General features: G+C 66.8%; 97 protein-coding genes, 3 tRNA genes, 3 rRNA genes and 1 other RNA gene (2 of these 104 only partly in view). 42 read left to right on the top strand and 62 right to left on the bottom strand.

The window, feature by feature from the left end:
• The 6 genes from rrf to AC1HFW_RS28610 all read right to left on the bottom strand — a co-directional run.
• Window positions 1-30: ribosomal RNA gene (gene rrf, locus AC1HFW_RS28635) — 5S ribosomal RNA — on the bottom strand (it extends 83 nt beyond the left edge of the window).
• 201 nt (window positions 31-231) lie between these two features.
• Window positions 232-3,114, bottom strand: a 23S ribosomal RNA gene (locus AC1HFW_RS28630).
• A 280-nt stretch (window positions 3,115-3,394) separates the two neighbouring features.
• Window positions 3,395-3,470, bottom strand: a tRNA-Ala gene (locus AC1HFW_RS28625).
• 22 nt (window positions 3,471-3,492) lie between these two features.
• Window positions 3,493-3,569: transfer RNA gene (locus AC1HFW_RS28620), tRNA-Ile, on the bottom strand.
• A gap of 132 nt (window positions 3,570-3,701) precedes the next feature.
• A 16S ribosomal RNA gene (locus AC1HFW_RS28615) occupies window positions 3,702-5,232 on the bottom strand.
• The 16S, 23S and 5S rRNA genes sit together here with 2 tRNA genes alongside, the layout of an rRNA operon.
• A 1,661-nt stretch (window positions 5,233-6,893) precedes the next feature.
• Complete coding sequence (locus tag AC1HFW_RS28610; RefSeq protein ID WP_479286051.1) at window positions 6,894-7,262, bottom strand: hypothetical protein; 369 nt, start codon at window positions 7,260-7,262, stop codon at window positions 6,894-6,896.
• 182 nt (window positions 7,263-7,444) lie between these two features.
• Here AC1HFW_RS28610 and AC1HFW_RS28605 point away from each other — a divergent pair, with 182 nt between their 5' ends.
• Window positions 7,445-8,392, top strand: coding sequence for a LysR substrate-binding domain-containing protein (locus AC1HFW_RS28605; RefSeq protein WP_006390632.1), 948 nt, complete (start codon window positions 7,445-7,447; stop codon window positions 8,390-8,392).
• Window positions 8,393-8,500: 108 nt separating this feature from the next.
• On the opposite strand, the gene AC1HFW_RS28600 is transcribed toward AC1HFW_RS28605, so the two are convergent.
• Window positions 8,501-10,018, bottom strand: coding sequence for an acetyl-CoA hydrolase/transferase family protein (locus AC1HFW_RS28600; protein ID WP_479286049.1), 1,518 nt, complete (start codon window positions 10,016-10,018; stop codon window positions 8,501-8,503).
• Between the two features lie 239 nt (window positions 10,019-10,257).
• On the opposite strand from AC1HFW_RS28600, the gene AC1HFW_RS28595 reads away from it, so the two are divergent.
• Entirely contained in the window at window positions 10,258-11,181 is a 924-nt protein-coding gene (locus AC1HFW_RS28595; RefSeq protein WP_006390634.1) for a LysR family transcriptional regulator, read from the top strand.
• Between the two features lie 219 nt (window positions 11,182-11,400).
• A complete protein-coding gene (locus tag AC1HFW_RS28590; protein ID WP_479286046.1) occupies window positions 11,401-13,827 on the top strand; it encodes a DUF3772 domain-containing protein in 2,427 nt (808 codons plus the stop codon).
• A 32-nt stretch (window positions 13,828-13,859) separates the two neighbouring features.
• Here the strand turns inward: AC1HFW_RS28590 and AC1HFW_RS28585 are convergent, their stop codons facing one another.
• From AC1HFW_RS28585 to AC1HFW_RS28575, 3 genes are all read right to left on the bottom strand, one after another.
• Complete coding sequence (locus AC1HFW_RS28585) at window positions 13,860-14,579, bottom strand: hypothetical protein (protein ID WP_061073705.1); 720 nt, start codon at window positions 14,577-14,579, stop codon at window positions 13,860-13,862.
• A 47-nt stretch (window positions 14,580-14,626) separates the two neighbouring features.
• Window positions 14,627-15,097: a hypothetical protein gene (locus AC1HFW_RS28580; RefSeq protein WP_061073704.1), complete on the bottom strand. Its 471-nt coding sequence runs from the start codon at window positions 15,095-15,097 to the stop codon at window positions 14,627-14,629.
• Window positions 15,098-15,525: 428 nt separating this feature from the next.
• Window positions 15,526-15,939: a hypothetical protein gene (locus tag AC1HFW_RS28575; RefSeq protein ID WP_241073243.1), complete on the bottom strand. Its 414-nt coding sequence runs from the start codon at window positions 15,937-15,939 to the stop codon at window positions 15,526-15,528.
• A gap of 73 nt (window positions 15,940-16,012) precedes the next feature.
• Here AC1HFW_RS28575 and AC1HFW_RS28570 point away from each other — a divergent pair, with 73 nt between their 5' ends.
• On the top strand, window positions 16,013-16,303 hold the full coding sequence (locus tag AC1HFW_RS28570; protein ID WP_006390640.1) for an antibiotic biosynthesis monooxygenase family protein: 291 nt from the start codon (window positions 16,013-16,015) through the stop codon (window positions 16,301-16,303).
• A gap of 3 nt (window positions 16,304-16,306) precedes the next feature.
• Here the strand turns inward: AC1HFW_RS28570 and AC1HFW_RS28565 are convergent, their stop codons facing one another.
• The 6 genes from AC1HFW_RS28565 to AC1HFW_RS28540 form a co-directional block, all read right to left on the bottom strand.
• Window positions 16,307-16,666: a nucleotide pyrophosphohydrolase gene (locus AC1HFW_RS28565; protein WP_054428315.1), complete on the bottom strand. Its 360-nt coding sequence runs from the start codon at window positions 16,664-16,666 to the stop codon at window positions 16,307-16,309.
• A gap of 28 nt (window positions 16,667-16,694) precedes the next feature.
• Window positions 16,695-17,306: a 3'-5' exonuclease gene (locus tag AC1HFW_RS28560; protein WP_241073242.1), complete on the bottom strand. Its 612-nt coding sequence runs from the start codon at window positions 17,304-17,306 to the stop codon at window positions 16,695-16,697.
• A gap of 4 nt (window positions 17,307-17,310) precedes the next feature.
• Window positions 17,311-17,535 carry a DUF1653 domain-containing protein gene (locus AC1HFW_RS28555; RefSeq protein WP_006390643.1) on the bottom strand — a complete coding sequence of 75 codons (225 nt, stop codon included), beginning with the start codon at window positions 17,533-17,535 and terminating at the stop codon, window positions 17,311-17,313.
• Between the two features lie 116 nt (window positions 17,536-17,651).
• Entirely contained in the window at window positions 17,652-19,121 is a 1,470-nt protein-coding gene (locus AC1HFW_RS28550; RefSeq protein WP_479286043.1) for a methyl-accepting chemotaxis protein, read from the bottom strand.
• Window positions 19,122-19,512: 391 nt separating this feature from the next.
• Entirely contained in the window at window positions 19,513-20,223 is a 711-nt protein-coding gene (locus tag AC1HFW_RS28545) for a glutathione S-transferase (protein WP_479286042.1), read from the bottom strand.
• A 23-nt stretch (window positions 20,224-20,246) separates the two neighbouring features.
• Window positions 20,247-21,329 carry a GlxA family transcriptional regulator gene (locus AC1HFW_RS28540; protein WP_006390646.1) on the bottom strand — a complete coding sequence of 361 codons (1,083 nt, stop codon included), beginning with the start codon at window positions 21,327-21,329 and terminating at the stop codon, window positions 20,247-20,249.
• A gap of 124 nt (window positions 21,330-21,453) precedes the next feature.
• On the opposite strand from AC1HFW_RS28540, the gene AC1HFW_RS28535 reads away from it, so the two are divergent.
• The 7 genes from AC1HFW_RS28535 (at window position 21,454) to AC1HFW_RS28505 (ending at window position 27,550) form a co-directional block, all read left to right on the top strand.
• Complete coding sequence (locus tag AC1HFW_RS28535; protein WP_479286040.1) at window positions 21,454-22,509, top strand: ABC transporter substrate-binding protein; 1,056 nt, start codon at window positions 21,454-21,456, stop codon at window positions 22,507-22,509.
• A 16-nt stretch (window positions 22,510-22,525) separates the two neighbouring features.
• The gene (locus AC1HFW_RS28530) at window positions 22,526-23,575 is read left to right on the top strand and encodes an ABC transporter ATP-binding protein (RefSeq protein ID WP_479286038.1); all 1,050 of its coding nucleotides are present in this window, start codon (window positions 22,526-22,528) and stop codon (window positions 23,573-23,575) included.
• A complete protein-coding gene (locus tag AC1HFW_RS28525; RefSeq protein WP_006390649.1) occupies window positions 23,572-24,420 on the top strand; it encodes an ABC transporter permease in 849 nt (282 codons plus the stop codon). The genes AC1HFW_RS28530 and AC1HFW_RS28525 overlap by 4 nt, the downstream gene beginning before the upstream one ends.
• Entirely contained in the window at window positions 24,417-25,208 is a 792-nt protein-coding gene (locus AC1HFW_RS28520; RefSeq protein WP_054428328.1) for an ABC transporter permease, read from the top strand. Before AC1HFW_RS28525 ends, AC1HFW_RS28520 begins: the two co-directional genes overlap by 4 nt.
• Window positions 25,209-25,246: 38 nt before the next feature.
• Window positions 25,247-26,260, top strand: a complete 1,014-nt coding sequence (locus tag AC1HFW_RS28515) for a proline racemase family protein (protein WP_006390651.1) — start codon at window positions 25,247-25,249, stop codon at window positions 26,258-26,260.
• 392 nt (window positions 26,261-26,652) lie between these two features.
• Window positions 26,653-27,126 (top strand): type II toxin-antitoxin system RelE/ParE family toxin, encoded by a 474-nt coding sequence (locus AC1HFW_RS28510; RefSeq protein ID WP_479286036.1) that lies wholly within the window; start codon window positions 26,653-26,655, stop codon window positions 27,124-27,126.
• Window positions 27,110-27,550 (top strand): CBS domain-containing protein, encoded by a 441-nt coding sequence (locus tag AC1HFW_RS28505; RefSeq protein ID WP_035359324.1) that lies wholly within the window; start codon window positions 27,110-27,112, stop codon window positions 27,548-27,550. The genes AC1HFW_RS28510 and AC1HFW_RS28505 overlap by 17 nt, the downstream gene beginning before the upstream one ends.
• Window positions 27,551-27,583: 33 nt before the next feature.
• Here the strand turns inward: AC1HFW_RS28505 and AC1HFW_RS28500 are convergent, their stop codons facing one another.
• A complete protein-coding gene (locus tag AC1HFW_RS28500; RefSeq protein ID WP_006390655.1) occupies window positions 27,584-28,348 on the bottom strand; it encodes a TSUP family transporter in 765 nt (254 codons plus the stop codon).
• Between the two features lie 287 nt (window positions 28,349-28,635).
• Here AC1HFW_RS28500 and AC1HFW_RS28495 point away from each other — a divergent pair, with 287 nt between their 5' ends.
• The 4 genes from AC1HFW_RS28495 (at window position 28,636) to AC1HFW_RS28480 (ending at window position 34,149) form a co-directional block, all read left to right on the top strand.
• Window positions 28,636-29,520 carry an FxLYD domain-containing protein gene (locus AC1HFW_RS28495; RefSeq protein ID WP_479286034.1) on the top strand — a complete coding sequence of 295 codons (885 nt, stop codon included), beginning with the start codon at window positions 28,636-28,638 and terminating at the stop codon, window positions 29,518-29,520.
• Entirely contained in the window at window positions 29,510-30,409 is a 900-nt protein-coding gene (locus AC1HFW_RS28490; protein WP_479286032.1) for an FxLYD domain-containing protein, read from the top strand. Before AC1HFW_RS28495 ends, AC1HFW_RS28490 begins: the two co-directional genes overlap by 11 nt.
• Window positions 30,410-30,729: 320 nt before the next feature.
• Complete coding sequence (acnB, locus tag AC1HFW_RS28485) at window positions 30,730-33,321, top strand: bifunctional aconitate hydratase 2/2-methylisocitrate dehydratase (RefSeq protein WP_241073237.1); 2,592 nt, start codon at window positions 30,730-30,732, stop codon at window positions 33,319-33,321.
• Between the two features lie 228 nt (window positions 33,322-33,549).
• The gene (locus tag AC1HFW_RS28480; protein WP_061073694.1) at window positions 33,550-34,149 is read left to right on the top strand and encodes a transglycosylase SLT domain-containing protein; all 600 of its coding nucleotides are present in this window, start codon (window positions 33,550-33,552) and stop codon (window positions 34,147-34,149) included.
• A gap of 79 nt (window positions 34,150-34,228) precedes the next feature.
• On the opposite strand, the gene AC1HFW_RS28475 is transcribed toward AC1HFW_RS28480, so the two are convergent.
• Window positions 34,229-34,888, bottom strand: coding sequence for a thiopurine S-methyltransferase (locus AC1HFW_RS28475; protein ID WP_479286030.1), 660 nt, complete (start codon window positions 34,886-34,888; stop codon window positions 34,229-34,231).
• A gap of 345 nt (window positions 34,889-35,233) precedes the next feature.
• Here AC1HFW_RS28475 and AC1HFW_RS28470 point away from each other — a divergent pair, with 345 nt between their 5' ends.
• From AC1HFW_RS28470 to AC1HFW_RS28460, 3 genes are all read left to right on the top strand, one after another.
• On the top strand, window positions 35,234-35,779 hold the full coding sequence (locus tag AC1HFW_RS28470) for a fasciclin domain-containing protein (protein ID WP_479286028.1): 546 nt from the start codon (window positions 35,234-35,236) through the stop codon (window positions 35,777-35,779).
• A 147-nt stretch (window positions 35,780-35,926) separates the two neighbouring features.
• Entirely contained in the window at window positions 35,927-36,733 is an 807-nt protein-coding gene (locus tag AC1HFW_RS28465; RefSeq protein WP_479286027.1) for a tetratricopeptide repeat protein, read from the top strand.
• Between the two features lie 78 nt (window positions 36,734-36,811).
• Window positions 36,812-37,627, top strand: coding sequence for a hypothetical protein (locus AC1HFW_RS28460; protein ID WP_479286026.1), 816 nt, complete (start codon window positions 36,812-36,814; stop codon window positions 37,625-37,627).
• Between the two features lie 24 nt (window positions 37,628-37,651).
• On the opposite strand, the gene AC1HFW_RS28455 is transcribed toward AC1HFW_RS28460, so the two are convergent.
• The 3 genes from AC1HFW_RS28455 to AC1HFW_RS28445 form a co-directional block, all read right to left on the bottom strand.
• The gene (locus AC1HFW_RS28455) at window positions 37,652-38,410 is read right to left on the bottom strand and encodes a YoaK family protein (protein WP_006390661.1); all 759 of its coding nucleotides are present in this window, start codon (window positions 38,408-38,410) and stop codon (window positions 37,652-37,654) included.
• Window positions 38,411-38,419: 9 nt separating this feature from the next.
• A complete protein-coding gene (locus tag AC1HFW_RS28450; RefSeq protein WP_061073691.1) occupies window positions 38,420-39,112 on the bottom strand; it encodes a hypothetical protein in 693 nt (230 codons plus the stop codon).
• A 138-nt stretch (window positions 39,113-39,250) separates the two neighbouring features.
• Window positions 39,251-40,297 carry an aldo/keto reductase gene (locus tag AC1HFW_RS28445; RefSeq protein ID WP_061074510.1) on the bottom strand — a complete coding sequence of 349 codons (1,047 nt, stop codon included), beginning with the start codon at window positions 40,295-40,297 and terminating at the stop codon, window positions 39,251-39,253.
• Between the two features lie 314 nt (window positions 40,298-40,611).
• Between AC1HFW_RS28445 and AC1HFW_RS28440 the strand changes: the two genes are divergently transcribed.
• From AC1HFW_RS28440 to AC1HFW_RS28420, 5 genes are all read left to right on the top strand, one after another.
• On the top strand, window positions 40,612-41,547 hold the full coding sequence (locus AC1HFW_RS28440) for an AraC family transcriptional regulator (RefSeq protein WP_006390664.1): 936 nt from the start codon (window positions 40,612-40,614) through the stop codon (window positions 41,545-41,547).
• 99 nt (window positions 41,548-41,646) lie between these two features.
• Window positions 41,647-42,618 (top strand): LysR substrate-binding domain-containing protein, encoded by a 972-nt coding sequence (locus AC1HFW_RS28435; protein ID WP_238891848.1) that lies wholly within the window; start codon window positions 41,647-41,649, stop codon window positions 42,616-42,618.
• A gap of 146 nt (window positions 42,619-42,764) precedes the next feature.
• The gene (locus tag AC1HFW_RS28430) at window positions 42,765-43,328 is read left to right on the top strand and encodes a DUF3455 domain-containing protein (protein ID WP_238891847.1); all 564 of its coding nucleotides are present in this window, start codon (window positions 42,765-42,767) and stop codon (window positions 43,326-43,328) included.
• A 97-nt stretch (window positions 43,329-43,425) separates the two neighbouring features.
• Window positions 43,426-43,995: a sigma-70 family RNA polymerase sigma factor gene (locus tag AC1HFW_RS28425; protein WP_006390667.1), complete on the top strand. Its 570-nt coding sequence runs from the start codon at window positions 43,426-43,428 to the stop codon at window positions 43,993-43,995.
• On the top strand, window positions 43,992-44,720 hold the full coding sequence (locus AC1HFW_RS28420; protein WP_116522721.1) for an anti-sigma factor: 729 nt from the start codon (window positions 43,992-43,994) through the stop codon (window positions 44,718-44,720). The genes AC1HFW_RS28425 and AC1HFW_RS28420 overlap by 4 nt, the downstream gene beginning before the upstream one ends.
• Before the next feature lie 11 nt (window positions 44,721-44,731).
• Here the strand turns inward: AC1HFW_RS28420 and AC1HFW_RS28415 are convergent, their stop codons facing one another.
• A complete protein-coding gene (locus tag AC1HFW_RS28415; protein ID WP_006390669.1) occupies window positions 44,732-45,877 on the bottom strand; it encodes a sterol desaturase family protein in 1,146 nt (381 codons plus the stop codon).
• A 257-nt stretch (window positions 45,878-46,134) separates the two neighbouring features.
• Here AC1HFW_RS28415 and AC1HFW_RS28410 point away from each other — a divergent pair, with 257 nt between their 5' ends.
• The 3 genes from AC1HFW_RS28410 (at window position 46,135) to AC1HFW_RS28400 (ending at window position 47,615) form a co-directional block, all read left to right on the top strand.
• Window positions 46,135-46,359, top strand: coding sequence for an HP1242/YdcH family protein (locus AC1HFW_RS28410; RefSeq protein ID WP_006390670.1), 225 nt, complete (start codon window positions 46,135-46,137; stop codon window positions 46,357-46,359).
• Window positions 46,360-46,642: 283 nt separating this feature from the next.
• Window positions 46,643-46,894: a hypothetical protein gene (locus AC1HFW_RS28405; RefSeq protein ID WP_116522720.1), complete on the top strand. Its 252-nt coding sequence runs from the start codon at window positions 46,643-46,645 to the stop codon at window positions 46,892-46,894.
• A 118-nt stretch (window positions 46,895-47,012) separates the two neighbouring features.
• Window positions 47,013-47,615 (top strand): LysE/ArgO family amino acid transporter, encoded by a 603-nt coding sequence (locus AC1HFW_RS28400; protein ID WP_006390672.1) that lies wholly within the window; start codon window positions 47,013-47,015, stop codon window positions 47,613-47,615.
• On the opposite strand, the gene AC1HFW_RS28395 is transcribed toward AC1HFW_RS28400, so the two are convergent.
• The 3 genes from AC1HFW_RS28395 to AC1HFW_RS28385 form a co-directional block, all read right to left on the bottom strand.
• The gene (locus AC1HFW_RS28395; protein WP_241068198.1) at window positions 47,596-48,057 is read right to left on the bottom strand and encodes a carboxymuconolactone decarboxylase family protein; all 462 of its coding nucleotides are present in this window, start codon (window positions 48,055-48,057) and stop codon (window positions 47,596-47,598) included. The two genes, AC1HFW_RS28400 and AC1HFW_RS28395, sit on opposite strands and share 20 nt — an antisense overlap.
• Window positions 48,058-48,219: 162 nt before the next feature.
• The gene (proP, locus tag AC1HFW_RS28390; RefSeq protein ID WP_006390674.1) at window positions 48,220-49,758 is read right to left on the bottom strand and encodes a glycine betaine/L-proline transporter ProP; all 1,539 of its coding nucleotides are present in this window, start codon (window positions 49,756-49,758) and stop codon (window positions 48,220-48,222) included.
• 221 nt (window positions 49,759-49,979) lie between these two features.
• Window positions 49,980-50,056, bottom strand: a tRNA-Pro gene (locus tag AC1HFW_RS28385).
• 156 nt (window positions 50,057-50,212) lie between these two features.
• Between AC1HFW_RS28385 and AC1HFW_RS28380 the strand changes: the two genes are divergently transcribed.
• Window positions 50,213-51,568: an MFS transporter gene (locus tag AC1HFW_RS28380; protein ID WP_479286022.1), complete on the top strand. Its 1,356-nt coding sequence runs from the start codon at window positions 50,213-50,215 to the stop codon at window positions 51,566-51,568.
• Window positions 51,569-51,695: 127 nt separating this feature from the next.
• Here AC1HFW_RS28380 and pstB read toward each other — a convergent pair whose 3' ends face one another.
• From pstB to ppk1, 5 genes are all read right to left on the bottom strand, one after another.
• Window positions 51,696-52,472 (bottom strand): phosphate ABC transporter ATP-binding protein PstB, encoded by a 777-nt coding sequence (pstB, locus tag AC1HFW_RS28375; RefSeq protein WP_006385463.1) that lies wholly within the window; start codon window positions 52,470-52,472, stop codon window positions 51,696-51,698.
• A gap of 47 nt (window positions 52,473-52,519) precedes the next feature.
• Complete coding sequence (pstA, locus tag AC1HFW_RS28370; protein ID WP_479286020.1) at window positions 52,520-53,374, bottom strand: phosphate ABC transporter permease PstA; 855 nt, start codon at window positions 53,372-53,374, stop codon at window positions 52,520-52,522.
• Window positions 53,375-53,397: 23 nt separating this feature from the next.
• A complete protein-coding gene (gene pstC, locus AC1HFW_RS28365) occupies window positions 53,398-54,414 on the bottom strand; it encodes a phosphate ABC transporter permease subunit PstC (RefSeq protein ID WP_479286019.1) in 1,017 nt (338 codons plus the stop codon).
• 137 nt (window positions 54,415-54,551) lie between these two features.
• Window positions 54,552-55,592 (bottom strand): phosphate ABC transporter substrate-binding protein PstS, encoded by a 1,041-nt coding sequence (pstS, locus tag AC1HFW_RS28360; protein ID WP_006390678.1) that lies wholly within the window; start codon window positions 55,590-55,592, stop codon window positions 54,552-54,554.
• A 447-nt stretch (window positions 55,593-56,039) separates the two neighbouring features.
• Window positions 56,040-58,115 carry a polyphosphate kinase 1 gene (ppk1, locus tag AC1HFW_RS28355; protein ID WP_006390679.1) on the bottom strand — a complete coding sequence of 692 codons (2,076 nt, stop codon included), beginning with the start codon at window positions 58,113-58,115 and terminating at the stop codon, window positions 56,040-56,042.
• 219 nt (window positions 58,116-58,334) lie between these two features.
• Here ppk1 and ppx point away from each other — a divergent pair, with 219 nt between their 5' ends.
• Window positions 58,335-59,822, top strand: coding sequence for an exopolyphosphatase (ppx, locus tag AC1HFW_RS28350; protein ID WP_006390680.1), 1,488 nt, complete (start codon window positions 58,335-58,337; stop codon window positions 59,820-59,822).
• Between the two features lie 180 nt (window positions 59,823-60,002).
• On the opposite strand, the gene AC1HFW_RS28345 is transcribed toward ppx, so the two are convergent.
• The 5 genes from AC1HFW_RS28345 to AC1HFW_RS28325 all read right to left on the bottom strand — a co-directional run bounded on the left by AC1HFW_RS28345 (window position 60,003) and on the right by AC1HFW_RS28325 (window position 65,985).
• Window positions 60,003-60,806 carry a GNAT family N-acetyltransferase gene (locus AC1HFW_RS28345; RefSeq protein WP_035359337.1) on the bottom strand — a complete coding sequence of 268 codons (804 nt, stop codon included), beginning with the start codon at window positions 60,804-60,806 and terminating at the stop codon, window positions 60,003-60,005.
• A gap of 216 nt (window positions 60,807-61,022) precedes the next feature.
• Complete coding sequence (gene glmM, locus AC1HFW_RS28340) at window positions 61,023-62,366, bottom strand: phosphoglucosamine mutase (protein WP_479286016.1); 1,344 nt, start codon at window positions 62,364-62,366, stop codon at window positions 61,023-61,025.
• The gene (folP, locus tag AC1HFW_RS28335) at window positions 62,363-63,208 is read right to left on the bottom strand and encodes a dihydropteroate synthase (RefSeq protein ID WP_006390683.1); all 846 of its coding nucleotides are present in this window, start codon (window positions 63,206-63,208) and stop codon (window positions 62,363-62,365) included. Before folP ends, glmM begins: the two co-directional genes overlap by 4 nt.
• Window positions 63,209-63,226: 18 nt before the next feature.
• Window positions 63,227-65,125: an ATP-dependent zinc metalloprotease FtsH gene (gene ftsH, locus AC1HFW_RS28330; protein WP_006390684.1), complete on the bottom strand. Its 1,899-nt coding sequence runs from the start codon at window positions 65,123-65,125 to the stop codon at window positions 63,227-63,229.
• A 227-nt stretch (window positions 65,126-65,352) separates the two neighbouring features.
• Window positions 65,353-65,985, bottom strand: a complete 633-nt coding sequence (locus tag AC1HFW_RS28325; RefSeq protein ID WP_006390685.1) for an RlmE family RNA methyltransferase — start codon at window positions 65,983-65,985, stop codon at window positions 65,353-65,355.
• Window positions 65,986-66,003: 18 nt separating this feature from the next.
• Between AC1HFW_RS28325 and AC1HFW_RS28320 the strand changes: the two genes are divergently transcribed.
• Window positions 66,004-66,606: a YhbY family RNA-binding protein gene (locus AC1HFW_RS28320; protein ID WP_020926788.1), complete on the top strand. Its 603-nt coding sequence runs from the start codon at window positions 66,004-66,006 to the stop codon at window positions 66,604-66,606.
• A gap of 133 nt (window positions 66,607-66,739) precedes the next feature.
• Here AC1HFW_RS28320 and greA read toward each other — a convergent pair whose 3' ends face one another.
• The gene (gene greA / locus AC1HFW_RS28315; protein ID WP_006390687.1) at window positions 66,740-67,216 is read right to left on the bottom strand and encodes a transcription elongation factor GreA; all 477 of its coding nucleotides are present in this window, start codon (window positions 67,214-67,216) and stop codon (window positions 66,740-66,742) included.
• A 710-nt stretch (window positions 67,217-67,926) separates the two neighbouring features.
• Here greA and AC1HFW_RS28310 point away from each other — a divergent pair.
• Complete coding sequence (locus AC1HFW_RS28310; protein ID WP_479286014.1) at window positions 67,927-69,546, top strand: methyl-accepting chemotaxis protein; 1,620 nt, start codon at window positions 67,927-67,929, stop codon at window positions 69,544-69,546.
• A 126-nt stretch (window positions 69,547-69,672) separates the two neighbouring features.
• Here the strand turns inward: AC1HFW_RS28310 and AC1HFW_RS28305 are convergent, their stop codons facing one another.
• Complete coding sequence (locus AC1HFW_RS28305) at window positions 69,673-70,983, bottom strand: solute carrier family 23 protein (RefSeq protein WP_198487186.1); 1,311 nt, start codon at window positions 70,981-70,983, stop codon at window positions 69,673-69,675.
• Between the two features lie 132 nt (window positions 70,984-71,115).
• On the opposite strand from AC1HFW_RS28305, the gene AC1HFW_RS28300 reads away from it, so the two are divergent.
• The 6 genes from AC1HFW_RS28300 to AC1HFW_RS28275 all read left to right on the top strand — a co-directional run bounded on the left by AC1HFW_RS28300 (window position 71,116) and on the right by AC1HFW_RS28275 (window position 77,522).
• Window positions 71,116-71,547 (top strand): FlxA-like family protein, encoded by a 432-nt coding sequence (locus AC1HFW_RS28300; protein WP_241068200.1) that lies wholly within the window; start codon window positions 71,116-71,118, stop codon window positions 71,545-71,547.
• Window positions 71,548-71,674: 127 nt separating this feature from the next.
• Window positions 71,675-73,000 carry an ABC transporter substrate-binding protein gene (locus tag AC1HFW_RS28295; protein WP_035359344.1) on the top strand — a complete coding sequence of 442 codons (1,326 nt, stop codon included), beginning with the start codon at window positions 71,675-71,677 and terminating at the stop codon, window positions 72,998-73,000.
• Window positions 73,001-73,087: 87 nt separating this feature from the next.
• Window positions 73,088-74,797, top strand: a complete 1,710-nt coding sequence (locus tag AC1HFW_RS28290; protein WP_479286012.1) for an ABC transporter permease — start codon at window positions 73,088-73,090, stop codon at window positions 74,795-74,797.
• A gap of 16 nt (window positions 74,798-74,813) precedes the next feature.
• Window positions 74,814-75,899, top strand: coding sequence for an ABC transporter ATP-binding protein (locus tag AC1HFW_RS28285; RefSeq protein WP_061073683.1), 1,086 nt, complete (start codon window positions 74,814-74,816; stop codon window positions 75,897-75,899).
• A gap of 24 nt (window positions 75,900-75,923) precedes the next feature.
• Window positions 75,924-76,832 (top strand): LysR family transcriptional regulator, encoded by a 909-nt coding sequence (locus AC1HFW_RS28280; RefSeq protein WP_479286010.1) that lies wholly within the window; start codon window positions 75,924-75,926, stop codon window positions 76,830-76,832.
• 45 nt (window positions 76,833-76,877) lie between these two features.
• Window positions 76,878-77,522 carry a histidine phosphatase family protein gene (locus AC1HFW_RS28275; RefSeq protein ID WP_006390695.1) on the top strand — a complete coding sequence of 215 codons (645 nt, stop codon included), beginning with the start codon at window positions 76,878-76,880 and terminating at the stop codon, window positions 77,520-77,522.
• Window positions 77,523-77,526: 4 nt separating this feature from the next.
• Here the strand turns inward: AC1HFW_RS28275 and AC1HFW_RS28270 are convergent, their stop codons facing one another.
• The 4 genes from AC1HFW_RS28270 to carA form a co-directional block, all read right to left on the bottom strand.
• On the bottom strand, window positions 77,527-78,300 hold the full coding sequence (locus AC1HFW_RS28270; RefSeq protein WP_479286009.1) for an SDR family oxidoreductase: 774 nt from the start codon (window positions 78,298-78,300) through the stop codon (window positions 77,527-77,529).
• Window positions 78,301-78,389: 89 nt separating this feature from the next.
• On the bottom strand, window positions 78,390-79,286 hold the full coding sequence (gene lpxO / locus AC1HFW_RS28265) for a lipid A hydroxylase LpxO (RefSeq protein WP_479286007.1): 897 nt from the start codon (window positions 79,284-79,286) through the stop codon (window positions 78,390-78,392).
• A gap of 49 nt (window positions 79,287-79,335) precedes the next feature.
• Entirely contained in the window at window positions 79,336-82,578 is a 3,243-nt protein-coding gene (gene carB, locus AC1HFW_RS28260; RefSeq protein ID WP_061073680.1) for a carbamoyl-phosphate synthase large subunit, read from the bottom strand.
• 10 nt (window positions 82,579-82,588) lie between these two features.
• Entirely contained in the window at window positions 82,589-83,743 is a 1,155-nt protein-coding gene (carA, locus tag AC1HFW_RS28255) for a glutamine-hydrolyzing carbamoyl-phosphate synthase small subunit (RefSeq protein WP_035359346.1), read from the bottom strand.
• 221 nt (window positions 83,744-83,964) lie between these two features.
• Here carA and tal point away from each other — a divergent pair, with 221 nt between their 5' ends.
• On the top strand, window positions 83,965-84,918 hold the full coding sequence (tal, locus tag AC1HFW_RS28250) for a transaldolase (RefSeq protein ID WP_479286005.1): 954 nt from the start codon (window positions 83,965-83,967) through the stop codon (window positions 84,916-84,918).
• Window positions 84,919-84,960: 42 nt separating this feature from the next.
• Here tal and AC1HFW_RS28245 read toward each other — a convergent pair whose 3' ends face one another.
• Entirely contained in the window at window positions 84,961-85,488 is a 528-nt protein-coding gene (locus tag AC1HFW_RS28245; protein WP_006390701.1) for a carboxymuconolactone decarboxylase family protein, read from the bottom strand.
• Window positions 85,489-85,634: 146 nt separating this feature from the next.
• Between AC1HFW_RS28245 and AC1HFW_RS28240 the strand changes: the two genes are divergently transcribed.
• Genes AC1HFW_RS28240 through AC1HFW_RS28225 form a run of 4 tightly spaced genes read left to right on the top strand, consistent with a single transcriptional unit; the run spans window position 85,635 to window position 89,462 of the window.
• Window positions 85,635-87,827 (top strand): ATP-binding protein, encoded by a 2,193-nt coding sequence (locus tag AC1HFW_RS28240; RefSeq protein ID WP_479286003.1) that lies wholly within the window; start codon window positions 85,635-85,637, stop codon window positions 87,825-87,827.
• A 16-nt stretch (window positions 87,828-87,843) separates the two neighbouring features.
• Window positions 87,844-88,209: a response regulator gene (locus AC1HFW_RS28235; RefSeq protein ID WP_479286001.1), complete on the top strand. Its 366-nt coding sequence runs from the start codon at window positions 87,844-87,846 to the stop codon at window positions 88,207-88,209.
• 9 nt (window positions 88,210-88,218) lie between these two features.
• Window positions 88,219-88,881 (top strand): hypothetical protein, encoded by a 663-nt coding sequence (locus AC1HFW_RS28230; protein ID WP_479285999.1) that lies wholly within the window; start codon window positions 88,219-88,221, stop codon window positions 88,879-88,881.
• Entirely contained in the window at window positions 88,878-89,462 is a 585-nt protein-coding gene (locus tag AC1HFW_RS28225; RefSeq protein WP_479285997.1) for a biliverdin-producing heme oxygenase, read from the top strand. Before AC1HFW_RS28230 ends, AC1HFW_RS28225 begins: the two co-directional genes overlap by 4 nt.
• Here the strand turns inward: AC1HFW_RS28225 and AC1HFW_RS28220 are convergent.
• The 12 genes from AC1HFW_RS28220 to AC1HFW_RS28165 all read right to left on the bottom strand — a co-directional run bounded on the left by AC1HFW_RS28220 (window position 89,459) and on the right by AC1HFW_RS28165 (window position 104,948).
• Window positions 89,459-90,253 (bottom strand): ABC transporter permease, encoded by a 795-nt coding sequence (locus AC1HFW_RS28220; protein ID WP_006390706.1) that lies wholly within the window; start codon window positions 90,251-90,253, stop codon window positions 89,459-89,461. The two genes, AC1HFW_RS28225 and AC1HFW_RS28220, sit on opposite strands and share 4 nt — an antisense overlap.
• A gap of 52 nt (window positions 90,254-90,305) precedes the next feature.
• Window positions 90,306-91,118, bottom strand: coding sequence for an ABC transporter ATP-binding protein (locus AC1HFW_RS28215; RefSeq protein ID WP_006390707.1), 813 nt, complete (start codon window positions 91,116-91,118; stop codon window positions 90,306-90,308).
• Entirely contained in the window at window positions 91,111-92,151 is a 1,041-nt protein-coding gene (locus tag AC1HFW_RS28210; RefSeq protein WP_035359350.1) for an ABC transporter substrate-binding protein, read from the bottom strand. Before AC1HFW_RS28210 ends, AC1HFW_RS28215 begins: the two co-directional genes overlap by 8 nt.
• Entirely contained in the window at window positions 92,132-93,421 is a 1,290-nt protein-coding gene (locus tag AC1HFW_RS28205; RefSeq protein ID WP_006390709.1) for a CaiB/BaiF CoA transferase family protein, read from the bottom strand. The genes AC1HFW_RS28210 and AC1HFW_RS28205 overlap by 20 nt, the downstream gene beginning before the upstream one ends.
• Window positions 93,422-93,517: 96 nt before the next feature.
• Window positions 93,518-94,126, bottom strand: coding sequence for a recombination mediator RecR (gene recR, locus AC1HFW_RS28200; protein ID WP_006385499.1), 609 nt, complete (start codon window positions 94,124-94,126; stop codon window positions 93,518-93,520).
• A gap of 67 nt (window positions 94,127-94,193) precedes the next feature.
• Window positions 94,194-94,520, bottom strand: a complete 327-nt coding sequence (locus AC1HFW_RS28195; RefSeq protein WP_006390710.1) for a YbaB/EbfC family nucleoid-associated protein — start codon at window positions 94,518-94,520, stop codon at window positions 94,194-94,196.
• 44 nt (window positions 94,521-94,564) lie between these two features.
• Window positions 94,565-96,856, bottom strand: a complete 2,292-nt coding sequence (gene dnaX, locus AC1HFW_RS28190; RefSeq protein ID WP_479285994.1) for a DNA polymerase III subunit gamma/tau — start codon at window positions 96,854-96,856, stop codon at window positions 94,565-94,567.
• 121 nt (window positions 96,857-96,977) lie between these two features.
• Window positions 96,978-97,075: signal recognition particle sRNA small type (gene ffs / locus AC1HFW_RS28185), an RNA gene on the bottom strand.
• Window positions 97,076-97,249: 174 nt separating this feature from the next.
• Window positions 97,250-100,807, bottom strand: a complete 3,558-nt coding sequence (locus tag AC1HFW_RS28180; RefSeq protein ID WP_479285993.1) for a UvrD-helicase domain-containing protein — start codon at window positions 100,805-100,807, stop codon at window positions 97,250-97,252.
• Between the two features lie 3 nt (window positions 100,808-100,810).
• The gene (locus AC1HFW_RS28175) at window positions 100,811-103,474 is read right to left on the bottom strand and encodes a PD-(D/E)XK nuclease family protein (protein WP_479285992.1); all 2,664 of its coding nucleotides are present in this window, start codon (window positions 103,472-103,474) and stop codon (window positions 100,811-100,813) included.
• A gap of 84 nt (window positions 103,475-103,558) precedes the next feature.
• Window positions 103,559-103,720, bottom strand: coding sequence for a hypothetical protein (locus AC1HFW_RS28170; protein ID WP_192579547.1), 162 nt, complete (start codon window positions 103,718-103,720; stop codon window positions 103,559-103,561).
• A gap of 16 nt (window positions 103,721-103,736) precedes the next feature.
• The gene (locus tag AC1HFW_RS28165) at window positions 103,737-104,948 is read right to left on the bottom strand and encodes an MFS transporter (RefSeq protein WP_081105164.1); all 1,212 of its coding nucleotides are present in this window, start codon (window positions 104,946-104,948) and stop codon (window positions 103,737-103,739) included.
• 220 nt (window positions 104,949-105,168) lie between these two features.
• On the opposite strand from AC1HFW_RS28165, the gene AC1HFW_RS28160 reads away from it, so the two are divergent.
• Window positions 105,169-106,122, top strand: coding sequence for an NAD(P)H-dependent flavin oxidoreductase (locus AC1HFW_RS28160; protein WP_116520256.1), 954 nt, complete (start codon window positions 105,169-105,171; stop codon window positions 106,120-106,122).
• Between the two features lie 102 nt (window positions 106,123-106,224).
• Here AC1HFW_RS28160 and AC1HFW_RS28155 read toward each other — a convergent pair whose 3' ends face one another.
• The 8 genes from AC1HFW_RS28155 to AC1HFW_RS28120 all read right to left on the bottom strand — a co-directional run.
• The gene (locus AC1HFW_RS28155) at window positions 106,225-106,653 is read right to left on the bottom strand and encodes a PIN domain-containing protein (RefSeq protein ID WP_479285989.1); all 429 of its coding nucleotides are present in this window, start codon (window positions 106,651-106,653) and stop codon (window positions 106,225-106,227) included.
• The gene (locus AC1HFW_RS28150) at window positions 106,650-106,904 is read right to left on the bottom strand and encodes a type II toxin-antitoxin system prevent-host-death family antitoxin (protein ID WP_006390719.1); all 255 of its coding nucleotides are present in this window, start codon (window positions 106,902-106,904) and stop codon (window positions 106,650-106,652) included. The genes AC1HFW_RS28155 and AC1HFW_RS28150 overlap by 4 nt, the downstream gene beginning before the upstream one ends.
• A 151-nt stretch (window positions 106,905-107,055) precedes the next feature.
• A complete protein-coding gene (locus AC1HFW_RS28145; protein ID WP_006390720.1) occupies window positions 107,056-108,027 on the bottom strand; it encodes a Bug family tripartite tricarboxylate transporter substrate binding protein in 972 nt (323 codons plus the stop codon).
• Window positions 108,028-108,104: 77 nt separating this feature from the next.
• Window positions 108,105-109,301, bottom strand: coding sequence for a CaiB/BaiF CoA transferase family protein (locus AC1HFW_RS28140; RefSeq protein ID WP_061073668.1), 1,197 nt, complete (start codon window positions 109,299-109,301; stop codon window positions 108,105-108,107).
• Window positions 109,298-110,032, bottom strand: a complete 735-nt coding sequence (locus AC1HFW_RS28135) for an enoyl-CoA hydratase/isomerase family protein (protein ID WP_479285987.1) — start codon at window positions 110,030-110,032, stop codon at window positions 109,298-109,300. The genes AC1HFW_RS28140 and AC1HFW_RS28135 overlap by 4 nt, the downstream gene beginning before the upstream one ends.
• Before the next feature lie 90 nt (window positions 110,033-110,122).
• Window positions 110,123-110,659, bottom strand: coding sequence for a MarR family winged helix-turn-helix transcriptional regulator (locus AC1HFW_RS28130; RefSeq protein ID WP_050813084.1), 537 nt, complete (start codon window positions 110,657-110,659; stop codon window positions 110,123-110,125).
• An 87-nt stretch (window positions 110,660-110,746) separates the two neighbouring features.
• On the bottom strand, window positions 110,747-111,697 hold the full coding sequence (locus tag AC1HFW_RS28125; protein ID WP_479285985.1) for a hydroxymethylglutaryl-CoA lyase: 951 nt from the start codon (window positions 111,695-111,697) through the stop codon (window positions 110,747-110,749).
• Window positions 111,694-112,532: the 3' portion of an AMP-binding protein gene (locus AC1HFW_RS28120; RefSeq protein ID WP_479285983.1), read on the bottom strand. 784 nt of this gene lie beyond the right edge of the window; the window shows 839 of its 1,623 coding nt (coding positions 785-1,623); its start codon lies off the right edge, out of view — the gene reads right to left on this strand; its stop codon occupies window positions 111,694-111,696. The genes AC1HFW_RS28125 and AC1HFW_RS28120 overlap by 4 nt, the downstream gene beginning before the upstream one ends.

Raw genomic sequence — 112,532 nt, 5'->3', positions numbered from 1 at the left:
GAGTGGTACCACCTTGCTATGGTCGTCAGGCGTAACTGGTTGAGAGATTGTCCTTTGGGGACAACCGCTCCAATCTTGGAAGAAGCGCAACGTGTGGGGGATCAGAGGCTAGCTCGATGATCCCGCACAGTGGGTGTAATTGGTGTTGGCTGGCTGCTGACGGGGCAGCCAGATTTTGTATTGAACGACACTTGGAACGCTACATCACCAGGTCATAACCATCAGTGTTATAGGATCAAGCCTCACGAGCAATTAGTATCGGTTAGCTTAACGCATTACTGCGCTTCCACACCCGACCTATCAACGTCCTGGTCTCGAACGACTCTTTAGGGGGATCAAGTCCCCGGGATACCTAATCTTCAGACGAGTTTCCCGCTTAGATGCCTTCAGCGGTTATCTCTTCCGTACTTAGCTACCCGGCAATGCCATTGGCATGACAACCGGTACACCAGAGGTACGTCCACTCCGGTCCTCTCGTACTAGGAGCAGGCTCCGTCAAGTATCCAACGCCCACGGCAGATAGGGACCAAACTGTCTCACGACGTTTTAAACCCAGCTCACGTACCTCTTTAAATGGCGAACAGCCATACCCTTGGGACCGGCTACAGCCCCAGGATGAGATGAGCCGACATCGAGGTGCCAAACACCGCCGTCGATATGAACTCTTGGGCGGTATCAGCCTGTTATCCCCAGAGTACCTTTTATCCGTTGAGCGATGGCCCTTCCATTCAGAACCACCGGATCACTATGTCCTGCTTTCGCACCTGTTCGACTTGTCAGTCTCACAGTCAAGCACGCTTATGCCATTGCACTATCAGCACGATTTCCGACCGTACCTAGCGTACCTTCGAACTCCTCCGTTACACTTTGGGAGGAGACCGCCCCAGTCAAACTGCCCACCATGCACTGTCCCCGATCCGGATAACGGACCAAGGTTAGAACCGCAAACAAACCAGGGTGGTATTTCAAGGATGGCTCCACGTGATCTAGCGACCACGCTTCAAAGCCTCCCACCTATCCTACACAGGCCGGTTCACAGTCCAATGCAAAGCTACAGTAAAGGTTCATGGGGTCTTTCCGTCTAGCCGCGGGTAGATTGCATCATCACAAACACTTCAACTTCGCTGAGTCTCAGGAGGAGACAGTGTGGCCATCGTTACGCCATTCGTGCAGGTCGGAACTTACCCGACAAGGAATTTCGCTACCTTAGGACCGTTATAGTTACGGCCGCCGTTTACCGGGGCTTCGATCAAGAGCTTGCACCCCATCACTTAACCTTCCGGCACCGGGCAGGCGTCACACCCTATACGTCGACTTTCGTCTTTGCAGAGTGCTGTGTTTTTAATAAACAGTCGCAGCCACCGATTCTCTGCGACCCCATCATGCTAAGCGCGCAGGCGCTTCACACTACCGGGGTATACCTTCTCCCGAAGTTACGGTATCAATTTGCCGAGTTCCTTCTCCTGAGTTCTCTCAAGCGCCTTGGAATATTCATCCCGTCCACCTGTGTCGGTTTGCGGTACGGTCTCGTACAGCTGAAGCTTAGAGGCTTTTCTTGGAACCACTTCCAATCACTTCGCAAGCAATGCTCGCTCGTGCCGTACCCTTGATTTACGCGCCCGGATTTGCCTAAGCGCCATCTTCGATACGTCAACAGGGACATCCAACACCCTGATGATCTTCCGCGATCCGTCCCCCCATCGCACTGTACGACGGTGCTGGAATATTAACCAGCTTCCCATCAGCTACGCATCTCTGCCTCGCCTTAGGGGCCGACTCACCCTGCGCCGATGAACGTTGCGCAGGAAACCTTGGACTTACGGCGAGGGGGCTTTTCACCCCCTTTATCGCTACTCATGTCAGCATTCGCACTTCTGATACCTCCAGCAGCCTTTACAAGCCACCTTCGCAGGCTTACAGAACGCTCTCCTACCGCGTGCACTAAAAGTGCACACCCGCAGCTTCGGTTTATCGCTTAGCCCCGTTACATCTTCCGCGCAGGACGACTCGATCAGTGAGCTATTACGCTTTCTTTAAAGGATGGCTGCTTCTAAGCCAACCTCCTGACTGTCTATGCCTTCCCACTTCGTTTCCCACTTAGCGATAATTCGGGACCTTAGCTGGCGGTCTGGGTTGTTTCCCTCTTGAGTCCGGACGTTAGCACCCGGTGCTCTGTCTCCCAAGCTGTACTTGCGGGTATTCGGAGTTTGCCATAGTTTGGTAAGTCGCCATGACCCCCTAGCTATAACAGTGCTCTACCCCCCGCAGTAATACTTGAGGCACTACCTAAATAGTTTTCGGAGAGAACCAGCTATTTCCAGATTTGTTTAGCCTTTCACCCCTATCCACAGCTCATCCCCTAATTTTTCAACATTAGTGGGTTCGGTCCTCCAGCACGTGTTACCGTGCCTTCAACCTGGCCATGGATAGATCATCTGGTTTCGGGTCTACACCCAGCGACTGAATCGCCCTATTCGGACTCGCTTTCGCTACGGCTTCCCTATTCGGTTAACCTTGCCACTGAATGTAAGTCGCTGACCCATTATACAAAAGGTACGCAGTCACCCCACAAGGAGGCTCCTACTGTTTGTATGCATACGGTTTCAGGATCTATTTCACTCCCCTTCCGGGGTTCTTTTCGCCTTTCCCTCACGGTACTGGTTCACTATCGGTCGATCACGAGTATTTAGCCTTGGAGGATGGTCCCCCCATCTTCAAACAGGATTTCACGTGTCCCGCCCTACTTTTCTTACGCTTAGTTCCACACACAAAATTTCGTCTACAGGGCTATCACCTGCTACGGCCGGACTTTCCATTCCGTTCGACTATCTTGCATGCTAAAACGTAAAGGCTCTTCCGATTTCGCTCGCCACTACTTTCGGAATCTCGGTTGATTTCTTTTCCTCGAGCTACTGAGATGTTTCAGTTCACCCGGTTCGCTTCCACTGACCTATGTATTCAGTCAGGGATACTCCTTACGGAGTGGGTTTCCCCATTCGGATATCTGCGGATCAAAGCTTGTTTGCCAGCTCCCCGCAGCTTTTCGCAGGCTACTACGTCCTTCATCGCCTGTGATCGCCAAGGCATCCACCATATGCACTTAGTCGCTTGATCCTATAACGCTGTAGGCTATAGGACCTGAGTATTAGCGTTTGTGCCGTTCATAAGTTTCAAAGCAGTCTGAGGTTATTCACCCCAATCTTGAGAACTTGGAACAAAATTAATGCAATCACAACCCGTACTTATCTTCATCAGCTTGCGCCGAGTACTTGATAAGTACATTTCGTTGTGCTTCTTCCAGATTGTTAAAGAACGAATATAGCTGTTAGGTAAAACCTAACTCATAGCACTGCTCGCAGTGTTATGAGTTAGCCTCTACGACCGCACCAGGTAGTGGTGGAGGTGAACGGGATCGAACCGATGACATCCTGCTTGCAAAGCAGGCGCTCTCCCAGCTGAGCTACACCCCCATATTCTGCTTCGCAGAATACTTGGTGGGTCTGGTTGGATTCGAACCAACGACCCCCGCCTTATCAAGACGGTGCTCTAACCGACTGAGCTACAGACCCAAAACCTTCTCGGATCAGTAGTCAGGAGTCATGGACATAGGGAGGAATCCCTCTACCCAAGCCCACAACCGATCCCAGCTATATATCAAACAACCGATAAGAGTGGACGCTTAACACGAGCACTAAGCTCTGAAAGGAGGTGATCCAGCCGCACCTTCCGATACGGCTACCTTGTTACGACTTCACCCCAGTCATGAATCCTACCGTGGTAATCGCCCCCCTTGCGGTTAGGCTAACTACTTCTGGTAAAACCCACTCCCATGGTGTGACGGGCGGTGTGTACAAGACCCGGGAACGTATTCACCGCGACATGCTGATCCGCGATTACTAGCGATTCCGACTTCACGCAGTCGAGTTGCAGACTGCGATCCGGACTACGATCGGGTTTCTGGGATTGGCTCCCCCTCGCGGGTTGGCGACCCTCTGTCCCGACCATTGTATGACGTGTGAAGCCCTACCCATAAGGGCCATGAGGACTTGACGTCATCCCCACCTTCCTCCGGTTTGTCACCGGCAGTCTCATTAGAGTGCCCTTTCGTAGCAACTAATGACAAGGGTTGCGCTCGTTGCGGGACTTAACCCAACATCTCACGACACGAGCTGACGACAGCCATGCAGCACCTGTGTTCCGGTTCTCTTGCGAGCACTACCAAATCTCTTCGGCATTCCAGACATGTCAAGGGTAGGTAAGGTTTTTCGCGTTGCATCGAATTAATCCACATCATCCACCGCTTGTGCGGGTCCCCGTCAATTCCTTTGAGTTTTAATCTTGCGACCGTACTCCCCAGGCGGTCAACTTCACGCGTTAGCTGCGCTACCAAGGCCCGAAGGCCCCAACAGCTAGTTGACATCGTTTAGGGCGTGGACTACCAGGGTATCTAATCCTGTTTGCTCCCCACGCTTTCGTGCATGAGCGTCAGTGTTATCCCAGGAGGCTGCCTTCGCCATCGGTGTTCCTCCGCATATCTACGCATTTCACTGCTACACGCGGAATTCCACCTCCCTCTGACACACTCTAGCTCGGTAGTTAAAAATGCAGTTCCAAAGTTAAGCTCTGGGATTTCACATCTTTCTTTCCGAACCGCCTGCGCACGCTTTACGCCCAGTAATTCCGATTAACGCTTGCACCCTACGTATTACCGCGGCTGCTGGCACGTAGTTAGCCGGTGCTTATTCTGCAGGTACCGTCAGTTTCACGGGGTATTAACCCATGACGTTTCTTTCCTGCCAAAAGTGCTTTACAACCCGAAGGCCTTCATCGCACACGCGGGATGGCTGGATCAGGGTTTCCCCCATTGTCCAAAATTCCCCACTGCTGCCTCCCGTAGGAGTCTGGGCCGTGTCTCAGTCCCAGTGTGGCTGGTCGTCCTCTCAAACCAGCTACGGATCGTCGCCTTGGTGAGCCGTTACCCCACCAACTAGCTAATCCGATATCGGCCGCTCCAATAGTGCAAGGTCTTGCGATCCCCTGCTTTCCCCCGTAGGGCGTATGCGGTATTAGCTACGCTTTCGCGTAGTTATCCCCCGCTACTGGGCACGTTCCGATACATTACTCACCCGTTCGCCACTCGCCACCAGACCGAAGTCCGTGCTGCCGTTCGACTTGCATGTGTAAGGCATCCCGCTAGCGTTCAATCTGAGCCAGGATCAAACTCTTCAGTTTAATCTCTGTATTTGTTTCGTATTTCTTAGTTCCGAAGAACCGAGTCATACGTCGCTACTCAAAGGAAGTGAGGTATGTTCTTAAACTTGACGTCTAAGGTACTTCACTTCTAGTGAGCACTTGATTTCATTGTGCTTGTGGCCGGGGTTTAAAACCCAGTCACTGTGCACTCGCATCAAGCGCCCACACTTATCGGTTGTTTAATTGTTAAAGAGCGGTACTGCTAAATTCTGTACTACTTACTGCATCCTCTGCTTTCTTCAGCGATTTCGCTTTCGCGTCGATCGCTGTGTCAGCAGCAGAGAAACGAGATTATGAAGAAGTTTTTATCGTTTGTCAAGTCAGCGTTGTTTGATTCACTTCGCTGTCTTGCCTACGACCCCTTCAGGTCTCACCAGGCTCGCACCCGGCTTTCTCTTTAGCAGCTATCGAAATATCAGGGTTAACCCTAAGTTTTCGGTAACTGCCAAGCCTGAAACTATAACACAACTTTTGCAGATTATGCAACCGGCTTCTGCCTAATTTGCATCCTATCTTGCAACCCCGCCGCGCCGGTGAATCGCTTCACTTTTACAGCAGCTCCGGATCGCTCCAGAGGTTGGTTACCGCCCAGTTGGCTTGCAACGCCTTTCAGACCACCCTACCGGGTAAACCCTGATTTGCCGTCACCAGCCAAGCCCAAGACTATAGCACAATTTTTGCAGGTTATGCAACTGGCTTCTGCCTGATTTGCACCACCTTTTGCAAAATTCGCTGACTGCCGGTTCGAGAGAATCATTGCTGACTCACCGCCTTGCTGCCCTGCGGCAGATCCGTTCGCCGTAGCGTTCAGACCCGTTGCACTTACCTGGCCCCGCTGCTCAAAACTGCTTGAACTGCGAAGGAGCGAGACTATAGCACAGAATTTTGGCTTGTCACGCCAGGATGACAATCGTTTTGCAGAAAGATGATGATTTCCCCTGCGCGGCGGCTCGGGGATCCCGGGTGACGGCTGGATAGCGGCCCCATTGGGGACATCCTCTGCAAGGTTGGCTGCGCGGTACTGGGGGGAAGTAAGCCAGGCGGCCGCCTATCCAACGCGCTTTGCCCAGCTATCCATATAGGAGAGACAGCGGGCTTCCTGTTAGATGGCGGCGAACACCATCTATAGCCCGCATTGCGTGCGGCGTCTAATCACACGTCACGTCAGTCGCTGACGGCGAGCCACCGATCAGGCGTCTCCCGATGCATGCCCCTGTAGATGATCTCTATATATAGAGAGTCTCTCCATATGGAGGCTTATAGCGGGAGCCTGCATCGAGCTGCCATACCTGCGTCGGAAGCAGACTCTCTCTATATATAAGAAGCGGAAGCGAAGCTCGCTCCCCAGATGGCGAGCCACTCCCAGCTGTGCGCCACTCCCAGCTGTGCGCCACTCCCAGCTGTGCGCCACTCCCTAGCGGGGTCCCCCCCCGGGCTGTGCGCCACTCCGCCAGCGCCCCCATCCTGGGCGGTGCATCCTTCCTGGCCGCGTGCCCGTCAACGGTCAATCCGCGCAGCTGCTACCTAGTAGCTACCTGCCTATATATAGACGCGTTGGGATGGGATGTCTGGAAAAGCAGCCGGCTACGGCAGGGAGCGGGCAGGCACGCGCCCCGGCGCCCCCAGCCATCCTGCCCCGGTCACCAGCGCAAGGTGTCGATGCGGGTGGCCCGCTTGAGCGATTGCTCGACCGTGGCCTGGTTCACCAACCATTCCGGCGCGCCCACGTCCTTCAGCATGTGGACATCCATCTCGTCGGCCAGGTTGCGCAGGATCCTGTCGGCACGCCGCTGGCGATAGGCGCGCCAGAGACGAACGATGAAACCGCCCGACGGCGCGGCCGCGCGGTTGGCGCCGGAGACCGCGGTTGCCGGGTCGCGCGCCCCCGGCTGGGAAGCCGAGATGGCCGGCGCCACGGACGGCGCCATCTCGGGCGCGGGAGTCCGCGCGGGCGCCGGACAAGCGGCGCCGAAAGCGGGAGAGGTCTGGATGCAGGTTTGGGCGGACATGGCTTGGCTCCTCGATTTAGTCCGTTTTGGTAAGCGTATTCGCCCAAACAGCCGCTGAAAATCGAATTGTTTTACCCAAGGCGGTCAGTTAAGCTAACCAATCGAACCATTCCCTCCATAGGCCGGCCTGTCTCTCGCCCACGGAGTGCCCGCGAAACTGCCTGGCGTCCCGCCCCTTTCCCATGCGCCTCCCCCTGAATACCTTGCCCGCCTTCCGCGCCGTCGCAGAGCTGCAGAACCTGCGCGCCGCGGCCGAACGCCTGCATCTGACCCACAGCGCGGTCAGCCAGCAGATCAAGGGATTGGAGGAACAGTTGGGCTTCCCCTTGTTCGAGCGCAGCGGGCGAGGCATCGTGCTGAACCCCGCCGGCGCGGCGCTGCTGTGCCGCGTGCAGAGCGCGATGGTGTTGCTGGACGAGGGCCTGATGGCGGCTTCGGCCGCCGCGACCGGCAGCGCGCAGCAGTTGCGCGTGTCGGTGCTGCCCTCGTTCGCGCAGCGCTGGCTGCTACCGCGCATGACGCGCTGGCACAAGCGCCACCCCGACTTGTCGCTGCAGATCGAAACGTCGCAGCAGGTCGTGGATCTGCTGCGCGACGGCTTTCACGCCGCGCTGCGATTCGGCCGCGGCCCATGGCCGGGCGTCGAGTCCGAGCCGCTATTCGACATGCCATTGCCGCTGATCGCGCTGGCCTCGCCGGAAACGGCGGCGGCCTTGCCCGACAACACGCCCGAGACGCTGGCGCGCCAGCCCCTGCTCGGCGATCGCGACATGTGGCAGCACTGGTTCAATGCGGCGGGGCTGAGCGTGCCGGTGACGCCGGTCGCCACCTTCAACGATGCCGGCATGATGCTGCAGGCCACCGAGCAGGGCCTGGGCATCACGCTGGGACGCGAGTTACTGGCGGCGGACGCGATCTGTGCCGGGCGGCTGGTGCAGGTGTCACCGGTGACCGTGCACTATGAGCAGGCCCAGACCTATCACTTGGTCTACCGGCCCAGCCTGCGCGACTGGGAACCGCTGGTGGCGCTCAAGCAATGGCTGCGCGACGAGCTGGAACGCTCGAGCAAGAGCCTGGTGACCGCCGCTGGCCATGATGCGGCCAAGACAACGCGGGACAGGAAGGAATAGCTCGAAGGGAGCGGCTCGGAAGGAATCTCCCGCCGCCGAGCCCGGGTCTCCCCGGGTCTCTCCGGGCCCCTCCGGGCCTCAAGCAGCGGACCGCAAGCCTGGGCGCAATCAGGCGACCTTGCGGGTCGCGGGCGGTACCGCCCGCATGCTGTCGGTCTCGTTGAAGCGCTGGTGCCATGCGAACGCCTCTTCCAGCAGATGGGGCGTCTGGCCGCCGCGCTCGCAGGCCCGGTCGAAATAGTCCTGCAGGGCCTCGCGATAGGACGGGTGCACACAATGCTGGATGATGGCGCGGGCGCGTTCGCGCGGCGCCAGGCCGCGCAGGTCGGCCAGGCCGCATTCGGTGACGAGGACGTCGACGTCATGCTCGGTGTGATCCACGTGGGACACCATTGGCACGACGCTGGAGATGTCGCCGTTCTTGGCCATGGATTTCGACACGAAGATCGCCAGGTGCGCGTTGCGGGCGAAGTCGCCGGAACCGCCGATGCCGTTCATCATGTGCGTGCCGCCGACATGGGTGGAGTTGACGTTGCCGTAGATGTCGAACTCCAGCGCGGTATTGATGGCGATGATGCCCAGGCGGCGCACGATTTCCGGCGCGTTGCTGATTTCCTGCGGGCGCAGCACGATGCGTTCGCGGTAATGATCGATGTTGGCGAGGATCTTCTCGTACACCGGCTTGGATACCGTGATGGACGAGGCCGAGGCGAAGGCCAGCTTGCCCTGGTCGAGCAGCTCGATGGCGCTGTCCTGCAGCACTTCCGAATACATCGTCAGTCCGTCGAAATCCGACGATTCAAATCCGTGCAGCACCGCATTGGCGATGGTGCCGATGCCGGCCTGCAGCGGCAACAGCGAATTGGTCAGGCGGCCGGCGTCCACTTCGCGGCGCAGGAACGCGTTGATGTGCGCGGCGATGGCATTGGTCTCGGCATCCGGCGGCAAGGCGTTGGAGGGGCTGTCCGGCTCGTGCGTGATGACGATGGCGGCGATCTTGTCGGGGTCCACTTCGATGAACGGCTGGCCGATGCGCTGGTCGGCCGACACCAGGCCCATGGGCTCGCGGTTCGGACGCCCGGCCGGCACATAGATGTCGTGCAGGCCTTCGATCGCGGCCGGCACGCCCAGGTTCAGCTCGATGATGACGCAGCGCGCCTGCTGCGCGAACGAGACCGAGTTGCCCACCGACATGGTCGGCACGATCGCGCCGGTCTCGGTGATGGCGGCGGCTTCGATGATGGCCACGTCGACCGGGCCGATGTGGCCGGCGCGCAGCTGCTCGGCGGTCTCGGACAGGTGCTGGTCGATGAAGGCGATCTCGCCCTGGTTGATCTTGCGACGCAGGGTGGTGTCGACCTGGAACGGCATGCGGCGCGCCAGCGCGTTGGCCTGCGCCAGCATCTTGTCGGTGTCGTGGCCCAGCGAGGCGCCCGTGATGAGGGTGATGGCGAGCGGTTCGCGCCCGGCCCGTTCGGCCAGCGCGGCCGGCACCGACTTACAGTCGCCGGCGCGAGTGAAGCCGCTCATACCGACGGTCATGCCGTCCTGCACCAGCAGGGCCGCCTGTTCAGCGGACGTGATCTTGGCGCGTAGCCCGGGATGGCGGATACGGTCGATATGCATGGTGTCTCCAGATTCAAAAGCCGGCGGCTCGCGGCCGGACGCGGCGGTTCAGCCGCTCGCATCCAGGCGCCGTCTAGCGCGGCGTTTCCCGATGCCCGAAGAGCCTGGCAGGCCGGCTTCGGGACGAATTTTCCGCAGTATAGGAAGCGCCAGCCAAATCTCGTAATGACTTAAAATCATCCCATCCAGTCGTTTTTTTCATTATTTGAATGTTCCGCGCCTTGCGCAGGAGATGAGCCTTGGACGTGCGCGCCCTGCGGTATTTCGTCGAGACGGTCCGGCATGCCAGCTTCACGCAGGCGGCCAAGGCGCTGTTCGTGACGCAGTCCACGGTCAGCAAGATGATCCGCCAACTGGAAGAGGAAGCCGGCACGCCGCTGCTGGTACGCGACGGCCACACGGCGCGCCCCACCGACACCGGCCGCGTGATGTACCAGCGCGGCCTGCAGGTGCTGGAGACCATGCGCCAGCTGGGCGAGGAAATGCGCCAGACGGCGGAGCTGCAGCGCGGTTCGCTGGAGGTCGGCATCCCGCCCATGATCAACCTGCTGTTCACGCCGGTGGTCAAACGGTTTCGCGAACTGCACCCCGGCATCCACCTGACCCTGCGCGAGGGCACCGGCCGCGCGGTCGAGGACCTGGTGGCGGGCGGTGAACTGGAAGTGGGCGCCACCATCCTGCCGATCGCGCCCGACAGCGGCCTGGCGGCACAGGCCTTCGGCAGCTATCCCATCTGGGTGATCGGACCGCCGGACGCGGCCTGGGCGGGCAAGACCTCGCTGCCCTTGAGCGCGCTGCGCGACACCCGCCTGCTGATTCCCACGGACGACTTCGCCATGACGCGGCGGCTGCGCCAGGCGTTCGCCGATGCCGGGCTGCAACCCGGCATCGCGGCGCAGAGCGCGCACTGGGATTTCCTGGTGGCGATGGCGTCGGCCGGGCTGGGCGTGGCGCTGCTGCCCGAACCGCTGATGCAGCGGATGAAGACGCGCGGACTCAGCACCGCCAAGCTGGCCAAGTCCGGCCTGCAATGGGAGGTCGGCCATATCTGGCAGCAATCGGGTTACCTGTCGTACGCCGCGCGCGCCTGGCTGGAAGTCTGCGACGCGGTGCTGGGCGGCCCCCGCCGGCCCCGGGCCGATAGGCGCGCGGCGCAGTCCTGAAGTCGCCGCCGCGGGTCCTGGCCCGCCCGTCCGCGTCTCCCCCGCGACCGTCCGGATGCGGGTTCAAATCCGCCCCCATTTTCTCCTTTTCCGCGCCCGGTGATGCATGCCGGCAACGGCCGGAATCTAACGGGGGACATAGCTGAGTTTTTGTTGCAACGGACCGGGCCGCGGCTTGTTATGCTGCCGCCTCGACGCGATCCCATCGCCCCAAGACTCATGATCCCGAACCCGCAACATCCGCTCTTGCGCGCCCTGCCGCGCCGCCGTTCTTTTGCCGCACTGATGGCCGGCCTGCTGCTGGCGCTGTGCCTGGCGCCGGCCTTCGCCGCCGCGCCCTCTTCGCCCGCCGAAACCGACGCCATGCTGGCCGGCGCCCGCAAGCAGCTCGACGACATCCGCAAGCGCGTTCCGGACGAGACCGACGACGCCGACCTGCTCAAGCAGCGCGGCGATGCCCTGGACATCCAATCCAAGGCGGATGCCACCGCCGATGCGCTCACGCCGCAGCTGACCAGCGTGACCGCGCGCCTGAGCGAGCTGGGCGCCCCGCCCGAGGGCGTCAAGGAAGCGCCCGACGTGGCGGCGCAGCGCATGCAGCTGGAGAAGAACAGCCGCGCGCTGGACGCGCAGATCAAGCTGGCGCGACTGCTGTCGGTCGATGCCGCGCAGACGGCGGAACAGATTTCGGGCCTGCGCCGCACGCAATTCCAGGCGCGTCTGGGCGAACGGCGCGACTCGTTCCTGTCCAGCCAATTCTGGGCCGAGTTCCGCGAGGAATTCCCCGGCGACCTGGAGCGCCTGGTGGCGCTGCGCGACGATCTGGCCACCGCGGTCGGCCAGACGCCGAAATGGGGCTGGCTGCTGCTGGCCGCGGCGGCGGCGCTGGCGATCGCGCTGCGCGTCTGGATCGGCCGGGTGCTGCTGCGGCTCACAGCCACGCGCGTGCCGCCCGGACGCCTGCGCCGCTCGTTCCTGGCGGTGGCGCTGCTGACGCTGGCCGTCGCCACGCCCGGGGTCATCGCCCTGCTGATCCACATCGGCCTGGACTGGAATTCCCAGTTGTCGGAAAACACCGGCGCCCTGCTGGCCAATCTGGTCGCCACGGTCTGTTTCGGCGGCTACGTGTCGGGCCTGGGCTACGCGCTGCTGTCGGCCAACCGGCCGTCGTGGCGCCTGCCGCCGATCTCCGACAAGGTGGCGCACCGCCTGCGCTGGCTGCCCGGCGTGCTGGGCGTGCTTGTCGTAATGATCTGGCTGGCCGAGCGCCTGCCGGTGCTGCTGAACGCCAGCCTCACCACCACCATCACCCTGACCGGCATCGTGGCCGTGTTCGTGATGGTGACGATGGCGGTGGCGCTGTCGATCGGCCGCCGGCTGCGGCGCAAGGCGCTGCGGGAAGACGGCCCGCCCCCGCCCTTCTGGACCTCGCTGCTGCTGACCGCGACCGGCACGGTGCTGGTGATCAGCCTGGCCAGCCTGCTGGCGGGCTATGTCGCCTTCGGCAGCTTCCTGACCAAGCAGGTGCTGTGGGTCGTCATCATCCTGGCATCGGCCTACCTGCTGGCCGTGCTGATCGAGGATGGCTTCAGCACCTTGCTGGGCACGTCGCACCGCGAAGACAGCGAAGGGCCCAGCCTGCGCGACCAGGCCGCCGTGCTGCTGTCCGGCGTGGGCCGCGTGGCGGTGGGCCTGCTGGCCGTGATCCTGTTGCTGGCGCCGTTCGGCGAAGGGCCGATGGACCTGCTTCAGCGCTTCGACCAGTTGCGCAAGGGCCTGGCCATCGGCGAGGCGCAGATCCGCCCGGGCGCGGTACTGCAGGCGCTGCTGGTGCTGGGCCTGTCGCTGCTGAGCGTGAAGATGCTCAAGCGCTGGCTGTCGAACCGCTATCTGCCCACGACGGAGCTGGATCCTGGCATGCAGCTGTCGGCCGCGACGCTGTTCGGCTATGCCGGCTTCGTGCTGGCGGTGGCGCTGTCGCTGTCGGCCGCCGGCATCGGGCTGGAACGGGTGGCGTGGATCGCCAGCGCGCTGTCCGTGGGTATCGGTTTCGGCCTGCAGGCGGTGGTGCAGAACTTCGTCTCGGGCCTGATCCTGCTGGCCGAGCGGCCGGTCAAGGTAGGCGACTGGGTGTCGCTGGGCGGCGTCGAAGGGGACATTCTGCGCATCAACGTGCGCGCCACGGAAATCCAGATGGGCGATCGTTCCACCGTGATCGTGCCAAATTCGGAATTCGTGACCAAGACGGTGCGCAACGTCACGCGGTCCAACCCGCTGGGGCTGGTGCAGATCAAGTTGCCGCTGCCGCTGTCAACCGATGCGCAACGGGTGCGCGAGCTGATCCTGCAGGCCTTCGCCGACCATGACGATGTGCTGGATACGCCGGCGCCGAATGTGTTCCTGGACGGCATCGACGGCGGCAACCTGGTGTTCAACGCCAAGGGCTATGTCTCGTCGCCGCGCTCGGCCTACGGCGTGCGCAGCGCGTTGTTGTTCACGCTGCTGCAGCGGCTGCACGAAGCAGGGCTGGAGGTGTCGTCGCCGCCCACGATGCTGCTGGCATCCGCGCCTCAGGCCGCGGCCTTGCAGCAGCCGGGCGCGGCCGAGGGGCCGGGCGCCGCGGCCACGCCCGCCGCCACGCCCTGAGCCCCCGGAACCGCGATCGCCGCACACGATCATCAACCCGGCGAATAGAAGTCGGTCAGGCCCTGCCGGTCCATGCGCGGATTGCGCAGCGCCGGCGCGTTGACCATGGCGTTCTGCCCCGACATTACCGGGTAGGCCTGCGCGACCGGCGCCGGCGCCATGTACTGGGCGGTGGGCGACTGCGGCTGGGCGGGCGCGTACTGCGCTTGCGAGGGCGCGACAGGCGCGGTCTGCGCGACGTTCTGCGAGGGATTCTCGAAGCGGTGATCCGCGGTGGTCAGCGAGGGATTGGTGCACAGTCCCTGCGCGGTGAGCGCGGCCTTGGTCCGATCGTCGGTCTGGCACAGGATGTCCACGGCGGCCGTCTCCAGCCGGCGCGACCGGTCCGGATCCTTGGTCGACGCGGCCGCCTGCATGGTGCGCTCGAAGTTGCGCCGCAGGCTGCATTTCTGGTCCTCGACCGGGAACGCCACGTTCATGCCGAAGCCGACCACCGAGCCGCCGCCGCCCGCCGACACCATGCAGCTGTCGGAGGAGAACGAACCATAGAAGCTCTGTGAGCCGATCGGCGGCGCGGTCCGCAGGGTGCTCGATCCACTGTTGTTGGAATTGAGCGTGATGCCCTGGTTGTTGCCGGCGTTGGTGGAGCCCGACGACGCCGAGGTGGACGCGGCGGAAGAGCTGGTCTGGGCGCCCGCGGAAAAGGCCACCAGCGACAGCGACAGGGATAAGGCAAGCGCAAGGGTTTTCATGATGTCCTCTCGACCGGACGGCCGAAGCCGTCCGGATTGCGTGCTGCTCAGTGACCAAAACCGCCCACGGGGCCGATGCCATGGATCGACGCGGTCGCGCCGATCGCACCGGCCTTGAACGTGCCGGTGGCCGTGGCATTGGTGGTGGTGCTGCCGAACGTGGCGCCGCCATTGGCGATGCTGTCGCCCACCATGATCGGCGCGTTGCCATGGATCTGGCCGTAGGTTTCGCTGGTCGCGTATTGCCGCGTGCTGGTGACCGCGGTGGTGCCATCCCGGTTGAACGATCCTCCCGCGGTGGCGACGCCGCCCGTTTCACCGAACGACGTCTGGCTCGACGAGCCATAGCCGTTGATCTGGGTCGAGACCACGGAAGTGCCCGTGGAGACCGAGGACACCGTCCCGGTGATGGTGCCGACATGGCCAGACGCGGAAATGCTGGGCTGGCCCGGGCCGCTCGCATAAGCGGCCGAGACCGCGACGAGGGACAACGCTGCGACTGCTGCGAGCTTTTTCATTTGAGCTCCTCCTGATCCGCTCGATGCGGATGCACAGGTGCCGGTGGCCGACCGGCGCGGACCTTTACCACCCCGACGCATTACGCCCTTACGGCAACGTGGCGTTTGGGACTTTCGTATTGGTACGGAATGATTGCTCCGGACTAAGGACGTCGATATCGGTTAAACGGGCGACCGCCCTCCAGAGAGGGAGCGCGCAGACGTAAAAGATGGCGTGGAATCTGCGAGCACCGCTGCGTGGGCCATGCGTATGGAGGAGTCGCGGCGCGCGCCGGGCGGAATTGCTGCGCCGCATCTCAGCTCATAGGATGGGGCGAGGACGCACTCTCTCGCGCGATTTACCTAGCGCGCACGGCGGCGGGCGGCAGGGAGGCAACCTTTAGGCTGACTGTCAGGAGAGTGTGACGGCCGGCGCGACCGGCCCGGGTTCAACGCGGTCGATGCGCGGCAATGCGCTCCAGCAGGCGCGCCGATTCCCAGCGCGCCAGTGCCAGGTCCACCGCGACGAGCAGCAACAGCACGCCGAGCTCGGCCAGTTCCATCTCGGCCCACAGGTGATAGCAGGCCAGCAGCGCGATGCCGGTCGCGCCCGCCAGCCAGCAGGGCCACGCCGGCGCCAAGGCGGCGGGCGCGGCGGCGCGGGCCTGGCGCAGCACCAGCCAGGCCGCGATCGGCAGGCCCAGCATGGACAGCGGGATGTAGATCGCAATGGCCGACAGCACCGCGACCACGCTGAACTGCGTCGGCGAGGCCAGCGCCATGAGGGCGAGCGCGGCAACGCCGACGTACCAGAGCAAGCGGGCGGCGACGAGGCGCGGCAGCGAAAGGACGGATCGGTTCATCGGGACGGAATTTTGGGCCATACTACTCCGCCCGGCCGGCCCCTGCCCGGCCTCTTTATCCGGAGACACCATCATGATCCAGGAGATTGCCAGCATCCATGTCCGCGAAGGACAGGAAGCCCTGTTCGAAGCCGGCGTGGCGCAGGCCAAGCCGCTGTTCCTGCGGGCCCGCGGCTGCCACGGCATGGAACTGTACCGCAGCATCGAGCAGCCGCAGCGCTACACGCTGGTGGTGGATTGGGAAACCGTCGAAAACCATATGGTGGATTTCCGGGAATCTTCCGATTTTCAGGAGTGGCGCAAACTCGTGGCGGGCTTCTTCGTCGAACCGCCGCAGGTGCACCACGAGCAAAAGGTGGTCTGAGGTTCAGGCCGCGTCCGGCGGATCGTCATACTTGCGCGCGCTGCCGCGAAAGCGATCCGCGGGATACTTCACCGCGTTCCGGGCCATCTTGGCCTGGACCGCGGCCGCGATGTCCACGCCCAGCTGATCCGCCAGGGCCACCAGGTACATCTGCACGTCGGCGATCTCGTCGGCCGCGTCCGCCAGCAGCGCCGCGGACGGCTGGCGCGACTCCTGTTCGGTCAGCCACTGGAACAGCGCCAGCAACTCGCCCGCTTCCCCCGACAACGCCATCGCCAGGTTCTTGGGCGAATGGAACCGCTGCCACTCGCGTTCGGCGGTGAAGGCCCGCAGCGCCTGCCGGATATGCTCCAGGTCGGACATGATGGCTCCGTTGAAACGTGGCGCGGCCTCAGGCCGCGGCCAACCTCGAACTGGCCGCCAATGCGACGGCCACCGTGGTGCGCACGTCGGCCAGCGCCCGGTGGGTGGGCTCCGACGCGCCCACGTGCCGCGCCAGCACATCCAGCTTGTGCGAGGGCAGCTCGGGCCAGGCGCGCCGCGCCAGGACCAGCGTGCAATGCGTGGCGTTGGCGAACGGCAGGCCGGTCTGGAGCGCGGCGGCGTCCAGGAAGCGGCGGTCGAACGAGGCATTGTGGAAAAACACCGGCAGGTCGCCGACGAACGCCAGGAACGCCGCGAAGGCCTGCGCCACGGGCACGCCCTGGCGGTCGACCTCGGACTGGGTGATGCCGGTGAGGCGGGTGATGAACGGCGGCACCGAGGCGCGGGTGCGCACCACCTGCGCGTATTCCTGCTCGGCCGCGCCGCCCGTGCCGACGCGCACCGCGGCGAATTCCAGGATCTCGCACGACGCGGTCGACAGTCCGGTGGTTTCCAAGTCGGCTACGACGAACGGACCGCGCAAGGCGTTCAGGGCGGCGGAAACCGCCGCGGACGGCTGCGCGGAGGCGGCGCGCGGCGTGGCGCCGGCCGGCCGCGCACGGCGATAGTAGAAGGCCATGGCCTTACCGCGCCGCGGGCAGCGGCGCGAACCGCGGCGAGCCGTCGGCCAGCTGGCCGAAGAACAGGTCGGCCGGGCGCACCCACAGGCCGCGCGCGTGCGGCCACAGGTGCTCGTAGACCACCATGGATTCCTCGGTCTCGGAATGGCGGGCGGTATCGATGTAGCGGTACAAGCCGCCCTTGTAATGACGGTGGGTGGCGAGAGCCAGGGCTTCGGATTCGGTCATGGGGAATAGCCGCAAAGAACACGGCCCGGGCCGGAAACTTCCTGCCTGGGCCGACGGGTTCGTACAAGACCGTATTTATAGCGCACTCGGGCGGCGGGCGCGCCGCCGCCCTCGCATCAATAGCGCACGTACTCCAGCACCGGCTTGGGCGGCAGCGGCGTATTGGCGGCCTGCCGGGCGCGCAGCGACGGCGCCACCGGCTTGACCGCCGGCCTGAGCGTCGGGCTGCCGCCATGCAGTTCGTGCGCGGCCTGCAGCGCGGACGCGGCCTCGGCCGTCATCTGGGTGATGTCCTCGGTGACTTCACCCAGCTTGGCCGATTGCGCCAGCGAGACTTCCACCACTTCGCCCATGATCTCGGTGACCCGCCGCGACGAAGCGACGATGTCTTCCATGGTGGTCCCGGCCGACTGCACCTGGCGGGCGCCGCTGCCGATCTGCTCAACCGAGGTGGTGATCAGCCCTTTGATTTCCTTGGCCGCGGCGGCGCTGTTCTGCGCCAGGCTGCGCACCTCCGCCGCCACCACCGCGAAACCCTTGCCGTGCACGCCGGCGCGCGCCGCCTCCACCGCCGCGTTCAGCGCCAGGATATTGGTCTGGAACGCGATGCCATCCATGACGCCGATGATTTCCGAGATGCGCTTGGAACTGTCGGTGATGGCGCCCATGGTGCGGACCACGCCCGCGACCGTCTTGCCGCCCTCTTCTGCCACCCGGCAGGCGTCCTGCGCCAGGGAATTGGCCTGGCTGGCGCGTTCCGCGTTTTCGGTCAGGCCCTGCACCGCCACCCGCAGCGTCTGCGCGGCGGTAAACCGTTTGGTGATGTCGGTGGCGAATTTCACCACTTTGAACGGCCGGCCCTCGGCATCGAAAATCGGGTTGTAGCTGGCCTCGATCCAGACATGGCGGCCATTCTTGCCGATACGCAGATATTGGCCGGTGTCGTGCTGGCCGCCGCGCAGCTTGCGCCAGAATTCCGCATAGGCGCCGCTGCGCGCCTCTTCGGGCAGCACGAACATGCTGTGGTGGCGGCCGCGCACTTCGTCCTCGTGATAACCCACCGCGTTCAGGAACAGGTCGTTGGCGCGGATGATGGTGCCGTCCAGTTCGAACTCGATAATGGCCTGCACTTTGGAAATGGCCTCGAGCTGCCCCTCGGTATCCGCCTGGCGCTGCTGCTGTTCAGTAATGTCGGTGGCGTACTTGACCACCTTGAAGGGACGGCCGTGTTTATCGAAGATCGGGTTGTAGCTGGCCTGCAGCCAGACATCGCTGCCATCCCTGCGAATGCGGCGATAACGGCCCGCGTCGTGCGCACCCTGGCCCAGTTTGTCCCAGAAGGCGAGGTATTCGGCGGATTCCCGATCCTCGGGCACCACGAACATGCGGTGATGCTGGCCCAGCACCTCGTCCAGTTCATAACCCATGGTGTCGAGGAAATTCTGATTGGCCATCAGCACATGGCCTTCGAGATCGAACTCGATCACCGCCTGCGCTTTATGGATGGCCGCGATCTGCCCGTATAGATCCGCTTTCTGCATGCCGCGCTCGCCGCGCAGCAGGCGTTTGAGGGTAAGCCATTGCATGTTGACGTCTCCCGCAGGGAATGGGACGAGTTTGCACACGCTTGCCTGCAGGTCCGTCGCCCCGGTAGCGACGGCAGGTCAAGGATTACAGAAAACGGAAGAATGTATCCAGTCGAAAATATTTAATCCTAAAAATGAGCTGTTCTCAATATATTCATTGATGACTTACTAAAAAAAATATGGCGGCGGATCTTTCACTGCATTTCACGATTAACGCCTGTGTGATTTTTTGTTATTGATCAGGGTTAATACGAATCCGCCCCCGTATTTTCAGATATGAGCCGGAGAAATAATGGGGCCCGCGCTGGCGACGGCCCCATTTAATTAACACAACAATAAATACGCCCCGGATCCCGCGCATCCGCATGCGGCAACCGCTAACCGGAAATCGTTATTCCGCGTCGAGCTCGCGATAATGGCGGAATATGCCCTCGCCGAATGGCAGGCGCCTGCCGCTGGCGAAATACGGCTGCAACGCCGGCAGTTCCGCGACGCGCCGGTGCAAGGCCATGACATTGGGGAACTTCACCGCCTGCGTTCCCATGCGCCTGGGAAAGGCGAACAGCAGGCCGTCGACCAGATGGAACAAGGACAGGTCGGCATAACTCCAGCGCTTGCCGCCAGCCAGCCACGCATCGGGGCCGGCCAGCACCCGCTCGAAATATCCCAGGAACTTGGGAATACGTTCCTCGCGGAAACCGCGGGCGCGCCGCGCGGCCTCGTCCTTCTGGTCCTCGTAATAATCGCTGGCCGAAATCGGGTGGTGGGTATCGTGCGCCTCCGCCACCATGTCGGCGATGGTCAGCTGCAATTGGTTGACCCACAGGCGTCCCGATACCGTGGCGGGCGCCAGGCCGTGCTTTTCCCCGAGAAACAGCAGGATGTTGGCGGTCTGCGCCAGGGTCATTTTCCCGGCCACCAGATAAGGCGGCGCAAAGGGAGGCTGCTTGCGATCGGACAGCATGTCCTGGATCAGCGCGTCTTCGCCGATGCCGGGTTCGCGGGTGCGCTCACGGTAGGGAATACCGCCCGCCTCCAGCGCCAGGCGCACGAATTCTCCGCGGCCGGGAATGCCGTCCCAATACCAAAGGTCGTATGTCATGCGTTCTCCTTGCCGGGGCAAGGCTACGCGGGAAAGACGCTGATCTCGCCTTCGTGCCGCGCGGCGTCCTGCCCGTGGCTCTGCTGATACTGGCGTGGGGATTGGCCGAAATGCGCGCGGAAATCGCGTGAAAAATGCGCGCCGTCGGCAAACCCGCAATCCAGCGCGATTTGCGTGATGCTGCAGGCATTATTAAGCAACAACCAGCTGCCATATTCCAGCCGCAATTGCCGCTGGAACGCCATCGGCGACATGCCGGTGGCCAGGCGGAAGGCCCGTTCCAGCTGGCGCCGGCCCAAGCCGACATAACGCGCGATGGCATCGAGCGGCGGCGGATTGTCGATGCGCTGCTCGATGAAATGCGCCGCCTGGCGCACCCGCAGGTCCTGGATGCCGGACAGGTCGGTGCGGAAATGCGCCTGCGGCACGCGGCCCGGCCGCGCGCCCTGCAGCATCATGTGGCGCATGGCCTGCTGCGCCTTGTCGCGGCCGCAATGGCGCGCCACCAGGTACAGGCCCAGGTCGATGGCGGCGGTGGAGCCGGCGCAGGAAATCAGGTCGCCCTCGTCGACGAACAGGCGGTCGACGACGGCACGGGTCGCGGGAAAACGCTCTCGGAAGGTTTCCAGCACGTTCCAGTGAACGCAGACCGTGCGCGGGCCGATCACGTCGGCCTGCGCCAGCGCGAAGGTGCCGGTGCAGATGCCCAGCAGGCGCACCCGCAGCGCCGCCGCCCGCCGCAGCCAGTCGCGCAGGGGCTCGGGCATGCGGCCGCTGGAATAGTCATTGCCGCCGCAGATGGCGACGTAGTCGAACTGCGCCGGATCCTCGGGCAGGCCGGCTTCGACCTCGATGGTCAGGCCGGCGCTGGAACAACGCGGCTTGCCATCCCAGCTCATCACCCGCCACGCGGTATGGATCTGGCGGCTACGCCCGCCATGGTCGCCGGCCAGCCGCAACACATCGACGAAACCGGCGAACGCGGCGAGCGTGAACTGGTCCAGCAGCACGATGCCGATGGTCAGGGCGGGTTTTCCCTGAGGCAGGTGTGCTTCGCCGTCTTCATAGGAGAGCGGCAAGGACGGGGGTGGCGCGGCGACGGACATGACGCAATTATTCAAGTTTATGTCCCGCGTCTTCAAGCTCGTTTTCCCGAGCATCGCCCAAGATGTGCCTGTGGTACTTGAGTCAATGAATCGCGGATCGACAAATCTACAAGGGGAATCCGACATGGCAACAAACACCCGCAGCGCGCTGGGCGCGGCGGCGCTCGGCGCAGGGCTGTTCCTGGCTTCGCACGCGGCGCTGGCGCAACAGCAGAAAATCACCGTCGCCTGGTACGGCGGCAACTGGGGCGACGCGTTCCGCGCCTGCGTGGCCGAGCCCTTCACCAAGGCCACCGGCGTCACCGTGGTGCCGGAAGTCGGCACCTCCACCACCACGCTGGCCAAGCTGCAGCAACAAAAGGGCGCGCCGACCATCGACGTGGCCTGGATGGACGGCGGCATCAGCGAACTGGCGCAGCAGGCCGGCGTGCTGGACGCGCTGGACGCCGGCGCCATTCCCAACCTGAAGAACGTCATCGAGCAGGGCGTGTACCGCGACGCCAACGCCGCCTATGCGGTCAGCACCGGCTACTACTCGCTCGGCATCACCTACAGCACCAAGGAAGTGACGCAGCCTCCGACCAGCTGGAAGGACCTGTGGAAGCCCGAGTACGCCGGCGCGGTGGCGGTGCCCTCGCCCGCCAACTCGTCGGGCGTGCCGTTCATCTTCTTCCTGGCGCGGGTGTGGGCGATCGACCCGTCGAACCTGGGGCCGCTCTATTCCAAGCTGGCGTCGCTGGACACCGCGCTGTTCTTCGACAGCTCGGGCGCGGCCACCAACGCCTTCCAGAGCGGCGAAGCCGTGATCGGCGCGCACTTCAACGTCGGCGCCTGGGACCTGATCGACAAGGGCCTGCCCATCGGCTTCACCGTGCCCAAGGAAGGCGTGTGGGCCACCGACGCCCGCCTGCACCTGGTCAAGGGCGCGCCCAACAAGGCCGCGGCGCAGAAGTTCATCGACACCGCGCTGACGCCCGATGCGGCCGCCTGCCTGGCCACCAAGCTGTACCTGGGCCCCGCGGTCAAGGACGTGCAGGTGTCCAAGGACGTGGCCCGCAAGCTGCCCTGGGGCGCCGACGGCTCGGTCAAGAGCCTGAGCCTGTTCGACTGGAACATCATCAACGCCCGCCGCGCCGAGGTCACCGACGCGTGGAACCGGCAGGTCGCCCGCAAGCGCTGAGCAAGGTCCGTTCCCCATGTCCGCTTTGCTCACCATCGAAGGCGTGTCGATGCGCTTCGGCGCCTACCAGGCGCTGGATCGCATCGACCTGGAAATCCAGCAGGGAGAGTTCGTGGCGCTGCTGGGCCCCAGCGGCTGCGGCAAGACCACGCTGCTCAAGTCGATCGCCGGTTTCCTGCAGCCGGAATCGGGCCGCATCCTGATCGACGGCCAGGACGTCAGCCGCCTGCCGGCGCACCGCCGCCCGCTCAATACCGTGTTCCAGAACTATGCGCTGTTCCCGCACATGACGGTGCTGGAGAACGTCGCCTACGGTCCGCGGCGCCAGGGCGCGTCGAAATCGGACGCGGCAGGGCGCGCCCGGGATGCGCTGGACATGGTCGGCCTGGCCGACTTCGGTCCGCGCTATCCGCGCGAGATGTCCGGCGGCCAGCAGCAGCGCGTGGCGCTGGCGCGCGCCATCGTCAACCAGCCCAAGCTGCTGTTGCTGGACGAGCCGCTGTCGGCGCTGGACCTGAAGCTGCGCAAGCGCATGCAGCTCGAACTCAAGCACCTGCAGGCCCGTCTCGGCATCGCCTTCATCTTCGTCACCCACGACCAGGAAGAAGCGATGACCATGGCGGACCGCGTCGTGGTGATGCACGCCGGCCGCATCGAACAGGTCGGCGCCGGCACCGACATCTACCGCCAGCCGGCCACGCGCTTCGTGGCCGAATTCATCGGCGACGCCAACTTCATCGCCTACACGGTGGCCGATGACGGCGCCTTGATGCTGGATGCCCAGGGCCTGCGCGTGCCGCTCGCCCAACGCCCGGCCGCGGGCCGCGGCCTGGCCGTGCTGCGGCCCGAAGACCTGAAGCTGTGCGAACGCGCCGACGCCATGCTGACCGGCACCGTGAGCGACGTGATCAACGTGGGCAGCCACAGCATGATCCACGTCGACGTCGGCGGCCAGACGCTGGTGGCGCGCCATGGCGGTCTCGCGCCGGGCGGTCTGCGTGCCGGCGGCGACGTGGCGCTGGCGTTCGCGCCCGACCACCTGCACCTGATCGGCGGCCAGCCATGACGCGGCGCGCCTGGCTCTCTCCCGGCCTGCTGCTGGCGGCCCCGGTGCTGTTCTTCGCGGCCTTCTTCCTGGCGCCGCTGGCGGTGGTGGCGCTGGCCAGCGCCACCGGCGGGCCCGACGGCCTGACGCCGACGGCCGCGCAGTACATGAAGGTGCTGGCCGACCAGTACCACTGGGACGTGATCCTGGTGACGTTCCGGCTGGCCCTGTTCACCACCCTCGCCTGCCTGCTGCTGGGCTATCCGCTGGCCTGGTACCTGGTGCGCGTGGTGCGCTGGCAGGCCTGGCGCCGCGCCTGCGTGATCTTGCTGGTGGTGCCGCTGTTCACCAGCAACATCGTGCGCGCCTTCGGCTGGATGGTGCTGCTGGGCCGCAACGGCCTGGTCAACCAGGGATTGATGGCCAGCGGCGCGGTGGACCGGCCGATGCGCTTCATCGGCACCGAGCTGGGCATCCTGATCGGCATGGTCTACGTGCTGCTGCCGTTCGTGGTGCTGGCGGTGGGCAATGCGCTGGCGCGGGTCGATCCGGCCTGCGAGCAGGCCTCGGCCGACCTGGGCGCCAGCCCGGCGGCGACCTTCTTGCACGTGACCTGGCCGCTGACGCTGCCCGGCGTGGTGTCGGGCGCCATCATCGTCTTCACGCTGGCGGTCAGCGCCTACGTGACGCCGGCGCTGCTGTCGGGCGGCCGCGTCACGGTGCTGTCGATGCTGATCTTCCAGCAGTACAGCACGGTGTTCGATTTCCACTACGGCGGCGCGCTGAGCATGGTGCTGCTGGTCTTCACCCTGATCCTGGTGGCGCTGGCCAACCGCGCCGCCACCTTGCCGGGAGCCGCGCGATGATCGCCCGCCACCTGATCCGCCTGACCGCGCTGGCCGTGCTGGCCTACCTGGCGCTGCCGCTCGTGGTGATCCTGGGCGCATCGTTCACCGCCACGCCGTACCTGGCGTTCCCGCCACAGGGCTGGACGCTGGAGTGGTACCGCACGCTGCTGGTCGAAGCCGGCTATGTGGCCGCGTTCACCACCAGCACGGTGCTGGCGCTGGCCGCGACGGTGGCGGCGGTGCTGCTGACGGTGCCGGCGGCGCTGGCGCTGGCGCGCTACGAGTTCCCGGGCAAGGCCGCGCTGACCTCGGTGCTGATGTCGCCGCTGGTGCTGCCGCACATCGTGCTGGGCGCGGCGCTGCTGCAGTTCGGCGCCTATTTCGGCCTGACCCGCAGCTTCCTGTCGCTCTTGATCGGCCACGTCGTGATCATCGCGCCGTTCGTGCTGCGCTCGACCCTGACGCTGCTGACGCCGGAACAGCGCGCGCTGGAGGAAGCCTCGGCCGACCTGGGCGCCAACCCCTGGACCACGTTCTTCCTGGTGGTGCTGCCGCAGATACGCCCGGGCATCGTGACCGGTTCGATCTTCGCCTTCATCTCCTCGTGGATCAATGTGGAGCTGTCGATTTTCAACACCACGGCGGACCTGAACACGATCCCCGTGAAGCTTTTCAACTACGTGCAATACACGATTGATCCGACCATCGCAGCCGTATCGGGCGCCACGATCGTGGCTGCGGTCGTCGCCATCGTGATCCTGGATTTGACCGTCGGGCTGGACATGCTGTCCGAACGCGGCAAATAACTTTCCTCTTCCCCCTATCACCGCCTGGAGTCTCAGTCATGCGCAAGCAAGACGCGTTCGATGTCATCTATACCCATACGGAAGGCGAGCCCCTGTGCATCGTGCACAGCGGCATTCCGTACCCCGCCGGCTCCACCATCCTGGAGAAGCGCGCGTTCCTGGAGCAGCACTACGACTGGCTGCGCAAGGCGCTGATGCGCGAGCCGCGCGGCCACAAGGACATGTTCGGCGTATTTCTCACGCCGCCGTCCAGCCCCGAATATGACGCCGGCCTGATCTACATCGACGGCACCGAGTATTCGCACATGTGCGGCCACGGCACCATCGCGGTCAGCATGGCCATGGTGGCCAACGGCCTGGTGCCGCGCGGCAAGGATGGCATCACCCGCATCCGCTTCGAGACCACCGCCGGCCTGGTGGTGTCGGAAGTGGCCTCGGAAGGCGACAACGTGCTGTGGACCCGCTTCGAGAACGTGCCGGCCTACGTCGCGGCGCAGGACATCCCGGTGGAACTGCCCGGCTACGGCAAGCTGTCGGCCGACATCGTGTGGGGCGGCAACTACTTCGGCATCGTCGACCTGTCGAACTGCGACCTGCGCATCTCGCCCGACAACGGCACCGAGCTGTCGCGCATGGGCCTGATCGTGCGCGACCAGCTCAACGCGCGCCAGCGCATCCAGCATCCGACCGAATCGCACATCAACAACCTGAACTTCATCACGTTCTGGCACCAGCCGACGATCGAAGGCGCGTTCTACAAGAACGTGCACGTGTTCAGCGCCGGCCAGCTCGACCGTTCGCCCGGCGGCACCGGCACCAGCGCGATGATGGCCATGTTCGAGGCGCGCGGCAAGATGGGCCTGAACCAGCCCATCAAGTCCGAAGGCCTGCTGGGCAGCGGCACCTTCGAAGGCTGCCTGCTGGGTGAAGTCGACCTGAACGGCACCCGCGCCGTGCGGCCGACGGTGAAGGGCACGGCCAGCATCCTGGGCACGGCGCGCTGGGTCATCGACAAGAATGATCCGGTGGGCGCGGGGTTCCTGATCCGCTGAGAAGGCGCGGCGGCCGGCGTGGGCTGGCCGCCGGCCGCCGCCGCGCGCTTGGCGAAAGATAGGACGAGAGGAATGGCCCAAAGGACTTGTCGCGTCGTGCTGCCGCACATAGGCTATCCAGGTCGCCCTCGCCTTTGGAATTCTCTACATGCCACGCCGTCCAACGCCATCCCAACGGCCCCCCGTACGGGAACACTGCCAATCGGATCCCTTCCCGGAGCTGCCGCCTCCCTATCTACCCAGCGTCGATCAGCGGGACGAAAACGCCTGGCTCAAGCAGCTCGAAGCGATAAGCCGGGCCAGCAAGGCGAATCCATCCCGCTTGCTCACCCCTGGCGAGGTTCTGGCCGCGCTCGCCGCGGAGCGCAGCAGACGACCCTCGGGCCGCTGACATGTTCTGCGTCGTGTTCACCCCGGACGCGCTCCGCGACATCGTCAACATGCAGCGGTATTTCAGCGCGGCGGGGACTTCCGCAACAGCGTATGGCTATGTCGACGGCGTGATCCAGGCCTGCCTCGACCTGGCCCATTTTCCAAAACTGGGAGCACGGCGCCATGCCGCCAACCCCAATCTTCGCTTCCTGCATCATCAGAAACGATGCACCATCGCCTACTCCGTGAACGATGACGGGTCCGTGACCATTCTGGGCGTGTTCTATGGCGGCCGCGACTATAGCCACCTGCTCCACGAACCCGCCAGGCCATACCGCCTGAGAACCCACCGGAAACTTGCGGCAATCCCATCGCCGGGCTTAGGATGGAGTCACGGCCAGACCGTGCGCCGGCGCCAGGCGTCCGGCGCGGGCTCGGGCCGGCGCTTGAACCTTGCCAGCGATTCGGGAGCACATCGTGAAGAAAGTTGCTGAGATTCTCAGGGAAAAGGCCAACCCGCCCGTCGTGACCGTCACGCCGGACTCGTCCGTGTACGACGCCATCAAGACCATGGCCGAACGCAGTATCGGCGCCGTGGTGGTGGCGGAGGGCGACGAGGTGCTGGGCATGCTCACCGAGCGCGACTACGCCCGCAAGATCGTGCTGCAGGATCGCTCCTCGCGCACCACCAAGGTCCGCGAGATCATGACCGATTCGGTCTTCTACGTGCGGCCGGAAGACACCCGCGAGCACTGTATGGCGTTGATGACCGAGCGCCACTTCCGCCACCTGCCCGTCATCCAGGACAAGAAGCTGGTCGGCCTGGTGTCCATCGGCGACCTTGTCAAGGACGTCATGAGCGAGCAGAAATTCATCATCACCGAACTCGAACGGTACATCTCCGGCGAACACGGCTGAACCCAGGCAAGGCCCGGGCCATCGACCTCGCGGCTACCCCGCCGCGAGGAGCCGGGACGCCGGCACGATCAGGCCGAGCCCGGCCGCCAGCAGCAGCACGAACACCATCCGCTTGACGGTCTTCATCGACCCGGCGGTGGCGTAGCGGCGCGCGACCCAGGTCACCCCGATCACGACCGGCAAGGCCTGCAGGCTCAACCAGAACGACGTGGCCATGAACGTGCCCTGCCCCGTCACCAGCGCCAGGCGCACGACCGCGTTCAGTGAAAACAGCACCAGCAGGCTGTTGCGGATGGATGCCAGCGGCAGGGGCTGGCGATACAGGTGGTAGACCATCGGCGGGCCGGCGCTGGAGAACAGGCCCCCCAGCACGCCCGAGACCCCGCCGAACAGCACGAACGAGGCGCGCGACGACAGGCGCTCCAGCGGTTGGGTACGCGCCACCAGCAGCACGGCGCACGCCAGGATGGTCAGGCCCAGCAGCAATTGCAGCAGCACCGCCATGGCGCCGCTGATCCAGGCCAGCGCCACCACTCCCACCGCCACGCCGGCCAGGCTGCTGACCAGCGCCGGCGTCATCAGGCGCCAATTGACCTGCGGCTTGGCCCGCGCCAGCGTGACCACGGCATTGACCAGGGACAGCACGCTGACCACATTGGCCACTTCGGACACGGACGCCAGCTGGAACACGCCGGACAGCCCCAGCAGCACCAGGCCGAAGGCGAACCCCGTCATGGTTTGGGCGTAGGTCGCCAGCGCCACGCAGGCGAGGAACAACACGTGTTGGAAGATGCTCATGCTGGGGCGGAGCCTGACCTGCCTCGGCTCGGCCCCGCCGCGAGGGATCGCGGCCAGGAGCGGAACGACTGGGGAACGGCGTATTCAAGGGCTTGGAAGCCGGCGATCATAGCACCGGGCCCGGCGGCGACCGCGGGCCTTCGCATACATTTCGTAATAATCAGATGCGCTCATGCACCCCGCCGCCGACTCGCCGCCGCTATCCTTGCGGCCCAGTAAGCCAGCCACGCCCGGCCCGGCCGCGCCATCCCGGCGCCGCCCCGGACGCGGCGCGCCCGCCCTCTCGCATGACACCCAAACAGACCACGATCAATACAGTGACGTTGACCTGCTCGACTTGCGGCAGCGCGCAGTTCACCAAGCTGGATACCAACGAATACCAGTGCAGCCATTGCCACGCCGTCACCCTGGTCGAGGACAATGTCGCCCAGCGCCTGGAGAAGATCCTGCGCGGCATGCAGCAGCCGGCGCCCGCCGCCAAATTGCAGCCGGGCGCGATCATCGCCATCGTGCTGGTGGTGCTGGCCGCGATCCTGGTGCCGCTCACCGCCACGCTGTTCAATAGTGGTTCGTCGACCCGCTCGCCCTCGCGCGCCGCCACGCCGCCCATCGACGCCGCGCTGGTCAAGCTGACGGACGTGCAGGAAGTGCGCGCGCGCGGCCGCAACCAGCTGGTGATGCTGATGCGCAACGAGACCGGCAAGAAGATCGATGCGCCGCGCGTCACCGCCACGTTCTACCAGGGCGAACTGACACTGTCGTCCGCCTCGGGCTCGCCGATGGCGCGCACGCTGCTGCCCGGCGAATACACCCCGGTGACGATCTCCCTGCCCGACACCGCCTACAGCCGCTACGTGCTGAAGCCGGCCACGCCATCGCTGGCGAGCAGCAGCCCCCGCGACGTCGCCGCCGACAAGGTGCAACTGGTGCGCAACGATGGCGCCTACCGCCTGGTCGGCCTGCTGCGCAACAAGGGCGCGGTCGCCGCCAGCAGCACCCAGGTGACGGTGATGCTGTACGGCGAGGACGGCAAGCTGATCGGCACCGGCAATGGCTATGGCTCGGCCAGTCCGCTCGCCCCCGGCGCGCTGACCTCGTTCGACGTGCGCTGCGACATGCTGGCCGAAGGCAAGGTCGGCTCCTACGATTACATGGTGCAAAGTGAAGGCTGACCGTTCCCCCGCGCGGCCCCTGTCGCGGCCCGCCCGGGCCGGGCTGGTGCTGATCATCCTCGCCGCCGGCGGCTACGCCCTGGCCAAGTACAACGGCCTGCTGCCCTGGGACGCGCCCAAGGCGGCCCAGGCCACGCCGGCGCCCGCCGCCGCGGCGCCGACGCCCGAAGGCCCCGCCAGCCGCATCGTGCGCGTCAGCCCCGCCAACCCGCGCATCATCGACCAGGTGCGGCTGACCACGGCCGAATTGCTGGACCCGGACTTCGCCCTGTTCGACCCGGCCGCGCTGGCCTTGTCCGCCCCGCGCCGCCTGCTGGACGAAATCGAGCGCCCGCTGCTGCTGGCCGAGGTGGTCAACCGCAGCGACAAGTACGTGGCGCTGTCGCCGGGCATGGAGATCTCGGTGTTCGATGGCTCGCGCCCCCTGCGGCTGCGCCAGGAATGGTCGCTGCCGGCCATGCTGTACCCCGGCGAGCGCATTCCGGTGCTGCTGAACGGCGAGAACTTCGAACGCTTTTCCGAGGTCAAGACCGACTGGAAACCAGCCAAGCGCGCGGCCCTGCCCGGCACCCGGCCGGCGCTGGACATCAGCGTCGAGAACACCGAGGCCGGCATCGGCACCGGCACGCTGAATTTCACCTACCGCTATCGCTACAAGTACGTCACGGTGCATGGCCGGGTGCGCAACAACGACAGCGCCGAGATCGACAACGTGAAGGTCTGGGTCAGCCTCTATGACGCGCAGGACAAGCTGACCGGCGCGCGCTACTCGGAGCTGCGCCTGCCCAAGCTCAAGCCGGGCGAGAGCGCTCCGTTCCAGCTGGACGTCAAGCAGTACGGCGCCAACTTCGCCCGCGTGGGCGTGGTGTACGACGCCAAGGCCAACTGATCCTGCGCCGGGCGCCCGCCCGGCAGTCCTCACGCCCCCCCGGCTTCACCATGGGTTCCCGCTGCCCGAACGCGGGCGAGGGGCCTGCCGCAGCGCCCGCCCCCCTCCTCGCGCGGGGACGCCGGCCACTGAATCGACCCCGTTTTCAGCCCCGCGAGACTGCCCCGTCCCACCCTCGGCGGCGCCCCGGCGTGGCCCGCAGACAACGCCTATCGACTCAAGTCTTATATAAGATATAAGACATTTGCTAGCGCCCCCCTCTTCCCTCTACAATTCTGGCGACAACCCTTCTTCCAACCCGACTTTAAGCAGGCCTCAACATGCTGGATACTTACCGCCAACACGTTGCCGAACGCGCGGCTCTGGGGATTCCCCCGCTGCCCCTGACGGCAAAACAAACCGCTGAACTGATCGAACTGCTGAAGAACCCGCCCGCGGGCGAAGAGCAGAACCTGGTCGAGCTGCTGACCCACCGTGTTCCGGCCGGCGTGGATGATGCCGCCAAGGTCAAGGCCTCGTATCTGGCCGCCGTGGCCCTGGGCTCCGAAGCTTGTGCCCTGATCAGCCGCGCCAAGGCGACCGAGCTGCTCGGCACCATGCTGGGCGGCTACAACATTGGCCCGCTGGTCCAACTGCTCGACGACAAGGAAATCGGCACGATCGCCGCCGACGCCCTGAAAAAGACCCTGCTGATGTTCGACGCCTTCCACGACGTCAAGGAAAAGGCCGACAAGGGCAACGCCAACGCCAAGTCCGTGATGCAGAGCTGGGCCGACGCCGAATGGTTCACCAGCCGTCCTGAACTGCCCGAAAGCCTGACCATCACGGTCTTCAAGGTTCCCGGCGAAACCAACACCGACGACCTGTCGCCGGCCCCGGACGCCACCACCCGCCCCGACATCCCGATGCACGCCCTGGCGATGCTCAAGAACAAGCGCGACGGCGCCGCGTTCGAACCGGAAGAAGACGGCAAGCGCGGCCCGGTCAAGTTCATCGAATCGCTCAAGGACAAGGGCCACCTGGTCGCCTACGTCGGCGACGTGGTCGGCACCGGCTCCTCGCGCAAGTCGGCCACCAACTCGGTGCTGTGGTTCACCGGCGAAGACATCCCCTTCGTGCCGAACAAGCGTTTCGGCGGCGTGTGCCTGGGCAACAAGATCGCCCCGATCTTCTACAACACCATGGAAGACGCCGGCGCCCTGCCGATCGAACTCGACGTTTCCAAGATGGAAATGGGCGACGTGGTCGAGCTGCGCCCCTATGAAGGCAAGGCCATCAAGAACGGCGAAGTCATCGCCGAATTCGAAGTGAAGTCCGACGTGCTGTTCGACGAAGTGCGCGCCGGCGGCCGCATTCCGCTGATCATCGGCCGCGGCCTGACCGCCAAGGCGCGTGAAGCGCTGGGCCTGGCCCCGTCGACGCTGTTCCGCCTGCCCAAGGACCCGGCCGATACCGGCAAGGGTTTCTCGCTGGCCCAGAAGATGGTCGGCCGCGCCTGCGGCCTGCCGGAAGGCCGCGGCATCCGCCCGGGCACCTACTGCGAACCGAAGATGACCTCGGTCGGCAGCCAGGACACCACCGGCCCCATGACCCGCGACGAGCTGAAGGACCTGGCCTGCCTGGGCTTCTCGGCCGACCTGGTGATGCAGTCGTTCTGCCACACCGCCGCCTATCCCAAGCCCGTGGACGTCAAGACGCACCACACGCTGCCCGAGTTCATCAGCACCCGCGGCGGCGTCTCGCTGCGTCCGGGCGACGGCGTGATCCACTCGTGGCTCAACCGCATGCTGCTGCCCGACACCGTCGGCACCGGCGGCGACTCGCACACCCGCTTCCCCATCGGCATCTCGTTTCCGGCCGGTTCGGGCCTGGTCGCCTTCGCCGCCGCCACCGGCGTGATGCCGCTGGACATGCCGGAATCGGTGCTGGTCCGCTTCAAGGGCAAGCTGCAGCCCGGCGTCACCCTGCGTGACCTGGTCAACGCGATCCCGCTGTACGCCATCAAGGCGGGCCTGCTGACGGTCGCCAAGCAAGGCAAGAAGAACATCTTCTCCGGCCGCATCCTCGAAATCGAAGGCCTGCCCGACCTGAAGGTCGAACAAGCCTTCGAACTGTCGGACGCCTCGGCCGAGCGTTCGGCCGCCGGCTGCTCGGTGCGCCTGAACAAGGAACCGATCATCGAGTACATCAACAGCAACATCGTGATGCTCAAGTGGATGATCGCCAACGGCTACGAAGACGAGCGCACGCTGGGCCGCCGCATCAAGGCGATGGAAGCCTGGCTGGCCAATCCCCAGTTGCTGGAACCGGACGCCGACGCCGAATACGCCGCCGTCATCGAGATCGACCTGGCCGACGTGCACGAGCCCATCGTGGCCTGCCCGAACGACCCGGACGACGTCAAGACGCTGTCGGAAGTCGCCGGCGCCAAGATCGACGAAGTGTTCATCGGCAGCTGCATGACCAACATCGGCCACTTCCGCGCGGCGTCCAAGCTGCTCGAAGGCAAGCGCGACATCCCGGTCAAGCTGTGGGTGGCCCCGCCCACCAAGATGGACGCCACGCAGCTGACCGAGGAAGGCCATTACGGCGTGTTCGGCACGGCCGGCGCCCGCACCGAAATGCCGGGCTGCTCGCTGTGCATGGGCAACCAGGCGCAGGTCCGCGAAGGCGCGACGGTGATGTCCACCAGCACCCGCAACTTCCCGAACCGCCTGGGCAAGAACACCAACGTGTACCTGGGTTCGGCCGAACTGGCCGCGATCTGCTCGAAGCTGGGCCGCATCCCGACCAAGGACGAGTACATGGCCGACATGGGCGTCATCAACAAGAGCGGCGACCAGATCTACCAGTACCTGAACTTCGACAAGATCGCCGACTACAAGGACGTGGCGGACGTGATCGAGGTCTAAACCTCGCCACGCAGGCACGCCTGTGACACGGCCCCGGAGCGATCCGGGGCCGTTTTCATTGGTGGCGCCAACGCGGCAGACGGCCGCTGGAATCCACCCTGCCCCGCGCGGCGTCGATAAAAAAATGGGGGGCGGAACTTTTCCACCGATACGTTTTCATACAATCACAGCAAACCGTGACAAACAGAACGTAACCGCCGCCCCGCCGGCACCAGGAGAAGACCGCCAATGACACGGCTCTTGATGCCGCTGCCGCTGCTGGCCGCGCTTGCCGGCTGCGCCACCGCCCCGCCCTCGAATCCGGAAAACATCTGCGCCATCTTCCGCGAAAAGCCGGACTGGCACGATGCCGCGCTCAAGGTGCAGAAGAAATGGGGCGCCCCGGTGCAGGTGCCGATGGCGATGATGTACCAGGAGTCCAGCTTCAAGCAGGACGCGGTGCCGCCGCGCTACTACTTCCTGGGCATCATCCCGTGGGGCCGCGTCAGCTCCGCCTACGGCTACGCGCAGGCCAAGGACGAGACCTGGGCCGACTACAAGAAAGACGCGGGCGGCTGGGGTTCCAGCCGCGACAATTTCGCCGACGCGCTGGACTTCATGGGCTGGTACATGAACAAGAGCCAGCGCCTGAACGGCATTTCCAAGTCGGACGCCTACGGCCAGTACCTGAACTACCACGAGGGCTGGACCGGCTACCGCAACCGCAGCTATGACCGCAAGGCGTGGCTCAAGACGGTGTCGAAGAAAGTGCAGGCGCGCGCCGACAAATTCGCCAGCCAGTACAAGAGCTGCGAAAAGGACCTGACCCGCGGCGGCTGGTTCTTCTGAGCCGGCGCCCCTGGCGCGAAGCCTGGCGGCAGGCCGCCAGGCCCCGGCGGGCGGCATCGACGCGCCGCCCCAGCCAGCCTCAGGCCTGCACGCCCAACCGGTAGACGACCGTGTCGAGCCGGCTCACGCCGCGCTCGGCGAACTTGGGCTCCTTGGCCAGGATGTCGCGGCGGTCGATGATGACCGCTGGCGAGACGCCGCTGAACAGCGTGCGCATCTCGGCGTCCACCACCGCGAACGGCGGGCCGTCCATCTCTTCCTGCGGATAGTCCAGCGTGATCAACAGGCCGCGATAGCCGGGCGACAGTTGCCCGTAGACATGGCGCACGTACTCGCCGCGCATCTCCACCGGCAGGGCGACCAGCGCCGCGCGGTCATACGCGCCGACGCAGTGCGACAACAGCGGCGCATCCAGCTTGAAGATGTCGCCGCAGATGATCTCGATGTTGCCTGCCACGTAGTGCCTGCCATAGGCGCTTTCCTGGATCACCGGCTTGAGCTCGTTCTCGACGAAGAACTGCTCGACCGCCAGTTGCGACAGTTCCACGCCCAGCACCTGGAAGCCTTGCGCCGCCAGCCAGACCATGTCGAGGGATTTGCCGCACAGCGGCACCAGCACCTTGCCGCCCGCGGGCACCGAGAGTGTCGGCCAGTATTTCTGCAGCAGCGGCGTCACTCGTGTTTGATGAAAATGCGTGCGCCCGTCGCGCCAGCGTTCCAACCAGAATTCCGCGTCCATGTTTGTTCTTATCCTCCGGAAAATAGCGAATCGAATGATTCACCGCAGCGCCGCGCGCCGGTGCGCGGCCTGGTAATCACTCTTTCGGATGCTACCCGTCCGCGGCCGGAACTACGTTGCGAACAAGCGCCCGAAAGGCGTGTTTACCGATGCCCGGCGGCGGTGACGCCCCCGCCGGGTACCGATCCTCCCATTGTAGTGATCCCGGCAATCCGGGCGTCGGGCCCGCGCACGCCGGCGCCGGGCGATCACGCCGGCCTAGGGTTTGCTCCAGGTCGTCGGATGCATCCAGACGGGGGGCTGCCCCGTATCTGCTAGCGACGGCCAACCAAAAAGGAGATCGTCATGAAATTGCTAGCTTCGATTGCCATCGCCTGCTCCGCCCTGACCCTGTCGCCCACCTATGCCGCCGATGTCATGGTCGGCGGCCAACCGATGATGCCCGGCAAGAACATCGTCGCCAACGCAGTCAACTCCGCCGACCACACCACCCTGGTGGCCGCGGTCAAGGCCGCCGGCCTGGTGGACACGCTGCAGGGCAAGGGTCCGTTCACGGTGTTCGCCCCCACCAATGCCGCCTTCGCCAAGCTGCCGGCCGGCACGGTCGACACCCTGGTCAAGCCCGAGAACAAGGCCACCCTGACCAAGATCCTGACGTACCACGTGGTCCCCGGCAAGCTGGACTTCGACGCGCTGGCCGCCAAGGCAAAGAAGGGCGGCGTCACCGAGCTGACTACCGCCAGCGGCGGCAAGCTGTGGGTGATGATGAACGGCAAGCACAACCTCATCGTCAAGGACGAGAAAGGCGGCGTCGCCAACATCAGCACCTATGACGTCTACCAGTCCAACGGCGTGATCCACGTGATCGACAGCGTGCTCATGCCCAAGTAAGCCCCTCTCCCCGCCTGCCGGGCCGCGAGGCCAGGGCTTGGCGGGATACGGACCGGCCCGGCGATGATGCCGGGCTTTTCCGTGCGGGCGAGCGTTGGTGCGGTTTCGGGATATCGTAGGGGGCCCAGGCCCCTGTTTCCGACCCTCATGATCGCAACGCCGCATCGTCCTTTTCGATTGTCGCCCGGCTGGCGGCTCGCCGCGGCATGGCTGGCGGACCGGTGCGCCGGCCAGCTGCATGTCGGGCCCGTGGTCCGCGGCCTGCTGGCCGCGCTGCTGCTGACGGCCCCCGCCGCCGCCAGCGCGCAGGCGCAACCGCCGCTGGAATTCGACAACGCCTACCAGGCCGAGCTGGCCGCCGAGAGCGCCGCCTTGCGCGCCCGCATCCAGCAATGGCCGGCGCCGCTGCAGGAGATGAACCAGCAGATCTCCGCCGCGCTGCGCGGCAACGACCCGGCGCAGGCGCAGCGCATCGCCGAAGCCCTGTCGCAGCGCGATCCGGCCAACGCCGACGTCAGGAACTTCCTGGGCAAGCTGCAAACGGTCAACGGCCAGCCCGCCGCGGCGCTCGAACGGTTCGACGAAGCGATCAAGCTGAACCCGGACAATCGCTGGTTCTATGTGAACAAGGCCGGCGTCCAGGCCGAACTGCGGGACCTGCCCAATGCGCTGGCCACGACGCGGGCCCTGACGACGCGCTATCCGCAGTGGAGCATCGGCCTGAACCTGGAGGCCGCGCTGCTGGACGGCCTGGACCGCACCGCGGAGGCCCTCCAAGCGTATGAGCGGGCGGTGGCGGCGACACCGCCCAGCGCCCAGATACTGACCAACCAGGGCATGCTGTTGCGGCGGCTGGGTCGCCAGGTCGACGCCCGCGCCAGCTACGAGGCGGCGCTGCGGTTGCAACCCGGCTATTCCCGCGCGGCCGCCGAGCTGGCGTCGTTGCCGCGCTAGCGCCACCCTTTTTCCGGCGCCCGCCGCCCCTGCATTGCCACGACACGCCCGCCTTCCACGACCACAGGAGTCCGCCCCATGCCTCGCCTATCGTCCGAACCGATCCTGGCGCTTGCCCCGCAAGGCAGCCTCGCATCCCCGCCCCGGCGGGCGCTGACGTTGGCCCTGGCGGCGCTGGCCTGCGCGCCGCTGCGCATCGCGTCAGCCGCGAACGCCGCGGCGCCGAACGGCCGGGACACTATCGTCCGCCAGGTTTTCCAGGCGGACTTGGCGAGCATCCGCTACGGCGCCGACCACGCCAGGCTGATGCGCGGACTGGGCGTGATCTGGATTCCCGTGGAGTCCGGCGCGCCCGGCATCGAATTCGAACATCCGTTGAGCGGCAAGGACACAATCGCCGCGGCGATGACATTGCTGGGCACGTCAGACCGAAGCCTGGCGACGCGGCGCCTGGCGGAAGTGTGCCGGCTGGTGCCAGCCTATGTGCGCGACATCGGCGGCCTGGCGCCCGGCCGCTATGCGGTGCCGCCGCAACGGCGCGAGGCCTTCGATTTTCCCGACAGCGGCGTCGATGCGCAGGGCCGCTTCGAACTGCGGCGCGAGCACCTGACGCTGTTGCGCGCGGCGAACTGGCGCGAGGCCGGCCCGGGCGAACTGGCCGCGGTGCTGCGCGAAGGCGACGCTTTCTGGCCGATGCCCTTCATCGACGGCAAGCGCCCGTATGGCGACAGCAGCTACTACCAGATCGACATGGCGCGGCTGCTGGGCAAACCCTATCCGGTGGGCGCCGATGGCCGCGCCATCACCGATCCCGCCACGGATGCGCGCCTGGAAAAACTGCATTGGCAGACGGCGGCGGCGCTGCAGGTGGTGCTGGCGCACGCCAAGGCCTGAACCGCGCGCCGTGCGGCGGGTGCGCTACGGACGCGCGAAGAAATGGCGGATGTCGTCGGCCACCGGCACCGCCGCCAGCACCATCAGGAACAGCGCCAGCGGCAGGGTCGAACCGAAGCCGTAGTGGAAGAAGGAATAGGCGCCCGTCACGCCACCGGCGAAGAACAGCGTGACCAGCGTGCTCAGCACGATCAGCTTGCCGCGGTCGGCCCGCACGGGCGGTGTGCCCGCCTTGTCTTCGTGCGCCAGGTTCCAGTAGAACAGCTTGCCCAGCTCGATGCCGATGTCGGTGACCATGCCGGTCACGTGGGTCGTGCGGATCTCGGACTTGGACACCTTGGTGATCATCGCGTTCTGCAGGCCCATGATGTAGCACAGCAGCATCACGGTGCCCGGCACGTAGAACCAGCGCAGGTTCTCCAGGTTCGCCCCCAGCAGGCCGAAGGCCAGCAACAGCACCGCCTCGACCATCAGCGGCAGGGCGAATTCGCTGGCCAGGTGCGTGCGCCGGCCGAAATTGATCAGCGAGGCCGAGGTGGCCGCGCCCGCCACGAACGACAGCAGCGCGGCAAGTCCCTGCACCACCACGGCCAGGCCGCCCAGCACCATGTGGTCGGCGATCATCGAGACGATGCCCGACATGTGCGAGGTGTACTGCTGCACGGCCAGGAAACCGCCCGCGTTGACGGCCCCCGCGATGAAAGTCAGGAAATACGCCAGCCGCCGGTTGGCCTGCGGCGTACGGCTGACCGCGGTGAGCTGGCGCAGGAAGGGGATGGCCACGGCGGCGCGCTAGTGCACGGCGAAATAGGTGCCGTCCATGGAGCCGCCCGAGCCGCAGCTGGGCGTGGGATCGCCGCTCTTGTCGCCGGACGGCCGCGCCTCCTCGGCCACCAGGCCCGCGCCCTTGCGGCGCAGCACCAGCGTCCAGCCGGGCGCGTCCTTTTCGTGGACCACCAGGGTATCGCCGCGCGCCTCGGCCTTGCCTGACATATCGCACAGCCAGCGGGCGTTGTAGGGGTCCGCCGCCGAGACTTCGGCGAACAGGCTGCCGTCCGCCTGCCGCACGACCTTGAGCTGGCCACCGTAATTGCCCCATTGGCCCTCGAAGCCGTTGCGGGGCGTCAGTTCGAGCGACGCGAGGAACTTGTCGCGGTCCGCCAGCCGTTCGGCCAGCTCGGCCGCGCCGGTGGCGTTGTTGAAGGGGCGCTCGTAGGACTGGTCGCGAACGCCATTGAACAGCCATTGTTCGGTCGAGAATATCTTGGCGGTGGCGTCATCGTAGGCATGGCGCGCCTTGCCAAAGCGCTGGGCGATGCTGACGTCCAGCGCCGCCAGCTTGGGATCGCCGCAAATGGCTTTCTCGGCGCCGCTCTTGGCGCGGGCGCAATCGAAAGACGGCTTGGCCGCCGCCGAGGCGGTGCCAACCCCGGCAACCATCATGATGACCAGCGCCAGGCCGGCGGCGCGCGCATAGCGCTTCATAGCGGGAACTCCCGGAAAAAGGGGCAGCGCGGCCGGCGAACGGGCCGCGCCCGGTTCCTGGATTCTACCCGCCTCATCGCCCCGGCCGGCGGGGCTTGCCGCCACCGCCGGCCTTTCTCGGTCCGAGTCCCCCTCACCTCACCCGGCGTCGGACTCGCTCAGCTGCTTGCGGCGGAACTCGCCCTGGCGCGTGAACATCCAGCCCGGATACTCGGGCGGCAGGGCGCTCACCTGGTCCAGCGCCGCCAGCTCTTCGGCCGTCAGGCGGATCGCCGTGGCCGCCAGGTTGTCGTCGAGCTGATCGACGCGCTTGGCGCCGATGATGACGCTGGTGACCGCCTTCTGGTGCAGCAGCCAGGCCAGCGCCACCTGCGCCACCGACACGCCGCGCGCGTCGGCCACCTGGCGCAAGGCGTCGATGCTGTCGAAGGCGCGCTCGCGGTTGACCGGCGGGAAGTCGAACTGGGCGCGGCGGTCGCCGGCCGCGGCCTGGCCGTCGCGGCTGTACTTGCCGCTGAGCAGGCCGCCCGCCAGCGGGCTCCACACCATCAGGCCGACGCCCTCGCTTTGCAGCAGGGGCACGATCTCGCGCTCCAGGTCGCGCCCGGCGATGGTGTAGTAGGCCTGCAGCGATTCGAAGCGGGCCAGGCCCAGGCGCTCGGCGATGCCCAGCGCCTTCATGATCTGCCAGGCCGCCCAGTTGGACACGCCGACGTAGCGCACGTGGCCATGCTGCACCAGGTTGTCGAGCGCGCGCACGGTTTCCTCGATCGGCGTGGCCGGATCGAAACCGTGGATCTGGTAGAGGTCGATATGGTCCAGCTGCAGGCGCGCCAGGCTCTTCTTGACGCCTTCCATGATGTGGACGCGCGAATTGCCCCGGGCGTTGACGCCCGCGCCAGTCTGGCCGAACACCTTGGTGGCGATGACGACGTCATCGCGCGCCACCTTCAGGTCGCGCAGCGCCTGGCCGGTGATGACTTCGGAACGGCCCTCCGAATACACGTCCGCCGTGTCGATGAAATTGACGCCCGCTTCCAGCGCGCGTCCCACCAGGCGGTTGGCGTCCTCCTGCTGCAGGGCGCCGATCTTGCTCCACAGCTCGCCTTCGCCGCCGAAGGTCATCGTGCCCAGGCACAGTTCCGAGACGAACAGGCCGGTGCTACCGAATTTCTTGTACCGCATCATTGCACTCCTTCCTGGGCGCGGCGCGGCGGCCGTCCCGGGATGGGCGGCGCCGGCATGGCCGGGGTGAAAACAGTATGCGTCGCCGGCGGCGGCCGATGGATGCTCGATCCTGCCCTTTTTTTGCCCGATTCTCTGGCCATCGCGCCGCCGGACGGGAGACGCGCCCGATCCTCCGCATTTTTTGCCTATTCCTCCGCACTCCACCCGACACGCCCCCGCACGAGTGCTGACTGGGTCTACACTCGACATCGCCTGATTCTCCGGCGGCCCGCGCCACGCGCGCGCAAGGCCGCCTTGCCCGGAGCCCACCCATGCCTCCCGCCGACCACACCCCCAATCCCGTCTTCGAGCCCGCCCGGCACGAGCTGCTATGCCTGCTGGAACGCATGACCGGCACGCTGGAAGGTTCCCTCGACACGCCCGTCGAGGGCCTTTACCTGCACCGCCTGTCACAGCCAACCGGCCCCAAGCCCGGCCTGCAAAAGGCCGCGCTGGCGGTCATCGCCCAAGGCTCCAAGCGGCTGCTGATCGGCGAGGAGACCTACGAGTACGACCCCTTCCATTACCTGATCTCGTCGGTCGACCTGCCGGTGGTGGCCAAGGTGTCCGTGGCCAGCCCGACCCTGCCCTACCTGGGCCTGCGGCTGGACCTGAATCCCGAGGAGATCACCGAGCTGATCAGCGACGAGAACCTGCCGCCGCTCGTGCCGGCCGAATCCTCGCGCGCGCTGTGCATCAACCCGCTGGGCGGCACGCTGCTGGACGTGATGCTGCGCCTGCTGCGGCTGCTGGACACGCCGCGCGACATCCCGATCCTGGCCCCCATGATCAAGCGCGAGCTGCTTTACCGCCTGCTGATGAACGGCCAGGGCGTGGTGCTGCGCCAGACCGTGCTGCAGGACAGCCAGCTCAACCGCGTCGCCAAGGCCATCCGCATCCTGCGCGACAACTACGCCCAACCGCTGCGGGTCGAGGAAATCGCCCGCGACGTCCACATGAGCGTGTCGTCGCTGCACCATCACTTCAAGCAGGCCACCGCGATGAGCCCGCTGCAGTACCAGAAGCACCTGCGCTTGCAGGAGGCGCGCCGGCTGATGCTGACCGACGACGCCGGCGTGGCGCTGGCGGCGCACGCCGTGGGCTACGAAAGCTCGTCGCAGTTCAGCCGCGAATACAGCCGCCTGTTCGGCACCCCGCCCCTGCGCGACAAGCAGCGCTGGAAGGACGAGGCGCTGGCGGCTGCCTGATCCTCCCGCGCGCGGCCGCCGCCATCACGGGGCGGCGGCCGGCTCGGCCGCGATCGGCGATATGCTTGGGGATTGCCCATCGCGGAGGCCGGCACGCCCATGCAAGACCTGAACGATCTCTACTACTTCGTGCAAGTCGTGCGCAACGGCGGCTTCGCGCCGGCCGGACGCGCCCTGGACATCCCCAAGTCCCGCCTCAGCCGGCGCATCGCGCTGCTGGAAGAACGGCTCGGCGTGCGGCTGATCCAGCGTTCGACGCGCACCTTCGCCGTCACCGAACTGGGCCAGGAGTATTTCGAGCAATGCCTGTCCATGCTGGCGGGCGCCGAAGCGGCGCAGGACGTCATCGACCGCACTCACGCCGAGCCGCAGGGCACCATCCGCATGAGCGCGCCGCCCGCGCTGATCTACTACTTCCTGGGCGACGTGGTGGCGCGGTTCATGGAAAAGTGCCCCAGGGTGCACGTCTACCTGAAGAGCTTCAGCCGTCCCGTGGATGTGCTGCGCGAAGGCTTTGACCTGGCGGTCCGGGTGCGCTTCGGCGCCATCGAGAGCAGCGACCTGGTCATGAAGCACCTGGGCGTCGGCCGCCAATGCCTGGTGGCCAGCCCCGAACTGGCCCGGAGCCTGCCTGCCGGCGCCGATCCGCAGCGGCTCGGCCAGATGCCGACGCTGGCGCTGGGCGTCGAGCAGCGCGAATGCCGCTGGAAGCTGGACGATGCCGACGGCGCGCGCATCGAGGTGCCATTCTCGCCCAGGCTGGTGACGGACGACATGCTGGCGCTGAAGCAGGCGGCGCTGCGCGGCGTGGGCATCGTGGCCCTGCCGCTGCTGATGATCCATGAAGAGCTCGACGCCGGGCGCCTGGTGAACGTGGGCGGCCCCTGGCAGCCCGAACAGGGCAACGTGCACGCGGTCTTTCCGTCGCGCCGGGGATTGTTGCCGGCGGTGCGCGAGCTGCTGGATTTCATGGCGGACCAGTATCACCACATCGTCAGCCTGGAGGCCGACGCGCAACGGCGCCATTGCCCCCAGGCCATCACATCGCGCCGCGTCGTCTCCGACAAATAGGGATAAAGGTATTGCGAGGCTCGCCGCCCGGTTCGAAAAAAATCCGGCCCGCCTGCATCCGAACCGCTCTCTCGCGTGTAGTACCTGCAACGGCGCGCATTCCGCGTGTCGTCACGGACTGATCCCCTACCCGCAGGAGACCGCTCATGAATACTCGCCTTCCCCTTCGCCGCCCTGGCGCCGGCCTGTTCGCCGCCACGGTCCTGGCCGCGTGCGGCACGCTCGGCGCCTCCCAGGCCATGGCGTACTCGCAAGACGCCCTGCCCGCCGACGTCCGCGTACCCGGTGGCCACAAAGTGGCCTGGGAAACCGTGGGCTCGGGTGAAATCACCTACGAGTGCCGCGCCAAGGCCGATGCAAAAGACCAGGCCGAGTGGGTTTTCGCCGGTCCCAAGGCCGTCCTGAACGACCGCCAGGGCAAGCAGGTCGGCACGTACTACGGCCCTCCCGCCACCTGGGAAGCGGCGGACGGCTCCAAGCTGACCGGCACGCAGGTCGCGGTGGCCCCGGCCGGCGCGGGCAACCTGCCCTATCAATTGGTCAAGGCCAATCCCGCCATGGGCGCGGGCGCCCTGACGGGCGTGGCCTATATCCAGCGCACGGCGCTCAAGGGCGGCGTGGCGCCGCAGACGCCGTGCACGACCGCGACCCTGGGCCAGCGCAGCCAGGTGGCCTACCAGGCCGACTACATTTTCTGGAAGGCGGACTGACCCGGCAGGGCTTGGCGGGCGGGCGGACTCCGGTAATATGCAGTCACCCGCCCGGGCCTGGCCCGGGTCCGTACTCACCGTTGCCAGGCCCGCGCTGATGCCGCATCGCCCCGCCCCGGATTTCGATTACGAAGCGGCTCTCAAGGAGTGCGCCGCGGGCCGCCGCGCGGCGCTCGAGGCGCTGTATCGGCAAGAGGGACCGCGCTTGCTGGGCGTGGCCCAGCGCATCCTGCGCGACCGCGCCCGCGCCGAAGACATCGTGCATGACGCCTTCGTCAATATCTGGAAGCAGGCCGCCGGCTTCGACGCCACGCGGGGCTCGGCGCGCGGCTGGCTCTACAGCATCGCCCGCAACCTGGCCTTGAACGCCGTACGCGACAGCCGGCACGAGACCGGCATGGACGAAGACACCGCAGCGGCCCTGGATATCCGTGACTCGATGCAGGCCTGGCACGACACGCACGATGCCTTCGAATGGCGCGACAGCGCCGGCCGCATCGGCCCGTGCCTCGAACAACTGGAGCCGGTGCGTCGCAACTGCCTGCTGCACGCTTACGTCGAGGGCCTGTCGCAGAGCGAGATCGCGCAACGTATCGGCGCGCCCCTGGGCACCGTCAAGGCCTGGATCAAGCGCAGCCTGAAAGCGCTGAAGGAATGCCTGGCATGAGCGCGCTGCCCACGACACCGGAAGGCCTGGACGAACTGGCCGGCGAATACGTGCTGGGCACCTTGCCCGGCGCCCGCCGGCGCGAGGTCGAAGCCCGCCTGATGCACGACGCCGCGCTGCGTGCCGCGGTCGATCGCTGGGAAGCACGCTTGCTGCCATTGACCGACCTGGCCACACCGATCGATCCGTCGCCGGGCCTCTGGCCGCGCATCGCGGCCACGCTGGACGCAGGCCAGGCCGCGCCCACCCGCCAGCCCCGGCGAACACGCGCCGGGCTGTGGGACAGTCTGTCGTTCTGGCGCGGCGCGGCCGCCTGCGGCCTGGCCGCGGCGCTGACCCTGACGGTCGCGCTGGCGCTGCGTCCGGTCTCGACGCCCGGGGCCACGCAATACATGGTGGTGCTGGTGGCGCCGCAGTCGCAGGCGCCGGGTTGGGTGATACAGGCCCAGGCCGGACGGCACGACGTGCAGCTCGTCCCGATCGCCGCGGTACAAGTGCCGCCGGATCGCGCCCTGGAGTTCTGGACCAAGGCCGACGGCTGGTCCGCTCCGGTGTCCCTGGGCCTGGTCAAGCCCGGCGAGCCGGTGCGCATCCCGCTGGATGCCTTGCCGCCGCTGGAACCCAATCAGCTGTTCGAACTGACGCTGGAGCCCGCCACCGGTTCTCCGATCGGCAGGCCCACCGGACCGATCCAGTTCATCGGCCGCGCGGTCAAGATGATGTAGCGCCAGCCGACCTATTTCTTGCGGAAGGGATAGGCCTGCTGCGCCAGGAAGGTGCCGGGCATGTCGTTGTCGAGGATGCCGTAGTTTTCCGGCAGCCGCTTGCCCGTGCCGCGCACCGCAGTGCCGAACAGGTAGTCGATGAACGACAGGTGGGCCGCGTAGTTCCTGTCGATCGCCTCGGTGTCGGACGAGTGATGCCAGTGATGGAAGTCCGGCGTCACGATGATGTAGCGCAGCCAGCCCCACGGCAGCTTGACGTTCGAGTGGATCAGCACCGCCTGGAAGCCGACGATGATGATGTAGGCGTCCAGCACCGGTTTGGAAAAGCCCAGCGCGAACAGCACGCCCAGCACCGCCACCCGCGTGATCAGGAGTTCGACGATGTGCAGGCGCGAGCCGGCCAGCCAGTCGAGCGTGCGGGTGCTGTGATGCACCGCGTGGATGCGCCACAGGAACGGCACCTCGTGATACGCGCGATGCGCGGCGTACTGCACCAGGTCCGCCACCAGCACCGCCACGAACAGTTCCGCCAGATACGGCAGCGACTGGATCGCCTGCTGCAGCGGCTCGTAGGCGGCCCACGAGAACAGCCGGTGCACGAAGAAGTTGATGCACAGCAGCACCGCGCCCACCGACAGGTGGTTGAACAGGAAGTGCTTCATGTCCACCTGCCACTCGCCGCGGAACACCGGTTGGCCCGGATACAGCGGGAACAGCTTTTCGAAGATGATGAACACGGTGCTGGAGGCCAGCAGGTCGAGGATGAACCAATCCAGGCCCAGGTAGGGATGATGGCCGGTATTGGACGTGGTCACCACCACCTGGCTGCCGCCGGCGGCGACCGCGCCGCACACCAGCACGAAGGCGGCGATGTTGAGCCAGCGCTGGCGGCCGAACACGATGTTGGTCAGGGCGATGGTGCCCGACGCCAGCAAGGCCGCGAACAGCAGCGTGCGCATCGCGTCGACGGTGTAGAAGGTGCGCAGTTCGGGCGTCGTCAGATACGCCGGAAAATGGAATGCCAGGACGCCCAGGACCGACAGGATCGCCAGGAACAGCGCGATCACGCCGGTGATCATCCCGGTGCCCGGGTGGATGCGGCCGTCCTGCTTGAACAATTCCAGGACCCGGCGATGGATGGGCGCACGCTGATTCATTTCATTTTTATGGCAGACCACGGGGAAGCGAGTGTATCCCCGGCCTCTGAAAGCCATGTAAAGAAACGTGAGGAGATGAGACCAAGCGATCCCCGGCCGCGGCGCCCTTGCGCCGCGTCAATTGCCGCGCGCCGCCGCGGGCGCGGCGGGTTGACTTTGACGGGCCATTGCGATGTCATGGAACCGACAGCTCATTTACGGGCCGGCCCGCCGGCCCCGCGCAGCCCCCCTTCAACCGGATCACGCAAGAGGCCGTCATGTTCCCTGAGTATCGCCAACTGATTACCCGCTTGAAAGCCGAAAACGGACATTTCTCCGCCCTGTTCCAGCGGCATAACGACCTGGACCAGGAAATCAAGAACATGGAGGCGGGCATCGTGCCGGCCTCGGACACCAACGTCGAAGTCCTGAAAAAGGAAAAACTGCTGCTCAAGGACAAGCTTTACAGCTTGCTGCGCGCGGCGGACCAGGACGCCGGCTAGCCTGGTTTCACGGACTTCCCGCCACAAGGCGCCCACCTCCGGGGCGCCTTTTTGTTGCCCGCGTCCCGCGCCCGCGCCCATCACTCGGTCCGAGTTTCCATCATCAAACCGCTCAATGGGTGAATGGGTCCGGCAACAGGATCCGGGTATCCCCGTCCCCCGTCGATCGCCATGCGCCCCCCTCCGCAGGCGACGTCCTTTCCAACGCGCTTGCTGACATTAAGCTGAATAAATAAAATCCCCCCATACGGTCGCCTGCCGGCCGCGTGAACAGGAAGCCAAAGTGCAAGACAGAGATTTCAAGGCCGGCGAGGCCGTCTCGCCGGTGACCGGCTGGGCCATGATGCCGTTGGTGGAACACGATTCGCTGCTGCTGCGGCTGGACTTCCTGACCGACCCGTCGCACGCGGCCGCCACGCGCAGCGAACGGGGCCGCGTCTACGCCGTGACCTCCGAGCAATTGCAGCTGCTGCTCGATTCGCTGCAGGCACAGCTGGACAAGCTGCAACCCGGCCAGGGTGGCCCGCGCCATTGATCCCGAGCGGCGGCATGACGCCGCCAGAAATTCAGCATTGCTAAAGATAGATTAGGATCTTTAGATTCTCTAATTAAGCCGCAGCCGCTAGTCTGTCGCCCTTGATCCAAGGTACGACATGACCAGCGCCTTTTTCCCCGGTTTTTTCCTCAGCCTCAGCCTGATCCTCGCGATCGGCGCGCAGAATGCCTTCGTCCTGCGGCAAGGCCTGCGCCAGGAACACGTCTTTGCCGTCTGCCTGGTGTGCGCGGTATCGGACGCCGTGCTGATCGCCGCGGGGGTCGCCGGCTTCGGCCTGGCGTCGAACGCCCTGCCCTGGCTGGAACCCGTGCTGCGCTACGGCGGCGCACTGTTCCTCTTGACCTACGCGGCGCGCAGCTTCCGCTCGGCGCTGCGCAACCACGGCAGCCTGACGCCGTCGTCGCGCCAGGCTGCCGGGCTGGGCGCCACGCTGGCGACCTGCCTGGCCTTCACCTGGCTCAACCCGCACGTCTACCTGGACACCGTAGTGCTGCTGGGCTCGATCTCCAGCCAGTACGAGGGCCGCAAGGTCGCCTTCGCGCTGGGCGCCATGACGGCATCGTTCGCCTTCTTCTTCACCCTGGGCTTCGGCGCCCGCCTGCTGCGGCCGGTGTTCGCCAGCCAGACCGCCTGGCGGATCCTGGACGCCCTGGTCGGCTTGGCCATGCTGGCGATTGCGCTCAAGCTGCTCTGGCCCTGACGGCGGCCGGCGTATTGCGGAACGTGACGCCCAGGCGATTGAAGGCGTTCATCAGTCCGATCGCATAGGTCAGGTCCGCCAGTTCCTTGTCGCTGAATTCGGCCGCGGCGGCAGCGTAGTCGGCATCCGGCACGCCGGTTTCGGCCACCCGTGTCACGCATTCGGCCCAGGCCAGCGCGGCCTGCTCGCGGGCGCTGAACAGCGCGCCGCCTTCGCGCCACACCGGCACCAGCACCAGCTTGTCCACCGCCACGCCCTGCTTGAGCAGGTCGCGGCTGTGCATGTCGATGCAGTAGGCGCAGCCGTTGATCTGCGAGACCCGCAGATACACCAGGTTGACCAGCGTCTCCGGCAGGCCGCATTGGCGCAGGTAGGTGTAGACGCCGCCAAATGCCTTGTAGCCCTCCGGGGCGGCTTGGGCATAGTCGATGCGATGGCTCATGATGAAAGTCCTGATAACTGTCTGTCGAAGACTCCATGCTGCGCCCGCGCGGCGTTTTGCGGTAGATCCAAGAACCGGGTTCCGGCTTGGGCCATGTCTCGGGATGACGGCCACCGCCAGCGACTTGCGGGCGAAACGCCCGCCTTGCCCAGGCCGTCCAGGTCAGTCGATATGCGGATGCCGATCCGCCAACCGCTGCCGCTTCTGCTTCAATGCGTCCAGCTTCTCTTCCAGGTCGGCGATCTCGGCGTCCACGTCCTGCACGCTTTGCTCGATGTGATCGTAGGCTTGTTGCAACAACGCCTTCACTTCGCCCTTGTTCGCGGCGTTCGGCGTGTCGCCGCGTAACGGCCGGTTGGCCGTCTCGGGCATGAAGATCGCCGTGATCAGGCCCACCACGGAGGCAGCCATCAGGTAGTACGCCGGCATCATGAGATTGTCGGTTTCCTCGACGATCCAGGCCGCGGCGGTCGGCGTCAGGCCGGCAATGATGATGGCCACGTTGAAGGACGCCGCCAGCGCACTGTAGCGGATGCGCGTCGGAAACAGCGCCGGCAGCGTGGCCGCCATCACGCCGATCATGCAGTTCAGCACGATCGCGATCAGCAGCAGGCCCAGGAAAATGAGCCCGATGTTGTCGCTGCCCAGGAGACGGAAGGCCGGAATGGCCACCACCATCAACCCCAGGCAGCCGCTGATGAAAAACGGCTTGCGGCCGATCTTGTCGCTGACGAAACCCACGCCCGGCTGCACGAACAGCATGCCCACCATCACCACGACCACGATCAGCACGCCATGCTGTTCCGGATAGTGCAGGCTGCCCGACAGATAGGTCGGCATATAGGTCAGCAGCATGTAATAAGTGATGTTGGTCGTCAGCACCATACCGATGCACACCAGCAACGCCTTGCGGTATTTGGCGAAGATCTCGCGCACCGATACCTTGGGCCGCTCTTGCACCGCGTCGCGGTCGTCCTGCTCCATTTTTTCGAGCTGTTGCGTGAAGGCCGGAGTCTCCTCCGCGGCGTGACGCAGATACAGGCCCAGCAACCCCAGCGGGCCGGCAATGAAGAAGGGCGCACGCCAGCCCCAGTCCAGGAAGGCCTGTTCGGACATCGCGGTTTGCAGCAGCAGCACCATGCCCGCGCCCAGCACGAAACCCGCGATCGAACCAAAATCGAGCCAGCTGCCCAGGAACCCCCGCTGGCGGTCCGGCGCATACTCGGCCACGAAAATGGCGGCGCCAGTGTATTCCCCCCCGACCGAGAAGCCTTGCGCCAACTTGCAGAGCAGCAACAGCAGCGGCGCCCACAAGCCAATCGACTCGTAGGAAGGAATCAGTCCGATGCAGAACGTGCTGATGGCCATGATGATGATGGTCAGCGACAACACTTTCTGTCGTCCGAACTTGTCACCCATTACGCCAAAGAAGATGCCCCCCAGTGGCCGCACCAGGAACGGCACCGAAAAAGTGCCGAGCGCCGCGATGGTCTGCACGGCGGGCGAGGCATCCGGGAAGAACACCTTCCCCAGCGCGAAGGCCACGAAGCCATAGACGCCGAAATCGAACCACTCCATTGCATTTCCCAGAGCCGCAGCCGTCACCGCTTTTTTCAGCTTGGTGTTATCGATGACGGTGACATCGCCGCTGCGCCAGGGACGCACGGTTTCCTGCGAAGAAGAGGTCAGGGATTCGGCCATGGGAGTACCCCGGATTCAATGCGACCCTGAAATTCTACCGGCGCTCGAGCATTATCGATCCCGCCAAAGTGTGACTTGTGCATCCAATTTTGAGCGGATGCGAGGGTCCGAAAAAAACCCCTCTCATGCCGAACATGAGAGGGGTTCTTTGCCATCAGTCCACCAGCGACTCCACCAGAGGGGGCGCCGATGCGGGGACCGCGGGAATGACTTGCTTGATATGGTCGGGGCGGCGGGATTCGAACTCGCGACCCTCTGCTCCCAAAGCAGATGCGCTACCAGGCTGCGCTACGCCCCGAGGGTCGCAACTATACCAGATACCGGCGCGCCCCCGGCAAATCGCCGGCAGACCCGTTCAGGCGACGCCCGGCCCGGCGATCCCCTGATTGACACCTATATAGTTGAAGCATAAATTAATTCAACATACCTAATAACGACATCCATCGGGAACCACATGGCCAACGCCTCCTCTCCGTCCGCCTGGGCCACGCCCACGCGGACCACTTACACCGTGCTGTTCGTCTGCTGGCTGGCGATCCTGTTCGAGGGCTACGACGTCGGCGTCATGGGCGCGGTGCTGCCCGCCCTGGCCGACGACAAGAGCTGGAGCTTGACGCCGATCGAGCTCGGCATGCTGGGCAGCTACGCGCTGGCGGGCATGTTCGTCGGCTCGTTCGCCGTCGGCACGCTGTCCGACCTGCTGGGCCGCCGGCGCATGCTGCTGGCCTGCGTCACGCTGTTCTCGCTGACCATGATCGGCGCGGCCTGGGCGCCGACGCCGACCTGGTTCGCGACGTTCCGGTTCATTGGCGGCCTGGGCCTGGGCGGCGTGATCCCGGTGGCGGCGGCCCTGACCATCGAGTATTCCCCGCCCGCCAGGCGCGGCTTCAACTACGGCGTGATGTATTCCGGCTACTCGCTCGGCATCCTGTGCTCCGCCGCGGTGGCCATGGCCGTGCTGCAGCACTGGGGCTGGCGCGCGGTGATCCTGGTGGGCGCCGCGCCGCTGCTGCTGGTGCCGGTGCTGGCGCGGCTGTTGCCCGAATCGCTGGAATACCTGCTGGCCAAGGGCGACGAGGCGGGCGCCCGCGCCGTGGCGCAGCGCCTGGGCATTACGTCGCTGGAACCGTTCCGTCCGCGCGAAGTGACGGGTGAAAAGACCACCTGGCGCGATGTGATGGCCGCGGTGTTCGCGCCGCGCCACCTGCGCGCCACGCTGTGCTTCTGGGGCGCGCTGTTCCTGGGCATGATGCTGGTGTATGGCCTGAACACCTGGCTGCCGCAGATCATGCGCAAGAACGGCTACGACCTGGGCTCGAGCATCTCGTTCCTGCTGGTCTTCAGCCTGGCGTCGGCCATCGGCGGCCTGGTGCTGGGCCAGTTCGCCGACAAGAGCGAGCCGCGCAAGATCGTGGCGCTGTTCTACCTGGTGGGCGCGATCGGCATCTACTGCCTGACCTACAACAATCCGCTGGCGGTCAATTACCTGTGGGTGGCGCTGGCCGGCATCGGCAGCATTTCGTCGTCGCTGATCCTGACCGGCTACCTGGCCGGCTACTACCCGGCGCATGCGCGCGGCGCCGCCACCGGCTGGGCGCTGTCGTTCGCCCGCATCGGCGCCATGAGCGGCCCCATCGTCGGCGGCTACCTGGCCGGCCTGCAACTGCCGCTGGCGTGGAACTTCATCGCGTTCTCGTGCGCGGCGGTGCTGGCGGCGGTGTTCGTGATCCTGATCCCGGGCCGTTACGCGGGCGGCGCGTCGACGCAGCCGGCGGCCGGCGCGCGCACGCTGGAGCAGCAGCGTTCCTGAAGCCCCATCCGCCAGGCGCAAATGACAACGGCGCGCCCACCAGGGCGCGCCGTCGATTCCACCGTGATGCTCCCCTGCCGCAGCCGCGCCCGCCGGTTTCCCGCCAGGCGTGCGCCGCGGCCGGCGATCAGCCGAAACGGCCGGTGATGTAGTCCTCGGTTTCCTTGCGCGAAGGCTTCACGAAGATCTGGTCGGTCTGGCCGAATTCCATCAGCTCGCCCAGGTACATGTAGGCCGTGAAATCCGAGCAACGGGCGGCCTGCTGCATGTTGTGGGTCACGATGACGACGGTATAGTCGTTCTTCAGTTCGGCGATCAGTTCCTCGATCTTGGCGGTCGAGATCGGATCCAGCGCCGAGCACGGCTCGTCCAGCAGCAGCACTTCCGGCTTGATGGCCACGCCGCGCGCGATGCACAGGCGCTGTTGCTGGCCGCCCGACAGGCTGTTGCCGCTCTGGTGCAGCTTGTCCTTCACTTCGTTCCAGAGCGCGGCCTTGCTCAGCGCCCATTCCACGCGCTCGTCCATCTCGCCCTTGGACAGGCGTTCGAACAGACGCACGCCGAAGGCGATGTTGTCGTAGATGCTCATGGGGAACGGCGTGGGCTTCTGGAACACCATGCCGACCTTGGCGCGGATCAGCGAGATGTCGGTCTTGGCGGTCAGCAGGTTCTCGCCGTCCAGGATGATCTCGCCCTCGGCGCGCTGGCCCGGGTACAGCTCGAACATGCGGTTGAAGGTGCGCAGCAGCGTCGACTTGCCGCAGCCCGACGGGCCGATGAAGGCCGTGACCTTCTTCTCCTGGATCGACATGTTCACATTGCGGATCGCATGGAACTTGCCGTAGTAGAAGTTCAGGTTCTTGACCTCGATCTTGTTCTTGACGGCGGTAGCGGTGTTTTCCATTTGGTTTCCCTAGGTCCGGCGCGCCCTGCGCGCCGGCAAAGCGATCTTTACTTGCGGAACATGTTGCGGGCAATGATGTTGATGCCCAGCACCAGCAGCGTAATCAGGGTGGCGCCGGCCCACGCCAGGTCATTCCAGTCCTTGAAGGGGCTGGCGGCGTATTGGTAGATCACGACCGGCAGGTTGGCCATCGGGCCGTTCATGTTGGTCGACATGAACTGGTTCGACAGCGCGGTGAACAGCAGCGGCGCGGTTTCGCCCGAGATGCGGGCGATGGCCAGCAGCACGCCGGTGATGATGCCGGTCTTGGCGGCGCGATAGCACACCAGGGTGATCATGCGCCACTTGGGGCAACCCAGCGCGGCCGCGGCTTCGCGCAGGCTGTTGGGCACCAGCAGCAGCATGTTGTCGGTGGTGCGCACCACCACCGGGATCACCAGGATCGACAGCGCGATGGCGCCGGCCCAGCCCGAGTAGTGCCCGACCTGCGCCACGTACACGGCGTAGATGAACAGGCCGATGATGATGGACGGCGCCGACAGCAGCACGTCGTTCAGGAAGCGCGTGGCCGGCGCCAGCCAGCCACGCTGGCCGTATTCGGCCAGGTAGGTGCCGGCCAGGATGCCGACCGGCGTGCCGATCAGCGTGCCCACGCCCGCCATCATCACGCTGCCGAAGATGGCGTTGATCAGGCCGCCTGACTGCCCCGGCGGCGGCGTGATCTCGGTGAAGAGCGTGTACGACAGCGCCGGCGCGCCCTTGAACAGCAGCGTCTGGATGATCCAGAACAGCCAGAACAGACCGAACACCAGCGTGCCCAGCGAGACGGTCAGCATGATGCGGTTGACCACCCGGCGCCGGCGGTACACGCCGTTCTGCATATTGAGTACGGATACAGCCATGATCTTTTCCTTGTGCGGCGGGATCAGGATTTCTTGCCTTCACCGGCCGACAGGCGGACCAGCAGCATCTTCGCCAGGGCCAGCACGATCGTGGTGATCAGGAACAGGATCAGGCCCAGTTCCAGCAGCGCCGACTTCTGGATGCCACCGGCTTCATTGAATTCGTTGGCCAGCGCCGAGGCGATCGAGTTGCCCGGCGAGAACAGCGAGCCCGACCACTTGAAGGCGTTGCCGATCACGAAGGTCACCGCCATGGTCTCGCCCAGCGCGCGCCCCAGGCCCAGCATGATGCCGCCGATGACGCCCGACTTGGTGAACGGCAGCACCACGCGCCACATCACTTCCCAGGTCGTGCTGCCCAGGCCGTAGGCCGATTCCTTCAGCATCGCCGGCACCAGTTCGAACACGTCGCGCATCACCGCGGCGATGAACGGGATGATCATGATCGACAGGATCAGGCCGGCGGTGAAGATGCCGATGCCGAACGGCGGCCCGGCGAACATGCCGCCGATGATGGGCACGCTGCCCAGCGTGGCGATCAGGAACGGCTGCACGTACTGCTGGAACACCGGCACGAAGACGAACAGGCCCCACATGCCGTAGATGATCGACGGAATCGCCGCCAGCATTTCGACCGCGGTGCCCAGCGGGCGGCGCAGCCAGGTCGGCGACAGTTCGGTCAGGAAGATGGCGATGCCGAACGACACCGGCACCGCGATAATCAGGGCGATGGCCGAGGTCAGCAGCGTGCCGATGATGGGCACCACCGCGCCGTAGTTCTGCTTGACGGGGTCCCAGTCGTTCAGCCACAGGAACGACAGGCCATACTTGGCCAGCGATTCGCGGCTGCCGTAGATCAGGGACACCAGGATCGCCGCCAGCAGGATGAACACCAGGAAGGCGAACAGGCGGGTCTGGTTCTTGAACAGCGCATCCATCAGCGCGTTTTTATTTTGCTTCATAGGCGAAGGCGTGCCGGTAGTCACGGAATCCGCCACGCTGGGCGGGAGCGGCACACTATTATCCATTACCGCGCTCATGGATGGACTTTCCTTAGGAAACCTTGGGGGAAACTACAGGTGGGTCCGGGAGACCCGCCCTGGCATCCGGCGGACCGGATGCCAGGGCAGTTGCTCGATGCTGGCGCGGGGCCGGGCCGCCGCGCCAGGCATCAGCCTTACTTCCAGACGGCCTTGCCGTCGGCAGCCTTGACCTCGCCCCAGGCGGCGCGGATTTCCTTGGTCACGGCGTCGGGCAGCGGCACGTAGTCCATGGCTTCAGCCGACTTGGCGCCGTTCTTGAAGGCCCAGTCGAAGAACTCCAGGACGGCCTTGCCCTGAACCGGCTTGTCTTGCGACTTGTGGATCAGGATGAAGGTGGCGGCGGTGACGGGCCACGAATCGGCGCCCGGCTCGTCGGTCAGGACCACGCCCATGCCAGGCGCGCTCTTCCAGTCGGCGTTCGCGGCAGCGGCGGCGAAGGCCTTCTGTTCCGGCTGGACGAACTTGCCGGCCTTGTTCTGCAGTTGCGTCCAGGCCAGCTTGTTCTGCTTGGCGTAGGCGTATTCGACGTAGCCGATCGAGTTCTTCAGCTGGCCGACGTAGGCGGCGACGCCTTCGTTGCCCTTGCCACCCTGGCCCACGGGCCACTTGACGGCCTTGCCTTCGCCGACTTGTTCCTTCCACTCCGGCGACACCTTGGACAGGTAGTTGGTCCAGCCGAAGGTGGTGCCCGAGCCGTCCGAACGGTGCACAACGATGATGTCGGCCGACGGCAGCTTCACATCGGGGTTCAGCGCCTTGATGGCGGCGTCATCCCACTTCTTGATCTTGCCCAGGAAGATGTCGCCCAGGACCTTGCCCGACAGCTTCAGCTTGCCCGGCTCGACGCCGTCGATGTTCACCACGGCAACCGTGCCGCCGATGACGGCCGGGAATTGCAGCAGGCCGTTCTTTTCCAGGTCAGCCGCCTTCATGGGATCGTCCGAAGCGCCGAAATCGACGGTCTTGGCGATGATCTGTTGCTGGCCGCCGCCCGAACCGATCGACTGGTAGTTCACGGCGTTGTTGGTCGCGGCCTTGTAGTCCGACGCCCACTTGGCGTAGATCGGGTACGGGAACGAAGCGCCCGCGCCGGTCACGTCGGCGGCCTGGACGGCGAAAACGGCGGCGCTCAGCGCGACGCCCAGGGAAACTTGTTTGAAGACACGTTTGAACATCTTGGTTCCTTCTGTGCTCGTTAGAGGAGTCTTTGGCAGGCTTTCTACTGCCCGTCTTTCAGCGACCCTCGCATCTTAGAAGCCCAACGTGACAAGATAGTGACAGTCATAAACCCCCCCCCGGAGCGCTGCGCGCTTCCCCCCCAGGGGGGCGCCGGTGGCGGACCGGCGGAGCCGGATCCGCGCGGCCTGGCTTGGGGAGGGGGTGCCTTGGCGGGCGCTCGGCGCCTTCAGGGACGGATGGGTGCGGCCTGGCTTTGGGAAGGAGTGGCTCTCCGGGCGCGCGGCGCTTTCAGGGGCGGATGGGCGCGGCCTAGCTTTGGGAAGGCGTGGCTCTCCGGGCGCGCGGCGCCTTCAGGGGCGGATGGGCGCGGGCCGGGTGGACCTCGGATGCGGGGTGCCCGGTGCCGGGGAAAAGGGGGCGGGCTTGGTGCGCCCGCCCGGGTGTTACGTGCCCAGCTTCTGCATCAGGTACTGATGCAGGTTGAAGGGTTCGCGGCGGCTGCGCACGCGCACGTAGTCGCCGTCGGCCTGCTGCTGCCAGGCCAGCTGGTTGTCGCGCAGGGCGAAGGTGAAGGCCTCGTCGATGACGCGCTTCTTGAGCGTCTTGTCGTAGATCGGGAAGGCGATTTCCACGCGGCGGAAGAAATTGCGGTCCATCCAGTCGGCCGACGACAGGTACACCGTCTCGGCGCCCTCGGCGTAGAAATAGAACACGCGCGAGTGCTCCAGGAAGCGCCCGACGATGGAACGCACCCGGATGTTCTCGGACAGCCCCGGCACGCCGGCGCGCAGCGCGCAGACGCCGCGCACGATCAGGTCGATCTTCACGCCCGCCTGGCTGGCCTTGTAGAGCTCCTCGATGATCTGCTCTTCCAGCAGCGAGTTCATCTTGGCCATGATGCGCGAACGCTTGCCCGCCTTGGCGGCGCGGGCCTCGGCGCGGATCAGCGCCACCATGCCGTCGTGCATGGTGAACGGCGACTGCATCAGCGACTTGAGCGAGCGGCGCGCGCCCAGGCCGGTCAGCTGCGCGAACACCTTGTCCATGTCCTCGCACAGCTTGGGATCGGCGGTCAGCAGGCCGAAGTCGGTGTACAGGCGCGCGGTGCGCGGGTGGTAGTTGCCGGTGCCCAGGTGGGCGTAGCGGCGCAGGCGGCCCTTTTCGCGCCGCAGCACCACCGCCATCTTGGCGTGGGTCTTGTGCGCCACCACGCCATAGACCACGTGCGCCCCCACCTCTTCCAGCTTGGAGGCCCAGTTGATGTTGGTCTGCTCGTCAAAGCGCGCCATCAGCTCCACCACCACCGTCACTTCCTTGCCGGCGCGCGCCGCGGCCAGCAGGATCTTCATCAGCTCGGAATCCTCGCCGGTGCGGTAGATGGTCTGCTTGATGGCCATTACGTCCGGATCCAGCGCGGCGGCGGTCAGGAAGTCGATGACGGGCTGGAACGACTGATAGGGATGGTGCAGCAGGCGGTCCTGTTCGGCCACGGCCTCGAACAGCTCGGCCGGCTTGTCGCCGACACGGTCGAACGGCGCCTGCACCGGCGCGCGGTAGTCGGGGAACAGCAGGTCGGGCCGGTTGGGCGAATTGCACAGCTGCATCAGGCGCGACAGGTTCACCGGCCCCGGCACGCGGTAGGTGTCCTCGGCCTTGAGCGAGAACTCGCGCTGCAGGAAGGTTTCCAGCTCGACCGGCGTGAGCTTGTCGATTTCCAGGCGCACGGCGGCGCCGAAGTTGCGCTGCGACAGCTCGCCCTGCAGGGCGTGGCGCAGGTTGGTGACTTCTTCCTCGTCCACGAACAGGTCGCTGTTGCGCGTCACCCGCCACTGGTAGCAGCCCAGCATCTCCAGGCCCGGGAACAGCTCGCCGACGAAGGCGCGCAGCAGCGAGGTCAGCAGGATGTAGCCTTCCGGGTGGCCGGACAGTTCCGGCGGCATCTTGATCAGGCGCGGCAGCGCGCGGGGCGCCTGCACCACGGCGATCGAGGCCTGGCGGCCGAAGGCGTCGGCGCCGGACAGCGAGACGATGAAATTCAGGCTCTTGTTGTAGACCCGCGGGAACGGGTGCGCCGGGTCCAGCCCGATCGGGGTCAGCAGCGGCATCACGTCGCGGTTGAAGACATCCCGCGCCCATTCCTGCTGCTCGGCATTCCATTCCGACGCGTGGTGCAGCGCGATCCCCTCGGCCTGCAGCGCCGGCAGGATGGCGTCGTTGAGCAGCGCGTACTGCCGCCCCACCAGCTCGTGCACCGCCTGCTGGACGTTCTCGAACGCCTGGTCCGGCGTCATGCCGTCCGGGCCGACCGAGTTGGGCGACTGGCGTTGCTGCTCTTTCAGGCTCGAGATCCGGATCTCGAAGAATTCGTCCAGGTTGGAACTGACGATACAGACGTAGCGCAGCCGTTCGAGCAGGGGCGTACTGGGATTCTCCGCCATCGCCAGCACGCGTTCGTTGAATTTGAGCAGCGACAACTCGCGATTCAGGAGCAAGGGCTCGGCGGGCGGGCGTGTGGTCATACCGGATTCCATACGTAGGGAGAGCGTGGAGTTTTACTGCAAAATGGTGACAGCTCTATGACACAGCGCCAAATGCGTAGCGTACGACAAAACCGGGACGCATGGAGCATCCTCTCCCGGCGCCAACTGCATGTTCCATAAGCGAAAACCCGCAGCCCAAGGCGCTGTCATATGGGGTCTCTATAATCAGGCCACCTCACAGCCAATATTACGAGCCGCATGGATCAACTTCTGGCCGCCGTGGACCTCGGGTCCAACAGCTTCCGCCTCTCCATCGGACGCATCGTTCAGCAGGACGGTACGCCCCAGATCTACCAGATCGATCGCCTCAAGGAAACCGTCCGGCTCGCCGCCGGGCTGGACGCCGAAAAACGCCTTGGCGACGAAGCCATCGAGCGCGCCATCGCCGTCCTGGAACGTTTCGGCGAACGCCTGCGCAGTTTCCATCCCAACCGCGTGCGCGCGGTCGCCACCAACACCTTCCGGGTGGCGCGCAATACCCGCGATTTCCTGCCCCGGGCCGAAGCCGCCCTGGGCTTCCCGATCGAAGTCATCGCCGGCCGCGAAGAGGCCCGCCTGATCTTCTCGGGCGTGGTCCACACCCTGCCGCCCTCGCCCAACAAGCGCCTGGTGATCGACATCGGCGGCGGCTCCACCGAAGTCATCATCGGCAAGGGCCACGAACCCGGCCTGATGTCGTCGCTCTACATGGGCTGCGTCAGCTACAGCCGGCAGTTCTTCTCGGACGGCATTGTCGACGCCCATCAGATGAAGCAGGCCGAACTGGCCGCGCGGCGCGAGATCGAAGTCATCGCCAAGCAGTACCGCAAGACCGGCTGGAAGGAAGCCTACGGCTCCTCCGGCACCGCCAAGGCGCTGTACGCCATCCTCACCGAAGGCGGCATGTCCGAGCGCGGCATCACCCGCGCCGGCCTGAGCAAGCTGAAGGACCGCATCGTGCGCGCCGGCCGCGTCATCCCCTCGGAACTGCCCGGCATCAAGGTCGAGCGCGCCGACGTGCTGCCCGGCGGGCTGGCCATCATGAGCGCGCTGTTCGACGAACTGGGCATCGACGTCATGCACACCGGCGACGGCGCGCTGCGCCTGGGCGTGCTGTACGACCTGCTGGGCCGCGACGACGAGCATGACAAGCGCGACGAATCGGTGCGCCAGTTCATGAAGCGCTATCACGTCGACGTCAACCAGGCCCGCCGCGTGCACCGCGCCGCCCTCAGCCTGTTCGACACGATGATGCCCGAAGGCGCGGAACGCGCCGAACTGCGCGCCGCCCTGGGCTGGGCCGCCGACCTGCACGAAGTGGGCCTGTCGATCGCCCACAACGCGTACCACAAGCACACCGCCTACGTGCTCGAGAACGCCGACATGCCGGGCTTTTCGCGCGCCGACCAGCAACTGCTGGCGCTGCTGGCGCTGGGCCACCAGGGCAAGCTGAGCAAGCTCGAACCGCTGGTGCGCAACCGCGCCCAGTGGATCGCCATTCTCAGCCTGCGGCTGGCCGTGCTGCTGTTCCGCCGCCGCGGCGAGATCGAACCCCTGCCCCTGACCGCGTCCATGCGCAACGATTCCATCGTGGTGCGCGTGAACCGTGACTGGCTCGCGCAGCACCCGCTCAGCGACTTCACGCTGCGCGCGGAAGAAGCGGAATGGTCGAAGGTGGGATTCTCGTTCGAACTGCTCGAGTTCTGAATCGCGTCCTGAAAACAGCGCGGCCCCGGGCGCATCCGGGGCCGCGCGGCGAAACAGGCATCAAGCGCTAGAACGGCGAGAGATCCGTCTCGCGTTCGAGCTGTTTGAGCTCCAGGCGGAATGGCCGCGTTGCCCGCCGAATCAGTTTGATCTTCATACGGCGGAACAGGCGGCGCATGATCAGCGCTGACCGTTGGCCGTGGGTTGATCCAGGCCGAAATGGCGGCGGTAACGCTCGTCCATGCCGTCCATCTTCAGCAGCACCGGGAAGTCGGCGGCGTTGAAATCCGGGTCCCAGGCGGGTTCGCCGCAGACCGTCGCGCCCAGCTTCAGGTAGCCCTTGATCAGCGGCGGCACGCGGGCCGGCAGCGTGCTGTTGAGCTTTTCCACCGGGTAGCGGTGCAGCGGCGTCACGTGCGGCTGGCCTTCTTTCGGCAACTGCTTGGAAATCGTGCGCCACACTTCGGCGGCGGTGACGCCGTCGTCGCGCAGGCTGACGCTGGCGCAGCCCAGCACGTACTGGTAGCCGCCGCGGCGCAGGTATTCCGCCAGGCCGGACCACAGCAGCATGATGACCGCGCCGTTGCGGTAGTCGGCGTGGGTGCACGAGCGCCCCACCTCCACCACCTCGTCGCGGATCGGGCCCAGGCCCGACAGGTCGAATTCGGATTGCGAGTAGTAGCCGCCGGCCTCGCGCGCCTTTTCGGGCGTGAGGATGCGGTAGGTGCCCACGACACGGCCGGTGTCGAGTTCGCGCACCATCAGATGCTCGCAGAAGGGATCGAAGCGGTCGTGCTCGATTCCGTCCTGGGCATCGGGAAAGACCGCGCCCATGTCTTCGGTGAAGACGTCGTAGCGCAGGCGCTGGATCTGTTCAATTTCCTCGGCCGTGCGCGCCAGGCCGACCACCAGCACCCGTGCGGCGGGGCCCGTCCACGGTTCTGTAGCATTACGGCTTGGATTGATGCGTGCTAGTTCCAGCATTGCGCGAAGCTCCTAGAGAGTCCGGTCAGTTTGGACGCCCTGTATGTCAAAGACTTGACCAATATGTTACGTGACTATGAAGTTTAGTTCGGAGCGGTGCGGCCTTAATCCCGCAAAGTTCGACAAAACTTTACAAATCAATACCTGTTTCTCACAAACAATGGCCATTCATCGCAAAGCAATGAATGGCCATGTCTGGTCCTGGTGGATTTGAGGTTATCCCAGGCTGGCCGCCAGCTTCTCAGCCGACGTCACGGCCAGGGTTTCGTCCTCGGCCTCGACCATCAGACGCAGCTTGGGCTCGGTCCCCGAGGCGCGGATCAGCACGCGGCCGCGGTCGCCGAGCTCGGCCTCGACGGCCTGGCGCGCGGCGGTCAGGCCCGGATGGGTCTTCCAGTCCTGGCCCGGCGTCAGCGGCACGTTGATCATCTTCTGCGGATACATGCGCAGGTCCTTGATCCAGTCGGCCATCGAGACACGGTTGCGGCGCAGCGCGGTCAGCACCTGCAGCGCGGCGACGATGCCGTCGCCGGTGGAGTGGCAATCCAGGCACAGCAGGTGGCCGGAGCTTTCGCCGCCGTAGAGCCAGCCGCGCGCCTGCATCTGCTCCAGCACGTAGCGGTCGCCCACGTTGGCGCGCTCGAAGCCCACGTTCAGGCGCTGCAGCGCGCGCTCGAAGCCGAAGTTGGTCATCAGCGTGCCGACCACGCCGTCCACCTTGCCGCGCTGCATGCGCTCGCGCAGGATCGCGTACAGCAATTCGTCGCCGTTGTAGATGCGGCCGTCGCCGTCCACCATCTGCAGGCGGTCGGCGTCGCCGTCCAGCGCGATGCCCAATTGGGCGCCGCGCGCCTTCACTTCCTTGGCCAGCTGCTCCGGGTGCAGCGCGCCCACGCCCTTGTTGATGTTGAAGCCGTCCGGGTGCACGCCGATGGCATGCACTTCGGCGCCCAGCTCGCGAAACACGTGCGGCGCGATGTTGTAGGCGGCGCCATGGGCGGCGTCCACCACGATCGTCATGCCGTTCAGGTCGAGGTCGTTGGGAAACGTGCTCTTGCAGAATTCGATGTAGCGGCCCTGGGAATCCGACATGCGGCGCGCGCGGCCCAGTCCTTCGGAACTGACACAGCCCAGCGGTTCGTCCAGCGCGGCCTCGATGGCCGCCTCGATCTCGTCGGGCAGCTTCATGCCCTGGGCCGAGAAGAACTTGATGCCGTTGTCCTGGTACGGATTGTGCGAGGCGCTGATCACGATGCCCGCCACCAGGCGCAGCGCGCGGGTCAGGTAGGCCACGGCGGGGGTCGGGATCGGGCCGGCCAGCAGCACGTCGATGCCCGCGGCCGACAGGCCGGCCTCCAGCGCCGATTCCAGCATGTAGCCGGAGATGCGCGTGTCCTTGCCGATCACCACCTGCGGGCGGCTGCCGCCGCGCACCGCGTGTTCGCGCGCCAGCACGCGGCCTGCCGCGTAACCCAGGCGCAGGGCGAATTCCGCGTTGATCACCGGGCCGCCGACTTCGCCGCGCACCCCATCGGTACCAAAATACTTGCGTTGAGTCATGAAGTGATTGCTCCTTGTTCAGCCGCCTGCCAGACCTTGAGCGCGTCGACCGTGGCCGCCACGTCGTGCACCCGCACGATCGAGGCGCCACGGGCCACACAGGCCAGGGCGGCGGCAATGCTGCCGGACAGCCGGTCGCCGACCGGCCGGCCGGTGGCCTGGCCGATCATGTTCTTGCGCGACAGGCCGATCAGCAATGGATAACCGCCGCTGCGCAGGCTCGACAGCCGGCGCAGCAATTGGAAGTTCTGGTCGGCGGTCTTGCCGAACCCGAAACCGGGGTCCAGCACGATGCGTCGGGGATCGATCCAGGCGGCGCGCAGCTTCTGTGCCCGCGCTCCCAGGAAGAGCCCGATCTCGCCAATCAGGTCGGAATATTCGGGCGGCGTCGCCTGCATGGTGCGCGGCTCGCCCTTCATGTGCATGACGCACAGTCCGCAGCGCGACTGCGCCACCGCCTCGATGGCGCCGGGCTGTCGGAAGCCGTAGATGTCGTTGATCATGTCGGCGCCGGCATCGAGCACGGCGCGCATGACCTCGGGCTTGAAGGTGTCGATCGACAGCGGCGTGCCGCAGTCGCGCAGCGCCTCGATCACCGGCAGCAGCCGGTCCAGTTCGTCGGCGACCGACACCGGATCGGCGCCGGGCCGCGTCGACTCGCCGCCCAGATCGAGGATCTGCGCGCCTTCGTCGATCAGGCGGCGCGCATGCGCCACCGCGGCATCGGTATCGTCGTGCTGGCCGCCGTCGGAAAACGAATCCGGCGTGACATTGACGATACCCATGACAAGCGGGCGCTCGAGATCAAACTCGAAGCGCCCGCAAAGGAAGTTATTCGCCATAAATCAGGACGAAAGACCTCAGACCGCGGCTGCCGTGTTACCGCCGGCGGCCAGGCCAGTCGGAGGCGTATCAGACGTATCCGACGGGCCTTGCGGCGTCTTCGGGGGACGCGGCGGGCGGCCCTCGATGATGTCGTTGATCTGGTCGGCGTCGATGGTTTCCCATTCGAGCAGCGCGGCGGTCATGACTTCGACCTTGTCGCGGTTGTCTTCCAGGATCTTGCGCGCGACGCCGTACTGCTCGTCGATGATGCGGCGGATCTCGGAATCCACCTTCTGCATGGTGGCTTCGGACATGTGCGTGGTCTTGGTCACGCTGCGGCCCAGGAAGACCTCGCCTTCGTTCTCGGCGTAGACCATCGGGCCCAGCTCGTCGGTCATGCCGTAGCGCGTGACGATGTCGCGGGCGATGGCCGTGGCGCGTTCGAAGTCGTTCGAGGCGCCGGTGGTCATCTGGTCCATGAAGATCTCTTCGGCGATACGGCCGCCAAACAGCACCGCGATGGTCGACAGCAGGCGGCTCTTGTCCATGCTGTAGCGATCGGTCTCGGGCAGCTGCATCGTCACGCCCAGCGCACGGCCGCGCGGGATGATGGTGACCTTGTGGACCGGATCGGTCTTGGGCAGCAGGCGGGCGACGATGGCATGGCCGGACTCGTGGTACGCGGTGTTCTTGCGTTCCTCTTCGGGCATGACGATCGAGCGGCGCTCGGCGCCCATGATGATCTTGTCCTTGGCCTTTTCGAAGTCCGACATGTCGACCGTGCGGCCGTTGCGGCGCGCGGCGAACAGCGCGGCTTCGTTGACCAGGTTGGCCAGGTCGGCGCCGGAGAAGCCCGGGCAGCCGCGCGCCAGGATGGTCGCGTCGACGTTGGGCGACAGCGGCACCTTGCGCATGTGGACCTTCAGGATCTGCTCGCGGCCACGGATGTCGGGCAGCGGCACCACGACCTGGCGGTCGAAACGGCCCGGACGCAGCAGCGCCGGATCCAGCACGTCGGGACGGTTGGTGGCGGCGATCACGATGACGCCCTGGCCCGACTCGAAGCCGTCCATTTCCACCAGCATCTGGTTCAGCGTCTGCTCGCGCTCGTCGTTGCCGCCGCCCAGGCCGGCGCCACGCTGGCGACCGACGGCGTCGATTTCGTCGATGAAGATGATGCAGGGCGCGTGCTTCTTGGCGTTCTCGAACATGTCGCGCACGCGGGCCGCGCCCACGCCGACGAACATTTCAACGAAGTCCGAACCGGAGATGCTGAAGAACGGCACCTTGGCTTCGCCGGCGATGGCCTTGGCCAGCAGCGTCTTGCCGGTACCGGGCGAGCCGACCATCAGCACGCCGCGCGGAATGCGGCCACCGAGCTTCTGGAACTTGCTGGGGTCGCGCAGGAAGTCGACCAGTTCCTGGACGTCTTCCTTGGCTTCATCGCAGCCGGCCACGTCGGCGAAGGTGATCTGGTTGGTGTTCTCGTCGAGCATGCGGGCGCGCGACTTGCCGAAGCTGAACGCGCCGCCCCTGCCGCCGCCCTGCATCTGGCGCATGAAGAACACCCACACGCCGATCAACAGCAGCATGGGGAACCAGGACACGAAGATGCTCATCAGCAGCGACTGCTCTTCGCGCGGCTTGCCCGACACCTGCACGCCGTACTTGAGCAGATCGGAGACCATCCAGAGGTCGCCCGGCGAGGTCAGCGTGTAGGCGCGGCCCGCGTCCGGCGTGACGTACAGCACGTCGCCGCCAGGGCCACCTTGCACGTCCACCTTGCGGATACGGCCCGCTTTGGCGTCATCCATGAACTGCGTGTAGGTCACGCCGTCCTGGGTCTGCGCGCGTCCGTCGAACTGCTTGAAGACCGTGAATAGCACGAGGGCTATCACCATCCAGACGGCGACTTTCGAAAATGAATTATTCAAGGTCGATCTCCTGCTTTCGATTCCGACCGGCGACCGCGCACCCGCATATGGCACAGTCACAAGTATGTCAATAGCCCATTCTACCCTGTCGGACCGGGTTGCGTCCTGGGAAGGGGCGGGGCCGCTAAGTTACGTCTGATTCGTGATTTTGCTGGTCGTTGTCTCGGCAGGCCGGCCGCCATCGGGCCGGTAGGTTCTTGTGACCGGGGCACGGGCCCCGGCGCGGGTTATTTCAGATCGCGGGCAACCAGAAAGGTTTCGGAGGACTTGTCCCGCGACGCCTTCGGCTTACGCTCGACCACCCGCTTGAAGTGCTGCTTGAAGGTTTCCACGATCTGCGAAAAGCCGGTTCCGTGGAATGCCTTGACGATCAGCGCCCCGTTGGGCTTGAGGTGAGCGAGGGAAAACTCCATCGCCAGCTCGCACACGTGCTGGATGCGCGCGGCGTCGGCGATACCCACGCCGGATAGGTTGGGGGCCATGTCGGAAATTACAAGGTCCACCGCGCGCGATCCGACCATCTCTTCCAGTTGTTTCAAAATGTCATCTTCGCGGAAGTCGCCGAGGATGAATTCGACGCCCGCCACGGGCTCCATGGGCAGCATGTCCAGGGCGATGATGCGCCCGTCCACCACCCCGCCCGGCCCCGCCAGGCGCTCGCGCGCCACCTGGGACCAGCTGCCGGGGGCCGAGCCGAGGTCGACGACCAGGTCGCCACGACGCAGCAGTTTCTCGGTGTCGAGAATCTCGATCAGCTTGAAGGCGGCGCGGGCCCGGTAGCCCTTCTGTTGCGCCATCTTCACATAGGGATCGTTGATGTGCTGGTGAATCCAGTCTTTGGAGAATTTATTCTTGGCCATTACCGTACAATTCCACGCATGCCTATATTAGAACTTACCTCTCGTGAGCGCAGCGACCTTCGGTCCGCCGCTCACCCTCTGCGCCCCGTCGTCCTGATCGGCGACAATGGCCTGACCGAAGCCGTGCTCAAGGAAATCGACCTGGCACTCACTTCCCACGGCCTGATCAAGGTCCGGGCCGGCGGCGACGATCGCGAGGCCCGCGAGGCCATGCTGTCGACCATCTGCGACACCCTGTCCTGCGCCCCGGTGCACCACCTGGGCAAGACCCTGATCCTGTTCCGCCCGCTGGCCGGCAACATCAAGCCGCCCGTGCTGGCCGCCCTTGAGCCGGAACGTCCCGCCAAGCGCCGCGCCTCCGAGCCGCATACGCCCAAGAAGCTGGCCGCCGAAGGCAAGACCCTGGCCAAGCGCCCGCGCCGCTCCGAGACGGAAGAGCCCAAGCCGAAGACCCGCTTCGTGCCGCAGGACCAGCTCAACAAGAACGGCAAGCCGATGCGTCCCGGCACCAAGAAAACCACTTCCGGCAGCCACGGCATTCCGCGCCGCGCCGGCAGCGCACTGAGCCTGCGGGCCGGGGCACGCAGCGGCACCAGCCGCAAGTCGTCGCCCAAGCGATAGTACCGCCAGGCACAAAAACGGGCGCTTTACGCGCCCGGTCCACCATAGTGTTCCGCAATCTTGCCGCGGGAATCCTTCCGGATGCCCGGTTCGGTCTATGGTGTTTTGCTGATTTTACCGCTCAGGGCCGGCGTTAGATGTAACGCACGCCCAGGACTTCATACTCGCGAACGCCAGCCGGGGCCTTGACCTCGACCACGTCGCCTTCGCTCTTGCCGATCAGCGCGCGGGCCACGGGGCTCGACACGGAGATCAGGTTCGCCTTGATGTCGGCTTCGACGTCGCCGACGATCTGGTACGTCACGCGATCACCCGAATCCAGGTCCTCGATGTCGACGGTGGCGCCGAACACGGCACGACCTTCGGCCTCGAGCGAGCTCGGATCGATCAGGTGGGCATTGGAAAGCGTGCCCTCGAGCTCGGCGATCCGGCCCTCGATGAAACCCTGGCGCTCGCGAGCCGCGTCATACTCGGCGTTCTCCGACAGATCGCCCTGCGCGCGCGCCTCGGCGATAGCGTTGATGACGGCGGGACGTTCCACGGTTTTCAGCCGCTGGAGCTCTTCTTGCAAGCGCTCGGCCCCGCGCACGGTCAAAGGAATGGCAGACATGTCGTTTCCCAAACAAAAGTAGAAAACGCCCCCGACGGAGCGTTCTCGGTGTGAAGGTCATGGACCTGACGCATGGGCGCCGTCGGATGACAAGTCGTGACGGGCAACGTCTGGGGCGGAACGGCCAGGGGCGGGCAAGGCTGAACCCGATGGATCCCCCGCTGCCCGCTCGGGCCGGCCCGCCGGACGAATGCGGCAAGCTGCGACCAAAACAAAACCCCGGCTCGGGTCGGAACCGGGGCAATCAAGGCCATATTGTGGTCAAAGTCCACGGGAATTGCAAGCCACCGGAGAAACCGGCGTTTTCGGCGCATTTCGGCGCTGTAACCCGCTAAAACCCGTCGTTTCCTGGATCGGCGCCGGCGTTGCGTAAAAGATACTCAGCGGTAGGGATAAACCCGACCGCGGGGGGTTATCAAAAGGGTTTATGTAAAAACGGCAGGTTGTATTCAATAAAAAAGGTATAACCGACAAACTGGCCCATTAATAACAATTAAATACATGCCGGTATTCGCCGGCATTTTCCTGTTTTAAGCGAAGGGATACGCGGGCCGGCCATTTCGGCCACGCGTAAAGCGATTGATTGTGCGTGTTGCAGGTTGGGCGGACGCATCGCAGTCATCCGGGCGCGACGTTCGTCCCTCTATCGCAGCGCTGGCGTGCAAAGGATCCGCGCCTGCGGTGGAGCGCGTTCAAGAACGGGAGCTCCCATGCTGGAAAAATTGAAAGTCCGTACGGGCATGATGCTGGTGTTGGCCTGCTTTGTGATTACCCTGGCGCTGGCTTGCGGTTTGAGCTGGATGAATGCCGAAAACAGCGTGCGGGAAATCGAGGACCTGAATAATGTCGCCGTGCACCAGGTCGATCCGCTTTATGAATCCAACGCCGCGCTGCTGCGCGCCCGGCTGTCGCTGGGCTCGGGCATCGCCGACCTGCAGGCCGGCGCCCAGGACCAGGCGGCCAGCGCGGAAGCCGCCGCCGCCGAGCAGCTGAAACTGGCCCGCGAACGCTTCGAGCGCTACATGGCGGTGCCCAAGAGCGAACGCGGCCAGGAACTGGCCGTGGTCCTGCAGGGCCGCTTCAACGCCTACGCCGCCGGGCTGGACGAACTGGACGCGGCCCTCAAGGAACGCTCGGTCGCCCGCTACCAGCAGAACGAAGCGCGGGTGCGCCAGGCCGACGCCGATTTCGCCAAGGACATGCAGGTGTTCCTGGCTCGGGTCCAGGAGCGCAGCGACGGCGTGCTGGAACGCTCGCAGAGCACCTATTCGACCGCCCGCATCTCGGCCATCGTGCTGCTGTCGGTGGCGCTGCTGCTGGCGGTGCTGTGCTGGGCTTTCATCCGCCGCGGCGTCCTGCTGCCGCTGCAGGACGCCGGCCGGCATTTCGACCGGATCGCCGCCGGCGACCTGACCCAGCGGGTCGACGCCCGCTCCAACAACGAGATCGGCACGCTGTTTTCCGCAGTGCGGCGCATGCAGGAAGGCCTGACCCGCACGGTGACGACGGTGCGCCAGGGAGTGGAGGAGATCAACGTCGGCGCGGCCGAGATCGCCGCCGGCAACGCCAACCTGTCGACCCGCACCGAGGAACAGGCGGCCGCGCTGGAAGAGACCGCCTCGACCATGGAAGAACTGGCCGCCACAGTCAAGCAGAACGCCGACAACGCCGCCCAGGCCAACCAGCTGGCGGCGGTGAGCATGGAGGTGGCGCAGCGCGGCGGCCACACGGTCGGCCAGGTGGTGGCCACCATGCAGGGCATTTCCGAGAGTTCGCGGCGCATCGCCGATATCGTCTCGGTGATCGACGGCATCGCCTTCCAGACCAATATCCTGGCGCTGAATGCCGCCGTGGAGGCGGCCCGCGCCGGCGAACAGGGCAAGGGCTTCGCCGTGGTGGCGGGCGAGGTGCGCACCCTGGCGCAGCGCGCCGCCCAGGCGGCCAAGGAGATCAAGGCCCTGATCGAAACCTCGGTCGAGACCGTCGCGGCCGGCTCGTCCCAGGTGTCGGCGGCCGGGCAGACCATGGAGGAAATCGTGATCTCGGTGCAGCGGGTGGCCGACATCATGGGCGAGATCTCGGCGGCCTCGGCCCAGCAGGCCGGCGGCATCGACCAGGTCAGCCTGGCGGTCTCGCAGATGGACGAGGTGACGCAGCAGAACGCCGCGCTGGTGGAAGAGGCCTCGGCCGCCGCCTCGGCCATGGAGGACCAGGCGCGGCGCCTGGCGGAAGCGACCTCGGTCTTCAAGACCCAGTCGGGCCAGGTGATCGAGGTGGCGCCAGTGCAGGTCGGCGGCAGGACGCCGGCCTCGCGGCTGTCGCGCTCCTGAGGCGAGCGGACCGGCCGCGGCCGGTCCCGCTCATGCCCCTGAAGGAAGCCGGCCGGGCGCGACGCCCGGCCAGTTCGCGGGACCGGCGCAAAAGCAAGCCATGGCTGCCCCTTGCGCCGCCCCGCCCTACTTCTTGCGGCGCAGCAGCGCGTACAGGATGATCGCGCCGAAGGTCGCGGTACCGATGCCGCCCAGCGTGAAGTTGCCCAGCTTGACGGTGAAGTCACCCGCGCCCAGCACCAGCGTGACCGCGGCCACGATCAGGTTGCGGTTGTCGCTGAAGTCGACCTGGTTCACCACCCAGATGCGGGCCCCGGCGATGGCGATCAGGCCGAACACCACCACCGACATGCCGCCCAGCACGGGCCCGGGAATGGTCTGGATCAAGGCGCCGAACTTGGGCGAGAACCCCAGCACAATGGCGATCAGCGCGGCGATGACGAACACCAGCGTCGAATAGATGCGGGTCACCGCCATCACGCCGATGTTCTCGGCGTAGGTGGTGACGCCGGTGCCGCCGACGGCGCCCGAGACCATCGTCGCCACGCCGTCGCCGACGAAGGCGCGGCCCAGGTAGCGGTCCAGGTCCTGGCCGGTCATGGCGCTGACGGCCTTGACGTGGCCCAGGTTCTCGGCGACCAGGATGATGGCCACCGGCACGATCAGGCCCATGGCCTCGGCCTTGAAGACCGGCGCGGCGAAGTGCGGCAGGCCGAACCAGGCGGCGGCCGACACGGCCGAGAAGTCGATCGGCTTGCCCAGGTTCAGGCCGTTGGCGCAGATGGCGTAGACCACGCAGGCCAGGATCAGGCCGACCAGGATCAGCAGGCGCTGCACCATGCCCTTGGTATAGACGGCGATGCCGCCCACGCACAGGATGGTGACGATGGCCATGGCGCTGTCGAAGCCCGAGGCGCCCATGGCGCCCTTGGCGGCGATCGGCGCCAGGTTCAGGCCGATCACCGCGACCACCGCGCCGGTCACCACCGGCGGCATCAGGGTGTCGATCCAGTTGGCGCCGCCGCCGGCGCGGCCATTGGCGATCCAGACCAGGACGCCGATCAGCGTATACGCCAGGCCGCAGGCGATGATGGCGCCCAGCGCCACGCCGATGTTGGCGTTGGCGCCGCCGCCGGCATAGCCCGTGACGGCGATGACGCCGCCGATGAAGGCGAAACTGGAGCCCAGGTAGCTGGGCACGCGGCCGCCGACGAACAGGAAGAAGATCAGCGTGCCGATGCCCGACATCAGAATGGCGACGTTGGGATCGAAACCCATCAGCAGCGGCGCCAGCACGGTGGAGCCGAACATCGCCACCACGTGCTGGGCGCCCATGGCCACGTTCTTGGGCCAGGACAGCCGTTCGTCGGGGGCGATGATGACGCCGGGCTGGGCGTCGTCCGCCAGGCGCCAGCGCGGAAAATAGGAATTGGACATGGAATCCCCGGGAGTGATTGGTGTGAGCGGGCGCCAGTGTAAAGGGGGCCGGGAACGGGCGGCAACTTAAGTTCCCCGCCGGAATGCCGTATTAGTGGAAACCCCAGTCAATCCTCTCCCCCGGAGACCTTCATGGCCATCGATTCCATCAGCGGGACCTCGCGCATCGGCAGCATGGCCGACCTGTGGGCACAGAAGATCCAGGCCAACAAGGAGGCCAAGGACGCCAAGGCCGGCGATCCAGGCGTCACGGTCACGCCCGACGGCAAGATCCGCGTCAACAGCGCCGGCGCCAAGAAGGTGGGCCAGGCCGAGGAAACCGAATCGTCCGAAAACGACGACTATTACACCCAGGTGATCAAGGAGCTGCAACGCCAGCTCAAGCGCGTCATGGAGCAGATCGCACGCGTGCGCGACAGCAATGCGTCGGCGGAACAGAAAGCCACCCAGCTGCAGGCGTTGAACGGACAGGCGCAGCAGATCATGGGCCAGATCCAGAAGGTGATGACCGAGAAGGTCAAGGCGATGGCCAAGGCCAACGGCGGCGTCTCGGCCACGGCCTAGCTTCCTTCCCGCGGGTTCTCCCGAATGCCCGCCGGGCTGATGGCGCGCATCAAAATTTGTGATTGGACTGGCGGCGCATGCAGCCGCTAAGGTCTCCGGACAAATCGAAAAACCACGGAGACAAACCATGCATGCAATGCGCACAGCCCTTGCAGGGGCGCTGCTGGCCGCCTGCGCCGCCCCCGCCCTGGCGGGCACCGTCACGGTGATCACGTCGTTCCCCAAAGATTTGACCCAGGCCTACAAGACCGCGTTCGAGAAGGCCAACCCCGGCATCACGCTGGAAATCCTCAACAAGAACACCGTGTCCGGCATCGCCTACGTGCGCGAGACGCCGGCCGGCCAGCGTCCGGAAGTGTTCTGGGCCAGCGCGCCGGACGCCTTCGAGGTGCTGGGCCGCGACAAGCTGCTGGCCAAGTCGTCGGATGTGGCCAACAAGGACGTGCCGGACAAGATCGGCAACTACCCCATCAACGACCCGGGCGGCATGTACCTGGGCCAGGCGCTGGCCGGCTACGGCATCGTCTACAACACGCGCTACATCGCGGCGCACAAGATTCCCGCGCCGGTCGAATGGAAGGACCTGCTGGCGCCGCACTGGTTCGGCCACGTCGGCATCACCTCGCCGTCGCGCTCGGGGACCATGCACCTGACGGTCGAGACCATCCTGCAGGGCGAAGGCTGGGACGACGGCTGGAACACGCTGCTGCGCATGTCGGGCAACAGCAGCGCCGTGACCGAGCGCTCGTTCGGCGTGCCGGACGGCGTCAACAACGGCCAGTTCGGCGCGGGGCCGGTGATCGACTTCTTCGGCCTGTCGAGCAAGTATTCGAAGTTCCCGGTGGAGTTCGTCTATCCCTCCGAGACCGCCATCGTGCCGGCCAACATCGCGCTGATCGACGGCGCCAAGAATACCGAGGAAGGCAAGAAGTTCATCGCCTTCACGCTCAGCCAGGCGGGCCAGGAGCTGCTGCTGGAGCCGAAGATCTCGCGCCTGCCGGTGCTGCCGTATTCGGCGCTGGCCGGCAAGGTGCCGCAGGGCTATCCCGACCCGGCCGAGATCGCGCGTCGCAGCAAGGTGCAGTTCAACGCCGACCTGTCGCAGACGCGCTACTACGTGGTGCAGTCGCTGTACGACCAGACCGTCACGTTCCGCCTGAAGGAATTGCAGGCGGCAACCAAGGCGATCTACGACGCCGAGGCCAAGCTCGGCGACAAGGGCAAGAGCGGCAAGCCGGCCGAACTGCTGGCGCAGGCCCGCAAGCTGGCCTGGGCGCCGCTGGTCGACGGCAAGCAGGCCGCCGACCCCGAGTTCCTGAAGATCTTCAGCGGCAACAAGAAGGACGCCGCGGTCAACCAGCAGATCACCAAGCTGGAAGGCGAATGGAACGGCACGGCCAAGAGCAATTATGAGCAGGCCGTGAAGCTGGCGCGGGAAGCCGCGGCGCTGTAGGCCCGGCTCGCGCCGGACGGGGGGCTCGCCCCGTCCGGCCGCCGCCCCGCCGCGGGCGGCCTGTCTTGAACCATTACGGGAATCTCGATGAATCTTCCGGGCCATTCACGCCTGCCCGCCGGCCCCGTGCTGGCCGCGCTCCTGGTGCTGGGTTTCCTGGCGCTGTTCCTGGCCGTGCCGGTGGGCACGGTGTTCTACAGCGCCTTCGTCAACGCCGACGGCGGCTTCACCATCGGCCACTTCGGCGCGTTCTTCAACCAGCCGCTGATGCTGGAGGCGTTCTTCAACAGCCTCTACGTGGCGGGCTGGTCGGCGCTGCTGGCCTCGCTGATCGCGGTGCCGCTGGCGTACTTCACGGTGCGCTTCGACTTTCGCGGCGCGCTCATCATCCAGACGCTGGGCGTGCTGCCGCTCATCATGCCGCCCTTCGTCGGCGCGGTGGCGATGCAGCTGATCTTCGGCCGCTCGGGCAGCGTCAACCTGCTGCTGAACGACTGGTTCGGCTTCACCATTCCATTCATGGAAGGGCTGAACGGCGTCATCTTCGTCGAGGCGCTGCACTACTTCCCGTTCATCCTGATGAACCTGGTGGTGGCCTTGCGCAATATCGACGGCGCCATGGAAGAAGCCGCCTTCAACCTGGGCGCGCGCGGCTTCCGGCTGTTCCGCCGGGTGATCTTCCCGCTGGCGCTGCCGGGCTACGTGGCCGGCACCTCGCTGGTGTTCGTCAAGGTGTTCGACGACCTCGGCACGCCGCTGGTGCTGGGCACCACCAACATGCTGGCGCCGCAGGCCTATCTGCGCATCACGCAGGTGGGGCTGGAGGATCCGCTGGGCTACGTCATCAGCGTCATCATGATCGCCTTCTCGATCCTGGCGCTATGGCTGTCGGCGCGGGTGCTCAAGGGACGCGACTATTCCACGCTGCAGAAAGGCGGCAACTCGATCCAGAAGCGCAAGCTGCGCCCCGCCGAAAGCGTGCTGGCGTATGGCTGGATCGCCCTGGTTCTGCTGCTGGTGCTGTCGCCGCACATAGGCGTGCTGCTGCTGTCGCTGGCGAGCGTCTGGAGCTTCGCGCCGCTGCCCGACGGGTATACGCTGGCGCACTACAGCGCGGTGTTCAGCGAGTCGCAGGGCATGATCGCCAACACACTGCTCTACTGCGGCCTGGCGGCGGGCGTGGACGTGATCCTGGGCACCGCCATCGCCTACCTGATGCTGCGCACCCGACTGCCGGCGCGCCAGTGGCTGGACTTCCTGGCCTCGGCGGCGCTGGCGATCCCGGGCATCGTGCTGGCGATCGGGCTGCTGCGCACCTTCCGCGGCGTGGAGATCCCGGGCACCGGCACGCTGCTGACCTCGTCGTGGATCATCATCATGATCGCGTACTCGGTGCGGCGGCTGCCCTACGCGCTGCGTTCGTGCGTGGCCGCGTTGCAGCAGATCAACGTATCGCTCGAGGAAGCGGCGCAATCGCTGGGCGCGACGCGGATGCGCACCATCCGGCGCGTGGTGGTGCCGCTGATGGCCGGCGGCATGCTGGCCGGCTTCGTGACCAGCTTCGTGACCGCGGCCGTGGAGCTGTCGGCCACCATCATGCTGGTCACCAAGGACAGCCAGGCGCCGATGAGCTATGGCATCTATCTGTACATGCAGAGCGCGGCGGGCCGCGGCCCGGGCGCCGCGTTGGGCGTGCTGGCGGTGGCCGCGGTCGCCATCGGCACGTATGTCTCGCACTTGCTGGTCGAGCGGGCCCAGTCGCGCCAGCGGCCGGCGCGCCACGACGAGACGGCCTGAACCAAGGGGAATCGACATGAAGAAAGTCAGCGTTGAATGCCGCAACATCCGGCTGTCGTACGGCAAGACGGAAGTGCTCAAGGACGTCAACATCAGCATCGAACCGGGTGAGTTCTTCGCCCTGCTGGGGCCGTCCGGCTCGGGCAAGTCCACCCTGCTGCGCCTGATCGCGGGCTTCAACCGGCAGGACGCCGGGCAGTTGCTGGTGGACGGCAAGGACATCAGCGCCATCCCGCCGTGGAACCGCAACATCGGCATGGTGTTCCAGAACTACGCGCTGTGGCCGCACATGACGGTGTGGGACAACGTCGCGTTCGGGCTGGTCGAACGCAAGCTGCCGCGCGAGCAGATCCGCGCCAAGGTCGAGGCCGCGCTGGAACTGGTGGGACTGTCGCAATACGCCCGCCGCCGCCCCAACCAGCTGTCCGGCGGCCAGCAGCAGCGCGTGGCGCTGGCGCGCACCATCGTGATCGAGCCGCAGGTGCTGCTGCTGGACGAGCCGCTGTCCAACCTGGACAAGAAGCTGCGCGTGCAGATGCGCCAGGACCTGCTGAGCCTGCAGCGGCGGCTCGGCATCACCACCATCTTCGTCACCCACGACCAGGAAGAGGCCATGACCACCGCCGATCGCATGGCGGTGCTGGACCACGGCGTGGTGCAGCAGATCGGCGCGCCCAGCACGCTGTTCGATTACCCGGTGAACCGCTTCGTGGCCAATTTCGTCGGCACCATGAACGTGCTGGAGGGCGAGGTGCGCGAGCGCACCAGCGGCAGCGTGGTGCTGGCGGTGGAAGGCGTGGGCGACCTGCACCTGCCGTTGGCCGCCGAAGCCCCGGCGGCGCAGCGCCTGGCGGCCAGTTTCCGGCCGCACACGGTGCAGATCGAGATGGCCGACGGGCTGGGCGACGCGCGCTACGTGTGGCTGCCGGGCGTGGTGGAAAGCAGCGAGTTCCTGGGCGAATTCACCCGCTACCAGGTGCAGATCGGCGAACAGCGCCTGACGGCCGACCAGTCGCACCTGGCGGGGCTGTCGCCCTTCCCGGTGGGCGCGCCGGTGTCGATCGGGCTGGAGCCGACCCAGGTGCGGCTGCTTGCCGCCTGAGCCCGCTTCCCCTACAAAGGCGGCATGAAAATCTATCAGATCCGCGCCTTCGTCACGGTCGCCCGCCTGGGCAACCTGACGCGGGCCGCCGAAGCGCTGTCGCTGACCCAGCCCGCTGTCACCGCGCAGATCAAGGCGCTCGAACAGAGCCTGGGGGTGGCCCTGTTCGACCGCAGCGGCGGACGGCTGGCGCTGGCCAAGGCCGGCGAGATGCTGTTGCCCACCGCCGAATCGCTGCTGGTGCTGGGCGCGCAATTCAAGTCCGAGGCGCAGCAGCTGCAGGGCAGCCTGCAGGGCGTGGTGGAGCTGGGCCTGCCCAGCGAAAAACCCGACTTCCTGCGGCTGGGCGAGCTGGCCGCGGCCATCACGCAGCGGCTGCCGCTGATCGAATTGAAGACGCAGATCCAGCCCACCGTGGTGCTGGCCGAGCAGGTCAGCACCGGCCGGTTGCCGGCGGCGCTGACCATCGCCGCGCATCCGCCGCGCGGCGTGCTGTGGCTGCCGCTGCGCAGCGTGCGCTACCGCATCGCGTTGCCGACCGAACACGCCACGGTGCTCAAGCGCGGCGGCTGGCGCGAGGTGGCTCAATTGCCGTGGCTGGACGGACCGGCCGGCAGCCACACCCACCTGCTGCTTCGCGACATGTTCGAGCGCCACGGGCTGTCGCCGCGCATCGCCATGCAGAACGACGACCAGGCCAACCTGGAGGCGCTGGTGCGGGCGGGCGCCGGTTGCGCGCTGCTGCGCGAGGAAACCGCGCTGGCCGGCGCGGCCTCGGGCGACTTCATGGTGTGGGGCCAGGCGCGGGCCGACGCCATGCTGGGATTCATCCTGCCCTATGAACGCGCTAGCGAGCCCGCGCTGGTCGCGTTAAGCTCGATCATTCAAGCCATCTGGAAGCCGCGCGCGCCCGTCGCGCCCGAGCCGCTCTGAGCCGGACCCGCCACGCGCGCCCTTCCCCACCGTATCGACATCGTAATGACTGAAATCTGGTTCATCCGCCACGGCGAAACCGACTGGAACCGCCAGCGCCGACTGCAAGGCTGGCAAGACATCCCCCTGAACGAATTCGGCCGCAACCAGGCCGGCCTGCTGGCCTCGCGCCTGCGCGAAGACGCCCGCGGCACGCCGTTCGATGCGATCTACAGCAGCGACCTGCAACGCGCCCACGCCACCGCCACGCCGGTGTCGGAACAACTGGACCTGCGCGTGCGGGTCGAACCCGGCATCCGCGAGCGCGGCTTCGGCGTGCTGGAAGGGCTGGACCTGGAGCGCATCGACGTGCTGGCGCCGGAAGCCGCGGCCGCCTGGCGCAGCCGCGATCCGCTGCGCGCGCTCGATGGCGGCGAGACGCTGGGCCAGTTCCAGTCGCGCGTGATTTCAACGGTCGACGACGTGGCCAGCCGCCACGACGGCGAACGCATCCTGATGTTCACCCACGGCGGCGTGCTGGACATCATCTGGCGCCACGCCAGCGGCGTGCCGCTGAACGCGCCGCGCGACGCGGCGCTGCTGAACGTCAGCATCAACCGCGTCGGCGTGCGCGGCCGCCAGTGGGAAGTGCTGGATTGGGGCGACGTGGGCCACGTGGCCACGGAAGTGGGCGACGACGTCGTGCCGTGAGGGCTCAGCCGCCCTTGTCCGCCTTGCGCGGCTTGCGCGGCGCGTTGCGCGCCAACCGGTCGTAGACCGCGTTGGGCAGCAGGCGCATCAGTTTCGCCACCACGCCCATCTGCCACGGGATCACCGTGTACGACGTGCCGCGCCCGATGGCCGCATGGGCGCGCTGCGCGAACTTGTCGGCGTCCATCAGGAACGGCATCTTGTACGGGTTGTGCGCCGTCATCGCGGTCCTGATATAGCCCGGCGCGATGGTGACGACGCGGATGCCGTCGTCCGCCAGTTCCAGCCGCAGGCTTTCGCAGTAGGTCACCACCGCCGATTTGGAGGCGCTGTAGGCGCCCGCGCCCGGCAGGCCGCGCACGCCCGCAACGCTGGCGATGCCCACCAGCCGGCCGCCGCCGGCCGCGCGCATCGGCTCGACGAAAGGCTCGAAGGTCGCCACGGTCGCCAGCAGGTTGGTATCGACGATGGCCTTGAAGACCTCGTAATCCTCGTGATGCCCGGTCAGCGTGCCGGCGCTGATGCCGGCGCTGGCGATGACCACGTCCACCCGCCCCTGGCAGAATGCAATGAAGTCCTGCGCGGCCGCGTGCAGCGCCTGGCGGTCGCACACGTCGACGGCGTAGCAGCGATGCTCGCCGGGCAGGCTGGCGGCCAGTTCCCGCAGCGCGTCTTCGCGCCGGCCCAGCAGGCCGAGCGTGGCGCCGCTGGCGGCGTAGCGCTGCGCCAGGGCGCGGCCCAGGCCGCTGCTGGCGCCGGTGATGAATACTCTGTCCATGGAGGCTCGCCCCGCGTCGGATGAAAAAAGGCGGAGCCTCCCGGATGAGAGGCTCCGCCCGCTATGCTACAGGAACGCCGGCGCGAGTCTTACAGGAAGATCAGCGCGAAGATCGCCGCCACCAGCGCCCATTTGGACAGGTAGTACAGCGGCTTGCTCTTCTTCTTGAGCGCCTTGCCGAAGCGGCGCACGGCATACACCGCGCCGAAGATGCGGTTGATGCCGCCGGTGGCGTCGCCTTCCTGGTTGGGCGCGGCCGCCGCGCGCAACAGGAAGCCGCCGACCACGCGGTTGAACGCCCGGGCCCAGCGGTAACGCATGGGACGCTCGACGTCCGCGAACAGGATGATCCGGTTCTGGTCGGTCTTGTTTTCGGCGTAATGGATGAAGGTCTCGTCGAACACCACCGCCTCGCCGTCGCGCCAGTAGTATTCCTGGCCATCGACGTTGATGTAGCAGTCGGGGCTGTTCGGCGTGATCAGGCCCATGTGGAAACGCAGCGAACCGGCGTACGGATCCCGGTGGCGCGGCAGGCGGCTGCCCGGCGGCAGCGAGGCGAACATCGCGGCCTTGATGGTCGGGATGCCCGCCAGCAGCTGGGTCGTGACCGGACAGAGGGCCTCGGCCGAGGGATGGTCGGCGTCGTACCACTTCAGGTAGAAGCGCTTCCAGCCCGTCTTGAAGAACGAGTTGAAACCGGCATCGTTGTACTTGTCCGAGGCCTTGATGTGGCCGTCCCCGTACAGGTTGACGGCCTCGGCGCGGATTTCCTCGCAGCGGTCCAGCAAGACCTTCAGCTCCGGGAACTGGTCCAGATCGAGATAGGGCTTGTTGGGCACGCTGGAGAACGCGTACATGAAGCAGTTCAGCGGCGCCGTGAACGTGGAATGATCCAACGCCTGCCGCGAGAACTTGTGTCGGACGCGGCCACGGTAGTGAACTACCGTGGCGCATACGATGAATAACGCCAGAATGAACCACTTCATTCTTTTGTCCTAAAGTCACTTGAAGGCGCGCCCTCTGCGCGCCCAAGCGTTATTTGTCCGACAAAGACGCGTGAAGTTCCTGCAGCGGATACACCTGCAGGCCGAGGCCTTGACGCAGATATTGCATGCCCTCGACGGCCGCGCGAGCGCCGGCGATGGTGGTGAAGAACGTCACGCGGGCCGCCAGCGACTGCGTACGGATGGTGCGCGAATCGACGATGGCGTTGCGACGCTCTTCGACGGTGTTGATGACCAGCGAGATCTCACCGTTCTTGACCATGTCGACGATGTGCGGACGGCCTTCGGTGACCTTGTTGACGCGCTGCACCGGAATGCCGGCCGCTTCGATCTCGGCGGCCGTGCCACGCGTGGCCACCAGCTTGAAGCCCAGGGCGTGCAGGCCGCGCGCCACTTCCACGGCGCGGGGCTTGTCCTGGTTTTTCACGCTGATGAACACCGTGCCGGATTCCGGCAGGCGCACGCCGGCGGCCAGCTGCGACTTGACGAAGGCTTCGCCGAAGCTGGTGCCCACGCCCATGACTTCGCCGGTCGACTTCATTTCCGGGCCGAGGATGGTGTCCACGCCCGGGAACTTCACGAACGGGAACACGGCTTCCTTGACCGAGAAGTAAGGCGGCACGACTTCCTTGGTGATGCCCTGGGCCGCCAGCGTCTGGCCGGCCATGGCGCGCGCGGCGATCTTGGCCAGTTGCAGGCCGGTGGCCTTGGACACGTAGGGCACCGTGCGCGAGGCGCGCGGGTTCACTTCCAGCACGTAGACGTCGCCGCCCTGGATGGCGAACTGCACGTTCATCAGGCCGCTGACGTTCAGGGCCTTGGCCATCATGCCGGTCTGGCGCTTGATCTCGGCGATGACGTCGGCCGACAGCGAGTAAGGCGGCAGGCTGCAGGCGGAGTCGCCCGAGTGCACGCCGGCCTGCTCGATGTGTTCCATGACGCCGCCGATGAAGACGGTTTCGCCATCGGCCAGGCAGTCCACGTCGACTTCGGTGGCGTTGTTCAGGAAGCGGTCCAGCAACACGGGCGAGTCATTGCTGACCTTCACGGCCTCGCGCATGTAGCGCTCGAGGTCCTGCTGCTCGTGCACGATTTCCATCGCGCGGCCGCCCAGCACGTAGCTGGGACGCACCACCAGCGGGTAGCCGATCTCGGTGGCGTGGGCCAGGGCCTCGGCTTCGGTGCGGGCCGTGCGGTTGGGCGGCTGGCGCAGGCCGAGCTTGTTCAGCAGCTTCTGGAAGCGCTCGCGGTCTTCGGCGATGTCGATGGATTCCGGGCTGGTGCCGATGATCGGCACGCCGTTGGCTTCCAGCGCGCGCGCCAGTTTCAGCGGGGTCTGGCCGCCGTACTGGACGATCATGCCGACCGGGTTTTCCTTGTGGACGATTTCCAGCACGTCTTCGAGCGTCAGCGGCTCGAAGTACAGGCGATCGGACGTGTCGTAGTCGGTGGAGACGGTTTCCGGGTTGCAGTTGACCATGATGGTCTCGTAGCCGTCGTCACGCAGTGCCAGCGCGGCATGCACGCAGCAGTAGTCGAACTCGATGCCCTGGCCGATGCGATTCGGGCCACCGCCCAGCACCACGATCTTCTTGCGATCGGTGGGCGCGGCTTCGCACTCTTCCTCGTAGGTCGAGTACATGTAGGCCGTGCGGGTGGCGAACTCGGCGGCGCAGGTGTCGACGCGCTTGTAGACCGGGCGCACGTTCAACTGGTGACGCAGCTTGCGCACTTCGGATTCCACGGTGTCCAGCAGGAACGCCAGGCGGCGGTCGGAGAAACCGCGGCGCTTCAGTTCCCACAGGGTGGCGTAGTCCAGGTCGGACAGCGTCTTCTGTTCGAGCGCCAGCTCGATGTCGACGATTTCCTTGATCTGCGACAGGAACCACGGGTCGATGTGCGTGATGTTGTGCACTTCGTCCAGCGTGAAGCCTTGCGCGAAGGCGTCGCCCACGTACCAGATGCGTTCCGGACCGGGTTCGCCCAGCTCGACCTGCAGCTTTTCGCGGTCGGTGGTCTTCTGGTTCAGGCCGTCGACGCCGACTTCCAGGCCGCGCAGCGCCTTCTGGAACGATTCCTGGAAGGTGCGGCCGATGGCCATGACTTCACCCACGGACTTCATCTGGGTGGTCAGGCGCGCGTCGGCGGTGGGGAATTTCTCGAAGGCGAAACGCGGCACCTTGGTGACCACGTAGTCGATCGACGGTTCGAACGAGGCGGGCGTGGCGCCGCCGGTGATTTCGTTCTTGAGCTCGTCCAGCGTGTAGCCCACGGCCAGGCGCGCGGCGACCTTGGCGATGGGAAAGCCGGTGGCCTTGGACGCCAGCGCCGACGAACGCGACACGCGCGGGTTCATCTCGATGACGATCATGCGGCCATTCTCGGGGTTGACCGCGAACTGCACGTTCGAGCCGCCCGTGTCCACGCCGATCTCGCGCAACACCGCGATCGATGCATTACGCATGATCTGGTATTCCTTGTCGGTCAGCGTCTGGGCCGGCGCCACGGTGATGGAGTCACCGGTGTGCACGCCCATGGGGTCCAGGTTCTCGATGGAGCAGACGATGATGCAGTTGTCCGCCTTGTCGCGGACCACTTCCATCTCGAATTCCTTCCAGCCCAGCAGCGACTCTTCGATCAGCAGCTCGCTGGTGGGCGAGGCTTCCAGGCCGCGGCGGCAGATGGTTTCGAATTCTTCGGCGTTGTAGGCGATGCCGCCGCCCGAACCGCCCATGGTGAAGCTGGGGCGGATCACGGCGGGGAAGCCCGAGGTGCCGACTTCCGCGGCGATGCGGCGCTGCACTTCCCAGGCTTCGTCCATGCTGTGGGCGACGCCCGACTTGGCCGACTCCAGGCCGATGTCGGTCATGGCCTGCTTGAACTTCTGGCGGTCTTCGGCCTTTTCGATGGCGTGCTCGTTGGCGCCGATCAGTTCGACGTTGTGCTTCTTCAGCACGCCGTGGTGGGCCAGGTCGAGCGCGCAGTTCAGCGCGGTCTGGCCGCCCATGGTGGGCAGCAGCGCATCGGGCTTTTCACGCTCGATGATCTTTTCGACGGCTTGCCAGGTGATGGGCTCGATGTAGGTGACGTCGGCCGTTTCCGGGTCCGTCATGATCGTGGCGGGGTTGCTGTTCACCAGGATGGTGCGGTAACCCTCGGCCTTGAGCGCCTTGCACGCTTGCGCGCCGGAATAGTCGAATTCGCACGCCTGCCCGATGATGATGGGGCCGGCGCCGATGATGAGAATGCTTTTTAGGTCTGTACGCTTGGGCATGATGCAATCTTTACTTTTGGCCGGACATCAGGCTGATGAACTTGTCGAACAGCTCCAGGATGTCGTGCGGACCGGGGCTGGCTTCGGGGTGGCCCTGGAAGCAGAAGGCCGGACGGTCGGTGAGCTCGAAGCCCTGCAGCGTGCCGTCGAACAGCGAGACGTGCGTGACGCGCGCGTTGGCCGGCAGGCTGGCCGCATCGACCGCGAAACCGTGGTTCTGGCTGGTGATGAAGACGCGCTTGGACGCCAGGTCCTGCACCGGGTGGTTGGCGCCGTGGTGGCCGGTCTTCATCTTGAGCGTCTTGCCCCCAACGGCCAGGCCCATGATCTGGTGGCCCAGGCAGATGCCGAACACCGGCAGCTTCTTGTCCAGGAACACGCGGGTGGCGTCGATGGCGTAGTCGCAGGGCTCGGGGTCGCCGGGGCCGTTGGACAGGAACACGCCGTCGGGATTGAGCTTGAGGACTTCCTCGGCGCTGGTCTCGGCCGGCACCAGCGTCAGGCGGCAGCCGCGATCGGCCAGCAGGCGCAGGATGTTGGACTTGATGCCGAAGTCGTAGGCGACGACGTGGAACCTGGACTGGTCGGGCTGGGTGTAGCCTTCGCCCAGTTGCCAGGTGCCTTGGGTCCAGGTGGTGCTGTCCTTGATCGAGACGACCTTGGCCAGGTCCTGACCGGCCATGCCGGCGAAGCCGCGGGCCAGTTCGACGGCGCGGTCGGCATCCGAGCCGACGAAGATGCAGGCGCCCTGGGCGCCCTTTTCACGCAGGATGCGGGTCAGCTTGCGGGTGTCGATGCCGGAAATGGCAACGATGCCCTGCTCGGACAGGTACTCGGGCAGCGATTGCGTGGAACGGAAGTTCGACACGCGGGCGGGACAGTCGCGCACCACCAGGCCGGCGGCGTAGACACGATTGGCTTCGACGTCCTCGGCGTTGACGCCGGTGTTGCCGATATGCGGATAGGTCAGCGTGACGATCTGGCCGCTATAGCTCGGATCGGTGAGAATTTCCTGGTACCCGGTCATCGCGGTGTTGAACACCACTTCGGCAACGGTATGCCCAGGCGCACCGATCGACACGCCTCGAAAAATGGTACCGTCCGCCAGAGCCAGAATTGCAGGAGGGAAGCGGTTGATCCCCTCGGGAAAGAGTTGCGGCAGCACAGTAAACCCCGGTTTTAGAATCGATAATCAAACCTTGGAATTATACCTTGAGTGGCCGTTTTCCCCGGAAAGCCGCGCCAAATAAGGCTGGCATCGAAGATTTCAGCATCGGCGCAAGGCTCGCCGCCGCCTGCCCCGCGCGATCGACGGTGACTGCGCCGCGGACGGGTCGGTGATACGCTAAAGCACCTTCAACCCTGATGTTGCGAGCCGTATTGCCCATGTCCAGCCAACTTGACGCCCTGCGCAATCACACCACCGTTGTCGCCGACACGGGCGATTTCGAAGCGATGAAGGCGCTGCGTCCCACCGACGCCACCACCAATCCGTCCCTCATTCTCAAGGCCGTCCAGCAGGACGCCTACCGTCCCCTGCTCGAAAAGACCGCCCGCGACCACCGCGGCGCCCCCACCGCCGAACTGATGGACCGCCTGCTGGTGGCCTTCGGCCGCGCCATCCTGGACATCGTGCCGGGCCGGGTCTCGACCGAGGTCGACGCGCGCCTGTCGTTCGACACCCGCGCCACCATCGAGCGCGCCCGCGCCCTGATCGCCCTGTATGAAGCCGCCGGCGTGCCGCGCGAACGCGTGCTGATCAAGATCGCCTCGACCTGGGAAGGCATCCAGGCCGCCCGCGCGCTGCAGGCCGAGGGCGTGCGCTGCAACCTGACGCTGCTGTTCTCCTTGCCGCAGGCGGTGGCCTGCGCCGACGCCCAGGTGCAATTGATTTCGCCGTTCGTCGGCCGCATCTACGACTGGCACAAGAAGGCCGCCGGCGCCAATTGGGTCGACGCCGACCACGCCGGCTCGCGCGATCCCGGCGTGCAGTCGGTGACCCGCATCTACCAGTACTACAAGCGTTTCGGCATCGCCACCGAGATCATGGGCGCGAGCTTTCGCAACGTCGGCCAGATCCTGGCGCTGTCGGGCTGCGACCTGCTGACCATCAGCCCCGAGCTGCTGACCCAGCTGTCGCAGACCGAGGGCGACGCCCCGGCGCAACTGCGCGCCGACGCGGCGGGCGGCGACATCGCCCGCATCGCCTCGGACGAAGTGGCGTTCCGCACCCAGCTCAACGACGACGCCATGGCCAGCGACAAGCTGGCCGAAGGCATCCGCGCCTTCGTCGCCGACGCCATCAAGCTGGACGCGCTGATCGAGGCGCAACGCGGCTGATCCGCGCCGCCACCGCCCGGCCGCCACGGCCGGGCGCCGCCATCAGCGATGGTCGTGCGAATGCACCTGCAGCGCTTCCAGGAAGCGCGACACCATGTTGTAGGCGGCGACGGTGGCGGTCAGCTCGACGATCAGCTTTTCCGACCCCATGGCGGCGCGCGCCGCCTGGAACACCGGCTCCGGCACCTGCACCTGGCGCGTCATGGCGTCGGTGTAGGCCAGCACCGCGCGCTCGCGCTCGCTGAACAGGGTCGACGCCTCCCACTCGGGCAAGGCGTCCAGCTGGGCTTGCGACAGGCCCTCTTTCAGCGCGATCGGCGCGTGCTGGTCGGCCTCGTAGGGCGCGCCGTTGATGGCCGCCACCCGCATGATCACAAGTTCGCGAATATCGCCCGGCAGGGTGGACAGCTGGCGGATGGACGTCAGGTAATTGAGCCAGCCGCCCGCCACCGCCGGGCTGTGCAGCAGCATCTGGTACAGGTGCAGCACGCTGCCGCGCTCGGCGACGATACGGTCGACCAGGGGTCGCGCTTCGGGATGAGACAGATCGGCGTAGGGAAGACGCGCCATGAAAACTCCGTAGGGGATTAGGGCCGGCTGGCGCCATCGATCCTAGGGCTTCCCAGCATCGAAAAGCCGAGGCGCAGCAAATGCACACATTCGCAAGAACTTTGACATAATGACAACACATTGCGCACCTCCAGGACAAGCCTAGAATGAATGCGCCGACCCAGTCCCACCCGCCCGTCACCCTCGCCAACTGCGATAGCGAACCGATCCATGTACCGGGCGCGATCCAGCCGCTGGGCGCGCTGCTCGCGTTCGACGCCGCGGGCGTGCTGCGCTACGCCAGCGAAAACGCGCCGCAGGTGCTGGGCATGCCGCTGGCACTGGGTTACCCCTGCGCGCCGGCGGCGCTGCCGCCCGGCCTGGCGCACATCCTGCCGGCCTGGCTGGCCGGCACCGACCCCGTCTTCGACCCGCTCGCCATCGCGCTGGGCGAGCACACCTACGACGTCATCGCCCATCGCAACGCCGACGGCCTGACGCTGATCGAACTCGAACGCCGCGGCGACGATCCCGGCATCGCCGACCCCGCGCGCATCTACCGCGGCATCGAACGCATCCGCTCGCAGCGCGACATCGCGGGCCTGCTGGACCGCACGGTGCAGGAAGTGCAGCGCGCCACCGGCTTCGACCGCGTGATGGCCTACCGCTTCCATCCCGACGACAGCGGCGAGATCGTGGCCGAACGGCGCGGCGATCCGGCGTTGCAGGACTGGGTCGGACGGCGCTATCCGGCCGGCGACATCCCGGCGCAGGCGCGCCGCCTGTACACCGTGAACACGTTGCGCCAGATCGCCGACGGCCAGTACCGGCCGGTGCGCGTGCTGGGCCAGGAGGGCCAGGACGGCCCGCCGCTGGACATGAGCTTTTCGGTGCTGCGCAGCGTGTCGCCGATCCATCTCGAATACATGGCCAACATGGGGGTGCGCGCCTCGATGAGCCTGTCGCTGGTGATCGGCGGCCGGCTGTGGGGCATGATCGCCTGCCATCACCATTGCCCGCGCCTGATCCCCTATTCCGCCCGCCTGGCCTGCGAAGCGCTGGCGCAGGTGCTGTCGGCGGCGCTGGCCAACATCGAGGGCAGCGAACGCGCCGAACAGGCGCGCCGCAGCGCCGCGCTGGTGAGCCGGCTGGCCGAGCGTGTGTCGGCGTCCGAGAACGTGCACCAGGCCCTGTCGGGCGGCCCCGATACCCCCGCCTCGCTGCTGCCCAGCGACGCCGCGCTGTGCCTGTGGGGCAACAGCGTGACGGTGTTCGGCGGCATCGCGCCGCGCGGCGAGCTGGCTGGCATCCTGTGCGCGCTGGACCAGAGCGGCCAGCGGCTGGTCCACAGCGACAACATCGCGCGCGACTACCCCGGCCTGCAGACCGACCTGGTGCCCTACGCCGGCCTGCTAGCCTGCAAGTTCGATCCGATGAACAACGGCTGGCTGATCTGGCTGCGGCGCGAACAGATCGAGACCGTGGTCTGGGGCGGCAAGCCGGAAAAGCAGTACGCCGTGGGCAACCTCGGCCCGCGCCTGACGCCGCGCGGCTCGTTCGAGGCCTGGCGCGAAGTCACGCGCGACACCAGCGCGCCATGGCTGCCGGCCGAACTGGAGGCGGCCGACAACCTGCGCGACGAACTCTCGCACATCGCCACCAGCCGCGCCGCCGACGTCGACCGCGCCCGCACCGCGTTGCTGGCCATGCTCGGCCACGACCTGCGCGATCCGCTGCAGTCGATCTCGATGGCGGCCACGCTGCTGTCCAAGACCGATTCCGGCGCCCGCATGGGCGAACGCATCCGCTATTCGAGCGGACGCATGCAGCGCCTGATCTCGCAGGTGCTGGACCTGTCGCGGTTGCAGGGCGGCATGGGCCTGGGCATCGAGAAGCGCGAATGCCAGCTGTCGGAACTACTGACCGGCCTGATCGAGGAAAAGCGCCAGGCCTACCCGGGCCTGCGCATCGAGCCCGAGGTGGACCCCGGGCTGACGCTGATGGCCGACACCGACCGCATCGCCCAGGTGGTCACCAACCTGATGAGCAACGCGCGCCAGCATGGCGCGCCGCGCATGCCGATCCGCGTCGTCGCCACGCGCGTGGGCGACACGATCGAACTGACCGTGACCAACCACGGCGCGCCGATTCCCGACGACGTCATGGCGCACCTGTTCTCGCCCTTCAAGCCGGAATCGCTGGGCCACTCGCGCAACCGCACCGGCCTGGGGCTGGGCCTGTATATTGCCAACCAGGTGGTGCGCGACCACGATGGCGACATCGCCGTCGCCTGCCGCGATGGCCTGGTCATCTTCACCGTTATCCTGCCGCGCGGCCTGCCCGCGCCGCAAACACCCTGAATACTGGAGACATCTTTTGAACGATGCGCGCGCGTTACGCGTCCTGCTGGTCGACGACAACGAAATGGGCTCGGAACTGCTGGCCGAATTCCTGGCCATGTCCGGGCTGGAAACGCGCTGCGCCGGCACCGGCGAGGACGCGCTGGCGCAGGCCGCCAGCTTCGACCCGCAGGCGGTGCTGGTGGACATCCTGCTGCCCGACATGGACGGCTACGAACTGGCGCGGCAACTGCGCCGGCGCCATGCCGCCTCGCGCATCTACGCCCTGAGCGGCCTGGCGCGCCACGAGCGCCACGAAGACGCCGCCAGCCTGTTCGACGGCTGGATCGAAAAACCCGCCGATCCCGACGCACTGCTGTCCGTGCTGCGGCAGACGGACTGAGGCGGATCCATGCACGTCGCCAATCCCTCCCCGCACGCCCAGGCGCTGGCCGCGCAAGGCGTGCGCTTCCAGGTCCTGGCGCAGATCTTTCCGGTGCTGCGCCACGAGGCCCTCGCGCCGCTGTCCAACGCCACGCTGGCCACGGCCATGCTGCGGCAGGCGCCCGAGGGCGCCGCCGCCGACGCCCTGCAGCAGCGCACCCAGCGCCTGGGCGGCGACCTGCAACAGATGCTGGAAGACAGCGTCGACGTCCTGCGCGGACTCGATCAATGGCTGGTCGACAATGGCGCTTCGCTGCCGGCGGCGACCCTGCTCAAGGAATGCCGCAAGCTGCTGTTCTCGCAACTGATGTGGTCCAAGCGCCGCGTGCGCTGGCCCGATGAACCGGCGCCGGTCGACCTGCCGGCCTTCGCCGCGCGCTATCTGGTGATGGCCTGGGTGCTGTGCCTGCTGCCCTGGCTGCCCGAGGACACCGAGCTGGAGCTGGACGCCTCCGATCCCGCCGTGTGGCACGCGCGCCTGCCCGCGCCGGCCGAGGCCCCGGTCGCGCCGGCGCTGTTCGATCCGCGCGACATCGAGAACCTGGCGCTGGCCTCGGGTTGGCGCCTCGAGCGACAGCCGCAATGCTGGTCGCTGCACCTGCCCGCCACGGCCACCAAGGATTCCGCATGATTTCTCCCGTACACCAGGTGCTGCGCGACGGCACCCGCGAACGCCACGAAACCCTGGACCAGGGACTGGCACTGGCCGATGGCGACATCAGCCCGGCCCGCTACCTGGCCTATCTGCGCGCCTTGCTGGGATGGCTGGAGCCGGTCGAGCGGCGACTCTGGCAACTGGACTGGCCGGCCGGCTTGCAGGCCGCGGCACGGGCCGGCAAGAGCGCCCTGATCCGCGCCGACCTGCGCGCCGCGGGCGACGCCGCCCCCGTGCCCGAATGCCCCGATACGCCCGCGCCACAGACCGCCGACGCCTACGCGCTGGGCGTGGCCTACGTGGTCGAGGGATCGCAGCTGGGCGGGCGTTTCCTGGCCAAGCGCCTGGAAGACGTCGCGCCGCCCCTGCCGCTTGCTTATCTGCGAGGGTATGGCGAGGACACGGGCACGCTGTGGAAGGGTTTCCTGCTGCACCTGGACAGCGCGGCCCGGGGCCACGAAGCGCAGGCGCTGCGAGGCGCGCGCGATGCGTTCGACAGCCTCACGGCATGGCTGCGGACACACCGCGCCATGATCCCGCAAGACGGCTGCGCCTAGATCTTCTCGGTCTCGCCCGACTTGGGCTGCCACTTCATCAGGCGCTTCTCGCCGATCCCGACGATGTAGTCGAGCACCAGCGCGAATGCGGTCAGCACCACGATGCCGGCGAACACGGTGTTGACGTCGAAGGTGCCCTCGGCCTGCAGGATCAGGTAGCCGACGCCGCTGGCCGAGCCCAGGTATTCGCCCACCACCGCGCCGACGAAGGCCAGGCCCACCGAGGTATGCAGGCTGGAGAACACCCAGCTGGTGGCCGACGGCAGGTAGACGTGGCGCAACAGCTGGCGCCGGCGCGCGCCCAGCATGCGGGCGTTGTCGAGCAACGTCGGGCTGACCTCGCGCACGCCCTGGTAGACGTTGAAGAAGACGATGAAGAACACCAGCGTCACCGCCAGCGCCACCTTGGACCAGATGCCCAGCCCGAACCACATGCCGAAGATCGGCGCCAGGATCACGCGCGGCATCGAATTGGCCGCCTTGATGTAGGGGTCGAGAATCGCGCTGGCGCGCGGCGACAGCCCCAGCCACAGGCCGAAACCCAGCCCGGCGATGGTGCCGATGAAGAAGGCCAGCACGGTTTCGGTCAGCGTGACCCACAGGTGGGTGTAGATGTCGGCGTTGGTGACGAACCAGGCCCAGATGCGGCCCCACACCTTGAGGGGCTCGCCGAAGAAGAACGCCACCTTGGAATCGCGCGAGGCGAAGTGCCACACGCCCAAAATGACGACGAGCAGCAGCAACTGCCAGAAGCGCAGGCTGGCGGAACCCGGTTTGAACGACTTGGACATGGTCAGGGCCTGTACGTGGGGAAGCGGGCGCGGCCTGGATCAGGCATGGGCCTCAGGCCCGCTTCTGTTGTTGGGCATAGCCCTTGAGCACTTCCTCGCGCAACACCGCCCAGATGGCCGCGTGCAATTCGACGAAACGCAGGTTGTTGCGCACTTCGGCCACGTCGCGCGGACGCGGCAGGTCGATGACGAACTCGCCGATGGGATGCGTGCCCGGCCCGGCCGACAGCACCACCACGCGGTCGCTCATGGCGATGGCTTCGTCCAGGTCATGGGTGATGAACAGCACCGCCTTGCGCTTGGCCATCCACAGGTCGAGCACCTCGTTTTCCATCAGCTGGCGCGTCTGGATGTCGAGCGCCGAGAACGGCTCGTCCATCAGGATGATGTCGGGGTCGCGGATCAGCGTCTGCGCCAGCATGGCGCGCTTGCGCATGCCGCCCGACATCTGGTGCGGATAGCGGCTTTCGAAACCGCCCAGGCCGACGCGCCGCATCCAGTCGCGGCCGCGCTCGAGCGCTTCGGCGCGCGGCACCCCGGCGAAGTCGAGCCCGGCCACCACGTTGTCGAGCGCGCTGCGCCAGGGCAAGAGCGCCTCGCCCTGGAACATGTAGCCGGCGCGCGCATTGATGCCCGACAGCGGCTGGCCGAACACTTTCACCTGGCCCGACGACGGCGACAGCAGGCCGGCGCTGACGTTGAGCAGGGTGGACTTGCCGCAGCCCGTCGGGCCCACCACCGACACGAACTCGCCCGGCGCGATGGCCAGGCTGGTGTCGCTGACGGCGGTGTAGCGCTGCGAGCGGTCGTCGCGGGAGACAAAGGTGCAGCTGATGTTTTCCAGCGATAGCGCGGCGTCAGCCATTGGGATACTTCTCGTTGGCGCGGCGGGCGAAATCGTTGGTCCAGACCTTGGACGGGTCGATCTTGGCGCCGTCGAAATCCGCCTGGTAGGCAGCCAGGGCCTTGAGCGCGGTGGCGGCGCCGTCCTCGGGGATCATGCCGTCGGGCGACAGGCCTTCCAGGCTCTTGCCGATGGCGGCCTTGTACACGGCCGGGTCGCCCAGCAGGTAGGTCTCGGGCACGACCTTGGCGATCTCGTCCGGGCCGGCCTTCTGGATCCACTTGTCGGCACGCACCATGGCGTTGGTCAGCGCCTGCACGGTGTTGGGGTTGGCATCGACGAACGCTTGCGGCGCGTACAGGCAGCCGGCCGGCATGTTGCCGCCGAAGATGTCCTGGGTGTCCTTGAGCGTACGGGTGTCGACGATGATCTGGATGTCGCCCGGCATTTCCAGCATCGACACCACGGGGTCGGTGTTGGAGATGGCGTCGATCTGGCCGCTGCGCAACGCGGTCACCGCGCCGGCGCCGGCGCCCACGCCGATGATGGAAACGTCGGAAGCCTTCAGGCCGTGCTTGGCCAGGAAGAAGCTGACCACCATGTTGGTGGACGAGCCCGGCGCGGTCACGCCGATCTTCTTGCCCTTGAGGTCGGCGGGGCCCTTGTAGTTGGGCAGGTTCTTCTTGGACACGCCCACGCCGATCATCGGCGCGCGGCCTTGCAGCACGAAGGCGCGGTAGGCCTGGCCCTTCGATTGCATGGCCAGCGTGTGCTCGAACGCGCCCGAGACCACGTCGGCGCTGCCGCCCACCACGGCCTGCAGGGCCTTGGAACCACCGGCGAAGTCGGCGATGGAGACGTCCAGGCCCTCGTCCTTGAAATAACCGCGGGCCTCGGCGATGGACAGCGGCAGGTAGTAGATCAGGGGCTTGCCGCCCACGGCGATCTGGACCTTGGTCTTTTCCAGCTTCTGGGCGCGCACGATGGCGGGGGCCATGCCCATGACGCCGGCGGCGCCGGCCATCTTGAGCAGATCACGACGTGTGACTGACATGTGTTGTCTCCTTGGGTGCGGGGATACCGATAGCGCCGGTCTGCGCCAGCTTGTCGATAGCCGCTGAATCATACCCCAGCGATTTCAGGACTTCCTCGGTATGTTCCCCTAATGACGGACCGATCCAGCGGGTGCCGCCCGGGGTTTCCGACAGCTTGGGAACCACCGCCGGCAGCTTGACCGGGCTGCCGTCGGCGAACTGGTGCTGCTCGATCATGCGGCGCGCCAGGAACTGCGGGTCGGTGAACATGTCGGCCACGCTGTAGATCTTGCCGACCGGCACGTCGGCCGCCTTCAGGGTGTTGAGCGCCTCTTCGATGCCGCGGCCGTCGCACCACTGCTGGATGGCGCCATCGATCTCGGCGACCCGGCGGGCGCGGCCGTCGTTGCGCACCAGGTCCGGATCCGAGGCCAGGTCGTCGCGGCCGATGGCCAGCATCAGGCGGTGGAAGATCGCGTCGCCATTGCCGGCGATGACGATGTTCTGGCCATCGCGCGTCGTATAGGTGTTGGACGGCACGATGCCGGGCAGCGCGCCGCCGGTGCGCTCGCGCACCACGCCGGCCACGTCGTATTCGGGCACCAGGCTTTCCATCATGTTGAACACCGCCTCGTACAGGGCGACGTCGACCATCTGGCCCTGCCCCGCCCTGCACGCCTCGCCCTGCTGGCCGTTCCAGCGGCCGCCGGTGGCGTCGCGGTGGCGCAGCGCCATCATGGCGCCGATCACGCCGTGCAGCGCGGCGATCGAATCGCCGATCGAGATGCCGACCCGCAGCGGCGGCCGGTCGGGATGGCCCGACACGTAGCGCAGGCCGCCCATGGATTCACCGATCGCGCCAAAGCCGGGCTGGTCCTTCATCGGGCCGGTCTGGCCGTAGCCGGACAGGCGCACCATGATCAGCGCGGGGTTGATGGCGCGCAGCTGCTCGAAGCCCAGGCCCCACTTTTCCAGCACGCCGGGGCGGTAGTTCTCGACCACCACGTCGGCGTCCAGCGCCAGCTTGCGGGCGATCTCGCGGGCTTCGGGGTGCTTGAGGTTGAGGGCGATGGATTGCTTGTTGCGGGCCTGCACCGTCCACCACAGCGAATTGCCTTCGTGCAGGTGGCGCCAGCTGCGGATGGGGTCGCCGCCGCCGGTCCCGTCGGGGCCGTGCGGCGTTTCCACCTTGATGACGTCGGCGCCGAATTCACCAAAGATGCGGGCGGCGAACGGGCCGGCGATGAGCGTGCCGAGTTCCAGGACCTTCAGGCCGGTCAGGGCTGACATGGCGGTTGTCTTCCTCTTGTGGATGCCGCGCCGCGCGCGCGGGCAGTTCTTCCAATGCCCGCCGGTACATTGCCGGTGGACTATTGTGGATGCGTATCAGGTGGTCTTGCGTTCCATCAGCGCCCAGGCGATGGTGCCGGCGTCGACGTATTCCAGCTCGCTGCCGGCCGGCACGCCGCGCGCCAGGCGCGTGACCCGCAGGCCGCGTTCGCCCAGGGCCTCGCCCAGGAAATGCGCGGTGGTCTCGCCTTCGGCGGTGAAGTTGGTGGCCAGGATGACCTCCTGCACCACGCCGTCGGTGGCGCGGCGGATAACGCGGTCGAAATCCAGTTCGCGCGGGCCGATGCCCTCGAGCGGCGCCACTCGTCCCATCAGCACGTAGTACAGGCCGCGGTAGCCGTGGCTGGACTCGATCATGTTCTGGTCGGCCGGCGTCTCGACGATGCACAGCAGGGAAGGATCGCGCTTCGGATTGGCGCAGGTGGCGCACACGTCCTCTTCGGCGAAGCTGTTGCAACGCGAGCAGTGGCGCAGGTCGCGCACCGCGCCGGCCAGCGCGCGGCCGAGCATGTCGGCGCCCTGGGGGTCGTGCTGCAACAGGTGATAGGCCATGCGCCGCGCGGAACGCACACCCACGCCGGGCAGGCGCCGCAGCGCCTCGATCAGCGAGACCAGCGGTTCGGGTTCAGGCAGTAGAGGATCCATGACACAACAGAAACGTGCGGACGGCAAGGGCCGCGCCGCCCGGGGCGGCGGCGGCCGGGACGTTGGATCAGAACGGCAGCTTCATGCCCGGGGGCAGCGGCATGCCGGCGGTGACGGACGCCATCTTTTCCTGCGAGGTGGCTTCGGCCTTGCGCAGCGCGTCGTTGAAGGCGGCGGCGACCAGATCTTCCAGCATGTCCTTGTCGTCGGCCAGCAGCGACGGATCGATCTCGACGCGCTTGACGTCGTGGCGGCAGCTCATGGTGACCTTGACCAGGCCGCCGCCGGAGGCGCCTTCGACCTGGATCTCGGCCAGCGCGTCCTGCGCCTTCTTCATGTTTTCCTGCATCTGCTGCGCCTGGCGCATCAGACCGGCCAATTGTCCTTTCATCATGATGGAGCTTCCTTGAACGAGGGAATGTAGGGATTGCCGGCGCGTCAAGCGGCGGCGGAAGGAGGTTCGACGTGGCGGATCGAACCCGCCACGACATGGGCGCCGAAGTCGGAGAGCAGCGCCTGCACGAAGGGATCGACGGCGACCGCGTCCTCGGCGGCCTGCTGGCGCGCCGCGCGCTCGGCCTGGGCCACGGCGTGGGCCGTGGCTTCACCGACCGCGCCGACGTCCACGTCCAGCCGGATGCCCTGGCCGAAGTGTTCGCACAGCACCGTCTGCAGGCGCACGCGGCTTTCGCTTTCGGCCAGCGTCTTGACCGCCACGCGCAGGATGATGGCATCGCCCTGCACGCCGGCCCATTCGCTCTGGCGCGCCAGCTCGGCGGCCAGGCCGGTGACCGGCAGGCGCGCGGCCAGCTCGGGCCAGGCGGCGGAGGTCATGTCGGTCAGGCGCGCGCGCGACTGGCGCTTGCGGGCCGGGGCCGGGCCTTCGCGCCGGGCGGGCGCCGCCGACGGCGCGGGCGCGGACGAAGGCGCGCTGGCCAGCGTTTCGAAATCGTCGTCGGGGTCCGACGTGAAACCGCCGTCGGGCGCGAAACCACCATCGGGCACGAAGCCGCCTTCGGCCTCGAACGGGATTTCCTCGTCGACCCAGGACGGCGGACCGTTGTCATCCACGGCCGGCGCGACCGCGGCGGCCGCGGGCGTCACGGCCAGCGGGGCCGACTTGGCGGGCGCCGGGGCGGTGGAAGCGTCCGTGGCGGGGGCATGCGCCGCTGGCGCAGCCGCGACGGCGGGCGCGGCTGCGGGCGATGCCGTGGCCGGCGCGCTCGGCGTGGCGGCATTCATGGGGGACGACGGCTGGGCAGCGGCGTCGACGGCGGCCTGGGCGGGACCGGCGCCGGCCGGAGCATCTTCCCAAGGCGGCACGCTGGCAGCGGCCGGCTGGGCGGGCGCGGCGACGGGGTCCGCAACAGGCGCGGCGACGGGCGGCGCGGGCGCGACAGCAGCGGGCGCGGCGGCCGGAGCCGGCGCGGCGTTCGCTTGCGGCGCGCTCACGGGCGCGGACGGTGCGGGGGCTGCCGTCACGGGAGCCGGCGCGGGGGCGGCCGGTTGCGCCACCGGCGCGGTCCGTTCCACCACCGGCGCGGCGGCGACCGGCGCCGCTTGCGGCGGCTGCGCGGCGGCCACGGCGGGCTCGGCCGTCTGGCGGGCCGGCGTGGCGGGCGCCTCGACGGCGGTCTGCGGGCCGGCGTCACCATTCAGCGCCAGCATGCGCAGGCAGGCCATGATGAAGCCGGCGTACTCATCGGGCGCCAGCGTCAGTTCGCCGCGGCTGTGCACCGCCACCGAATAGAACAGCTGCACCGCGTCGGGATGCAATGATTGCGCCAGGCGGGCGATGTCGGCCGCCAGCGGATCCTCGGCCGGCATCACGCCGGACACGCGCTGCTCGATGGCGACGCGCGACAGCAGCACGGCCAGGTCGGCCAGCGCGCCGGCGTACGACAGGCCGCGCGTGGCGAGTTCATCGGCCACCGCCAGCACGCCCTTGGCGTCGCCGGTGGACAAAGCGTCCAGCAGGCGCACCAGGTGGCGCTGGTCGATGGTGCCGAGCATGCCGCGCACGGCATCCTCGGTCAGGTTGCCGGCGCTGTAGGCGATGGCCTGGTCGGTCAGGGAGAGCGCGTCGCGCATCGAGCCCGACGCGGCCTGGCCGATCAGGCGCAGGGCCGGCACTTCGAAGCCGACCTGTTCTTCGCCCAGCACCGCCTGCAGGTGGCCCACGATGGAGTCGGCCGGCATCTGCTTCAGATTGAATTGCAGGCAGCGCGACAGCACCGTGACCGGGATCTTCTGCGGGTCGGTGGTGGCGAGGATGAATTTGACGTGCGGCGGCGGCTCTTCCAGCGTCTTGAGCATCGCGTTGAACGCGTGCCCCGTGAGCATGTGCACTTCGTCGATCATGTAGACCTTGAAGCGGCCGGCGCCTGGCGCGTAGACGGCCTGCTCCAGCAGCTGGGTCATTTCCTCGACGCCGCGGTTCGAGGCCGCGTCCAGTTCGAGGTAGTCGACGAACCGGCCCGCATCGATCTCGGTGCAGGCGCGACAGACGCCGCAGGGCTTGGAGGTGATGCCGGTTTCGCAGTTGAGCGATTTGGCCAGGATGCGCGACAGCGTGGTCTTGCCGACGCCGCGCGTGCCGGTGAACAGCCAGGCGTGGTGCAGGCGCTGGGTGTCGAGCGCATGCGTCAGCGCGCGCACCACGTGATCTTGTCCCACGAGGGTATCGAACGATCGCGGCCGCCACTTGCGGGCCAGTACCAGATAAGTCATGGCGGGATTGTAGAGCCTTTGCAAGAGCCGATGCGATTGCCGGCATGAAATGCAAAAGGGACGGAATCATCTTCCGGGGAAATCCCCTTGGAAAACAACCCCGTCCCCTTTGCGAAAACCGGTTGGCGAGCCTTACTCCGGCACTGACCCTAAACGACTATGGCTGCTTCGTTCCCGACCTGACCAGGTTCACCGTCGAACCATGCGAAGGGGCCCGCCAGCCAAGATTCTAGCAGAGCTTCGCGTTGCTCGCTCGGCTAGCCTCTTGGCTGGCGGGCCCCGAGGGGGCTGTATGTGGGCCCCCTCCCCGGCCCTCCCCCCGAGGGGGAGGGGGGGAAGACGTTGCTTCGCTTGTCTTGGGGGCTCGCTTCGCTTTGCCTTGCCCGCTTTCTTTTATAGGTCGATCCAGGCTTGGGCTCGGGGGAAATATAGGGCGGCGCGGGCTTTGCGGCCGTCGAGGGCGGTGACCTGGGCGCAGTAGCGCAGCAGTTGGTCGCCGTGGCGTTGGCGCATGCGTTGGGCGAAGGCGGCGGGGGATTCGTTGGGTTGGGGGCGGCCCGTTTTGTAGTCGACGATCAGCCAGCCGTCTTCGGTGCTCAGCGCCAGGTCGATGACGGAGACCTTGCCGGCGGCGTCGATGAGGGGCCATTCGCGGCGGGCGCCGGATTGGGACAGGAGCCAGAGGCCGCGTTCGTCCGCCAGGGTGGACTGGAGGGTGTCCAGGACGGCTTCGGCGGCGGCGTCGGCCTGGCTGGCGGGGATGCCCGCGCGGGTCAGCTGGCGGCGCATGGCGGGCAGGCGCTGGGCCAGGGCGTCGGCCGGCCAGGTGGCGACGCCGTCCTGGCCGATGCGGGCCAGCCAGGCATGGGCCAGGGTGCCGATGGCGGCGTCGTAGCCGGATTCGAGTTGCCAGGCGGGATGCTCGGCGCTGTCGCCCCAGGCGCCGCGCGCGGCGGCGGCGAAGCCGGGGCTGATGGTTACGTCGGCCTGCCGCGCCAATTGCGCCAGGCCGTCGCGGTGCAGGCGGCGCAGCGGTTCGCCTTGCCATTCGGGCGCGTCGTCCACGGGCTCGGCCGTGTCGCCGTCGGCGGCCGGCGGCGTGGGGGTGGCCAGGCAGGGCCAGAGACGGCCCAGCAGGCTGGCGGAAGATGGCGTCTTGGGCTGGCCGCTGGCCTCGTCGACGTTGACGTGGCCGACCAGGTGCAGGCGCTTGCGGGCGCGCGTGGCGGCGACGTACAGCAGGCGGTCGATTTCGTAGGACGCGCGGCGGGCCTCGCGCGCGCCCAGGTAGCGCGACACGGGGTCGGCCTCGGTCTCGGCGCGCGGCTTGACCGGGCCGAACAGCACGCGGCCGCCGCTTTGCTCGAAGCGCACCAGCGGCGGCTGGTCGCCGCGCGGCGCGCGATGCAGGCCGTACAGGATCACGGTCTCGAACTGCAGGCCCTTGGACTTGTGCATGGTCATGATCTCGACCGCGGCCTCTTCGTCGGCGGCATCCGGCGCCGCGAACAGGCGGGCGATGCCGGTGTCCAGCGCGGCAACGTCGATGGCGCCGTGCGGCGCCAGGCGCTCGACCAACTGGAACAGGCTTTCGGCGTCGTTGGCGACCGACGGGCCGCTGTAGAGCGCGGGGCCGCCCAGGCGGCGCCACAGCGTCTCGACCCAGGCCGCGAACGGCATCGCGCCCGACGCGTTGCGCGTGTCCAGCAATATCGCCGCCACCTGCCGCAGGCGCGCGTACTCGTCGGGGCGCAGCAAGGTCTTGGCCGAACGCGGGGCATCCACGCCGCTGAATGATGTCTCGCCATCGCGCATCGCCGCCGCCGTCAACGCGGAATCAACGCGCGAAGTCTCAGGCGCCGCATCGTCGAACAAGGCCCCTTGCGCCGGATTCTCGCTGTCGTCGAACAGGGATCCCTGGCGGGCCGCCGGCGCGGTGGCCAAGGGCGCCGCCACGACCTTCGCCGGCGCCGGGCGCAACAGACGCTCCAGCAGCACCGGCACCGGCGTCACATGGTCGGCGCCGAACAGGCGCTGCAGCGATTCCAGCGTCAGGCCGCAGAACGGCGCGCGCAGCACCGACAGCCACGCCAGCCGGTCGCCCGGATGCGACAGCGCCCGCACCAGTTGCACCAGGTCCGCCACCACCGGCCGCAGCGCCAGCGGCACCAGATCGACCGCGCGGCAGCGGATGCCTTCCTGCGCCAGCCGGCGCGTCAGGTTGCCCAGGTGGCTGCGAGCCCGCACCAGGATGGCGACCGGGTGCTTGCTGCCCGCGTGTTCGGCCAGCGCCTGCCGCACCAGGTCGACGGCGATGTCCTCGGCCTGCTCCTCGGCGGGCGCGGCGCCGGCGCGCGACCAGGCGGGATGGAAGCGCACGGCCGGATCCGGCAAGGCGCCGTGGAAGGCGGTGGAGGGGCTGTACTTGATGGCGCCCGCCGCGGCGTCGCTGCGCTTGGGCAGCAGTTGCGCGAACGACTGGTTGACCCAGTCGACGATGCCGGCCTGCGAGCGGAAATTGTCGGTCAGGTTGAGGAAGCCCGGCTGCAGCTCGCCCACGCCCGTCTCAGCGACTTCGAGGAACAGCCCCACTTCCGCCTTGCGGAAACGGTAGATCGACTGCATCGGATCGCCCACCAGGAACAGGCTGCGGCCATCGCCCTCCTGCCAGCCGGAGGTCAGCGTGCGCAGCAGGTCCAGCTGCGTCTGGCTGGTGTCCTGGAATTCATCGATCAGCAGATGGCGGATGGAGGCGTCGAGTTTGAGCAGCAGCTCGCCCGGATCGTCGGCGCTGCCCAATGCCGAGGCGGCGCGTTGCGAGATCTCGATGAAATCGACCTCGCCGGTATCGGCGAAACGCAGCCGCAACTGCGCCACGGCCAGCGCCAGCGTCATCAGCTGGGCGCCCAGCACTTCCCATTGCGCGTCGCTCAAGCGCGGCGCCGGAATGTCCCGCACCGCCGCCAGGCGCCGCACCCAGGCGGCATCGGCATCGGCGCTTTCGAGCCAGGCGACGAACGGCTCCTTGTGCGCGCACTTGGCCGGAAAGCCCAGGGTCTTGGTGACAGTCTTGCGCAGCGAACCGGTGCCGGTCAGCAGCAGGTGCGCGACGGCGCGCCACTGGTCCAGCATTTCGGCATCCGCCGGCAGTTCCTCGGTCCAGTCGAGCAAGGCGGCCAGCCGGTCGTCCTCGCCGCCGTCCTGCAATTGGGCCGCGGCCAGCCGCGCGGGGCCGGACAGCGCATCGGCCCAGCCGTAGGGCATGGCCTCGCACAGCGCGTCCAGGTCCTCGCCGATGGCCTCGGCCAGCGTTGCCTCCAGCGCTTCGCGGTCGGAGCCATGGCGCAGCAACGGCAGCCATTGATCGCGTTGGCCGAGCATGTCGGCGATGGCGTCCTTGGCCGCCTGCACGTCCACGTCCATGTGCTGCAGCAGGATGCGGACGGCGTCGTAGTCGTCCGCCAGGTCGAGCGTGGCGCGCGCCGCCGCTTCGTAGTGGGCGCGGGCGTCGTCGGTGATCTCGGGCATGCCGCCCAGCTCGGACAGCCACGGCATGCTGCGGACCAGGCCGGCGCAGAACGAGTCGATGGTGCGGATCGCCAGCCGCGCCGGGTGCTCCAGCAGGTGCCATTCCTGTTCCGCGTTGCGCGCCAGCGCGGCGCGCGCCAGTTCCCAGCTGCGGCGCTCGTGCGCGGCCTCGGGCGGCGCGTCCAGGCCGCGGCGCAACTTGCTCAGCACGCGCGCATGCATCTCCGAGGCGGCCTTGCGCGTGAAGGTGATGGCGACGATTTCCTCGGGCCGGTTGACGGTGGCCAGCAGCGCCAGGATGCGGTCGGTCAGCAGTTCCGTCTTGCCGGAGCCGGCGGGCGCCTGCACCAGGAAAGAGCGTGCGGGGTCCAGCGCCGCCGCGCGCGCGGCATGGTCCTGGGGCTGGCGTTCTACATCGGCCATGGCTCAGGCGTCCTCGTCATCCAGGTGCAAGCGCAGGAAGGGCAGCGCGTCGCAGTATTTCAGGTCGTCGCGGCGGTAGGCGACGTTGGCCGCGTGGCCCGCCACGTATTCATCGGCCAGCGACTCGATCGCGGCGCGCCAGCGCTGGCGGATCTCGGGCCAGGACAGGCCGTCGAAGTACTTGCTCTCGGCGGCAAGCGTCACGCCCGCCATGCCCAGGTCCTCGTCGGCCAGGCCCTGCGCCGCCACCTGGCGCGCATGGATCTGGGCCAGCACCAGGCCGGCCACCTCGCCGCCGGCGGCATCGGCCAGCACCGAGGCGTAGAACGGCAGCTGCACGTTCACCGGGCGGCTGCGCGACCAGTCGGGCTCGGGCTTGGCCGCCGCCACGCCGGTCTTGTAGTCGACGATGACGTTGCGGCCGTCGGCCAGCGTGTCGATGCGGTCCAGCCGCAGCTTCAGGTGCAGCGCGCCATGGTGCCATTCGTGGTTCTTCTCGACCTGCGCCACCGCGAACGGCAGCCGCTGGGCTTCCATGTCGAGCCACGAGGCCAGCACCGCCAGCGCGCGCGCGCATTCCAGTGCCTTCAGCGCCGGCGCGTACTGTTGCAGCTCTTCCTCGGCGGCCTGCGCCACCGCCTGCTCCAGCAAGGCCGGCAGGCGGCCGGCGGCCAGCGTGTCGTGCAAGGCCTCCTGGTCGGGCAGCATGCCCCACACCAGTTCCAATGCCTTGTGCAGGAACTGGCCGCGCACGTTCACCGTGGCCGCGTCGGCATAAGCGGCGAGTTCGCGCCCGCCCAAACGGTGACGCACGAACGCCCACAGGGGATTGCGCGCCTGGGTGTCCAATACGTCCAACCCGCCGCCGCCGCGATCGTCCGACGCCAGGGGCGGACCCTGCGCGTCGTCCAGCGTTTCCTGCGGCAAGGCGGCCACGGCCAGCGCGGGCGCGGGCCGCCAATCGGTCAGGGCGGCGGCGGCGATCAGCGGCGACGGCCGCAACTCGCGTTCGCCGTCCATGTGCGCGTGGCTGACGATGACCTGCGGCGCGCAGCGGCACAGCGCCGCGTAGATGCCCTCGGCCCATTCGCGTTCGCGCTCGGGCGTGGCGCGCGGCGCCTTGGCCTGGCGCAGCACCGCCAGCGGCAGCAGCGGATTCGGCTTGGGCGAGGCCGGCAGCACGTCGTCGGTCAGCCCCAGCATCCAGACGCCATCCCAGAAACCGCCTTCGGCTTCCAGCAGGCCCAGCACGTCGAGCCGCGCCAGCGGGTCGCGCTGCGGCTGGAAGGCGGCCGAACGCGCCACGCTCTGGAGCAGGTTGACCGCCGCCACGCCGCCCAGCTTGCCGGCGGCCGGCGCCAGCGCCGAGAAGCCGCCCAGGGCCTCGCCGAACGCGCCCAGCACCTGGTAACCGACGCTGTCCAGCACGCCCTCGCCGGGAAAGCCGAGCGCCGTCAGCGCCGCCTTCATGCGCAGCATCCAGACATCGCTGGTCGCGCGCGCGCCGCCCCGCGTCCAGATCTCCATGGCCTGGTCCCAGGCCTGCGCCAGCGGCGGCAGCTGCGACAGCTGCTTGCGCCATTCCGCGGCGGACACGTGGATCTGGCCGCGACGGCGCCAGCGCGCATCGAGGGCGGCCAGGCGGGCGCGTTCGCTGACGTCGCCCGCGCAGTGGCCCGCCAGCAGCGCGGCGCCCAACACCTCGACGCCACAGCCCTTGCCGGCCGCGCACTCGGCCAGCGCGCGCAGCCAGGCCAGCGCGGCGCGCGCCATCGGCCATTCATCCAGCGGGCGGCCGACCGCCACGTTGAAGGCGAACGCCGGCGCGCCGTCATGGCCCGCCAGCGCCTGGCTGAGGATGCGCCGCGCGAACGGCGACTCGGCTTCGAGCTGGGGCGAAACGATGGCGTAGCGGCCGGTGGGATGGCGCTTCAACTGGCTGGCGGCCCACTCGGCCGCCGCGCGCCATTCGGCGCCCTGCTCCGGCGCCTCGTAGCGGCGCGGCTCGGCGGGCGCGCGCTGCGTGTCGCGCCATTGCGCGATCAGGCAGCCCTGTTCCTCGAACGCCCGCAGCAGGCGCCGAAAGCGTGGCGACATGTCGGTGAAGCCGGCCAGCACCAGGTGGCCGGGCACGGCCAGGCGGCCGTCCTCGAGCGCCCGCAGCACGCGGGCATAACCCTGGTTGGCGTCTTCGGCGTCGATGGCGGCCAAGGCCTGGCGATAGCGCTCACGCCAGCGGGCGAAGCCGCGGTATTCGTCGGTGTCGGCGCCGGACGGCACGCGCAACGACCACTCGTCCATGAGCTGGTCCGCGTCCATCGACAGGCGCGCGGCCTGGCTGGCATCCAGCAGCACACGCTCGGCCTCTTCGGCGCGGATGGCCTCGGTCCAGACCAACTGGGTGGCGAAGCCGTCGAGCCGGTAGGCCGGCACGTCGTCATCGGTCTCGAACGCCAGCTCATTGGCGGATTCGGCCAGCCAGGCGGACAAGGGCAGGATGCGCGGCAGCTCGCTGACCTGGCGCTCCTGGCGCAACAAGCCCGCCAGCTCGAGCGTGAGCCGGCGCGACAGGCGGTTGTTGACCGTCAGCACCAGCATGTCGGCGGCGGGCATGCCGCCGATGGCGGACAGGCTCAGGTCGGGGTAGGAAAGCGGGTCGTCCTGCATGGGTGGCGTCAAAACGCGGGATGGAAACGCGAGGCGGAAAAGATTACCGCCGTAGGATACCGCGCCCCCGCCCCGCCCGCGCGGTTAGAAACCGCACATCGACGCCAGGTTTTCCCAATGGATCTGCATCTCGGGCTGGGTGTAGCCCCAGAATGCCAGGCCCAGCACCACCGCCAACGCGGCCCAGCCCGCCAGGCGCCAGCCGCGATGGCGGCGGGCGGACGGTGCGGAAGGCGCGTCGCTCATGATGGACATCCGCGCGTCAGGCGGTCGCCGGCTGCGCCAGCGGCTGCTCGCGCACCGGCAGGCACAGCAGCGCGGCGGCCACCGCCAGCGCCACGCCCAGCCACCAGACCAGGTCGTAGTTGCCGGTCCTGGCATAGGCATAGCCACCCAGCCAGACGCCGATGAAGCTGCCGACCTGATGGCCCAGGAAAACGATGCCGGACAAAGTCGCGGCATAGCGCAGGCCATAGATCTGGCCGATCAAACCTTGCGTCAGCGGCACCGTGCCCAGCCAGAACAGCCCCATCCAGGCCGCGAACGCATACAGCACCCACGGCGACAGCGGCAGCCACAACAGCAGCAGGATGCCGAAGGCGCGCATGCCATAGACCACCGCGAGCAGGCGCTTCTTGCTGTACTGGCCGCCGAGCTTGCCGGCGTAGAACGACCCCAGCACATTGAACAACCCGATCAGCGCGATCGCGGTGGCGCCCTGCCCCGGCGTCAGGCCGCCGTCGGTGACATACGCCGGCAGGTGCAGCGTGATGAAGGCCGTGTGGAAGCCGCAGACGAAATAGCTCCAGAACAGGAAGTGGAACGACGGATGCCGCACCGCCTGCCGCACCGCCGCCGCCAGCGACTGCTGCGGCCCGCCGTGGGCCTGCGGACGGCCGCGCAGGAAATAGGCCAGCGGCGCCGCGCAAGCGACGAACAGCGACAGCACCCACAGCGCGCCCGGCCAGTCCAGGCCGGTGATCAGCGCCTGCCCGGTCGGCACCACGGCGAACTGGCCGAGCGAGCCGCCGGCGCTGGCGATGCCCATGGCCGTGCTGCGGTAAGCCGGCGGCACCGCGCGCGCCACCACCGGCAGGATCACCGGGAACGTGGTGCCGGCCTGGCCCAGGCCGACCAGCAGGCCGGCGCTCAGGTAGAGCGTGGTTTCGTCGGTGGCGAAGCGGGTGCCGATCATGCCCAGCATGTACAGCACCGCGCCGAGCGCGATGGTGCGGCCGGACCCATAACGGTCGGCCAGGATGCCCATGAAGATGCAGGCCACGCCCCAGACCAGGTTCTGCAATGCGAAAGCCATGGAGAACACTTCGCGGCTCCAGCCATGGGCCAGGCCCATCGGCTGCATAAACAGGCCAAAGGTGGCGCGCACGCCCATGGCCAGCAGCACCACCAGGGTACCCAGGACGATGGTGCGCACGGAAAGCGTATCGGTAGTGCTCGAGGTAGTGCTCGACATGATTCTTCTTATTGATGGAGAAAGACGCCCCCTCCTCGGGACGGCCGGGCCTTGGGCCTGACGCGCACATCATAAACAAATAACCTGGCGCGCCCGGGAATACCCGCGTCGGCGCATCGCGCATGGCCGGCGCGCTGCCTTCGCCGCATCGACGCTCAGAATATAGTTGATTTTATCAACCATATATTCCAGAATGGGCTTTTCCCCATCCTGATTCGCCATGACTCTGCAAACCCCGTTGACCCGCCTGCTGGGCACGCGTTATCCGATCATCCAGGGCGGCATGAGCTGGGCCTCGTCGAACGCGGCGCTGGCGCTGGCGGTGTCGCGCGCCGGCGGGCTCGGCGTGATCGCCGCCGGCCCGATGTACCCCGAGGCGCTGCTGGCCGCCATCCGCGAGGTCCGTGCCGGCACCGACGCGCCCTACGCCGTCAACATCCCGCTGTACAACAAGCGCGCGCAGGAGCACATGGACATCGCCCTGGCCGAAGGCGTGCCGGTCATCATCGCGTCGCAGGGCGGACCGCAGAAGCACATCGGCCGCGCGCGCGAGGCGGGCGTCAAATGGCTGCAAGTCATCGCCAGCCCCGAACACGCCGCCAAGGCCGAAGCGGCCGGCGTGGACGCGGTGATCGCGGTTGGCCTGGAAGCCGGCGGCCACCCCGGCCCCGATGAGATCGGCCTGCAGGTGTTGCTGCGTTCGGTGGTGCGGCGCGTATCGGTGCCGGTGGTGGCGGCCGGCGGCATCGCCGATGGCGCCGGCATCGCCGCCGCGCTGTGCCTGGGCGCCGCCGGCGCGCAGCTGGGGACGCGTTTCCTGCTGACGCCCGAGGCGGGCGTGTGCGATGCCTACAAGGACGCGGTGCTGGCGGCCGGCGTGGCCGACACCACGCTGGTGGGCCGCGGCCGTTCGCCGGTGCGCATGTTGCGCAATGCGTTTGCCCGCGACTATCTCGCGGCCGAACGCGACGGCGACCAGGCCACGCTGGAAACGATGTTCGCCGGCAGTTCGCTGAAGCAGGCCGCCTTCGACGGCGACGTGCAGGGCGGCAAGGTCGAGGCCGGCCAGAGCGCGGGATTGATCGACAGCCTGCAGCCGGCCGGCGCGGTGGTCGAGCAACTGGTGGCGGAAACGCGCGATGCGCTCAGGCGGGTGGCGCTGCTGGCGGGTTGAGCGGGACGCGGACCGACGCCAGTGCCAGCGACTTATCGACCCAGCCCGGTCTCCTGGCCTGGCCAGGCCAGGGATGCTGCTGCTGGGCAATGCCGCTGTTGTTTACGCCTGGGCATCCCACGGATTGACGAGGGTCACGCCGCAAGCGGAAAAATCAGACACGTTTCGCGTAACGAGCGTCATCCCATGCACCAGCGCTGTCGCCGCAATGAAGGCGTCCCGCTCTGGCCGCAGATTCGGCACATGCAATCTGGCGCACCGCAAAGACACCGCGGTATCGAGTGGCAGCGTCCGGTTGGAGAACTCCGGCAAGACGCGATCGCGCATCCAGGCCCGCAGGCGGGTTCCCTGGCTGGCATCCCGCCGCTCCATGCGCAGGATGCCGATCTCGATCTCCATGAGCGTGATCGCCGAAACGTAAAAATTCACCGCATCCTGGTTCGAGAGCCAGGCGATCACGTTTTTGTCCGCCTTGCCTTCGCTCGCCTTGCGCAGCTCGGAGAGCACGTTGGTATCCAGCAGGAACATCACTCGACGTCCGCGGGACGGGGCAGCTCGCGTGAACGGGGGGCATCGAGTTCGATGTCGGCGAGACCCGGCATCGACAATGCGCTGACGAGATTCCGCTTTTGGCCGACCAGACGCCAATATTCTTCGATGCCGAGCAGGACATGGGATGGCTTGCCCCGGTCCGTGATGAACACCGGGCCATGCAAGGCCGCCTTCTTGGCCTTGGTCACGTCCTGATTGAGTTCCCGGCTGGACAGTGTGGTGATAGACATGGTGCATCCCCTGATCCTTGCAAATAACGTAGTAACGTTACTACCTTGAAAGCGTTAAAACAACCCCGGTAGCCGAGGCCACCGGGAGATTTTCGCGCTCATCAGGATCCGATCAGGGCGGCAAACCGTCATTCCGGCCACCGGAACCGTCCTATTTCTTCATCAACCCCGCCGCCTGCACCAGCTTGCGCATGGCGGCCTGGTCCTTCTCCACGAAGGCCGTGGCTTCCTGCGGCGTCATGTTCCACAGGTCCACGCCCTGCGCCTGCATCAGCTTGCTGTATTCGGGATTGGCGTTGACCTTGGCGACCGCGTCGTTCAGGCGCTGCAGGATTTCCGGCGGCGTGCCCTTGGGCGCGGCCAGGCTGTACCAGGAGGCAGATTCCGCGCCCTTCACGCCGGATTCGGCCAGCGTCGGCACGTCGGGCAGCAACGGCGAACGGTGGTCGTTGGCGTAGGCCAGCGCCTTGAGCCGGCCGCTGCGGATGAACTGCAGGCTGGCGGCCAGGTTCAGCACCGCCATGTCCACCTGCCCGCCGACCAGGTCATTGATGGCGGGCGCCGCGCCGCTGTAGGGGATGTGGACGATGTCCACGCCGGCGCGTTCGCGGAACAGTTCGGCGCCCAGGTGCGGCGAGCTGCCCGGCCCGGCCGAGGCGTAGTTGATGCGGCCCGGCTCCTTGCGCGCCATCGCGATCAATTGCTCGACGCTGTCGGCCTTGAGCGTGGGCCGCACCACCAGCATGTTGGGCTGGTTGGCGACGATCGAGACGAAGGCGAAGTCCTTGATGCCGTCGTACGGCGTCTGCTGCATCAGCGGCGTCACCACGTGGGCGGCCGACGTGCCCAGCAGCAGCGTGTAGCCGTCCGGCTTGGCGCGCGCCACGAAGTTGGCGCCGATGGCCGCGCCGCCGCCGGCCTTGTTCTCGACGATGATGGTTTTGCCGAGCTGCTTTTCCAGCTCGCGCGCCAGGGCCCGGCCCAGCACGTCGGCGGGACCGCCGGCCGCGTACGGGTTGACCAGCGTGATCGGCTGCGAGGGATAGGGATCGGCGGCGACGGCCGGCGCGCACAGCGCGCCCGCCACCGCCGCGCCGCACAGCAGGCGCTTCAGAATCTTCATGGTTTGTCTCCTGGGATATTGTGTTTTATGTGTGTGATGTTGTGCGAGGGATGCCGCGGGGCGTCTCGCCCCGGCGGCTAGATCGCGCCCTGCCCGCGTAAAGCCTCGATCTGCGCCGGCGTCAGGCCCAGCCGGCCGGCGAGCACGCTGTCGGTGTGCTCGCCCAGCAGGGGCGGACGCTCCAGCCGCGGATCGTCGAAGCCGTCGAACTTGAACGGCACCGGCACCGCGCCGAAGCGGCCGATGGATGGATGCTCGTAGCTGGCCACCATGCCGCGCGCCAGCACGTGCTCGTTGTGCAGGATTTCCTCGACGTCCAGGATCGGGCCGGCCGGCACGCCGCGCGCATCGCAGCGGCGGCACAGTTCGTCGCGCGTCAGCCGCGCGGCGGCGGCCGACAGGCCGGCCATGACCTCGTCGCGGCGCGCCACGCGCACGGCGTTGCGCGCCAGTTCGGGGTCATCGGCCCACTGCGGCAACTCGAGCGCCTCGCACAACGGCTTCCAGTGCTGGTCGCTGCCGGTGATCTGCACCCAGCGCCCGTCGCCGCATTCGAAGGCGGCCGACGGCACGCGGCCGGGATGTTCGGTTCCCAGCCGCGGCGGCACTTCGCCCAGCGCGAAATAGCGCGCGGCGGCCAGCGACAGCAGGCCCACCTGGCCGTCCAGCATGGAGAAATCGATATGGCAGCCCTGCCCCGAGCGCGCCCGTCCCACCAGCGCCGACAGGATGCCGATGGCGGCCCACAGGCCCGAGGTCAGGTCGCTCACCGGCAAGCCCGGCTTGACCGGACCGCCGCCCCGCTCGCCGGTCAGGCTCATGATCCCGCCCATGGCCTGGAACACGGTGTCATAGCCCTTGCGCGGCGCGTACGGCCCGGTCATGCCGAACCCGGTGCACGAGAAATAGATCAGGCCGGGGTTGTCCGGCGCGATGTGCTCGCGGTCCAGGCCGTATTTGGCGAGCGTGCCGACCGGGAAGTTCTCGACCACCACGTCGCAGGTCTGCGCCAGCCGCCGGATCAGCGCCTGCCCCTCGGGATGGCGGAAGTTCACCGTGACCGACTGCTTGCTGCGGTTGAAGGCCAGGTAGTAGGCCGACTCGGTGCCGCCCTCGCCCCGCACCTTGGGCTCGAAGCCGCGCGTCTCGTCGCCGCCGCCGGGTTGCTCGACCTTGATGACCTCGGCGCCCAGCTCGGCCAGGATCATCGAGGCGAACGGGCACGCCAGCACGCGTGACAGGTCCAGGATGGTGACGCCTTCAAGCGGCCTCATCGCGCCGCTCCCTGGCGAAAGCCGCGCATGATGACGTTGGCGTCGCGGCCCACGCCCAGCGCCTCGGCCAACCCGAGGTCGGCCGCGCGGTGGAAGGCGCGCTTGGTCAGCCCCATGGCGGCGGGCTCCCAGCCGGCCAGGCGCTGCGCCATCGCCAGCGCCTGGTCCAGCACCTGCGCGGCGGGCGCGACGCGGTTGGCGATGCCCAGCTGCAACGCGCGCGCGCCATCGATCGGTTCGGCCATCGCCACCAGCTCGAAGGCATGCTTGCGGCCGACCTGTCGCACCAGGTTGGCCATGACCACCGCGGCCACGATGCCGTGGCGCAGTTCCGGATAGCCGAAGCGCACGTCCTCGGCCATCACCGTCAGGTCGCAGGCCAGCGCCAGGCCAGCGCCGCCGCCGAGCGCGTTGCCATGGACCGCGCCGATCACCGGCTTGACCATGCGCGAGAACACCAGGTGCAGGTCCGTCGTCAGGTCGGCGCGGCGCAGCACCGCGTCCGGCTGTTCCGGCGTCAGCGCCGAGAACTCGCCGGTGTCGGCGCCGGCGCAGAACGACTTGCCGTTGCCCGCCAGCACCACCGCGCGCACCTCGTCGTCGCGGTCGGCCTGGCGCAACGCGTCCAGCAGCGCCGTGGTCAGCGCGGTGTTCAGCGCGTTGTGCTTTTCCGGACGGTTCAGGCGCAGCAGCCGCACCGCGCCCAGGTCTTCGATGATCAGTTCCGACATCACGGATATCCTCTGCCAATGGCGACAATCAAAGTGATTGATTAAATCAACAATAAGGGTAAAAAAAGGCGCGAGCGCGCGCCCACGCGCTCAGCGCGGCTGCACGCCGCGGCCGCGACGCGCCGGCACCTCCGCCTTGCATTCGTTCAGCATCTCCAGCGCATGCGCCGTCAGCTTGTCCAGCATGCGCTCCATGGCCTCGCGCTCGGCGTCCGACAGCACCGACAGCATGTCCTCGTTGCGCTCGACCGCGGCCGGGAAGATCTCGTCGTACAGGGCGCGGCCGGTGCGCGTCAGGTCCAGGCTGACGCCGCGGCCGTCCTGGCTGTCGGCGTTGCGCTGGATCAGGCCGCGCTCGATCAGTTCCGACACGGTGCGGCTGGCCTGGCTCTTGTCGATGTTGGCCTCGCGCGCGACGGCGTTCAATGACATGTCCGGCGCCGCGCCCAGCAGCGCGATGATGCGCCATTCGCGCGGCCCGACGCCGTAGCGGCTTTCGTTCAGGCCGGCGGCGATGCGGCTCGACACGTAGGCCAGCCGGTTCAGGCGGTACGAGAACAGTTCCTTCAACGCCCGGGGTGCGGGACGCGCGGAGGCGGCGGACTTGGATGCGGTTCGGGTGGCCATGAGGGACTCTTCAGATGCGGGGGAAAACGGCGCGCACGCGGGTCGCGTGGCGCTGCCCGCATGATATACAAACACGGCGCGCGGTCATCATGCGGCCGCCTCCCGCGCGACGCCGAGCAGCGGATTCAGGCCGCTTTGCGCCACGCGGCTGTGCAGCGTGCGTCCCAGCACCGCCTCGCAATGCCGCGACAGCGCGTCCATCGCCGCCAGGTCCAGGCCGGTGCGCACGCCCATCGACTCGAACAGGTTGACCAGGTCTTCCGTCGCCACGTTGCCGGTATGGCCGCCGCCGTAGCGCACCTTGGCCGGATGGCCGCCGACGCCGCCGAAAGCGCAATCGAAGTGCGTCACGCCCGCTTCCAGCGCCGCTACATAATTCACCAGGCCGGTGCCGCGGGTGTCGTGGAAATGCGCCACCGGCGTCACCTCGGGCACCCCGCGCGCCATGCGGCCGTACAGGTCGCGCACCGATGCCGGCGTGGCCATGCCGGTGGTATCGCCCAGCGTCACGATGCCCACGCCTAGCGCGGCGAAGCGCCGCACGTCGGCCATGACCGAGTCCGCCTCGACCGCGCCTTCGAAGGGGCAGCCGAACGCCACCGAGATCGTGCCGATCAGGCGGAAGCGGCCGTTCGCCAGCCGTGCCATCTCGGCGATGTTGTCCCATTGGGCGGCGCGCTCGCGCTTCAGGTTGCGCGTCGAATGCGACTCGCTGGCCGAGACCAGCAGGCTGATCTCGTTGGCGCCGATGCCGGCGTCCAGGTCGGCCAGCGCCCGCTCCACCGCGCGCGCATTGGCGCAGGTGGCCTTGTACCAGACGCCCTCGCGGCGCGGCAGCGCCGCCAGCAACGCGCTGGCGTCCGCGAATTGCGGCACGACCTTGGGATTGGAATACGAGGTCGCCTCGACCCGTTCAAAGCCCAGCGCGGCGAAGCGGTCGACCAGATCGACCTTGGTCGCGGTGTCGATGAAGTCGGGCTCATGCTGCAGGCCGTCGCGCGCGAAGCATTCGCACAGCACCACGTCGCGCCCGCTCATGCCTGCTGCTCCAGTCCGAACAGCGCCAGCGCATGGGCGCGCAGCTTATTCTTCTGCACCTTGGAGCTGCCCGTCATGCCGATGTGCTCGAAGCTGTCGACGATCTCGACATAGCGAGGCACCTTGAAGTTGGCGCAGCGCGCCTTGCACCAGGCGGTCAGTTCGTCAGGCGTGCAGTCCTGGCCGTCCTTGAGCAGCACGAAGGCCGCCGGCACTTCGCCCAGGCGCGCGTCCGGCACGCCCACCACCTGCGCCATGCGCACGGCGGGGTGGCCATGCAGGGTCTCTTCCACTTCCGCGGGCGCGACGTTCTCGCCGCCCACCCGGAACATGTCCTTGAGGCGGCCCACCATCCGCAGCCGCCCGTCCGCGTCCATTTCGCCGAGGTCGCCGGTGCTGAGCCAGCCATCGGCGCCGAGCGCGCGGGCGGTGGCTTCCGGCATGTTGTAGTAGCCCTTCATCACGCTCCAGCCGCGCGCCTGGATCTCGCCCTGCATGCCCGCCGGCAGCGCCTCGCCCGTGCCCGGGTCCACCACCCGCACCTGCATGCCCGGATGCGGCAGGGCCCAGCCCATGGCGCGCAACTCGAACGGATCGTCATGCGCCGACAGCGTGATGTTGGGCGAAGCTTCGGACTGGCCGTAGGCATTGCAGATGCCCGGCACGCCCATCACGTCGCGGATCTTCTGCATCACCTGCGGGCCGGCCGCCGCCCAGCCGCCGCGCAGGTGGATGCGCGCGCGATCGAAATCGGGATGGCCCATCAGCATGAGGAAGATGGTGTCGTTGCCGGACGTCAGCGTGCAGCGCTCCTCGTCGAGCATGCGCAAGGCGT

This window comes from Achromobacter sp. ISS7, assembly GCF_056523125.1.
The sequence above is the reverse complement of the archived record's forward strand: the minus strand, read 5'-3'. Positions and strand labels throughout refer to the sequence as shown.

What these genes read in the sequence shown, in the direction of transcription:
- AC1HFW_RS28140 (WP_061073668.1), bottom strand. Translation starts at nt 109,301, where the DNA reads ATGAGGCCGCTTGAAGGCGTCACCATCCTGGACCTGTCACGCGTGCTG.
- acnB (WP_241073237.1), top strand. Translation starts at nt 30,730, where the DNA reads ATGCTGGATACTTACCGCCAACACGTTGCCGAACGCGCGGCTCTGGGG.
- AC1HFW_RS28345 (WP_035359337.1), bottom strand. Translation starts at nt 60,806, where the DNA reads ATGCTGGAACTAGCACGCATCAATCCAAGCCGTAATGCTACAGAACCG.
- AC1HFW_RS28395 (WP_241068198.1), bottom strand. Translation starts at nt 48,057, where the DNA reads ATGAGCCATCGCATCGACTATGCCCAAGCCGCCCCGGAGGGCTACAAG.
- AC1HFW_RS28230 (WP_479285999.1), top strand. Translation starts at nt 88,219, where the DNA reads ATGCACGTCGCCAATCCCTCCCCGCACGCCCAGGCGCTGGCCGCGCAA.
- AC1HFW_RS28245 (WP_006390701.1), bottom strand. Translation starts at nt 85,488, where the DNA reads ATGGCGCGTCTTCCCTACGCCGATCTGTCTCATCCCGAAGCGCGACCC.
- pstC (WP_479286019.1), bottom strand. Translation starts at nt 54,414, where the DNA reads ATGAGCGCGGTAATGGATAATAGTGTGCCGCTCCCGCCCAGCGTGGCG.
- AC1HFW_RS28280 (WP_479286010.1), top strand. Translation starts at nt 75,924, where the DNA reads ATGAAAATCTATCAGATCCGCGCCTTCGTCACGGTCGCCCGCCTGGGC.
- AC1HFW_RS28585 (WP_061073705.1), bottom strand. Translation starts at nt 14,579, where the DNA reads ATGAAAACCCTTGCGCTTGCCTTATCCCTGTCGCTGTCGCTGGTGGCC.
- AC1HFW_RS28470 (WP_479286028.1), top strand. Translation starts at nt 35,234, where the DNA reads ATGAAATTGCTAGCTTCGATTGCCATCGCCTGCTCCGCCCTGACCCTG.
- AC1HFW_RS28320 (WP_020926788.1), top strand. Translation starts at nt 66,004, where the DNA reads ATGCCTATATTAGAACTTACCTCTCGTGAGCGCAGCGACCTTCGGTCC.
- AC1HFW_RS28465 (WP_479286027.1), top strand. Translation starts at nt 35,927, where the DNA reads ATGATCGCAACGCCGCATCGTCCTTTTCGATTGTCGCCCGGCTGGCGG.
- AC1HFW_RS28125 (WP_479285985.1), bottom strand. Translation starts at nt 111,697, where the DNA reads ATGAGCGGGCGCGACGTGGTGCTGTGCGAATGCTTCGCGCGCGACGGC.
- AC1HFW_RS28580 (WP_061073704.1), bottom strand. Translation starts at nt 15,097, where the DNA reads ATGAAAAAGCTCGCAGCAGTCGCAGCGTTGTCCCTCGTCGCGGTCTCG.
- proP (WP_006390674.1), bottom strand. Translation starts at nt 49,758, where the DNA reads ATGGCCGAATCCCTGACCTCTTCTTCGCAGGAAACCGTGCGTCCCTGG.
- AC1HFW_RS28575 (WP_241073243.1), bottom strand. Translation starts at nt 15,939, where the DNA reads ATGAACCGATCCGTCCTTTCGCTGCCGCGCCTCGTCGCCGCCCGCTTG.
- AC1HFW_RS28310 (WP_479286014.1), top strand. Translation starts at nt 67,927, where the DNA reads ATGCTGGAAAAATTGAAAGTCCGTACGGGCATGATGCTGGTGTTGGCC.
- AC1HFW_RS28410 (WP_006390670.1), top strand. Translation starts at nt 46,135, where the DNA reads ATGTTCCCTGAGTATCGCCAACTGATTACCCGCTTGAAAGCCGAAAAC.
- AC1HFW_RS28500 (WP_006390655.1), bottom strand. Translation starts at nt 28,348, where the DNA reads ATGAGCATCTTCCAACACGTGTTGTTCCTCGCCTGCGTGGCGCTGGCG.
- carB (WP_061073680.1), bottom strand. Translation starts at nt 82,578, where the DNA reads ATGCCCAAGCGTACAGACCTAAAAAGCATTCTCATCATCGGCGCCGGC.
- AC1HFW_RS28530 (WP_479286038.1), top strand. Translation starts at nt 22,526, where the DNA reads ATGTCCGCTTTGCTCACCATCGAAGGCGTGTCGATGCGCTTCGGCGCC.
- AC1HFW_RS28240 (WP_479286003.1), top strand. Translation starts at nt 85,635, where the DNA reads ATGAATGCGCCGACCCAGTCCCACCCGCCCGTCACCCTCGCCAACTGC.
- AC1HFW_RS28610 (WP_479286051.1), bottom strand. Translation starts at nt 7,262, where the DNA reads ATGTCCGCCCAAACCTGCATCCAGACCTCTCCCGCTTTCGGCGCCGCT.
- AC1HFW_RS28400 (WP_006390672.1), top strand. Translation starts at nt 47,013, where the DNA reads ATGACCAGCGCCTTTTTCCCCGGTTTTTTCCTCAGCCTCAGCCTGATC.
- AC1HFW_RS28380 (WP_479286022.1), top strand. Translation starts at nt 50,213, where the DNA reads ATGGCCAACGCCTCCTCTCCGTCCGCCTGGGCCACGCCCACGCGGACC.
- AC1HFW_RS28545 (WP_479286042.1), bottom strand. Translation starts at nt 20,223, where the DNA reads ATGACATACGACCTTTGGTATTGGGACGGCATTCCCGGCCGCGGAGAA.
- dnaX (WP_479285994.1), bottom strand. Translation starts at nt 96,856, where the DNA reads ATGACTTATCTGGTACTGGCCCGCAAGTGGCGGCCGCGATCGTTCGAT.
- AC1HFW_RS28520 (WP_054428328.1), top strand. Translation starts at nt 24,417, where the DNA reads ATGATCGCCCGCCACCTGATCCGCCTGACCGCGCTGGCCGTGCTGGCC.
- AC1HFW_RS28590 (WP_479286046.1), top strand. Translation starts at nt 11,401, where the DNA reads ATGATCCCGAACCCGCAACATCCGCTCTTGCGCGCCCTGCCGCGCCGC.
- AC1HFW_RS28430 (WP_238891847.1), top strand. Translation starts at nt 42,765, where the DNA reads ATGAATACTCGCCTTCCCCTTCGCCGCCCTGGCGCCGGCCTGTTCGCC.
- AC1HFW_RS28600 (WP_479286049.1), bottom strand. Translation starts at nt 10,018, where the DNA reads ATGCATATCGACCGTATCCGCCATCCCGGGCTACGCGCCAAGATCACG.
- ppx (WP_006390680.1), top strand. Translation starts at nt 58,335, where the DNA reads ATGGATCAACTTCTGGCCGCCGTGGACCTCGGGTCCAACAGCTTCCGC.
- AC1HFW_RS28605 (WP_006390632.1), top strand. Translation starts at nt 7,445, where the DNA reads ATGCGCCTCCCCCTGAATACCTTGCCCGCCTTCCGCGCCGTCGCAGAG.
- AC1HFW_RS28435 (WP_238891848.1), top strand. Translation starts at nt 41,647, where the DNA reads ATGCAAGACCTGAACGATCTCTACTACTTCGTGCAAGTCGTGCGCAAC.
- tal (WP_479286005.1), top strand. Translation starts at nt 83,965, where the DNA reads ATGTCCAGCCAACTTGACGCCCTGCGCAATCACACCACCGTTGTCGCC.
- ppk1 (WP_006390679.1), bottom strand. Translation starts at nt 58,115, where the DNA reads ATGACCACACGCCCGCCCGCCGAGCCCTTGCTCCTGAATCGCGAGTTG.
- AC1HFW_RS28560 (WP_241073242.1), bottom strand. Translation starts at nt 17,306, where the DNA reads ATGGCCTTCTACTATCGCCGTGCGCGGCCGGCCGGCGCCACGCCGCGC.
- AC1HFW_RS28275 (WP_006390695.1), top strand. Translation starts at nt 76,878, where the DNA reads ATGACTGAAATCTGGTTCATCCGCCACGGCGAAACCGACTGGAACCGC.
- AC1HFW_RS28225 (WP_479285997.1), top strand. Translation starts at nt 88,878, where the DNA reads ATGATTTCTCCCGTACACCAGGTGCTGCGCGACGGCACCCGCGAACGC.
- AC1HFW_RS28415 (WP_006390669.1), bottom strand. Translation starts at nt 45,877, where the DNA reads ATGAATCAGCGTGCGCCCATCCATCGCCGGGTCCTGGAATTGTTCAAG.
- AC1HFW_RS28285 (WP_061073683.1), top strand. Translation starts at nt 74,814, where the DNA reads ATGAAGAAAGTCAGCGTTGAATGCCGCAACATCCGGCTGTCGTACGGC.
- AC1HFW_RS28480 (WP_061073694.1), top strand. Translation starts at nt 33,550, where the DNA reads ATGACACGGCTCTTGATGCCGCTGCCGCTGCTGGCCGCGCTTGCCGGC.
- AC1HFW_RS28165 (WP_081105164.1), bottom strand. Translation starts at nt 104,948, where the DNA reads ATGTCGAGCACTACCTCGAGCACTACCGATACGCTTTCCGTGCGCACC.
- AC1HFW_RS28210 (WP_035359350.1), bottom strand. Translation starts at nt 92,151, where the DNA reads ATGTCAGTCACACGTCGTGATCTGCTCAAGATGGCCGGCGCCGCCGGC.
- AC1HFW_RS28565 (WP_054428315.1), bottom strand. Translation starts at nt 16,666, where the DNA reads ATGTCCGACCTGGAGCATATCCGGCAGGCGCTGCGGGCCTTCACCGCC.
- AC1HFW_RS28445 (WP_061074510.1), bottom strand. Translation starts at nt 40,297, where the DNA reads ATGCGGTACAAGAAATTCGGTAGCACCGGCCTGTTCGTCTCGGAACTG.
- pstA (WP_479286020.1), bottom strand. Translation starts at nt 53,374, where the DNA reads ATGGCTGTATCCGTACTCAATATGCAGAACGGCGTGTACCGCCGGCGC.
- AC1HFW_RS28150 (WP_006390719.1), bottom strand. Translation starts at nt 106,904, where the DNA reads ATGTCTATCACCACACTGTCCAGCCGGGAACTCAATCAGGACGTGACC.
- AC1HFW_RS28300 (WP_241068200.1), top strand. Translation starts at nt 71,116, where the DNA reads ATGGCCATCGATTCCATCAGCGGGACCTCGCGCATCGGCAGCATGGCC.
- AC1HFW_RS28295 (WP_035359344.1), top strand. Translation starts at nt 71,675, where the DNA reads ATGCATGCAATGCGCACAGCCCTTGCAGGGGCGCTGCTGGCCGCCTGC.
- AC1HFW_RS28170 (WP_192579547.1), bottom strand. Translation starts at nt 103,720, where the DNA reads ATGAGCGACGCGCCTTCCGCACCGTCCGCCCGCCGCCATCGCGGCTGG.
- AC1HFW_RS28510 (WP_479286036.1), top strand. Translation starts at nt 26,653, where the DNA reads ATGTTCTGCGTCGTGTTCACCCCGGACGCGCTCCGCGACATCGTCAAC.
- folP (WP_006390683.1), bottom strand. Translation starts at nt 63,208, where the DNA reads ATGGCGAATAACTTCCTTTGCGGGCGCTTCGAGTTTGATCTCGAGCGC.
- AC1HFW_RS28570 (WP_006390640.1), top strand. Translation starts at nt 16,013, where the DNA reads ATGATCCAGGAGATTGCCAGCATCCATGTCCGCGAAGGACAGGAAGCC.
- AC1HFW_RS28220 (WP_006390706.1), bottom strand. Translation starts at nt 90,253, where the DNA reads ATGTCCAAGTCGTTCAAACCGGGTTCCGCCAGCCTGCGCTTCTGGCAG.
- greA (WP_006390687.1), bottom strand. Translation starts at nt 67,216, where the DNA reads ATGTCTGCCATTCCTTTGACCGTGCGCGGGGCCGAGCGCTTGCAAGAA.
- lpxO (WP_479286007.1), bottom strand. Translation starts at nt 79,286, where the DNA reads ATGAAGTGGTTCATTCTGGCGTTATTCATCGTATGCGCCACGGTAGTT.
- AC1HFW_RS28555 (WP_006390643.1), bottom strand. Translation starts at nt 17,535, where the DNA reads ATGACCGAATCCGAAGCCCTGGCTCTCGCCACCCACCGTCATTACAAG.
- AC1HFW_RS28540 (WP_006390646.1), bottom strand. Translation starts at nt 21,329, where the DNA reads ATGTCCGTCGCCGCGCCACCCCCGTCCTTGCCGCTCTCCTATGAAGAC.
- AC1HFW_RS28160 (WP_116520256.1), top strand. Translation starts at nt 105,169, where the DNA reads ATGACTCTGCAAACCCCGTTGACCCGCCTGCTGGGCACGCGTTATCCG.
- AC1HFW_RS28460 (WP_479286026.1), top strand. Translation starts at nt 36,812, where the DNA reads ATGCCTCGCCTATCGTCCGAACCGATCCTGGCGCTTGCCCCGCAAGGC.
- AC1HFW_RS28550 (WP_479286043.1), bottom strand. Translation starts at nt 19,121, where the DNA reads ATGCAATGGCTTACCCTCAAACGCCTGCTGCGCGGCGAGCGCGGCATG.
- AC1HFW_RS28440 (WP_006390664.1), top strand. Translation starts at nt 40,612, where the DNA reads ATGCCTCCCGCCGACCACACCCCCAATCCCGTCTTCGAGCCCGCCCGG.
- AC1HFW_RS28135 (WP_479285987.1), bottom strand. Translation starts at nt 110,032, where the DNA reads ATGTCGGAACTGATCATCGAAGACCTGGGCGCGGTGCGGCTGCTGCGC.
- AC1HFW_RS28145 (WP_006390720.1), bottom strand. Translation starts at nt 108,027, where the DNA reads ATGAAGATTCTGAAGCGCCTGCTGTGCGGCGCGGCGGTGGCGGGCGCG.
- AC1HFW_RS28475 (WP_479286030.1), bottom strand. Translation starts at nt 34,888, where the DNA reads ATGGACGCGGAATTCTGGTTGGAACGCTGGCGCGACGGGCGCACGCAT.
- AC1HFW_RS28325 (WP_006390685.1), bottom strand. Translation starts at nt 65,985, where the DNA reads ATGGCCAAGAATAAATTCTCCAAAGACTGGATTCACCAGCACATCAAC.
- AC1HFW_RS28215 (WP_006390707.1), bottom strand. Translation starts at nt 91,118, where the DNA reads ATGGCTGACGCCGCGCTATCGCTGGAAAACATCAGCTGCACCTTTGTC.
- AC1HFW_RS28175 (WP_479285992.1), bottom strand. Translation starts at nt 103,474, where the DNA reads ATGCAGGACGACCCGCTTTCCTACCCCGACCTGAGCCTGTCCGCCATC.
- AC1HFW_RS28130 (WP_050813084.1), bottom strand. Translation starts at nt 110,659, where the DNA reads ATGGCCACCCGAACCGCATCCAAGTCCGCCGCCTCCGCGCGTCCCGCA.
- AC1HFW_RS28420 (WP_116522721.1), top strand. Translation starts at nt 43,992, where the DNA reads ATGAGCGCGCTGCCCACGACACCGGAAGGCCTGGACGAACTGGCCGGC.
- AC1HFW_RS28270 (WP_479286009.1), bottom strand. Translation starts at nt 78,300, where the DNA reads ATGGACAGAGTATTCATCACCGGCGCCAGCAGCGGCCTGGGCCGCGCC.
- AC1HFW_RS28205 (WP_006390709.1), bottom strand. Translation starts at nt 93,421, where the DNA reads ATGTCAGCCCTGACCGGCCTGAAGGTCCTGGAACTCGGCACGCTCATC.
- AC1HFW_RS28515 (WP_006390651.1), top strand. Translation starts at nt 25,247, where the DNA reads ATGCGCAAGCAAGACGCGTTCGATGTCATCTATACCCATACGGAAGGC.
- AC1HFW_RS28195 (WP_006390710.1), bottom strand. Translation starts at nt 94,520, where the DNA reads ATGATGAAAGGACAATTGGCCGGTCTGATGCGCCAGGCGCAGCAGATG.
- AC1HFW_RS28180 (WP_479285993.1), bottom strand. Translation starts at nt 100,807, where the DNA reads ATGGCCGATGTAGAACGCCAGCCCCAGGACCATGCCGCGCGCGCGGCG.
- recR (WP_006385499.1), bottom strand. Translation starts at nt 94,126, where the DNA reads ATGGATCCTCTACTGCCTGAACCCGAACCGCTGGTCTCGCTGATCGAG.
- AC1HFW_RS28305 (WP_198487186.1), bottom strand. Translation starts at nt 70,983, where the DNA reads ATGTCCAATTCCTATTTTCCGCGCTGGCGCCTGGCGGACGACGCCCAG.
- glmM (WP_479286016.1), bottom strand. Translation starts at nt 62,366, where the DNA reads ATGACTCAACGCAAGTATTTTGGTACCGATGGGGTGCGCGGCGAAGTC.
- AC1HFW_RS28290 (WP_479286012.1), top strand. Translation starts at nt 73,088, where the DNA reads ATGAATCTTCCGGGCCATTCACGCCTGCCCGCCGGCCCCGTGCTGGCC.
- AC1HFW_RS28525 (WP_006390649.1), top strand. Translation starts at nt 23,572, where the DNA reads ATGACGCGGCGCGCCTGGCTCTCTCCCGGCCTGCTGCTGGCGGCCCCG.
- pstS (WP_006390678.1), bottom strand. Translation starts at nt 55,592, where the DNA reads ATGTTCAAACGTGTCTTCAAACAAGTTTCCCTGGGCGTCGCGCTGAGC.
- AC1HFW_RS28535 (WP_479286040.1), top strand. Translation starts at nt 21,454, where the DNA reads ATGGCAACAAACACCCGCAGCGCGCTGGGCGCGGCGGCGCTCGGCGCA.
- AC1HFW_RS28450 (WP_061073691.1), bottom strand. Translation starts at nt 39,112, where the DNA reads ATGAAGCGCTATGCGCGCGCCGCCGGCCTGGCGCTGGTCATCATGATG.
- AC1HFW_RS28425 (WP_006390667.1), top strand. Translation starts at nt 43,426, where the DNA reads ATGCCGCATCGCCCCGCCCCGGATTTCGATTACGAAGCGGCTCTCAAG.
- AC1HFW_RS28495 (WP_479286034.1), top strand. Translation starts at nt 28,636, where the DNA reads ATGACACCCAAACAGACCACGATCAATACAGTGACGTTGACCTGCTCG.
- pstB (WP_006385463.1), bottom strand. Translation starts at nt 52,472, where the DNA reads ATGGAAAACACCGCTACCGCCGTCAAGAACAAGATCGAGGTCAAGAAC.